The organism is Pseudomonas delhiensis (assembly GCF_900187975.1).
Classification (GTDB): domain Bacteria; phylum Pseudomonadota; class Gammaproteobacteria; order Pseudomonadales; family Pseudomonadaceae; genus Pseudomonas; species Pseudomonas delhiensis.
Genome location: NZ_FZPC01000001.1, coordinates 280,595 through 392,154, shown reverse-complemented (window position 1 = coordinate 392,154; position 111,560 = coordinate 280,595). Strand labels below are relative to the sequence as shown.

The window sequence follows — 111,560 nt, the reverse complement described above, 5'->3', positions numbered from 1 at the left end:
GAGCATCGCCGCGCAGATGTACGAGGGGCTGTCCTACGGCATCGGCGACGCGGTGATCGGCGTCAACCCGGTGACCGACAACGTCGAGAACCTCACCCGCGTGCTGCACACCGTCTACGAGGCCATCGACAAGTTCGCCATCCCCACCCAGGGCTGCGTGCTGGCCCACGTCACCACGCAGATGGAAGCGATCCGCCGCGGCGCGCCGGGCGGGCTGATCTTCCAGAGCATCTGCGGCAGCGAGAAGGGCCTGCGCGAATTCGGCGTGGAACTGGAGATGCTCGAGGAGGCGCGCGCGGTGGGCGCCGAGTACAACCGCATCGCCGGGCCCAACTGCCTGTACTTCGAAACCGGCCAGGGCTCGGCGCTGTCCGCCGGCGCCCACCACGGCGCCGACCAGTTGACCATGGAGGCGCGCAACTACGGCCTGGCCCGGCACTTCGACCCGTTCATGGTCAACACCGTGGTCGGCTTCATCGGCCCGGAGTACCTGTACAACGACCGCCAGATCATCCGCGCCGGCCTGGAAGACCACTTCATGGGCAAGCTCAGCGGCATCTCCATGGGCTGCGACTGCTGCTACACCAACCACGCCGACGCCGACCAGAACTCCAACGAGAACCTGATGATCCTGCTGGCCACCGCCGGCTGCAACTTCATCATCGGCATGCCGATGGGCGACGACATCATGCTCAATTACCAGACCAACGCCTTCCACGACACCGCCACCATCCGCCAGTTGCTGGGCCTGCGCCCGGCGCCGGAGTTCGAGCGCTGGCTCGAGCGCATGGGCCTGATGAGCGAAGGCCGGCTGACCGCCCGCGCCGGCGATCCATCCATTTTCTTCTGAGGGAAGCGACATGCATCAGCAGCAGATCGAGGACATCGTCCGTTCGGTATTGAATGAACTCCAGGCCCGCCCCGCGGCCGCGCCGGCCAGCGCGCCGACGCCCGCCGCGAGCGCCGTGGAAGACGGCCTGTGCGCCTGGGACCTGGGCTCGGAACAGGCCCGGCAGTGGATCGGCGTCGAGGCCCCGCAGCGCCCCGAGGTGCTGGAGGAATTCCGCAAGGCCACCGCCGCGCGGGTGTGCCTGGGCCGCGCCGGCGTGCGCCCGCGCACCCAGGCGTTGCTGCGCTTCCTCGCCGACCACTCGCGCTCCAAGGACACCGTGCTCAAGGAAGTGCCCGCCGAGTGGGTGGCCCAGCAGGGCCTGCTGGAAGTGCAGTCGGAAATCGACACCAAGGACCAGTACCTGACCCGCCCGGACATGGGCCGCCGCCTCGGCGAGAAGGCGGTGGCGACCCTGCTGGCCGAGTGCAGGAAGAACCCGCAGGTGCAGGTGGTGATCTCCGACGGCCTGTCCACCGACGCGGTGACGGTGAACTTCCAGGAAATCCTCCCGCCGCTGCTGGAGGGCCTGAAGAGCGCCGGGCTGGATGTCGGCACGCCGTTCTTCGTGCGCTACGGACGGGTCAAGGTCGAGGACCAGATCGGCGAACTGCTCGGCGCCCAGGTGGTGATCCTGCTGGTGGGCGAGCGCCCCGGCCTGGGCCAGTCCGAGAGCCTGTCCTGCTACGCGGTGTACAAGCCGACCCTGGCCGGCACCGTGGAGGCCGACCGTACCTGCATCTCGAACATCCACCGCGGCGGCACGCCGCCGGTGGAAGCGGCGGCGGTGATCGTCGACCTGGCCAGGCGGATGCTGGACAAGCAAGCCTCCGGCATCGCCCTGAACCGCTGAGCCCCATCCTGAGGAGCAACCCGACATGAGTATTCTCGATCCGATCAAACCGAGCGTCACGGCCATGCGCCTGATCGCCTCGTTGCAGGAAGACTTCCGCCGCGAGCTCAAGGTGGGCGAGCACATCCGCAGCCTCGGGCTGATCAGCGTCGACTCCGACGACGTCGCCTACATCGCCGCCGACGAGGCGACCAAGCAGGCCCAGGTGGAAGTGGTCTACGGCCGCTCGCTGTACGCCGGGGCGGCCAACGGGCCGTCGCCGACCGCCGGCGAGGTGCTGATCATGCTCGGCGGCCCCAACCCCGCCGAGGTGCGCGCCGGGCTCGACGCCATGAACGAGGTGATCGAGGCCGGGCCGAGCTTCCGCTGGGCCGACGACGCCCACAGCGTGGCCTTCCTCGCGCACGTGGTGTCGCGCACCGGCAGCTACCTGTCGGCCGGCGCCGGCATCGCCCTGGGCGACCCCATCGCCTACCTGGTGGCGCCGCCGCTGGAGGCCACCTACGGCATCGACGCCGCGCTCAAGGCCGCCGACGTGCAACTGGTGACCTACGTGCCGCCGCCCTCGGAAACCAACTACTCGGCGGCCTTCCTCGCCGGCAGCCAGGCGGCCTGCCGCGCCGCCTGCAACGCCTTCTCCGAGGCGGTGCTGGAGATCGCGCGCAACCCCATCCAGCGGGCCTGAGGAGGTGAGCGCCATGATCGATGCCCTGGGGTTGCTGGAGGTCAGGGGCCTGGCCTGCGGCATCGAGGCCGCCGACGCCATGCTCAAGGCGGCGTCGGTGCGCCTGCTGCGCCAGGCCGTGACCAACCCGGCGCTGGTCACCCTGGTGGTGGAGGGCGACCTGGCCGCCTGCCGCGCCGCGCTGGACGCCGGCGCGGCGCTGGCCACCCGGCGCGGCTGCCTGGTCGGCCGCAAGGAGATCGGCCGCCCGGAAGACGACACCGCCTACCTGCTGGATACCCTGCTGGACGCCGGGCAGGAGCCGGCGCCGCGCCCTGCGCCGGCGCCGGAGGAGGCGCTGCTCGGCCTGCTCGCCCGGCGCAGGCAGGGCTACAGCGCCAGCGAGGTGGCGGCGGCCTTCGACATCCCGGTGGCGCAGGCCAGGGCCTGGCTGGAGGGCCTCTTCGCCCAGGGCCGGCTGCGCCGCCGCAGTAGCCGCTACCGCCTGCCGGGAGGGGCGCCGCGATGATCACCGTGCAGGCCCTGGCGCCCGACGAGATCCGCCGCCGGGTGTTCGCCGCCGGCGTGGTGGGGGCGGGGGGCGCGGGCTTCCCGACCCACGTCAAGCTGCAGGCCGAGGCGGAGATCTACCTGGTCAACGGCGCCGAGTGCGAGCCCCTGCTCAAGGTCGACCAGCAGCTCGCCGTGACGCAGGCCGAATGGCTGCTCAAGGGCCTGCTCCACGGCATGGCCGCCACCGGCGCGAAGGAGGGGATCATCGCCCTCAAGGCCAAATACCAGGCGGCCATCGACTGCCTGCAACCGCTGCTGCCCGAGCGTGTGCGCCTGCACATCCTGCCGGACGTCTACCCGGCCGGCGACGAAGTCATCACCATCTGGCTGGCCACCGGCCGGCGCGTGCCGCCGGCGGCGCTGCCGCTGGCCATCGGCGTGGTGGTGAGCAACGTGCAGACGCTGATCAACGTCGGCCGCGCGGTGGAACGGCAGCAGCCGGTGACCCACCGCACGCTGACCGTGAACGGCGCGGTGCGCCGGCCGCTGACCCTCAGTCTGCCGCTGGGCACGCCGCTGCGCGAAGCCCTGGCCCTGGCCGGCGGCAGCACCCTGGAACGCCCCGCCTTCATCAACGGCGGGCCGATGATGGGGCGCCTGCTGGACGACCTCGACGAGCCGCTGAGCAAGACCACCGGCGGGCTGCTGGTGCTGCCGGACGACCACCTGCTGGTGCGTCGCCGCCGGCAGGGCATGGACTCGGTGCTGGCCATGGCCCGTTCGGTGTGCGAGCAGTGCACGCTGTGCACCGAACTGTGCCCGCGGCACATGATCGGCCACGAACTGCCGCCGCACCTGATCGTACGCGCCACCAACTACCGGCACGTGGCGCAGCCCAGCGTGCTGCTGTCGGCGCTGACCTGCTCCGAATGCGGCATCTGCGAAGCCTACGCCTGCCCGGTGGACATCTCGCCGATGCGTCTGAACCAGGCGCTCAAGGCCCGCCTGCGCGAAGAGGGCGCCCGCTACCAGGGCGAACTGCGCGCCGCCGACCCCATGGCCGAGTACCGCCTGCTGCCGGTCAGCCGCCTGGTCTCGCGCCTGGAACTGCAGGCCTACAACCACAAGGCGCCACTGCTGGCGCAGGAACACCACCCCGCCGAGGTGCGCCTGGCGCTGCGCCAGCACATCGGCGTGGCCGCCCGGCCCTGCGTCGCCGTGGGCCAGCAGGTGGCATTGGGCGAGTGCATCGCCGAAGTGCCCGAAGGACAACTCGGCGTGCCCCTGCACGCCAGCATCGCCGGCCGCGTGGCGGAGGTCGGCGACGGCCACATCCGCCTCGTCGCCAACCCGCCAGGAGAAGCTTCATGCACCACGCCATAGGTTTGATCGAACTGACCAGCATCGCCCGCGGCGTGCAGCTCGCCGACCTGATGCTGAAGAGCGCCGACGTGCAGCTGCTGGCGGCCAAGACCATCTGCCCCGGCAAGTACATCGCCATGGTCGGCGGCGAGGTCGCCGCGGTGCGCCAGGCGGTGCAGGCCGGCGCGGCCGAGGGCGGGCAGATGCTGGTGGACCAGTTCGTCCTGGCGAACATCCACGAATCGGTGCTGCCGGCCATCAGCGGCGTCAACCCGGTGGACGAGCCGCGCGCGCTGGGGGTGGTGGAGACCTTCAGCGTGGCGGCCTGCATCGAGGCCGCCGATGCCGCGGTGAAGGCGGCCAACGTCACCCTGGTGCGGCTGCACATGGCCTTCGGCATCGGCGGCAAGTGCTACCTGGTGCTGACCGGCGAGATCGCCGACGTGGAGGCGGCGGTGCGGGTGGCCTGCGCCAGCGCAGGGGAAAAGGGCCTGCTGGTGCACGCCATGACGGTGGCCAGGCCGCACCTTGACCTGTGGCAACACCTGCTCTGACGAATTCTTCACAGTGTGAGGCAGCCACAGAGCTACCCACCTGGCCGTGCCTTGCAGAGACAACCCGACCCGCTCGCGCGGGTCCCTGAAGTCATCGGGCAAGGCGTCATGTCGGACAAGAAAAGCGCAATCGATCTGCATCACCTGTGGGCGTGCGAGGGCACGCCGGGCGGGCTGGACGAACCCCTGGGCCACGGCGACGGCGTGCGCCGGCGGCAGACCGGCGACGTCTACGCCCACGCCTGCAACATCACCGCCTGGCAGCAGCTCTACGACCAGCTCGACCCCGGGCCCTTCCGCGGCGAGCTGACCGAGGTCTGGCTCGACGGCCTGCAGTTCTTCCGCGAATACACCAGCCACGCGCTGCACCAGTCCTGCATGGTCTGGCCCGGCGCCTTCTGGTTCGGCATCCCCTACGGCGACAAGGACGTCGGCTACATCGGCCGCGACTGCATCGACGCCCAGGCCATCGCCGTGCGCCCGGGCGGGCGCGAGTTCGAGCTGAGCACCCCGGACGACTACAACATCCTCGGCCTGGTGGTGGAGCGCGAGGCGCTGCTGGAGCACCTGGAGCTGGAGGAGCTGCGCCACCTCGGCCTGCTGCTGGAGGAGTCGCGCCTGCTGCAGGTCGAGCCCGGCGCCCGGCGGCGCCTGTGCGACTTCATGCGCGCCGCGCTGGCGCTGGCCCAGATCGAGCCGCTGAGCCTGCGCGAGCCCGCGGTGGCGCGGCAGCTGAACCACGACCTGCTGCTCTGCCTGCTGGACCTGCTGCAGGGCGCCGAAGCGGCCCGCCACGCCTGTTCCCGCACCCTGCTGCGCAAGCACTGGGTGGTCGCCAGGGCGCGCGAATACGTGCTGGACAACCCCGCGCGGCCGGTGAGCGTGCTGGAGCTGTGCCGGCTCCTGCACGTCAGCCAGCGCACGCTGCGCAACTGCTTCCTGGACGTGCTCGGGCGCAGCCCCATCCACTACCTCAAGGCCGTGCGCCTGAACGCCGTGCACCGCGAGCTGGGCAGCCCCCACTCGCCCTACGCGACCGTGCAGGACGCCGCCATGGCCTGGGGGTTCTGGCACATGGGGCAGTTCGGGCGCGACTACCAGCGGCTCTTCGGCGAGCGCCCCTCGGCCACCCTGGCCAACCGCGAACGCCTGAGCGCGGCCTGGTAGGCCGCACCTCTTCCTCCCGGCGCGCCCGTGCCCGGCCCTTCGCGGTCCGGGGCGGCGCGGCGCGCCGGGCTCTCCCTTGTCCTGCAGGAAACCCTTCCATGCCCGACCGAAGCATCCTCGTCATCAACTGCGGCAGTTCGTCGATCAAGTTCGCCCTGGTCGACGAAAGCGCCCCCGAGTTCCGCGCCAGCGGCATCGTCGAATGCCTGGGCACGCCCCAGGCCAGCCTGCGCATCGTCGACGCCGGCGGCCGCGCCGACCTCGCCCTGCCCAACGCCGACCACCGCCAGGCCCTGGCGCGCCTGCTGCCGCTGGTGCAGGTGGCCGCCGAAGGGCGCCTGCGGGGCATCGGCCACCGCGTGGTGCATGGCGGCGAGCACTTCAGCCAGGCCTGCCGCATCGATCCGCAGGTCATGAGTACCATCCGCGACACCGTCGCCCTGGCGCCGCTGCACAACCCCGGGGCCCTGGCCGGCATCGAGGCCGCCCTGGCGCTGTACCCGCAACTGCCGCAGGTGGCGGTGTTCGACACCGCCTTCCACCAGAGCCTGCCCGAGCACGCCTACCGCTACGCCCTGCCGGAAAGGCTGTACCGCCATTTCGGGGTGCGCCGCTACGGCTTCCACGGCACCAGCCACCGCTACGTCAGCCAGCGCGCCGCCGCCCTGTGCGACCTGCCGGCGGAGGACAGCTGCTGGTTGTCGGCGCACCTGGGCAACGGCTGCTCGACCTGCGCCATCGTCGATGGCCACAGCCGCGACACCAGCATGGGCATGACGCCGCTGGAAGGGCTGGTGATGGGCACGCGCAGCGGCGACGTCGACCCCAACCTGCACGGCCACCTGATCCGCAGCCTGGGCTGGAGCATCGAGGAAGTCGACAGGATGCTCAACGAGGACAGCGGCCTGCTCGGCCTGTCGGGGTTGTCCAACGACATGCGCACCCTGGAGCAGGCGCGTGCCCGGGGCCATGCGGGCGCGGCCCTGGCCATCGAGGTGTTCTGCTACCGCCTGGCCAAGTCCCTGGCGGCGATGGGCTGCGCCATGCCGCGCATCGACGGCCTGGTGTTCACTGGCGGGATCGGCGAGAACTCGCCGCTGGTGCGCGCCAGGACCCTGGCCCACCTGGCGTTTCTCGGTTTCGCCGTCGACGAGGCGGCCAACGACGCGTGCGTGGGCGGCCGCTGCCGGGCCATCCACCGGCCCGGCTCGCCGCGGGTGCTGGTGGTGCCCACCGCCGAGGAGCGCATGATCGCCCTGGACACCCTGGCGCTGCTGGGCTGACGCGGTCCGGCGCCGCGCGCCGGGGCTCAGGCCTCGGGCGCGGGGGTGGCCAGCTGCGCCAGGCGCGCGGCGATGGCGCGCTCGATGCCGGCGGCGTCCAGGCCGCATTCGGCGAGCATCTGCGCCGGCTTGGCGTGTTCCACGTAGTAGTCCGGCAGGCCCAGGTGCAGCAGCGGCAACTGGCGGTTCTCGCGGGCGAGGAACTCGCCGACCGCGGCGCCGGCGCCGCCCATCACGGCGTTCTCTTCCACGGTCACCAGCAGTTCGTGGCTGTCGGCCAGTTCACGCACCAGGGCCTCGTCCAGCGGCTTGACGAAGCGCATGTCGGCCACAGTGGCGTCGAAGCGCTCGGCCACCTGCAGGGCCTCGGCCAACTGCACGCCGAAGGCCAGGATGGCGACCTTGCCGGCCTTGCCCTGGCGGCGCAGCACGCCCTTGCCGATTTCCACCGGCTCCAGCGCCGGGTCGATCGGCGTGTTCGGGCCGCTGCCGCGCGGGTAGCGCACCGCCGCCGGGCCCTGGAACAGGTAGCCGGTGGTCAGCAGCTTGCGCAGCTCGTCCTCGTCGCTGGGGGTCATCACCAGCATGCCGGGGATGCAGCGCAGGTAGGAAAGGTCGAAGCTGCCGGCGTGGGTCGGGCCGTCCTCGCCCACCAGGCCGGCGCGGTCGATGGCGAAGAGCACGTCGAGGTTCTGCACGGCGACGTCGTGGATCAGTTGGTCGTAGCCGCGCTGCAGGAAGGTGGAGTAGATCGCCACCACCGGCTTGATGCCGTCGCAGGCCATGCCGGCGGCCAGGGTGACCGCGTGCTGCTCGGCGATGGCCACGTCGAAGTAGCGCTCCGGGAAGCGCTCGGCGAAGGCCACCAGATCGGAGCCTTCCTTCATCGCCGGGGTGATGCCGACCAGGCGCGGGTCCTGCGACGCCATGTCGCACAGCCACTGGCCGAAGACGTTGGAGTATTTCGGCCCGCCGGCCTTCTTCGGCGCGGCGCCCGCCGGCTCCAGCTTGGTGATGGCGTGGTAGCCGATGGGGTCGGCCTCGGCCGGGGCGAAGCCCTTGCCCTTCTTGGTCACCACGTGGAGGAACTGCGGGCCCTTGAGGTCGCGCATGTTGCGCAGGGTGGCGATCAGCGTGGGCAGGTCGTGGCCGTCGATGGGGCCGATGTAGTTCCAGCCCAGCTCCTCGAACAGGGTGCCGGGGACCAGCATGCCCTTGGCGTATTCCTCGGTGCGGCGGGCGATCTCCCAGGCCCCGGGCAGGCGCGAGAGCACCTTCTTGCTGCCCTCGCGCATGCTGCTGTAGGTGCGGCTGGAGAGGATCTTGGCCAGGTAGTTGGACAGGCCGCCGACGTTGTGCGAGATCGACATGTCGTTGTCGTTGAGGATCACCAGCATGTCGGCCTGCACGTCGGAGGCGTGGTTCAGCGCCTCGAAGGCCATGCCGGCGGTCAGCGCGCCGTCGCCGATCACCGCCACCGACTTGCGCCCCGAGCCCTGCATGCGGGCGGCGATGGCCATGCCCAGGGCGGCGCTGATGGAGGTGCTGGAGTGGCCGACGCCGAAGGTGTCGTACTCGCTCTCGGCGCGGCGCGGGAAGGCGGCCAGGCCGTCCTTCTGGCGCAGCGTGCCCATGCGCTCGCGGCGGCCGGTGAGGATCTTGTGCGGGTAGGCCTGGTGGCCGACGTCCCACACCAGGCGGTCGTCCGGGGTGTCGAAGACGTAGTGCAGGGCGATGGTCAGTTCGATCACCCCCAGGCCCGCGCCGAAGTGGCCGCCGGTCTGGCCGACGCTGTAGAGCAGGTACTGGCGCAGTTCGTCGGCGAGGGTGACGAGCTCCGCCTCGCCCAGCCGGCGCAGTTCGACCGGCGTGCCGGCGCGGTCGAGCAGGGGAGTGGCGGGGCGCTCGCGGGGAATCTCGTGGAACGTCGTGGGCATCAGGCTGATCGTTATGAGAGGCAAAGATGCGGCAGTTTACCTGATGCTTCTGACAGGCCCAAGCAAGGTGGTCGTGCCGTTTGCCCGAGAAAGCGGGTGGTTTGCGTCCGGTTGTTCGTGTGGGGTGGGGCAGGGCTTTGCTTGCGGACCTAGGTCCTTCGCCCTGCCACGCCGGCGAAGACGGCAACCTAGAGCCGTCGAAGCGGGTATGGCGCGCTCCTGCAGCTCCAGGGAAACACGGTCGTAGGAGCGGACTCCGTCCGCGATTGGTCCCCGCCACGCCGGACACCCCGGTGGCACGGCCAGCGGCGGATAACCGCGAACGGTTATGCGCCCTACGTCATGGGTGGGCCTGGCGTTATCCGCCGGATCGCGGACGGAGTCCGCTCCAACGCGGGCCGAGCCATGCCATTCCCCTGTAGGAGCGCGCCCTGCGCGCGAATCGCGGGCAGGGCCCGCTCCTACAGTTCCAGGGGAGTGCGGTTATAGGCGAAACGACCGGTCGGTCAGTTGCGCCGCTCGACGATGTAGCGGGCCAGGTCGCGCAGTGGCTCGGCGCCGTCGCCGAAGCCTTCCAGGGCCGCCAGGGCCTGGTCGCGCAGGGCCAGGGCGTAGGCCTTGGCGGGGTCCAGGCCGAGCAGCGCGGGGTAGGTGGGCTTGTCGTGGGCCTGGTCCTTGCCCTGGGTCTTGCCCAGGGTGGCGGTGTCGCTTTCCACGTCGAGGATGTCGTCCTGCACCTGGAACGCCAGGCCGACGGCACCGGCGTAGCGGGCCAGGGCCTCCAGGCGCGCGGCGTCGGCGTGGCCGCTGGCCAGGGCGCCGAGGCGCACGCTGGCCTCGATCAGCGCGCCGGTCTTGTGCCGGTGCATGGTTTCCAGGGCCGCCTGGTCGATGCGCCGGCCCACCGCCTCGAGGTCGATGGCCTGGCCGCCGACCATGCCGGCGGAGCCGGCGGCGCGGGCCAGGGCGCTGACCATGGCCAGGCGCGTCCCGGCGTCCTGCGGGTTCAGCCGGGCGTCGGCCAGCACCTCGAAGGCCAGCGCCTGCAGGCCGTCGCCGGCGAGGATGGCGCAGGCCTCGTCGAAGGCGATGTGGGTGGTCGGCTGGCCGCGGCGCAGGGCGTCGTCGTCCATCGCCGGCAGGTCGTCGTGGACCAGCGAGTAGGCGTGGATCAGCTCCACCGCGCAGGCCGCGCCGTCGGCCCGGGCGGGGTCGCCGCCGAGGGCCTCGCAGGCGGCGTAGGCCAGCAGCGGGCGCACGCGCTTGCCGCCGTTGACCACGCTGTAGCGCATGGCCTGGTAGAGGCGCTGGAGGTCTTCGCGGGGCGGGGTGAACAGGGTTTCCAGGGCGGCATCGACGCGCGCCTGGCAGCGCGCCTGGTAGGCGGCGATCATGCGTCTTCGCCTTCGCTGTCGAAGGGCGCCTCGCTCAGTTCGCCGTCGCGCTCCAGCAGCACCTGCACCTTCTGCTCGGCTTGGCTCAGCGCCGCCTGGCATTCGCGGGTCAGGCGGATGCCCTGCTCGAAGGCGCCGAGCGAGTCCTCCAGGGACAGCTCGCCGCTCTCCAGGCGTTCCACCAGGGTTTGCAGTTCGGCGAGGGACTGTTCGAAATCGACGGCTTTCTTGCGGGCCATGGGACATCTCGGCGGGGTATTCGGAACCCGGCGACACTAGCAGAGACGGGCCTTGCGGGCAAATCGGCGGGCCCGCCCGCACCCCGCCGCGGCCGCTTTCGCGCTAAGCTTGGACGATGAACTACCTCGCCCATCTCCACCTCGGCGGCTCGCAGCCGGCGCAGCTGCTCGGCAGCCTCTATGGCGACTTCGTCAAGGGGCCGTTGGCCGGGCGCTGGCCGGCGGACGTCGAGGCGGCCATCCGCCTGCACCGGCGCATCGATGCCTTCACCGACAGCCATCCGCTGGTGCACGCGGCGAAGCTGCGCTTCCCCGCCGGGCGGCGGCGCCTGGCCGGGGTGCTGCTGGACGTGTTCTTCGACCATTGCCTGGCCCGCGACTGGGACACATTCAGCAACGAGCCGCTCAGCGAATTCACCCGCCGCGTCTATGGTGTACTGAACCAGACCCCGCAGCTGCCCGAGCGCCTGGCGCGCATCGCCCCGCGCATGGCGGCGCAGGACTGGCTGGGCAGCTACCGCGACTTCGCGGTGCTGCAGGACGTGCTCGCCGGCATGGCCCGGCGGCTGTCGCGCCCGGGCCTGCTGGACGGCGCCTGGGAGGAACTGGCCGAGCGCTACCAGGTGCTGAGCGACGACTTCCGCGCCTTCTACCCGCAACTGCTGGCGCTGGCCGGGCGGTGCGACGATTTGCCGGCGGATCGCCCCCGGCTTGATATGCATCAAACGTAGGAAAGCCTTGAAAGGATGCAATAGAACCCACGACGGAGAGGGAGGTGCTGCATGCTCAAATCATTGATGATCGCCACGGACTTGTCGTCGCGCTCGGAGAAGGCCCTGCAACGCGCCGGGGCCCTGGCCAAGCGCTTCGGCTGCCCGTGGACGGTGCTCTGCGTGGTCGACGAGGACCAGCCGGCGGCGCTGGTCGAGCAGGAGGCGACGCAGGTCCGGCTGCTGCTGGAGGCGCGCCTGGTCGAGCTCACCGCCCTGGGCGGCAGCTGCCCGCGCATCCGCGTCGAGGTGGGCGACCCGAACCAGAAGATCGTCAGCTGCGCGCTGGAGGAGGACGTCGACCTGCTGGTGATGGGCTCGCACCGTAAGAGCGTATTGCGCGACATCTTCGTCGGCACCACCGTGGAACGGGTGGTGCGCGCCGGCAAGCTGCCGGTGCTGATGGTCAACCAGCCGGCCGCCGGCGAATACCGCGACCTGCTGCTGGCGCTGGACACCTCGCCGGCCTCGGCCAACGCGGTGCGCGTCGCCGAGCGCCTGGGCCTGCTGCAGGGCGCGGTGCGCCGCGCCATCTACGCCTTCAGCCCGCTGGCCAAGGGCATGATGCAGTACTCCGGGGTCAGCGAGGAGCGCATCGACGAGTTCGTCGGCACCGAGACGCGGCAGGCGGTGGACGAGTTCAAGGCGTTCCTCAGGGACCAGCAGCTGGAGCCCTGGATCGACGAACAGCTGGTCGCCGTCGGCCTGCCGGGCAATGTGCTGGAGCGCATGTCCGAGAAGCACCGGCCGGACCTGCTGGTGATGGGTACCCGGGGCATGGGAGGGATCAAGCGTGCCCTGATCGGCAGTGTTGCCGACTACGCCCTGCGCGAACTGGATTGCGACATCCTGGTCGTGCCGCCGGAAGCCGGCGCATAGGGCGGCGCCGCGCAGGCCCCGCGCGCCACTGGAACGACGGCGCCCGCCAATGGCGGGCGCCGGTCTTTCCGGGGGCCGCGGCCTGCGCCGCCGTCCGGGGCGGAACCTGCCAGCCGTGGCGCCCGGCAGGTTCGACTTCCTTCCTGTTTCAGGCGGCCTGCGCCTGTTCCCGCGCGATTCCCCCGTAGATCACCGTGCCGATGGCGGCGTGGGCCTGCTGCGCCAGCTGGGCGCGGTCGCGGCCCTGGCTGGGCAGCGGCGCGAGCAGGTGGATCTCCACGCAGCCGCGGTCGTTGCGCAGCAGCCGCAGCAGGTGGCTGAGCAGGTCGTCGTCGCCGATGAAGGGCGCCAGCGGGTCCGGTTCGCCGTTGCGCAGGTAGCGCAGGGCCACCGGCTGCAGCGGCACCCCGGCATGGATGGCGCCGGCCAGCAGGCGCGGGTGGAAATTGCGCAGGCCGCGGCCGTCGGTGGTGGTGCCTTCGGGGAAGATCAGCGTCGAGCGGCCCAGCAGCAGGGCCCCGGCGATCTGCTCGCCGAGGCGGCTGCCGTCGCCCGAGCCGCGGCGGATGAACAGGGTGCCGGCCTTTTCCGCCAGCCAGCCGGCCAGCGGCCACTGGCGCACCTCGGCCTTGGACAGGAAGGTCAGCGGGGCCAGGGCGCCGAGCAGCGGGATGTCGAGCCAGGACACGTGGTTGCTGACCCACAGCGCCGGGCCCCTGGGCAGTTCGCCATGGACCGTCACCCGCAGCGGCAGGGCGCGGCGCAGGTGGGCCAGCCACCAGCGCGTCAGGCCCTGGCGCAGGGCGGTCCAGTCGTAGCCGGGCAGGCGTTCGAGCAGCGCCACCGCGGCGGCCAGCGCCAGGCCCAGGCCGACCACCGCCAGCAGGCGGGCGCTTCGCCAGGCGCCGCGCATCACACGGCCGCCTTGAAGTGGCGGGCGTAGCGCGGGCACAGCTCGTCGCGCTTGAGCAGGATGAACACGTCGGCGACCTGGAAGTCCGGGTCCCAGCAGGGCTCGCCGCAGATCTTCGCGCCCAGGCGCATGTAGGCCTTGAGCAGCGGCGGCAGCTCGGCGGTGAGGTTGTCCGGCAGTTCCCGGGCCGGCAGCGGCGTCTTCGGCTCGGCGCGCAGGTGCTCGCGGCACAGGTAGCGCTCGCGCAGGCGCTGCATCACCGCCAGGGCCTGGACGCCGCCGTCGCGCATGGGGATGCTGGCGCAGCCCATCAGGTAGCCGTAGCCGCCCTCGTTGAGCACCTCGGCCAGTTCGCCCCAGAGCACGGCGATGGTGGCGCCGTTGCGGTAGGCCGGGTCGACGCAGGTGCGGCCGATCTCCAGCACCGGGCCCTGCAGCTCGGCCAGGCCGTCGAGGTGGAACTCCTCCTCGCTGTAGAAGCGCCCCAGGCGCCCGGCGGCGCGGTGGTCGAGCAGGCGGGTGGTGGCCACCAGGGCGCCGCTGGCCAGGTCGCGCACGCCGATGTGCAGGCAGTGGCTGTCGTAGTCGTCCAGGTCCAGGCCGAGTTCGGCCCCCTTCAGGCGTGCCTCGAACTCGGTGCTGAACACGCGGAAGCGCAGGGCCTGGGCTTCGCGCAGGGCGCGGGCGCCGCGCAGGCGCACGGCCTTGAGGCGGCGTTCTTCGCGCGGGGTGTCGCAGGCGTGGGCGGTCTGACTCATGCGGAGGCCTCCATGGGCCGGCCAGGCGGGTTGCGGCCGGTCGCCTTTGTTGTGCAAGCTCAGGCTAGGAAGCGGCGGTGTCACGCTCGTGACCCTGGCGTGATGCTTGTATGACAACCACCCCAACCGGATGAGGATCGCCCCATGCCCTGGAACCGCCTGCTCGGCCCGTTGGAGCCACTGCCCGCCGGCCTGGCCCTGGAGGACTGGTACGCCGAACTGCTGGCCTGCGCCGACGGCGCCGGGCCGCTGGAGCTGGCGGTGCTCGCCGGGCGCCTGGCGGCCACCCCCGGCCTGGCCTTCCTCGGCGGCTACCAGGCGGCCCTGCGCGCCCTGTGGCCGGCGGCCCCGGCCGGCCTCGGCGCGCTCTGCGTCAGCGAGGGCAGGAGCCTGCGCCCGGCGGACCTGGCCACCCGCCTGGACGGCCTGACCCTGCACGGCCGCAAGGACTTCGCTACCGCCGCCGACAGCGCCGCCTGGTACCTGGTGGCGGCGCGCGACGAGCCGGCCGGCGACGCCCCGCACCTGGCGATGACCGTGGTGCTGGCCGGCGCCCCCGGCGCGCGCCTGGAGCCGATGCCGGCCATGCCGCTGATCCCCGACATCCCCCATGCCCGGCTGGTCCTCGACGGCGCCCACTGCGAGCGCCTGCCGGGCGACGGCTGGGACGCCTACAGCAAGCCGTTCCGCGGCCTGGAGGACCTGCACGTGATGGCTGCGCTGCTGGCCTGGCTGTACGGCGTGGGCCTGGCCAGCCGCTGGCCGCGCGAGCTGCCGCTGCGCCTGGCGGGGCTGCTGGCCGGCTGCGCGGAGGTGGCGCGGCACCCGGTCGGCGACCCGGCCACGCACCTGCTGCTGGGCGGCCTGTTCGCCCAGTTCGACGCCCTGACCCCGGCGCTGGACGCCGCCATCGCCCAGGGCCCGGAGCACTGGGCGCAGCTGTGGAAGCGCGACCGCGCGGTGCTCGCCCTGGGCGGCAGCGCCCGCGCCAGGCGTCTGGACAAGGCCTGGGCGGCACTGGGGCTTGACCCAGGTCAGTGAGGCCCGCGCCCGCGCCTGGGTACCCTGCGCGACATTCCGCCGCCCACCGGCATGATCCGCAGGAAGCTCCATGCGTCGCGAACCCATAGTGCTGTTCGACAACGGCACCCACCAGTGCCTGTGCTTCGATGACCTCGTCACCGGCGACGGGGTGCAGTCCAACCAGTTCCTCATCGTCGACCACGGCCAGTACCTGCTGCTGGACCCGGGCGGCGACCTGACCTACACGCCGCTGTCGCTGGAACTGTCGAAGCTGATGCCGCTGCAGGAGCTGGACTACATCTTCGCCTCGCACCAGGACCCGGACATCATCGCCGCGCTGGACAAGTGGCTGCTGCACACCCGCGCCAAGGTCATCTGCTCCAAGCTCTGGGCGCGCTTCCTGCCGCACCTGACGGCCAGCTACCTGGCGGTCAGCCACGGCATCTCCACCTACGACCGCGTCATCGCCGTGCCCGACCGCGGCCAGTCGCTGAACCTCGGCCGCTGCCAGCTGAATATACTGCCGGCGCACTTCCTGCACTCGGTGGGCAACTTCCAGATCTACGACCCGGTCAGCCGCATCCTCTTCTCCGGCGACATGGGCGCCTCCCTGGTGGACGACGCCAACCCGGTGCAGGACTTCGCCGAGCACCTGCCGCACATGCTCGGCTTCCACCGCCGCTACATGGCCAGCAACAAGGTGTGCCGGCTGTGGGCGGACATGGTGCGCGGCCTGGACGTGCAGATGATGGTGCCGCAGCACGGCCGGCCCTTCGCCGGCAGGCCGATGATCGATGCCTTCCTCGACTGGATAAGCGGCCTGGAGTGCGGCATGGACCTGCTCGGCCCGGCCGACTACCAGGTGCCGCGCTGAATCCGTCCGCCATTACGGCGTGATCGGCGCTTATGGCCGTCATGGCAGCGTGCTAGGGTTCCGCCGGAGCTGAAAACAAGAGGCCCGCCGATGCCCATGCCCTGCCTGCGCCCGCTGCTGCGTGGCGCCACCCTGGTCGCCAGCCTGTGCCTGCTGGCGCCGGTCCACGCGCAAACCTGGCCGGAGGCCGACTGGCAGCCCGGCCCCGCGGCCAGCGGCCCGGCGTTGCAGGCCTTCGAGGCCTATGCCTTCCCGGCGCGCGACGACGCCACCCGCCAGGGCGTGCGCAGCGACGCCGTGGTGGTGATCCGCGACGGCCAACTGGTCTACGAGCGCTATGCCGGGCCGACCCGCGCGCAGACCCCGCACCTGGCCTGGTCCATGAGCAAGAGCATCATGGCCTGCGTGCTCGGCGTGGCCTACGGCGAGGGCCGCTTCCAGCTGGACGACGCGGTGGCGCAGCACTTCGCGCCCTTCGCCGCGCACCCGCAGGTGAAGATGCGCCACCTGCTCAACTGGGCCTCGGGCCTGGCCTGGGAAGAGGACTACGAATACGCCCCGCTGAAGTCCTCGGTGGTGGCCATGCTCTACACCCGCGGCCGCGACGACATGGCCGGCTTCGTCGCCGGCTTCCCCGCCGACGCCGAGCCGGGCCAGCGCTTCCGCTACTCCAGCGGCGACAGCAACGTGCTCGCCGCCAGCCTGAAGCAGATGGTCGGCGAGGCCTACGCGGACTACCCCTGGACCGCGCTGTTCGAGCCCCTGGGCATCCGCTCGGCGGTGTGGGAGCGCGACGCCAGCGGCACTTTCGTCGGTTCCTCCTACGCCTACATGACCGCCCGCGACCTGGCGCGCATCGGCCTGCTGATGCAGCGCGGCGGGCGCTGGAAGGAACGCCAGCTGCTGCCCCCGGCCTGGATGCAGTTCGCCCTCACGCCGTTCGCCAACTACCACCCCACCGCGGAGGACGCCGCCGACGGCGTGCCCGGCGGCCAGTGGTGGCTGAACCGCGCCCCCGCCGGCGCCGACCTGCCCTGGCCGAACGCCCCGGAGACCACCTTCGCCGCCCTCGGCCACTGGGGCCAGGCGCTATACGTGCTGCCCGACCAGAAGCTGGTGATAGTGCGCTACGCCGACGACCGCGACGGCAGCTACCGCCACGACGACTTCCTCAAGCGGGCCCTTGCGGCCTTCGTCCAGCCGGAGGCCAAGCCATGATCCGCCGCCACCCGCTGCTCGGCCTGCTGCTCCTGCTGCTGGTCGCCCTGGCCGGCTGGGCCTGGGCCAACCGCGTGCACCTGGAATCCTTCCCGCCGATCATCGGCGCCTACACGGCCAAGGAGTACTGCTCCTGCCGCTACGTCATGGGCAACAGCGCCGAGTACTGCCAGGGCTACACCAGGCAGTACGTGCCCACCAGCGCCTTCCTCGACGACGCCGAGCACAAGCGGGTGACCGCCCGCGGCCTGGGCAGCACCCAGACCGCCGCCTGGCTCGGCCCGCGCGAGGGTTGCCGGCTGCTGCCCCAGGCGGATGCTTTGTAGGGCGAATAACGCCTACGGCGTTATCCGCCGCTTGGCCTCGGTCCCCGGCGGCTCCGGGGTTGATCTGGGCGTTGGCCATGGCCTCGGTGTATCCGGCGGATAACCGCGAACGGTTATGCGCCCTACGTTCTCGCCTGGGATTGCCGCGCTGCTGGCCGACTGAACCATTGGCGCTGCCGCCTGCCCAATGGGCTCGCCGGTCGGCCGGTTTGCAAGGCGGCGGCGGGCCGCTATCGTTGGCTTGATCCAGCCGTTTTCCATGTAAGGGACTCCATGCGCTCGCTGTTCGCTTTCCTCCTCGCGGCCTGCTTCGCCGCTTCCGCCCAGGCGGCCTGGTACCTCGACTACGAATCCTCGCGGTTGAACTTCGTCACCGGCCGCGGCGCCGCCGGCGCCGACAACAACCGCTTCCTGGTCATGCACGGCAGCGTCGACGACCACGGCAAGGCCAGCCTGCGCATCGAGCTGGACTCGGTGCTCAGCGGCGTGCCGCTGCGCGACGAGCGCATCCGCGAGCTGCTGTTCGAGACCGAGCGCTATCCCGAGGCCACGGTGGACGCGCAGCTGGACCTGGGGCCGATCTTCGGCCTGGCCAACGGCGCGCAGCTGGAGATGCCGCTGCCGCTGCGCCTGGACCTGCACGGCGCCAGCCGCGCGTACCGCGCCGAGGTGCTGGTGACGCGCCTGGACGAACGGCGCTTCCAGGTGGTGACGCTGTCGCCGCTGATCCTCGACGCCGCCGACTTCGGCCTGGCGCCGGGGGTTGAGAAGCTGCGCAAGCTCGCCGGCCTGCAGACCATCAACCTGGCGGTGCCGGTGGGCGCCGTGCTGATCTTCGCCCAGCGGTGAGCGGGCCGGTCTTCCCCTGGCGCAGCGGCAACCGCTTCGCCCTGCTGGTGGACGGGGAGAACTTCTTCCCGAGCATGCTCACGGCCATTGCCCGGGCGCAGCGCCAGGTGGACCTGGAGCTGTACCTGGTGGAAGGCGGCACCTGCGCCGAGCTGCTGCTGGAAACCCTGATCGACGCCCTGCGCCGCGGCGTGGCGGTACGCTGCCTGTTCGACGGCTTCGGCGCCCTGCGCCTGGGCAGCGCCTGGGGCCGCCGGCTGCGCGAGGCCGGCGGCGAGCTGCGGCTGTACAACCCGCTGCGCTGGCGCGGCGGCTGGCGCAACCTGTTCCGCGACCACCGCAAGCTGCTGCTGGTGGACCAATACGTCGGCTACGTCGGCGGCGCCGGCGCCACCGACGAGTTCTGGTCGGTGCCGGAGAACGCCAGCGCCTGGCACGAGGTGATGGTGCAGATGCAGGGCCCGGTGCTGGCCGACTGGCTGGTGCTGTTCGAGCGCCAGTGGCACGCCTGCCTGCAGGCCAAGGCCTGGTGCCCGCTGGAAGCGGTGCACCCGGCGCGCCTGCCGCCCACGCCCATCGGCGGCAGCGGCCAGGGCCGGGTGGCCTACGCCGACGCCCGCCAGCACCGCGACATCCTGCAGTCGCTGGTGCGCAGCCTGAACGGCGCGCAGCAGCGCATCTGGCTGGCCACGCCGTATTTCCTGCCCACCTGGAAGGTCCGCCGGGCCCTGCGCAAGGCCGCGCGGCGCGGGGTGGAGGTGCGCCTGCTGCTGACCGGGCGGCTCACCGACCACGCCCCCGTGCGCTATGCTGGGCAGCGTTATTACCCGCGCCTGCTGCGCGCCGGCATCCGCATCTTCGAGTACCAGCCGCGCTTCCTGCACATGAAGGTGGTGCTGGTGGACGATTGGACGAGCGTCGGTTCGTGCAACTTCGATCATTGGAACTTGCGGTTCAATCTGGATGCCAATATCGAGATACTGGACGCCGACTTCACGGCGGCGGTGGCCGATTGCCTGATCGCCGACTTCGCCGCCAGCCGGGAGATCGATTTCACGCTGTGGCACGGCCGCTCCCTGTGGATGCGCCTGCACCAGCGGTTGTGGGGCTGGCTCGACCGGGTGGTGGTGAATTTCCTCGACCGCCGCCGCTGAGCCGCCCGCCGGGGCAGGCACCCGGGGAAACGGGAGAAGGTCGTGAACAAGATCCGCAAGGAAAGGTTCATCGGGCTGGAATGGTTGCGCTTCCTGCTCGGGATGTACGTGGTGGTCTACCACACCCTGCACGTCTACCCGGCGGAGCAGAAGTTCCGCGGGCTGGACGAGCTGACCAGCCTGGGCTTCTTCGCCACCAGCACCTTCTTCGTGCTCTCCGGCTTCCTCCTGGCCCACGTCTACGTCACCGACGGCCAGCTGCGCGAGAGCCCGCGCAGCTTCCTCACCAAGCGCTTCTCCAACCTCTACCCGATCCACATCTTCTCGATCCTGCTGACCATCGGCGTGCTGCTGCTGATCAGCCAGCTGGGCATCGGCCCGGACCTGGACCAGGCCACCCCGCGCTTCGTCGTCTACGACACCCATGACCACCTCGGCCAGACCCACCCGGAACTGTTCCGCCACTGGATGAGCGACCGCGAGCTGCTGTTCAACAGCATCCTCCAGCTGACCATGCTGCAGGCCTGGAACCCGCTGTACCTGACCTTCAACGCGCCGCTCTGGTCGCTGTCGACGCTGTTCTTCTTCTACCTCTGCTTCCCGGCGCTGGCGCCGCGGCTGATGCGCATCGGCAACAAGCGGCGGGCGCTGCTGGCGCTCTGGCTGCTGTACCTGGTGCCGCCGCTGCTGCTGGCGCTGCACCAGCAGTACGGCATGCCCTGGACCGGCCTGCTGCACCGCAACCCCATCCTGCGCCTGCCGGAGTTCCTCGGCGGCATCCTCGCCTACGGCCTGTTCCGCGAGCACAAGGACGGCGGCCGCCTGCCCGGCACCGGCGCGGTGCTGGCGCTGGGCGGCTTCGTGGTGGCCAACTTCCTCGCCGCCGACTACCTCTACACCCAGGGCGCGCGGCACTGGTACTTCCTGCTGCACAACGGCCTGCTGCTGCCGGCGCAACTGGTGCTGGTGTACATCAGCGCCTTGCCGCGCGACCCGCACAGCCCGGCGATCCGCCACTGGTCGCCGCGCCTGGGGGCGGCCTCGCTGTCGCTGTTCGCCCTGCACGTGCCGCTGTTCACCCTGTTCTCGCGCACCGAGAAGCTGATCCGCGCGCCGGGCGACTGCCTGGCCGACTGGGCCTACTGCATCACCGCGGCCACCGAGCAGCAGCTGTCGCTGTGGCTGTACCCGCTGTTCCTGCTGTTCATGGTGGTCAGCTGCGTGCTGTTCCAGGAGCGCTTGGTGGTACCCACGCGCAAGTGGCTGGTGCGCCACCTGTTACCGCAGGCGGCGCAGCGGCGCCCGGCGACCCTGCCCTGAGGCGCCGCCACCCGGACTTTCGGCGGGTGGCTCGGCGGCCAGCGCTGGTTATGCTCGCAGCATGACCACAAGAAGGGACTGACGCATGTTGCGATCGCTGCTGGGCCTGGTTCTCCTGCTGCTGGCCGGCTGCAGTTCCCCCGGCGCCTTCTTCGGCGCCACCGACGGCCAGGCCTTCGCGCCGCTGCAGCCCAGCGATGCGCGCCACGCCCTGGTCTACCTCTACCGCCCGCAGAACCAGTGGGCCGACGAGGAGCTGGAAGCGCCCGGGCTGTTCCTCAACAACGAGCTGATCGGCAGCCTGCCGAGCAACGGCTACCTGGCCCTGGAGTTCGAGCCGGGCAGCTTCAAGCTGGAAATGCGCCGGCCGCTGTTCGGCAGCTTCTGGACCTTCTTCGCCGACGGCCCGCTGGACTTCACCCGCATCGCCAGCTTCATGCTCGAAGCCAGGGCCGGCGGCGTCTACTACCTGCGCTACGACGAGGACCGCGTGCCCGCCAAGCGCAGCCACAGCGAGGGCGACGGCCCGCTGCAGCTGATCGAGGCGCGCCTGGCCGAGCCGGAGATCGCCCGCACCCGGCTGGTCCAGGAACCGGCGCAGATCGCCGCCAGCGGCTACGAGGTGCGCCGCCAGCAACGCTTCTGGCAGGGCGTGGGCAAGGCCCTGGACAAGGTCGGCATCTGATCGCCCCGGTTATGAGTTGAACTCATAGCTCCTTGAGTTTTTATGCTTACCGGCCCGCAACGGGCCGGTGCTAAAAAATTGCGCAACGGCTCCCGACAACAACAACGAGCGATTGCGCCATGCCTTTCTTCCCTCTGCTCCCCCGCTTCCCAGCCCCGTCGCGAACCGATCACTGAACCCGGCTGCCCCGCAGCCCTGCGCACGGACCTTCGCGGCCCGCGCCTCCGCTCGCCCCGACTATCCCACGAGGTACCCATGAAACAGCTCGCTCTCTACATAGGTGAAGGCTTCGAAGGCCCCGGCGTCAACGCCGCGCACATCAACATCCTGCTCGGCCCGCGCAACGGCCCGGCCGGCCAGGCCTTCGCCGGCAGCCTGGCCTCGCCCAGCCAGGGCCATTGTCCGTTCATGGTGATCGCCCAGCCGAACATCCCGGTCAAGCCGATGACCCTCTACGTGAACAAGGCCCCGATCGGCGGCGACCTGCACGCCAACGCCACCTGGGGCGCGTCCCAGGCCGGCATCGCCAAGGCCGTCACCGAGGCGCTGCTGGACGGCACCCTGCCGGCCGAGGCCGAGGACGAGTGGGCCATCGTCACCGCCAACTGGGTCAATCCGGCCTGCGACGACCTGGATGCCGTCTACCTGAACAACTACAACGCCTGCCGCACCGCCATCCGCGCGGCGCTGGCCTGCAAGCCCGAGCGCGCGCAGCTGGCCGACGTGGTGCAGCAGATCGCCAACCCCTTCTACACCCCCAAAGCCTGAGGTCGCCGCCATGCAGTACATCCGTCTCGGCAACTCCGGCCTGCAGGTCTCCAAGCTGTGCCTGGGCACCATGAACATGGGCACCCCGGACTGGAAGCCATGGATCTTCGACGAACAGAAGAGCGGGCCGATCGTGAAGCACGCCCTGGACGCCGGGGTGAACTTCATCGACCTGGCCGACTTCTATTCCGCCGGCGTCGGCGAGGAAGTGGTCGGGCGCATCCTCAAGCGCCTGGTACGCCGCGAGGACATCGTGGTCACCACCAAGGTCGGCTACGGCACCCGCCAGGGCATCAACGCCAGCGGCCATTCGCGCAAGCACATCATGGACAGCATCGACGCTTCCCTGGCCCGCCTGGGCATGGACTACGTCGATATCTACATGCTGCATTTCTATGACCTGAACACCCCGGTGGAAGAGGTGATGGGCGCGCTGAACGACATCGTCCGCGCCGGCAAGGCCCGCTACATCGGCGTGTCCACCATGCTCACCGGGCAACTGGCGAAAATCCTCATGGCCTGCGAGCGCAACGGCTGGGTCAAGCCGATCAACATGCAGTTGCAGCTCAACTGCGCCTACCGCGAGGAAGAGCGCGAGATGATCCCCTTCTGCCGCGACCAGGGCCTCGGCGTCTCGGTATTCAGCCCGCTGGCCCGCGGCCTGCTGACCGGCGATGCGCAATCGACGCGCAACCAGACCGACTTCTTCACCCAGCAGATGTACGCCGACGAGGCCTCCTTCGAGATCGCCCGCTCGGTGCAGCGCGTGGCCCGGCGCCGCGGCCTGAGCAACGCGCAGATCGCCCAGGCCTGGGTGCTCAACCACCCCGGCGTGGACTGCATGCTGGTCGGCGCCGACAGCACCGCGCAGTTTGACAGCGCCCTGGCGGCCCTGGAAACGCGCCTGGACGAAGAGGAGCTTTACGAGCTGGAACGCAACTACACGCCCTGCGACGTCATCAACGACTACACCGCCGGCAAGCGTATCCTCCGCGTGGCCCGGCCGATGCGCGAGACCTTTTCGCTGACGGAGGCCGTGGCATGAGCGAACTGCTGAGAGCCGGCCACTACATCGACGGCCAATGGCGGGCCGGCGGCCCCACCTACGCGGTGCGCAACCCGGCCAACGACGAGGTCATCGCCCAGGTGCCGCGCGGCGGCGCCGAGGAAACCAGCGCCGCCATCGCCGCCGCCGAGCGTGCCCTGCCGGCCTGGCGCGGGCTGCTGGCCAAGGAACGCGCGGCGCTCCTGCGCCGCTGGGCCGAACTGATGCTGGCCAGCCAGGACGAACTGGCGCGCCTGCTCAGCCGCGAGCAGGGCAAGCCGCTGGCCGAGGCGAAGGGCGAGGTGGCCTACGCGGCCAGCTTCCTCGACTGGTTCGCCGAGGAAGCCAAGCGCGTGTACGGCGACGTGATCCCCTCGCACAAGACCGACGCGCGCATCGTCGTCACCAAGCAGCCGGTGGGCGTGGTGGCCGCCATCACGCCCTGGAACTTCCCGCTGGCGATGGTCACCCGCAAGGTCGGCCCGGCGCTGGCGGCCGGCTGCACCCTGGTCCTCAAGCCCTCGGAAGAGACGCCGCTGTCGGCCTTCGCCCTGGCCGTGCTGGCCGAGCGGGCGGGCATCCCTGCCGGGGTGTTCAATATCGTCTCCGGCGATGCCGTGGCCATCGGCGGCGCGCTGCAGGCATCCCCGGTGGTGCGCAAGCTGACCTTCACCGGTTCCACCCGCACCGGCAAGCTGCTGATGCGCCAGGCCGCGGACACCCTGAAGAAGGTCTCCCTGGAACTGGGCGGCAACGCGCCCTTCATCGTCTTCGCCGACGCCGACCTGGACGCCGCGGTGCGCGGCGCCATGGCCTCGAAGTTCCGCAACACCGGGCAGACCTGCGTATGCGTCAACCGCTTCTACGTGCAGGACGAGGTGTACGAGGCCTTCACCGCCAAGCTGGCCGAGGCGGTACGCGCGCTGCGCGTGGGCAGCGCCCTGGAGGGCGAGACCGAGCAGGGCCCGCTGATCAACGCGGCGGCCCTGGCCAAGGTCGAGCAGCACGTCGGCGACGCCCTGGAGAAGGGCGCCCGGCTGCTCTGCGGCGGCCAGCGCCACGCCCTGGGCGGCACCTTCTACGAACCCACGGTACTGGCCGAGGCCAACGCGGACATGCTGATCGCCGGCGAGGAAACCTTCGGCCCGGTGGCCGCCTGCTTCCGCTTCCGCGATGAGGCCGAGGTGCTGCGCCTGGCCAACGACACGCCCTACGGCCTTTCCGCCTACTTCTACAGCCGCGACATCGGCCGCGTCTGGCGCATGGCCGAGGGCCTGGAGGCCGGCATGGTCGGCATCAACGAAGGGATCATCTCCACCGAGGTGGCGCCCTTCGGCGGCATCAAGGAATCCGGCCTGGGCCGCGAGGGCTCGAAGTACGGCCTCGACGACTACCTGGAGATCAAGTACCTGCTGCTCGGCGGCCTGGCCGACTGACGCCGCCGCGCACGCAGCCGCGGCCACGCCGCTAAGGAGTTCCGCCAACCGCCGCCGCCCCGACCGGTGCGGCGGTCACCCTTCCGTTCAGACAACAAGAAAAAGACTCGGAGACGATCATGTCGGGTAACACAGCCAGAATCGACGACCTGCCCATCGGCAGGTTCCACATCAAGATCGCCGGCCTCACCTTCGGCGCCCACTTCACCGACGGCTACATCCTCGGGCTGATCGGCATCGCCTTCACCCTGATCAACCCGCAGCTGAACCTCGACCCCTTCTGGCAGGGCCTGATCGGCAGCTCGGCGCTGCTCGGCCTGTTCTTCGGCAGCCTGTTCTTCGGCTGGATTTCCGACCACCTGGGGCGGCAGAAGATCTTCCTCATCAGCTTCGTGCTGATCACCCTGGCCTCGCTGCTGCAGTTCTTCGCCGAGACCGCGCTGCAACTGTTCCTCTGCCGGGTGCTGATCGGCATCGGCCTGGGCGGCGACTTCAGCGTCGGCCACGCCATGCTCGCGGAGTTCTCGCCGAAGAAGCACCGCGGCGTGCTGCTGGGCTCCTTCAGCGTGATTTGGACCTTCGGCTACGTCGCCGCCACCTTCGTCGGCACCGCCATGCTCGGCCTTGGCGACGACGCCTGGCGCTGGATGCTGGCGTCCTCGGCGATCCCCGCGGCCATGATCCTGATCGCCCGCATCGGCACCCCGGAATCGCCACGCTGGCTGGTGCACAAGGGCCGCATCGAGGAGGCCCGGGCGATAGTGCGCAAGCACCTGGGCGCGCACGTGGTGCTCGACGACGAGATCGCCGAGGAACACAAGGGCGGCTTCCGCCAACTGTTCAGCGCGCAGTACCGCAAGCGCACCGCGTTCAACTGCCTGTTCTTCATCTGCATCGTCATGCCGTACTTCGCCATCTACACCTTCCTGCCGTCGATCCTGCAGAAGATGGACCTGGCCGAGGGCTTCGGCACCGAGATGCTGCTCAACGCGCTGCTGGTGGTGGGCGCCCTGGTGGGCATCTGGTGCACGGTGAAATTCACCCGCCGCGGCTTCCTCATCGGTTCCTTCCTGATCCTCTCCGCCGCGCTCTTCCTGCTGGTGCTGCTGCCCGGCAGCCTGGCCTGGCTGATGGTGGCGACCTTCGGCCTGTTCACCCTGGTGCTCTCGGCGGTGAGCAACCTGGTCGGCGTCTACCCGGCGGAAAGCTTCCCCACCGAAGTGCGCGCCGGCGGCATCGGCCTGGCCACCGCCGCCAGCCGCCTGGGCTCGGCGCTGAGCACCTTCCTGCTGCCGGTCAGCGTGGCCGGCATCGGCCTCAACCCGACCATGGCCATCCTCGCCGGCATCCTCCTGTTCGGCGCGCTGATCTCCATGGCCTGGGCGCCGGAGACCAAGTACCTGACGCTGACGGATGCGGGGAAGGGGGAAGGCGAGGGCGACGCGCAAGGGCCGGTGCGCAAGGCGGCACTGGTCTGATCCGTAGCCGGGGCGGACGCCTTCGTTCCGCCCTGGCTGGTAACTGCAACAAGGAGCAAATAACCCTAATTCGGCTCATTATCCATACCGCTACCAAGTCTGCTCTTTTGAGCTCCGGCAGTTGTCTTGCCCTGGTCGGCATGTTTGGGAGCCTCATCATTCAAGTCCCCAAGCTCTGGATATATTTAATCGGGTGGGCACAGGAAACCGGTGTGGTTGCCTTCTGGAGTGCCTGGGGACGTACGTTCCTGGCGGTGTCGCTGCTGGCCTGGTTGGTTTTGCTGTCCACCAAACTCAAATTGAAGCCCTGCGCTGGAATGGGCCTTGCTCTCGTGCTTAGAGCTTGCGGCCATCGTCCGGGTTGTTGCCTGGGTTGTGGCCGGATATTCGTTTGATTCCTTCCTAGAGCTTTCTTCCTATCAGTTGGTGGCATGGGCACTGCTCCATTTGCCACTCGCTTTGGGCCTGGTCGGTATCCTTATTGGGCCAAGTTCGTGCTCGCCTGTTTCTGTGTCGCTTTCATGGCTTTTGTCATCCAAGCGGGCTGGTTAAAAGCCCTTGGATAGGGGCTGGTTGGCGAAGGGGCGCCTAGGCGAATCGTTTCTGCTCCCAATTATTGACTGCGGCCGAGTTCCACCCGCCGCAGTTCAACATGTAGCCTTGCTAGCTGGTTCACTGAACCGGTTGGCTGCTCGGCTTCTCGATGATCGCCTGCAATTCATTGGACATGGGGAATTCCAGGTTCAGTCCCTTTGGTGGAATGGGCTCTTCGAACCAGCGCCGATAGATGCTGCGGATCTCGCCGGAGGCATAGAGATCAGCCAGTACGTGGTTGACCAGATTGAGGAACTGCGGGTCGTTCCTGCGCACCATGCAGGCGTAAATCTCCCGCGAGTACGGTTCGCCTACTACTACCCAGGCATGCGGGTCGCGCGCCTTGGCGCGCTCGCCATAGAGCAATGCGTCATCCATGAAGAACGCCACAGCCCGACCGGATTGCAGCATGAGGAAGGCCTCGCCGTGGTCCTTGGCGCTGATTACGTTCATGCCCAAGCTGTGGTTGGCATTGTAGACTTTGAGAAAGCGCTCATTGGTAGTTCCGGCGGTGGTCACCACGTTCTTGCCCTTGAGATCGTCGAGGTCGTCGATGCCGCTGTTTTTGGCCGTCAGCAACTGGCCCTTCACGTAGATGAAGCCGTAGGAAAATGCCACCTGCTTCATGCGCTCGCCAGTGACTGCAGTGGAACCGCACTCCAGATCTACCGTCCCGTTCTGGACCAGGGGGATGCGAGTCTGTGAGGTCACCAGGTTGTGCTTCACCTTCAGTTCCGGACGCCCTAGCTTCGTCTTCAAGTGCTCGACCACCTTGTTCGCGAGGTCGACCGAGTAGCCCATTGGTTGAGTGGTGTTATCGCCCAAGTAGGAAAAGGGAACCGAGGCATCGCGATAACCCAGGGTTATTTCCCCGCGATCGGCCACCTTCTTCAGCGTGCCTTGCAGTTCCTCGTTGGCCTGCGCTACGCAGCAAAATAGGCTGGTCGCCGCAAGCACTCCCAGTGCGAGTCGATTCATGGATTCCGTGCCTCTCTTGTGGTTGTTGGATGGAGTTCCGTTCAGGGCCGGGCGGCGATCACCGTGATCTCTACCCGGACCGAAGGCCGCGCCAGTTCGGCTTGCACTGTGGTGCGGGTGGGGGCATGGCCTGCCGGCAGCCAGGCCGACCACACCTCGTTCATAGCTTCGAAGTCGGTGCCTATGTCCTTCAGGTAGATGGTCGCGCTGAGAAGATTCGCCTTGTCCGTGCCTGCCTCGGCCAGCAGAGCGTCTATCTTGCCCAGCACTTCGCGGGTCTGTCCGTGGATGTCGGATGCCACCCCGGGCACCTGACCGGAGAGGAAAACCAGCGAACCGTAGGCAATTGCACTGGAAAGACGTTCGTTGGTGGATATACGCGTCAATTGCATGCTCGTCTCCTGCTGTTCATGGGGATGTCAGCCGGCCAGGCGTGGGGCCTACCCCGCGTCATCGATACTCGGGGTACGCCGGGCAATTCGCTCGGCAATCAGGCGGCCGCTGCCGCAGGCCAGAGTGAACCCCAGGGCGCCGTGACCGAGATTGAACCAGAGGTTGCGCGGCCCCCCGGGTCCCACCAAGGGCATGCCGGTAGGCGTGGCCGGGCGCATGCCGGCCCATTCGCTGGCGGCGGCATAATTCCCGGCTCGTGGCAGGGTGTCCTGGGCCTGTGTCCGCAGCAACGCTAGGCGTCGCGGTTCCAGGCTAGGGTCGAAACCAACGATGTCCACCATGGCTGCTACTCGCAGGCGATCGCCGATGCCGGCAAAAACAACCTTGCGGTCGTAGTCGGTGAGGCTGATGGTGGGGGCCTGATGCTCCGGCCCAATCGGTGCTGTCAGGCTGTATCCTTTCAGCGGGTATAGCGGCAGCCGTGGCCCGTCGGGCAGCAGCGTGGCGCTGCGGTAACCGGCGGCAAGCACTACGTGCTCAGCCTCGATCGTCTCGCCCCCCGCCTCCACGCCCTTCACGGCGTTCCCCTGCATGAGCAGGCGCGACACCGGGCTTGCGTAGCGGATCCGGCAAGACCCGTAAGTCAGCAGGCGCTCGACCAGGCGCAGGCAGAACAGATGGCAGTCGGCAACTTCTTCGTCCGGGGTGAGGATGCCCCCGACGAAGGGAGTTTCCGCCAACGCCGGATCGAGTTCCCGGCACTGTCGCGCGTCGAGCACGAACTGCATCGCTGGGTCGGACAGGTTGCGCTGCGCACCCTGGAAGCTAGACGCTTCGCGGAACGCCACGAGCTTGCCGTTGCGACGCCAGTCGAAGCCCTCCAGGCCATCCTCGCGCCACTGCGTCAGGGTGGCCTGGCTGAACAACGCCAAGCGCAGGAGGCGGGCGGCATTGCGCTGGTTCACCGAGCGCCGGCAGGCGCCGAGGAACGCCAACATCCAGCGCCACTGCTGCGGGTCCAGGCGCGGGCGCAGGCGCAGTGGCGCGTCGTCACGCAGCAGCCAGCCCAGCGCCTGCAATGGCACGCTTCGGTCCGCTAGAGGCGCCACATAGCGATAGGACAATTGACCGCCATTGGCGTAGCTGGTTTCCAAACCGGCCTGGTCGCGCGCCTCGAGCACAGTCACCTCGAACCCTTCGCGAACCAATGCGTAGGCGGTCGCCAGACCAACCACCCCTGCCCCGATGATGCAGACCTTCTGTGCCATTCCATCCCACCATGCTGCGGTTTCTAGGCCACGACCTTAAGCGCGGATGACAGGCGACAGACAATCAATAAAAATGGACAACCTATAAATCAAGGTTATATGTCTCTGCGAAGCCCCCGCCGGAGAGTCCTATGCGGTTGCGTCACATAGAAGTGTTCCAGGCCATTCGCGAGACCGGCTCGGTCAGCGGCGCCGCGCAGTTGCTGCATGTCTCGCAGCCGGCAGTTACCAAGGTGCTGCAGCACGCCGAGCAGCAACTGGGCTTTCCGCTGTTCCTGCGCGTGCGCGGCAAGCTCCAGCCCACGCCTGAGGCCCTGGAACTGGAACGCGAAGTCGCCAAGGTCAGCGAAAGCCTGCAGGGCGTGCGACGGTTGGCGCAGAGCCTGCGCAACTTGCCCGAGCATCGCCTGCGCGTAGGCGCGACACCGGCCATGGCGCTATCGCTGCTGCCCTCGGTGATCCGCGAATGGACCGACCGCTACCCACGCAGTAGCTGCGAATTGGCGACCCTGCATTCACGGGAGCTGGTACAGAGTCTGCTGATGCGCGAACTGGACCTCGCCCTCACACTGCAGCCGAGTGAGCATCCGGGCCTGCGAGCCCTGCCCATAGCCAGTGGGCCACTGATAGCGCTGGCCCCTCGCGGTCACTGGCGTGAGGAGCAACTGGGACGACCCCTGCCGCTTGCGGAACTGGCAGGTGAGCCGATGATCGGTCTGTCAGCCTCCGATCCGCTCCGTGCCCGCCTGGACGGTCACCTCGGCATGCTGGAGCCGCCCCCGAGGATACGCATTGCAGTACAGACCTACGCGCTGGCACGCACGCTGGTGGAGGCCGGCGCGGGGCTGGCCCTGGTCGATCCATTCACCGCACAGGGGGCCGATGACCGCCTCACGGCACAGCGCCCCTTGTCACCGACGGTGAAGGTCACGCTGTATGCCCTCAGCCGTTGCGACGAGACACCACCGCACACCCAGGCGCTATTGCTGGAAATCCTGGTGCGACATGCCGAGCGTCAGTTGGAGTCGTGGAAGCCGGTAATTGGACGGTAACGGCGGAAGCATTTTCATCTTGGACGTGGGGAGCTGTGCGAGCTCTCCTTCAGCCAGGCGCACAGCCACCGAGGTAGCCCGAGGTCAACCGGGTACAGCTGATGGCCTGAAGGTGGTCACCATCGGAATGGCATACCAGTGCCAGGGGGGCCGGAATCAAGCGAGATGAGCTAGGAGTGGTTATCGGATGACTCGGTCTCTGCCGGGTATTCGCGCTTTTGGCTATGGGCATGAGTTTTTTTCAGAGGCCGGCAATGTGACGCGGCTCTTACCATGCGACCGCCCCCCTCGGTTCGCCGCGCTTCTTCGCGGTGCCGGGTGCGCGGGAAGCCCCTGGGCTTCCCCCTTGAAGCAGGTTCCTGGCGGAGAACAGCATGAAAAGAACAAGAACCGACGGTGCGTCCCAGCAGCCGCGGAAACTGGCACTGACAATCGGCATGGCCCTGGGCGGCGTGTTGCCGGCCCATGCGGCAACATTCAACATCGGGGAGATCGAGGGTCGCTTCGATTCCAGCCTGTCCATCGGCGCCAGTTGGGCCATGGACAATCCGGACAGGAAATTCATCGGCAGCCGCAATGGAGGCAGCGCCTCCAGCGCTACCTCCGACGACAACAGGCTGAACTTCAAGAAGGGCGAGGCCTTTTCCACGCTGTTCAAGGGCGTGCACGACCTGGAGCTGAAATACCAGGACACTGGCGTGTTCCTACGCGGCAAGTACTGGTATGACTTCGAGCTGAAGGACGGTCACCAGCACCTCTACGACATCGACGACAGCGGCCGTGACCAGGCCGCGCGCTCCTCCGGCGCGCAGTTGCTCGACGCCTTCATCTATCACAACTACAACCTGCGCGACCTGCCAGGTACCGTGCGCTTGGGCAAACAGGTGGTGAGTTGGGGCGAGAGCACCTTCATCCAGAATGGCATCAATAGCATCAACCCGGTCGACGTCTCGGCCCTGCGCCGCCCTGGCTCCGAGGTCAAGGAGGCGCTGATCCCGGTGAACATGTTCTATTTCAACCAGGGCATCAGCGACTCGCTCTCGGTGGAGGTCTTCTACCAGTTGGAGTGGGAAAAGACCGTGGTGGACAACTGCGGCACTTTCTTCGGCAGCGACATCGTCGCCCAGGGCTGTGACATAGGCATGGCGATCAACGGTAGCGACTTCGACCGCGACATCGACGGCACCGGGATCAAGGGCGGCTATGGCTACGTACCGCGCCTGGGCGACAGGGACGCCCGCGATGGCGGCCAGTTCGGCGTGGCCCTGCACTGGATGGCGGAGTCGCTGAACGATACCGAGTTTGGCCTCTACGCCATGAACTACCATAGCCGCACACCCTACAGCAGCTGGGTTGTCGGCAAGGGCGCGCTGGCCGACCCGGTCGGCGGCCTGTTCGGCCAGGGGGGGCGCAGTACTGCGCGCTACTTCCTGACCTACCCCGAAGACATCCGCCTGTACGGCCTGAGCTTCAACACCACGGTGGGTACCGCGGCGCTCTCCGGCGAAATAAGCTACCGGCCGAATATGCCGCTGGGACTCAATGGCACCGACATTTCCGCTGCAGCCACCCTCGGCTCTGCGTCCACCAACCCGGCGGTCAACGCTGGCCTGCCGATCTTCGCCAGCGGCTGGGCCGACTCGGCCTATGGTTCGCTGATCCAGGGCTACCAGCGCAAGCCGGTGACCCAGGCGCAGGTCACCCTGACCAACACCTTCGACCAGATCAGCCTGATCCGCGCCGACCGCCTGACGCTGATCGGCGAGGTCGGCCTCAGCCACGTCAGCAACCTCGGCCCCACCGACGGTACTGCCCTGCGCTTCGGCCGCAGCAGCGTCTATGGCAATGGCGAGCTGGGCGCGGCCGGCAGCTCGTCGCTGCTCGGCCTGGCGGGTAACGCACTATGCACCGGGGTGGTCAACACCACCAACCCTGACGAGTGCAATAGCCATGGCTTCTACACCGCCAACTCCTGGGGCTACCGTCTGCGTGGCCAGCTTGAATACAACGACATGATCGGTGGCGTCACTCTGAAGCCCAACCTGTCGTTCTCCCACGACGTTCAGGGCTACGGCCCGACCTTCAGCGAGGGCGAGAAAGCCCTGAGCATCGGCCTGGACGGCGAATACCTGAGCAAATACACCGCCAGCATCAGCTACACCGACTACTTCGGCGGCGACTACAACACCAACACCGACCGCGATTTCCTCGCCGTCAGCCTGGGCGTCAGCTTCTGACGCCCTCCGGAGAACTCCTCATGAAGCACAAGCTCCTGATGAAGGCCGGCTGCCTCAGCCTTGGCCTGCTCGCCGGCCAGGTCATGGCCGCCGTATCAGCCGACCAGGCTGCGCGCCTGGGCGCCGACCTGACGCCGCTGGGCGCCGAGAAGGCCGGCAACGCGGATGGCAGCATCCCAGCTTGGACCGGCGGCCTCGCCGCCAGCGCCGGTGCCCTCGACGCCGCCGGCTTCCTCACCGATCCCTACGCCGGCGAGAAGCCGCTGTTTACCATCACCGCGCAGAACGTCGAGCAGTACAAGGCGAAGCTGACGCCCGGACAACTGGCGATGTTCAAGCGCTTCCCGGACAGCTATCGCATCCCGGTCTACCCCAGCCACCGCAGCGCTGCCTACCCGGCCGAGGTACTTGCCGCCGTAAAGGCCAACGCCAGCGCCACCCGCCTCGTCGAGGGCGGCAACGGCCTGGAGAACTTCAAGGTCTCGATTCCCTTCCCGATCCCGCAGAACGGCTTGGAGGCGATCTGGAACCACGTCACCCGCTACCGCGGCAAGACCATGCTGCGCACCACCGCGCAGATGAATCCGCAGACCAACGGCGACAACACCATCAGCTACATGAAGGAGCAGTTCGCCTTCCCCTTCGGACTGAAGGACTACGACCCGGCGAAGATGGGCAACATCCTCTACTACTTCCGCCAGGAGATTCTCTCGCCGCCACGTCGCGCAGGCAGCGTGATGCTGGTGCTGGAGACCATCAACCAAGTCAAGGAGCCGCGTATGGCCTGGATGTACAACGCCGGCCAGCGCCGCGTGCGCCGGGCCCCACAGGTGGGTTACGACAGCCCCGGAGCGGAAGGCATGCGAACCTACGACGACTTCGACATGTTCAACGGCGCGCCCAACCGCTACGACTGGAAGCTGGTGGGAAAGCAGGAGCTATTCATCCCCTACAACAGCTTTGCTCTGGACTCGCCCAAGGCCAAGTATGCCGACATCGTCAAGCCAGGCCACCTGAACCCCGACTACACCCGCTACGAGCTGCACCGCGTGTGGCACCTGGAGGCGACACTGAAGCCGGGCCAGCGTCATGTCTACAGTAAGCGCGACCTGTATATCGACGAAGACAGCTGGCAGATCGCCGAGGCCGACGCCTACGACGGCCGCGGCAACCTCTGGCGCGTTTCCGAGGGCCACTCGCGACCGTTCTACGACCAGCAGTTCACTTGGCTGACCGCCGAAACCCACTATGACGTGGTCTCCGGACGCTACACGGTGTCTGGCCTGCGCAACGAGGAGAAGGGGGCGTACCAGTTCAATATCGAGTCCACCAGCAACGACTTCACTCCCAGCGCCCTGCGCGCGACCGGGATTCGTTGAAACGACAGGGCAACTCCATTTCAGGCGGTCGGATGTCCGCCTTTTTGCTCTGTGTGCAAGGCGGAGGTGCTCTTCGTGTGGGTGAGGGATATCACGTGGTCTCGTGGTCGTTCGCGAGCACGCTCGCTCCAGCAGGCAAGGCGAGCGCCACGCGCGCTGCCAGGCTTCTCACGTCCTTTCCCATGCTTCGACAAGCTCGGCCATGCGCCGCAGATCCAGGGCCCGCAGGCATTACATGCCGCCCCTCTGAAGGGCCTGGTCGAACCTGCGTGGCGGCCACTCAGGCCGTCGCGCGCAGCCCACTCAACGCCTGGTCGACTGCCACTCGGGATTGCTCCAGCACCTGCTGCTTCCAGTCGTCCGCGTCGACGTAGAAGGCGTCGCGCAGTTGCCGCTTGATCCGCGCGGCCTTGTCCGCCGGCACCTGTGCAGTGCACTCCAGCCACTGTTCGGCGCGCAGTGCGTCGAGCACTTGCAACCCGGGCAGTGTGCCGAACTCTAGAGTCATGGGAGTCAGCCGCGCCTGCGGACACTCCTCCAGCGCAGCGTGAGCCATCTTGCCGCTGAGCCGCACCGAAACGCTGTTGCCCTCCTCCGATGAGCGCAACGCCTCGCCCCACCAGGCGCGAGCGCGGTTCAGCGATTCGGCGGTAGGCTCGCCGGAATGGATGTACTCGCCATGTCCGCGTGGTCCCAGGCCCGTGTGCAGGTCGATCCAGGCCAGTTCTCGGCACTGCTGGCCGTGCCGGCGCAGCACCGCGCGCACCGCGCGGTTGCTCCAGGTGGGCTCGGAACCGACGTAGAACAGCCCGCGCGGGTGGCTGGCCTGTCCTGCCGAGATTGCCGCCTGCAGGCTCTGTCGCCCATGGCGCAGGGCATGCAGCAGCAGGCGCGCGTGACTCATCCGGGCCGGCCAGTGAGGTGGGATCAGCAGCGGGTCGAGCGCCTGGTAGCCGGGGTTCTGCGGAGGTGGGGTGGAGAAATCTAGGAAGTTGCGGTTGAGGTCGACGTTCTCGTGGGTCCAGCGCCGCCACCAGGAGAAGCCATAAGGGTTGGCCGCGTGCAGGAACAGTACCGCGCAGTCGCCGGCGAGTGCATCGGCCAGCCATTGCGCGTCGCGTAGCAGGGCTATCTGCACGGCGGAGCCGCAGAAGCCTTCAACGCCGTGGCAGCCGCTGCTGACGATCAGCAGGTGGTGGGAGTGCGCGGGGCCGGCACGGGCCACGTCGAGGGCCAGTAGCTCACCGTCGCGACCGGGCAGCGGGTGGATGTGGGACTCCACGTCCAGGCCAGCGGCGGTGCAGGCCGCGAGGAACTTGCCACGCGCCTCGGCGTAGCTCTGGGAGAAGCAGGCGGACGGGGTCATCGTCTCTCCGGAATGAGCGCAACCGGAACGCGGGCACCGGGCCCGCGCCCGGCATGCGCGAGTGGTATGGGATCAGGGATATTGGCGGTTGGCCCGTGAGCGGTGGCAGTGGCTCATGCCGTGGCGGGAATGTCAGACGGGGCGCTGTTGTGCAGCGCCTGGCGGGTGCGCTCGGGGGAGATCAGGCGCAAGCCGAGTAGCGCGCAGAAGATCACCGCCACGCCGATCAGGCCCAGGCCCAGTTCGAAACCCTGGGCGATGTTGCCGCCCTTGTGTTCCACTAACTGGCCGATGAGCCAGGGTGCGAGCATGCCCGCGCTGGTCAGGCCGCCGATGTGGATGGCCAGCATGGAACCACGCTGAGCCGGTGGCGCGATGTGCGCCACTATGGTGTTGCAGAAGGTCGGCAGCAGGTTGATCAACACGCAGCCGGTCAGGTACAGGCCGATTACCGCCGGCAGGTTGCCGTGGAAACCGCCCAGGCCGACAAAGGCCGCGCCGGCAAGGATGGCGCAGAGCACTGGCAGGCGCACCAACGCTGTTTGTATCGGCACGCCGCGCTTGAGCAGACGTTGCGACCAGGCCGAAACGGCGAGGTTGAAGACGATCACCCCGAGGGTCGCCGCCATCACCGTGTAGCCCGATTGCAGCGGCGTCATGCTCAGGCCCTTCTGCAGGTACACCGGCACCCAACTGTAAACCAGCGCGTTGGGCAGGTAGCCTAGGAAGCCCAGCAGGGTGATCCATAGGAAGGTGCGGTTGAGCAGCAGGCGTCGGTACGACAGGTGCTGACTACCGTCCTCACCGTCCACCTCGGCATGGCTGCCTTCACGGCCGAAGGCCAGCCAGGCGAGCATCCATAGTAGACCTATGAGCGCCATCGCCAGGTAGGCCATGCGCCATCCCAGGTACTGGATGGCCAGTGGGAGGGTCACCGCACCGAGTACCGCACCGAGCATGATCGATACCTGGACCAGCGACGATGGCAGTACCCGCTCGCGTGGGCCGAACCACTTGAATACCGCGTGCTGAGTCACAGCGGTACCCGGCCCGGTGCCAGCCCCCAGCAACAGGCGGCTAGCTACCAGCGCAGCGAAACTGCTGCTGAAGCTGACCAGCAACTGCGCCAGCATCCACACCAGCGACATGCCGAGCAGAATCCAGCGGGTCGGGAAGCGGTTGGCAAGGAAGCCCACCAATACCCCGGAGATCGAGTAGAGGAAGAAGAAGGCGCTGCCGATGAAGCCGAACTCACTCGGCGTCAGCTTCAACTCGTCGATGATCTGCGCTCCGGCGAAGGCGAAAATGGTCTTGTCCATCACGCTGATGACCATCACCAGCATCAGCAGAATCAGCACCAGGGTACGGCGTGGGTTACGCATCGTTGCTCCATCGGCCATCAGGCGCCCAGGTAGGTCTCGACAAGGCGTACCCAGAGACTGGCGCCGAAAGGGATGGCCGCGTCGTTAAAGTCGTAGCCGGGGTTATGCACCATGCAGCCGCTCGGCCCGCTCTGACCGTTGCCCAGGGCGATGTAGCAGCCTGGCCGTCGCTCGAGCATCCAGGCGAAGTCCTCGCTGCCGATGAGTCCCGCCGGCGGCTCGGACAGCAGCCGCTGCGGGCCCACCAGCTCACTCGCCACCTGGCGTAGCAGGCGCGTTTCCTCCGGCGTGTTGATCAGCACCGGGACCAGTTCCTCATAGTCCAGCCGGGCCTCGATGCCATGCACCGCGGCCACGCCCTGGGCCACTTCGCCGATGCGCTGCTTCAGTAGCCGGCGTACCTCGGGGCAAGTCGCGCGAACGCTCAGGCGCAGCTCGGCCTGTTCGGGAATCACGTTGGCTGCCTCGCCGGCGTGGATCGCGCCGACGGTGATCACCCCGACCTCGGTGGATGGCACGTTACGCGAGACAATACTCTGCAATGCCAGCACCAGCTCGGCGGCGGCCACCACCGGGTCCTTCGCCAGGTGCGGCATGGCGCCGTGGCCGCCGATGCCAAGCAGGCGGATGGTCGCCCGGTCGCTGGAGGCTGTGAGCGCCCCCTCGCGGGTTAGGAAGCAGCCCACCGGCAAGCCCGGCGCGTTGTGCAGGGCGTACACGGCATCACAGGGAAAGCGTTCAAAGAGACCGTCGTCCATCATCGCCAAGGCCCCGCCCAGGGATTCCTCGGCGGGCTGGAATATCAGATTCAGGGTGCCGTCGAAGGCACGCGTCTCTGCAAGGTAGCGCGCTGCGCAGAGCAGGATGGCGGTGTGCCCGTCATGCCCGCAGGCGTGCATCTTGCCGTGTTCCTGGCTGCGGTGGGGTACGCCACTGGCTTCCTCGATGGGCAGCGCGTCCATGTCGGCGCGAATGCCGATACTGCGCGAACCCTTGCCCTGGCGCAGCACGCCTACCACGCCGGTGCCGCCGACGCCTTCGTGCACTGCGTAGCCCCATTGGCGCAGATAGCCGGCCACCAGCTCGCTGGTGCGTTTCTCCTCGAAGCCGAGTTCAGGGTGCTGGTGAATGGCCCGGCGGATATCTGTAAACGCCTCCTGCCATTGCTGGATTCGCGCGAAGGCTGTGGCGCTGGCCTGGGTCATGGCCCTAGTCCTTGTTGTGGTGACGACGGCCGGTAGCATGCCTCAGCGGCGTCGGGCTGAATAATGACCTCTGGACATGCTTATCCAGGCTGGTTATGTCAGCCGGCGGGCTTGTGCAGGTGTGGCCCCTTGAAGGCATAGATCAGCTCGTCGACCAGCATCTGCGCTTCGCGGGTCATCAGCTCGGGCGGGCGCGAGACAAGCGAGATGTCGGTGCCTGGTACCCGCTCGGCGATCTGCAGCGGCTCCAGAGTGCTGCTGACCACCGGCAGGTCGAATACGCGCCGTGACCAGAAGCTCACCGCATCGGTATTAGCCGCCAGCTCGGCATAGAGCACCACCGAGGCACACTCGATAATGCTCTGCGGCGGTGCCACCTGGTGCTCGCGGAACATCTCCCCGGCCAGGGAAATCTCCAGGGAGTCGGGCAGCAGCCATTCCTGCTCGAGCAGCTCGTGCAACGACTTCGCCTCACGCAGCGGGTGACCTTTGCGTACCGCCAGGGTGGTGGGCTGGGCGTACAGTTCCTGCCATTGGAAACCGTCGACATTGCGCGATGCTGGCTGCGAGGTCAGCACCAGGTCCAGTTGCCCTTCGCGCAACCCTTCCAGCAGTTTGGCCGGGCGCAGTTCGTTGATCTGCAGTTGCACCTTGGGGAAGCGCTTGCGGTAGCGCAGTAGGCAACTGGCGAACTGCTGGCTGGGCGTGACCGGCGATACACCGATGGCCACGCGCCCATCCATGGCGCCCTTGAGCGTCTCGATTTCATCGCGCGCACGGCGCACTTCTTCCACCACCAGCCGCGCCCGACGCACCAGGCGCTCGCCGTATACGGTGGCGGTGATGCCGCGATTAGAGCGCAGCAGCAAAGGTACGCCCAATTCGGCTTCGAGCTCCTTGATGCTCTTCGATAACGCCGGCTGGGAGATATGCAGTAGTCGCGAGGCTTCCTGGATACTGCCACTCTCGCAGATGGCGACCATGGCGCGCAATTGATGCAACTTCATGGTGGGATGATGACGACTCGATTCGGCAGGGTTCCTGCAGAGTAAAGCAAAAACCGGGTTGAAAGGCAGCTGGAATTGTATAAAGCCAATTCAGACGCTGAGCGGACGATCATCACTAGATTAGCCAGTGTGCCTCGAATCCTAGCGCAATCCATGCATTTACTCCATCTGCAATCCATCAATTTTTCAGCGGGCTATAGCTACTATTTAATTGATATTTGCACTCGAAATATACTCTAAGGCCTTTCCAGGCTAGGATGGTCCCGCATTAACGATTGTGATGCAGCCGTTAGCGGGGGCATGATGGTAGTGACGGTGCCTTCCTTCTCCTCTTGACTACTCATGCGGATGTGTCTGTCCATATGGTCGTTGTCTAGTGCTTGATTCAGATTCTGATTGCAGAAAAGGGCCAGTTATTCAGTATACAGAAACCCAGGCCAGGCCTGGGTTTCTGTATGAATGTGTCGACCGTGATTATGGTTGTATTTGGCTTAATATTCTTCCGCCTGATTGGCTCTTTCTGAAGACTTTTAGTTACTAGCAGAATGCTGTGTTAAGCTTGATAGTGGAGACAGGATTTCTTTCCAAACCTTATCGCGCAGGTGCGGAAGTTGATTTTTTTCAATGTCAGTCAGTCCGTACGCATCTGGGTTATTCAAAACATCATGGAATTTTACAATGCGACAATTAAAATCTCCGCCTCCTAGGTCCTCATTTACTATGTAAATTGGCAGTGCTTTAAGTCCGCGCAGGAGTGAAGTTTCGGTGTTGTATTGGAGGATTTCGAATTTTACTATGTAGGAAAGTTTTGAGTTTCGGCTTTCTGGATGATAGCTAACGAAGTCGCCAAAGCTGTAGATGACTAGTTTGTCATTTATTATTTCAGCAGGCTGGCTGACGTGTGCATGGTTGCCAAGGATAGTATCTACACCGCACCCTAAAATATCATGTGCCGCTTGGCGAATGTTGACATGAGGGTACATCTCAAACTCCCACCCCCAGTGGCAATAAGCAATGATCCAGTTGGCGCCTCTATCTCTTGCCATCTGAACCTGTTTTTTTAGTAGTGAGTAGTTTGGCCCTGGGTTAACGTCGTTAAATCTTATCTCATTAACCAGATATGGTTGATCAGGTGGAGTGGAGTAGCCATTAAGGTCCATGGTGAATGCCAATAGAGCGATACGGACTCCATTCTTCTCAAAGATAACTATTTCATCTTGCTCGGCTTGGCTCGCAGCGGTTCCTGCGTAGAGTGCACCAGAATTCTTAAGTACATTTAATGTGGCGTGGACTCCATCCGGTCCCCAATCCATTGCGTGATTTGTTGCAGTGCTAAAGAAGTTTATTTTCGCTTCAGAGCAAAATTTCTGGAACATTTCCTCGGACGTGTTCATCCGGGCTGGTTGCCCCGGTTCTTGGTAACGCCCAATAGGACTGTTCTTATCTACAGTCGACTCTAGATTGGCGCTAACAATATCTGCATTGCTATAAAAATCAGTGATTCCATCGAATAGGTGAGTTGCGTTTTCCGGTTTCAAAGCATCAACCGCAAGTAGATCTCCTGCACATGTGATGGTAACAAATCTTGTTTCTGGCGGCGACTCTATTGTAAAGCGATCTAGATTCTGGGATGCGAATAAGCTCTCAAGTCCTGACCCTTTTTCAGCAACCTCAAGCTGATTGAGCCAATAACGATAGACCCATTTTAGTTTCTCAAAAGGATCATTTGCTATGTCGTAGGTGCCTGCCCCGGCTTGTGGGTAGTGGAATTCTTCATAAAATATGTAACTCATCAGCATCACTGCTTGTCTAGACATTGCCCTCTGATCAATGTTTTCACTGGAGAGAGGGGTATGTTTTGAAAGCTCAGGATCTTTAAGTAAATTACCCAGCGCGACTCTTTGGCTTTCCGTGGAAGCGCCAATTAATTCTCTCTCAACCTTGATTAGAATTCTCTGCAAGTCTAAGCCTACAACCCACCCGCAAAGCCTTTTAAATATTTCCGCCTCCTCGGGAGTAACCGTCTCAATTATAGGTAGCTCACCGCTCGCGACATCCTTAAGCGTTGCGATTACCTCTTCTAGGTTTTCTTCGAGGTGGGCTTTAAGTCTCTCAACAATCTCTTGAAGATCTTCTATCAGGTATTCTGTCATGATCTTTTCTCTTCTAGTTTCTATATGGAGGGCAAGATATGTCTGTCGAATTTTAGCTATAGGCCGAAAATACCCCTGATACAGCTGAAGCTGGCGAATCAAAGGTTCGGTGCTCCAGTCCTGGTTAATATTGGTTTTTTCAGTATAGATACCGGTCAGGCTCTACCAATTTCCTTTTGGTTATAGATATAACTGTATTTATCTAATATTTCGGACGAGTCCTCTACCAAATCTCAATTTGGTCTCAGGGAGGGGTGCCAGAAGGCAAAGGAGACTTCTATTGAGCCCCGGCGATTTCGACCACGTTCAGGTCGATGGACTGCACCATTCTCTGCACCCTCGGATCTAGGCCGAGCGTTCGTGCGTTGAGATACCTGTAGCAGTTCACATCCACGATCTTGGCGGTGTACTTGCCGGTATCGCTGATCACCAGCACCACGCGCTGGTTGTTCAGCGAAAAGTGGATTTATTTTCCTGCTCTAAAGCTGACTAATTGGAGGGATATAGAATATATGGAATAAATCTGTCCTCATTTCGCACTTGTCCCCATTTCGCACTGGCGGATGCGGGAAAGGGGGACGGCGAGACGGTGCCGGTGCAGCCGTCGGCGAAGGTGGTGACGGTGCTCTAGCCGGCCGTGTCAGGGAGCCTGCGGTGAAGGGGCTCCCTGTTCCGGTTGGGAGGCGAAATGGCTTTTCTCCCATTCGCGATCGGGACGGTTCGGACATGGGGCGGGGATGCATGCGCTGTATGAGTCTGTGCAATAATTGAGCACCGCACGAGGTGCCTCAAGACTGCGAAAGCGAAGATGGAGAGGGAAAAGAAGGGGAACCAGCCCCCAGCTTTGCGGAGTTTCCAACACAGCAGCAGTCGGATTGCTAGCGCCTTGTCCGTGGCGGTGAGGGGCCATGACATGGCGATGCCCCAGGCGGGGGATGCGTCGCGGGCTACAGATCGACTCGCCTCCTGCGGTGAGACGGTTCTGAATGTTCGGCGGGCGCTGGACATGCTGGAGAATCCACCGAAGGCTAACAGGGCCTTGAAGAAGATCCTCTCGCTGCGCTGACTGCTGGCGCTAAAAAAGTCCAGAGATTAAATCCGTCTCCTTTCCTGCCTGCGGAGCGAAGCGTCATCCGGCAACGGCGGATAACGCTTCGCGTTATGCGCCCTACGGTGGGGGCGTTTCTATGCGGTGGCATGCAGCCTCTCGGCATCGGTCGTCAGGTATTCCGGCGCGCTCCGGAAACGCGGGCGCCGATCACCGCTGGCCCTGCCGATCTTCCCGAGCCTGTACCTCATGCCCTGCCGCTACGCCGGAAGCCGGCGCCTGCCGTTCCGCGGTGGCGCTGGCGGCTGGCGGGGGTTGGGCCAGTCGCCTGGCCAGTGGCAGCGCCTGTTCGCCGAGCAGCATGCCCAGCAGGCCGAGCAGCGCTATGGCCGGTGGCGCCGGCGAGCGGACGCCGCTCAGGGAATAGATGACGCCCACCAGCAGGCCGACGCCCAGGGACAGCAGATAGGCTTTCATGGCGTGCTTCCCGATGGGGCGGCGGGTGGCCCGCCGCCGGGTGTGCCGGGCTCAGCCCTGGTGGCCGCCGAGCATGCTTTTGGCGTACTGGATGCCGATGCCGAAGGCGCCGCCGAACTCGATCGAGATGCCGGTGGTGAGGTCGTAGGTCTCCACCCGCGCCCAGTCGCGCTGCAGTTCCAGCAGGTAGGTGAGGGCGGTGATCGGCCGGGCGCCGGCCTGGAGCATGCGCTGCACCGCGCGCTCGTGGGCCTCGGCGGTGCAGTCGCCGCAGGCGTCGGTCACCACGTAGACCTCGAAGCCCTGTTCCAGCGCCGAGAGCACCGGGCCGTTGCAGCACACCGAGGTCCACAGGCCGCACATCACCAGGCGCGCCTTGTCGGTGGCGTTGATGGCGGCGATGAAGGGCTCGTCTTCCCAGGCGTTGGAAGTGCTGCGGTCGATGACCTCGGCGTCGGGGAAGGCTTGGCTGACTTCGGGGAACAGCGGGCCGGCGAAGCTTTCCCGGGAGATGGTCGAGATGACCGTGGGCACGCCGAAGCCCTTGGCGGCGTTGGCGAGGATCGCGGTGTTGGCGCGCAGGCTGGTGATGTCGATGGACTTGGTGTTGAAGGCCATCTGCGACTGGTGGTCGATCAGTACCAGGGCGTGGTCGTGGGGGCTGAGCAGGGAACGGGCGGGCTTGGCGGACGCTTTGACGCTCATGGGGGAGTCCTCCTCTGGTGGGATGCCGGCGGCCGTGGCTGCCGATCTCCGCCGAGTCTATGGACCTGGCACGGCGTGCGGGTGTGCGTTTGCGCGGAGTCGAATCCGCAGGATTGCGGACGGCCTCGGCGCTAGCGGTCGGGCAGGGCGAGGGAGGCGGGGCGCGGTTCGCGGCCTTCGATGAAGTCGCGCTGGCGGACGATGGCCTCGGCGCAGTGGGTGAGGAAGGCGTATACCCGGCCGGACTTGCGGATGTCCGGGTGGGTGAGCACCCAGAGTTCGTCGTGGACCTCCGGCTGCACCGGGCTGATGCGCACCAGGCCGGGCACCAGGTCACCGTGCATGCAGGGCAGGAAGCCGATGCCCATGCCGGCGGCGATGGCCGCGGCGACGCCGGCCACCGAGTCGCTGCGGTAGCCGATCCGCTGCGGCGCGACGCGCTGCTCGACGAAGCCGTAGGCGCGCAGGCCGGCCAGGCCGCGGCCGTAGGACACCCATTGGCGCTGCCAGAGTTCGTCGAGGGCGGGGGAGTGGCCGACGTAGTCGACGCGGCGCCCGTAGATGGCCCAGGCCACGGTGGCCACCTTGCGCCCGAACAGGTTCTCCGGCGGCACCAGGGTGGCGCGGAAGGCGACGTCCGAGTCGCCGCGGGCCAGGTTCAGCGGCTGGTTGCTCACCAGCACCTCGATGTGGATTTCCGGGTTGGCCGCCTGGAAGCCGGCGATGATGGGGGTGAGGAAGTCCAGCAGCAGGGCGTCGCTGGTGGTGACGCGCAGGTCGCCCTTGTAGCCCTGGGCATGGCTCGACACCCGCCGCGCCGCGCTGAGGATGTCCTGCTCCAGGCGCGCGCCCAGCTCGACCAGCTCGGCGCCGGCGGCGGTGGGGGCGTAGCCGCTGCGGCGGCGGTCGAAGAGGGCCACGCCGAGGGTGCCTTCCAGGGCCGCCAGGCGCCGCGAGACGGTCGAGTGGTTCAGCCCCAGCGCGGCGGCTGCGGCGACCAGGCTGCCGCCTTCGCCGATGGCCTTGACGATGCGCAGGTCGTCCCAGGAAAGCTTGTGCAGGGGATCGGTCATGGGGCTCCTCGGCGGGCTCTGTGGGCTACGGACCTGGAAAGGTAGCAGCAAAAAGCCCGGCGATCGCCTGCCGGCCCCGGCGCAAGCCTGGGTTCAGGAGCTCATCAGCCCGCGGATCCGCGTGGTGAGGCTGTCCAGCTGGCGGAGGGTGCCCACGTCGTGGGCGCGTTCGTCCTCGGCCTGCGACAGGCCCAGGGCGACGTTGGCCAGGGCGTGGACCCGCGCCGGCTCCACGCCCAGCATATGGGCGACGCGCTTGGCGGTGGCGGTGTCGTTGAGGGCTTCCTGGGCGGCGTCGAGCAGCTCCTTCAGCAGCCGCTCGTCCAGCAGGTTCAGTGTGTGCTTGATAGACATGGTCTTGTCCTTGCGGTGGAAGTTTCCGGCGTCCGTGAGCGGGGGCGGACTCCAGCGCATGATCTTGGACCTGCGGGCCCTTGGGAGGAGCCCGAAGGCCTGTGCAATTCCTCCGAGTCGGGCGGGGGAGATTTCCCCGCATGGCGCGAAGCTGTCGGCAAATCCTTAAACGGCTAGGGGTTGCTCACCAATTCCAGCCACTCCTGGAAGCGCTGTACCTTGGACAGGCCGCGCTTGTCCGTGGGGATGTCCAGCCAGTAGCCGTAGGGGCCGATCACTTCCACCGGGGTGATCGGCAGCAGGCTGCCGGCGGCCAGTTCGCGCTCGATCATCTGTCGGTCGATCACCGCCAGGCCGCCGCCGCCCAGGGCGGTGTGGATGACCTGGTCGAGGGTGCTGAACTCGATGCCGCTGCCGGCGTCGACGTCGTTGCGGCCCACGGCTTCCAGCCAGTTCTCCCAGACCTTCAGGCGCTTGCCCTCGTGGAGGATGTGCAGCAGCGGGTGGGCGTCCAGCTCCGGCGCGCGCTCGCCGTCGAACAGCTCCGGGCTGGCCACGGCGATGTGCCGTTCCATCACCAGCAGGTGGCTGTGGCAGTGGGGGGCGGCTTGCAGGCCGAAGCGGATGCGGCAGTCCAGTTCGCCGGGGTTGTCCGGGTCCTGGGCGTTGGTCACGCTCAGGCTGATGTCCGGGTAGCGCTGCAGGAAGCTGCGCAGGCGCGGCGACAGCCAGCGCGTGCCCCAGGTGGGCGGGGCGAGGATGCGCAGGCGCTGGCGCAGGTTGGGCACGCGCACCGCCTGCAGGGCGCGCTCGATGCGCTCGAAGGCCTCGCCCAGGTGCGGCGCCAGGGCGCCGCCGGCCTCGGTGAGGCTCAGGCCGCGGGGCGTGCGCACGAACAGGCTGACGCCCAGGTAGTCCTCCAGTTGCTTGATCTGCCGGCTCACCGCGCCCTGGGTGACGTTGAGCGCCTCGGCGGCGCGGTTGAAGCTGCGGTGGTGGGCGACTTCCTCGAAGACCCGGAGCATGTTCAGGGGCGGCAGGCTGCGCATGGGGCGGCTTCCGAAAGGGGGGCGCGGGGTGGCGCGCGCGGGCTGGTCGTGGTGCGTCGATTCTAGCGCCGGGGCAGGTCCCACAAACATGCGTTTTTCTCCGGTTCGCCCGGCGATTTAGTCGTTTGTGCGCGGTTCGCGCCAGCGGCTAGTTTCGGCCGCGCACAAGGTGTGGGGGGAGTGTCCGCGCCGGGTGCGCCGAATAACGACAAGAACTTCGCCGAGGCTTTCCATTGTGGCCATGTTTCCCCTGCCGCGCCGCTGTGCGCACCTGCTGTTTCCCGTCCTGCTGACCTGCAGCGCCGCCGCCCTGGCGGTGCCGGTGACGGACGAACTCGACGTCGGCGGCGCCATCCGCGCGCGCTTCGACCACGACCCGGACCGCGACATCGACAAGGCCGGCTTCGACACCCTGATGCTGCGCGCCACCTATACCTCCGACAGCTGGATAGGCGCGGCGCGCTACCGCTTCTACGGCAAGCAGTACCCCTACCAGTACACCGACCACATCGGCGACGTCGCCTTCGCCGAATATGCCTGGGTCGGCTACCGCTTCGATGCCGATCGCCAGGTGCAGGTCGGCCTCAACCAGGTCCCCTTCGGCCTGCAGCCGTACTTCGGCAGCACTTTCTACGAGACCCTCGGCAACGTGGTGGGCCTGGAGGACGTCTCGGCGGTGGGCGCCAAGTACATCCAGCAGCAGGGCGACTGGAACCTGCAGGCGGGTCTGTACGGCCGCCCGGCCTGGCCGGGGCGCGGCACCAGCAACGGCAGCACCTACTCGACGGTGGTGACCTCCGCCGACGACTACGTGCCCGAGGGTACCCGCAACCAGGAGCGGCAGATCGTGGTGGCCCGCCTGGCGCGCTCGCTGCAGCTGGGCGAGTGGAAATCCGAGGTCGGGGTTTCCGCGCTGACCTCGCGCCTGGAGAACAAGGACACCCACGACGCCGGCCGGCGCAACGCCTACGCCCTGCACTACCTGGGGCAGAACGGCCCCTGGAGCGTGCAGCTGCAGGCCGGGCGCCAGCAGATGTCGCCGCGCAACCCGGGCAGCGACGAGGTGGTCAGCTTCGGCGGCTACGACGGCACCTTCAACGTCGCCAGCCGCGGCAACCTCTACGTCGGCGACCTCAGCTACAGCTTCCCCGGCACCTTCGTCGGCGGCTGGGTGAGCGGCATGAAGGTCTACGGCAACTACAGCCGCTTCGACAAGTCGGCCACTGGCTTCGACGCCTCCGAGCGCTTCATCCTCGGCACCTCCTTCTCGGTGCGCTCCTTCTACATCGCCGTGGAGTGGCTCAACGGCCGCAACGACCCCTACATCGGCGGCAGCAGCTACACCGACAGCCTGGCCCGGGGCGGCACCGACCACTGGGAGAACCAGCTGTACGCCAACGTCGGTTATTACTTCTGAGTGAGCCTCGGCGGCGGTCCCGGTGACTCCGGGGCCGCTGCCATACTCCAATGCGCATGCCGCGTCCAACGGGGGGCGCGAGGGGAGGGCCAGCGATGAAGCGCAAGATCCCGGCGCTCAATGCACTCAAGGCGTTCGAGGTGGCCGGCAGCACCGGCAGCTTCACCCGTGCCGCCGAATTGCTCAACGTCACCCAGAGCGCGGTCAGCCGCCAGGTGCGCCAGCTCGAGGAGCAACTCGGCGAGCCGCTGCTGCAGCGCCGCCACCATCACCTGCAGCTGACCGACGCCGGGCGCATGCTGCTGCGCGCGCTGCAGCAGTCGTTCGACCGCATCGAGCTGACGGTGCGCGGCATCCAGCAGCGCCAGCACCTCAACCGCCTGCGCCTGAACGCCCCGCCGACCTTCGCCAGCCGCTGGCTGCTGCCGCGCCTGGGGCGCCTGCGCGAGGCCCACCCGGGGCTGGAGGTCACCCTCACCACGCACCTGCAGGACAGCCTGGCCGAGACCGGCACCCTGGACTGCGCCATCCGCTTCGGCAACGGCGAGTGGGAGGGCCTGGACAGCTCGCTGCTGATGCACGAGAAGCACATCGCCGTGTGCGCGCCGGGCCTGCTGGCGCAGCGCGAGGAACAGGGCCTGGAGCTGAACGGCATGACCCTGCTGCACGTGCTGGCCCGCGACGACCAGCGCTACCTGACCTGGCGCCACTGGCTGGACGCGGCGAAGATCCAGGGCGTCGACCTGCAGGGCGGCTACGAGTTCGACCTGCTGGACATGGCCATCCGCGCCGCCATCGATGGCCTGGGCGTGACCATGGCCGACCGCCAGATGGTGGCCCGCGAACTGGTGGCCGGGCAGCTGGTGCAACTGCTCGACGTGCAGGTGGATGGCCACCAGTCCTACTGGTGGGTGAGCCGCCCGGGGCAGGAACTGCCGGAGCACGTGGAGCGCTTCCGCGACTGGCTGCTGGAGGAGGTGCGCCTGGCCGAGCGCAGCCTGGACAACGCCGCGCACATCGTCAGCCCGCGCTGAAGCGCCGCCGGGTAACATGCGAAAAATGCAGGTTACCCGGCGTTATTAATCGTTTGTCCGGCCTGCTGCGCCTGTCGAAACTTGGCCCATCCAAGAACGACAAGAGTGTTGCCCCATGCCTGCCCGCACCCGCCTGCCGGCGCGGCTTCGCGCCCGCCCCGCGCTCCGCCTGTCGTTCCTCCGCCACCGCGCTGCTTGAACCACAGGAATGCCCATGCGTACTGACCAGAACTTCATCGACGGCCGTTTCCACGACTGCGGCGTGGCCGCGCGCATCGCCGTGTTCGACCCGGCCACCGGGGCCTGCATCGCCGAAGTGCCGGCGGCCACCGAGGCCGAGGTGCTGAGCGCGGTCGAAGCCGCGCAACGCGCCCAGCGCGACTGGGCCAGGCTGCCGGCCATCGAGCGCGGCGAGCACCTGCGGCGCTTCGCCGAGGCCATCGAGCGCAACGCCGCGGGCATCGGCGCGGCGCTGGCCCGCGAGTCCGGCAAGAGCGTGCAGGACGCCACCAGCGAAGCGTTCTACGCCGCGCAGATCACCCGCTACCACGCCGAGTGGGCGCGGCGCATCGAAGGCGAGGTGATCCCCAGCGACTCGCGCGACGAGACCATCCTGCTGCAGCGCGAGCCGATCGGCGTGGTGGCCTGCCTGATCCCCTTCAACTATCCGGTCTACACCCTGCTGCGCAAGGTCGCCCCGGCGCTGATCGCCGGCAATACCGTGGTGGTGCGGCCGAGCAACAACACCCCGACCTCGGCCTTCGAGATCGCCCGCGCCGCCGCCGAGGCCGAGCTGCCAGCCGGCGTGTTCAACGTGCTGACCATGGTCCACGAGGTGGCTGCCAGCCTCTGCCAGCACCCGGCGGTGGGCATGATCACCCTGACCGGCAGCGTCGGCGCCGGGCGCACCGTGCTCGACTACTGCAAGGCCAACATCGCCAAGCCGTCCCTGGAGCTGGGCGGCAAGACCCCGGCGATCATCGAGGCCGACGCCGACCTGGAGCAGGCCGCCAGCGCCATCGCCGCGTCCAAGACCACCCACTGCGGCCAGCTGTGCACCGCCATCGAGCGCGTGTACGTGCAGGCCGGCGTGCACGACCGCTTCCTCGCCCTGCTGCGCGAGAAGCTCGCCGCCGTGCGCATCGGCGACCGCGCCGAGGACGCTTCGCGCATGGGCCCGCTGGTCAACGCCCGCGCGCGCCAGGACGTCCACGCCAAGGTGCGGCGCGCCCTGGCCGAAGGCGCGCGCCTGGAATGCGGCGGCGTGCTGCCGGAAGGGCCGGGGCACTTCTACCCGGCCACCCTGCTGAGCGAGTGCCGCCAGGACATGGAGATCGTCCAGGAGGAAATCTTCGGCCCGGTGCTGCCGGTGCTGCGCTACGAGACCCTCGACGACGCCCTGGCCATGGCCAACGACCACCAGTTCGGCCTGGCCTCGGTGCTCTACAGCGAGAACTACCGCACGGCGATGAAGGTGGCCAACGCCATCGAGGCCGGCGAGCTGTACGTCAACCGTACCCCCGCCGACCCCTACCAGGGCTATCACGCCGGCTGGAAGCGCTCGGGCCTGGGCGGCGACGACGGCAAGCACGGGATGCTGGAGTTCACCCAGACCCGCCTGGTGGTCCTGAAGTACTGACGAGCCGCGCCGGGCGCCTGCCTGCGCCCGGCGCGCGCCGCGCTTTTCCGACAACCCGCCGGTGCCCGCGCCGGCCACGAGACGCATGATGAAAAAAACAATAAGTGCAGAGGCCATGCCCATGGCCGTTCCGTCCAGCGCCAACCTGTCCCGCTACCTGCAACTGGCCCTGCTGGTGCTCGCCGCCGGCGCCATCTACCCCATGCTCTACCTACGCCAGGTGTACCAGAGCACCATGCTCGAGGCCCTGGCCATCAGCAACAGCGAGCTGGGCTACCTGTATTCCATCCTCGGCACCGCCTTCCTGCTCAGCTACCTGCCCAGCGGCTGGCTGGCCGACCGCATCGCCCCGCGCTTCCTCATCGGCTTCTCGCTGCTGGGCACCGGCGCGCTGGGCCTGTGGTACGCGCAACTGCCCGGCTTCCCGGCGCTGCTGGCGATCTTCTGCGGCTTCGGCATCAGCACCGGGCTGACCTTCTGGGCCTCGCTGATCAAGCGGGTGAAGATGCTCGCCGGCGACGACGAGCAGGGCCGCTTCTTCGGCGTGCTCGACGGCGGCCGCGGGCTGGTGGAAGCGCTGCTGGCCACCGTGGCCATCGCGCTGTTCGCCTACGTCACCGAAACCCGTGGCGAGCGCAACGCCGAGGGCCTGCAACTGGTCATCCACTTCTACGCCGCCTGCTGCATCGCCCTCGGCGCCGCGCTGATGCTGCTGCGCGACCCCCGGGGCGCGCGTGGCGAAGCGGCCATCGAGAAGGGCAACCTGTGGCAGGACCTGCGCACCCTGGCGCGCATCCCCGAGTTGTGGCTGGTGACCGCCATCGTCTTCTGCGGCTACCACTTCTTCTGGGCCACCTACAGCTTCTCGGCCTACCTGCAGGAAGGCGGCTTCGGCCTCAGCGCCACCATGGCCGGGCTGATCACCACCATCAAGCTGTGGATGCGCCCGCTGGGCGGCATCGGCGGCGGCTGGCTGGGCGACCGCTTCTCCCGGACCGGCGTGCTGACCTGGGCCATGCTGCTCTCGGCCCTGGGCATGCTCGGCCTGGTGCTGCTGCCGAGCCTGCACGTGCTGGGCGTGCTGGTGTTCCTGGTGATCTTCATCGGCCTGATGACCTACGCCATCCGCGGGCTGTACTGGGCCATCCTCGACGACTGCCACATCCCCCTGCGGGTCACCGGCCTGGCCATCGGCATCATCTCCCTGGTGGGCTACTCGCCGGACGTCTTCCTGCCGCTGCTCAATGGCTGGATCACCGACCGCTTCCCCGGCTTCGTCGGCTACCAGATCTACTTCTCCTACGTCGTGGCGGTGGGCCTGCTGGGCGTGGTCGCCACCCTGATCCTGAAGAAACGTATCGACAAGAGAGCGCGCCAAGCATGAAAGTCGTCTCCCTGCAGACCCACGTGGTCGCCGTCCCGCCGCCGCATGTCGGCGGCATGTACTGGCTGTTCGTGACCCTCAAGACCGACTGCGGCATCGAGGGCGTCGGCGAGATCTACGCCGCCACCTTCCACCCCAGGGCCATGGTCCCGGTGATCGAGGACGTGTTCCAGCGCTACCTGCTGGACCAGGACCCGCACCACATCGAGCGCTTCTTCCGGCGCGCCTATTCCAGCGGCTTCACCCAGCGCCCGGACCTGACCATGATGGGCGTGGTCAGCGGCCTGGAAATGGCCTGCTGGGACATCATCGGCAAGGCGGCGAACAAGCCGGTGTACGAACTGCTCGGCGGCAAGGTCCACGAACGCCTGCGCTCCTACACCTACCTGTACCCGAAGAACGCCCGGGGCGAGTACGACTACTCCGACCCGGACCTGGCCGCCGAATGCGCGGTGCAGAACATGAACCTGGGCTTCACCGCGCTGAAGTTCGACCCGGCCGGGCCCTACACCGCGTTCTCCGGCCACCAGTTGTCGCTGGAGGTGCTGGAGCGCTGCGAAACTTTCTGCCGCAAGGTCCGCGAAGCGGTGGGCAACCAGTGCGACCTGTTGTTCGGCAGCCACGGACAGATGGTGCCGTCCTCGGCCATCCGCCTCGCCAGGCGCCTGGAGAAGTACGACCCGCTGTGGTTCGAGGAGCCGGTTCCGCCGGGCCAGGAAGAGGCCATGGGCCAGGTCGCGGCCAAGACCAGCATCCCCATCGCCACCGGCGAGCGGCTGACCACCAAGTACGAGTTCTTCCGCCTGTTGCAGGCCGGCGGCGCCTCCATCCTGCAGATGAACCTGGGGCGCTGCGGTGGCCTGCTGGAAGGCAAGAAGATCGCGTCCATGGCCGAGGCCTTCTACGCGCAGATCGCCCCGCACCTGTACAACGGCCCCATCGGCGCCGCGGCCAGCTTCCAACTGGCGGCCTGCACGCCGAACTTCCTGATCCAGGAAAGCATCGGCACCTGGGACGGTTTCCACGCGGAAATCCTCAAGCAGCCGCTGCACTGGGAAGACGGCTACATCATCCCCTCCAGCGAGCCCGGCCTGGGCGTGGAGCTGGACATGGACGTGGTGCGCCGGCATTCCCCCTACACCGGCGAGCGGCTGCACCTGCAGATGGGCCCGGACCCGGTGGACGTCAAGGACACCGCCCCGGCCAAGGGCTGACCCCGCGCCCGCGCCGGCCGGCGCGGGCCCCCTCACTTGCGGTACGAGATTCATGAAATACGACTACATCATCGTCGGCGCCGGCTCGGCCGGCTGCATCCTGGCCAGCCGCCTGAGCGAATCCGGCGAGCACAGCGTCCTGCTGCTTGAAGCCGGCGGCAAGGACGCCTCGCCCTGGTTCAAGGTGCCGGTGGGCTTCGCCAAGCTCTACTACAACCCGGCGTACAACTGGATGTACTACAGCCAGCCGCAGGCGCAACTCGCCGGTCGCCAGCTGTACGCACCGCGCGGGAAAGTGCAGGGCGGCTCCGGCTCGATCAACGCGATGATCTACGTGCGCGGCCAGGCCCACGACTTCGATGACTGGGCGGCGGGCGGCAACGACGGCTGGTCGTTCAAGGAGGTGCTGCCGTACTTCCGCAAGCTGGAGTCCCACCCGCTGGGCGACGGCGAGTACCACGGCGCCAGCGGGCCGATCCGCATCAGCCCGATGAAGGGCCACACCCACCCGATCTGCGACGCCTTCCTCAAGGGCTGCGGGGAACTGGGCTACCCGCGCAGCGAGGACTTCAACGGCGAGCACTTCGAAGGCGCCGGCATCTACGACGTCAACACCCGCGATGGCCAGCGCTGCTCCAGCAGCTTCGCCTACCTGCACCCGGCGCTGGGCCGGCCGAACCTGCACATCGAGCACCACGCCCTGGCCGAGCGCATCCTGTTCGACGAGCACAGGCGCGCCATCGGCGTCAGCATCAGCCAGCACGGCGTGCAGCGCGAATTCCATGCCCGCCGCGAAGTCATCCTGGCGGCCGGCGCGGTGGATTCGCCGAAGCTGCTGCAACTGTCCGGCGTGGCCGACCGCGAACTGCTGCAGGAGCACCGCATCCCCGAGGTGCTGCACCTGCCGGCGGTGGGCAAGAACCTGCAGGACCACCTGTGCGTCAGCTACTACTACAAGGCCGGCATCAAGACCCTCAACGACGAGTTCGGCTCGCTGTTCGGCCAGCTGAAGCTGGGCCTGGAATACCTGCTGACGCGCAAGGGCCCGCTGTCGATGAGCGTCAACCAGAGCGGCGGCTTCTTCCGCGGCGACGACAGCCAGCGGCACCCGAACCTGCAGCTGTACTTCAACCCGCTGTCCTACCAGATCCCCAGGAGCAGCAAGGCCAGCCTCAAGCCGGAGCCTTACTCGGGCTTCCTGCTGTGCTTCAACCCGTGCCGCCCGACCAGCCGCGGCGAAGTGCGCATCGCCTCGAAGAACCCGGCCGACGCGGCGCTGATCGACCCCAACTACCTGAGCACGCAGAAGGACATCGACGAAGCCATCCAGGGTAGCCGGCTGATCCGCAGGATCATGAGCGCGCCGGCGCTCAAGGCGGTGACCGTGGAAGAGGTGCTGCCGGGTGCGGCGGTGCAGTCCGACGAGGCCATGCTGCGCTATTTTCGCGAGAACTGCGGCTCCATCTACCACCTGTGCGGCAGCTGCGCCATGGGCGCCGACCCGCAGACCTCGGTGGTCGACAAGCGCCTGCGGGTGCACGGCATCGAGGGCCTGCGGGTAGTGGATGCGTCGATCTTCCCCAACGTCACCTCCGGCAACACCAACGCGGCGGTGATGATGGTGGCGGAGAAGGGCGCCGAGCTGATCCTGGAGGATGCCCGCCAGGTCCGGGCCGAAGTGGCGCAGCGCCTGGCGGTGTAGTAGCGGCCTATTACCCGCCGCGGCGGGGAGTGGCTAACCTGTCTGGCATGCCCGGCCGCCCATGGCCGGGCCCTGCCCGGAGGAATGCCGCGATGGCCGCGAAGAAGATCCTGATGCTGGTCGGCGACTACGCCGAGGACTACGAAACCATGGTGCCCTTCCAAGCGCTGCAGATGGTCGGCCACGTCGTCCACGCGGTGTGCCCGGACAAGAAGGCGGGGCAGAGCGTGCGCACCGCCATCCACGACTTCGAGGGCGACCAGACCTACAGCGAGAAGCCGGGACACAACTTCGCCCTCAACGCCGACTTCGCCGGCGTGCGCGCCGAGGACTACGACGCCCTGCTGATCCCCGGCGGCCGCGCCCCGGAGTACCTGCGCCTGAACGCGAAGGTGATCGAGCTGGTGCGGGCCTTCGACGCCGCGAAGAAACCCATCGCCGCGGTCTGCCACGGCGCCCAGCTGCTGGCCGCCGCCGGCGTGCTGAAAGGCCGCGCCTGCAGCGCCTACCCGGCCTGCGGCCCGGAGGTGAAGCTGGCCGGCGGCGAGTACGTGGACATCCCGGTGGACGCCGCCCACGTCGACGGCAACCTGGTCAGCGCCCCGGCCTGGCCGGCGCACCCGGCGTGGCTGGCGAAGTTCCTCGAAGTGCTCGGCACGAAGATCAGCCTGTAGACTGGCATTCGCATCGATAAAGGAGGCGGAGCATGTGCGAGCTCTACGTGAAGGCTGACCCCATCCTCTACGAGTCCCGCTCGCGCTCCCTGCGCATTCGCGGCGTGGTCACCACCCTGCGCCTGGAGAACCAGTTCTGGGACATCCTGCGGGAGATCGCCGAGGTCGACGGCATGACCACCAACCAGCTCATCGCCAAGCTCTACGACGAGGTGATGGACTACCGCGGCGAGGTGGTCAACTTCGCCTCCTTCCTGCGCGTGAGCTGCACCCGCTACCTGGCCCAGCGCCGCGACAACATCGTGGAGCTGAGCCGGGTGCCGCGCAGCGCCTGAGCCCCGACCCTGTAGGAGCGGGCCCTGCCCGCGATTTCGCGCGCAGGGCGCGCTCCTACATGGGAATGCCGCAGGTGGGGCCAGCTCACGTATAATGGAATTTCAGCCCCTGAAGCGAGGCATCGACTGGTGAAAACCCCCAGCCTGGAAGCCAAGAAAGCCTACTGCGCCAAGACCCGTCGTTCCAACTACGCGGCCAGCCTGCGTCTGGAAGGCTACGAAGTTACTGAGAGCGACGCCGCCCGCGAATTGCCCAGCCGCGAAGCGGTCCTGCGCGCGTACCGCAAGCAGGCCTGAGCCTGGACAAGTACGGCGCCGGCCAGGACCCGTACTGCTATCCGGGTACGAGCGTCCTGCGCAATCACCTCGATCTTCACAGCGATGACCTGCTGTCCCGCGCCGAGCGCGACCTTTCCGAAATCGCCGCCAGCCATCTCGACTTCGAACCACCGCCTTACGACTTGGCGTACCTGAAACGCATCCACCATGCCCTGTTCCAGGACCTCTACGACTGGGCCGGGCAGATTCGCAGCGTGGATATCTCCAAGCGCGACACCCATTTCTGCAACGTCAATCGCATCGAACCGGAAGCCGACAAGATTTTCCGCACCATGGCGCGAGCCAACTGGTTCGAGGGCTACGAGCGTGAGCGACTGATAGTGGCCGTGGCCGAGCATTACGGCGACCTCAACATGATCCACCCGTTTCGCGAGGGCAATGGCCGGGCCCAGCGCATTCTGTTCGAGCACCTGATCGTCAACGTCGGATTCGAGGTCAACTGGTGGGCGGTGGAAGAGAACGAGTGGATCGGCGGCAACATAGACGCAGTGCTCTGTGATTACAGAGCGCTGGAACGCATCTTCGCGCACTGCATCGGCCAACCCATCGGATCGTAGGGCGGATAACCGTTCGCGGTTATCCGCCGGTGGCGTTGGCGTCGAGGCCTGTAGGAGCGAGGGAGCCGCCTGGTTCTTGTTCGCGAACGAGCTCCGCGGCGGGACATCAGGTTCGCGAGCAAGCTCGCTCCTACGAAGATCTGTCGCGCGGGCATGAAAAAGCCCGGCACATGGCCGGGCTTTTTCCTGGCGCGAAAGCGAAGGCTTACTTCACTTCCACCGCCAGGCTGTGGGCGATCTTGTCTTTCCAGATCGCAGGGCCGGTGATGTGCACCGACTCGCCGTTGGTGTCGACCGCCACGGTCACTGGCATGTCCTTCACCTCGAACTCGTAGATGGCTTCCATCCCCAGTTCGGCGAAGGCCAGGACCCTGGACTTCTTGATCGCCTGGGCCACCAGGTAGGCGGCGCCGCCCACGGCCATCAGGTACACGGCCTTGTTGTCCTTGATCGCCTCGATGGCGATGGGGCCGCGCTCGGACTTGCCGATCATGCCCAGCAGGCCTGTGCTTTCGAGAATCTGGCGGGTGAACTTGTCCATGCGGGTGGCGGTGGTCGGGCCGGCCGGGCCCACCACTTCGTCGCCTACCGGGTCGACCGGGCCGACGTAGTAGATGAAGCGGCCTTTCAGGTCCACCGGCAGTTCTTCGCCCTTGTTCAGCATGTCGACCATGCGCTTGTGCGCGGCGTCGCGGCCGGTGAGCATCTTGCCGTTGAGCAGCAGGGTCTCGCCCGGCTTCCAGCTCTGCACTTCTTCCGGGGTGATCTTGTCCAGGTCGACGCGGCGCGCGGAGGGGCCGGCTTCCCAGACGATTTCCGGATAGGCGTCCAGCGGCGGGGCTTCCAGTTCGGCAGGTCCCGAGCCGTCGAGCACGAAGTGGGCGTGGCGGGTGGCGGCGCAGTTGGGGATCATGCACACCGGCAGCGAGGCGGCGTGGGTCGGGTAGTCCATGATCTTCACGTCGAGCACGGTGGTCAGGCCGCCCAGGCCCTGGGCGCCGATGCCCAGCTGGTTGACCTTGTCGAACAGCTCCAGGCGCAGTTCCTCGATGCGGTTCTGCGGGCCACGGGCCTTCAGCTCGTGGATGTCGATCGGGTCCATCAGGACTTCCTTCGCCATCACCGCGGCCTTCTCGGCGGTACCGCCGATGCCGATGCCGAGCATGCCCGGCGGGCACCAGCCGGCGCCCATGGTCGGGACGGTCTTGAGCACCCAGTCGACGATGGAGTCGGACGGGTTGAGCATGGCCATCTTCGACTTGTTCTCGGAGCCGCCGCCCTTGGCCGCGACGTCGACCTCGACGGTGTTGCCGGGGACGATGGAGTAGTGGATCACCGCCGGGGTGTTGTCCTTGGTGTTCTTGCGGCTGCCTGCCGGGTCGGCCAGGATGGAGGCGCGCAGGACGTTCTCCGGCAGGTTGTAGGCGCGGCGCACGCCTTCGTTGATCATGTCGTCGACGCTCATGGTGGCGCCTTCCCAGCTCACGTCCATGCCGACGCGGACGAACACGGTGACGATGCCGGTGTCCTGGCAGATCGGGCGGTGGCCGGTGGCGCACATGCGCGAGTTGATGAGGATCTGCGCCATGGAATCGCGGGCGGCCGGCGATTCTTCGCGCAGGTATGCCTCATGCATGGCCTGGATGAAATCGACCGGGTGGTAGTAGGAGATGAACTGCAGGGCATCGGCGACGCTCTGGATGAGGTCGTCTTGCTTGATCACGGCCATGGAGCACGGTCCTCTTCAGGCGGGTATGTCAGGCGGGAATCTCAGGCGGCTAAGCCACGTACACCGAACGCGTCCGGTCAGGCACCGGCGCAAAAAGGGCGCCGTAGTATAGCGCCGTGCCAGGGCCGGGCGCACGCGCCGGCGATCCGACCTTGGTCGGCAGGGGTGGCAAGCGCCCACTTTCCGGTCGGCTAGGCATGCTGTGGCTTTGATAGTAGAGTGAGGGCCAAGTGCCATTACGGGATGGAGCCCCCATGAGCACACCGAGTTCCCCGCTGAAGCAGCGCGCCCTCCAAAAGCTCTTGATCAGGCGGTTCGGCATGGCCCTCGGCACCTACGCGATGGCCCTGCTGCTGCTCTGGCTGACCGTGATCGGCGACTTCTACCATGGTTCCCTGGCGTTGGCGGTTTCCGCCAGCCTGTGCGCCGTGGCCAGCCAGGCGGTGTTCCTCTGGCTGTTCGTCAGCGGCCGCAACCAGCGCTTCGCCGACGCCAGCCTGACCGAGCCGCAGGTGCTGGTGGCGCTGGTCTGGACCACCTTCTTCCTGGCCCACGTCGACAGCGTGCGCGGCACCCTGATGGTGCTCTACGTGCTGATCCTGCTGTTCGGCGTGTTCCAGCTGCAGCCGCGGGTGTTCGCCCGCTGCGCGGGGCTGGCCTTCATCGCCTTCGCCGGCCTCAACCTCTGGGAAGCCTTCCGCCAGCGCCTGGAGCTGCCCGGGCAGGCCGTGCTGCAGTTGCTGGTGCTGTTCAGCGTGCTGGTCTGGCTGACGCTGTTCGCCGGCTATGTGCAGGCCCTGCGCCAGCGCATGCGCCAGCGCCGCTACGCGCTGCAGGCGCACCAGGACACCCTGCGCGGGATGATGCGCCAGCTGGAAGACCTGGTGGCCACCGACGAACTCACCGGGCTGTTCAACCGCCGCCACTTCCTGCGCCTGGCCGGGCGCGCCCTGGACGACATGCAGGCGGACCAGCGCCACGGCCTGGCGCTGATCGACCTCGACCACTTCAAGCGCATCAACGACATCCACGGCCACTCCGCCGGCGACCGCGTGCTGCAGACCTTCGCCGCGGTGGCGCGGGCCTGCCTGCGCCAGGGCGACGTGCTGGCGCGCTACGGCGGCGAGGAGTTCGTGCTGCTGCTGCCCGACGCCGACAGCGACCGCCTCGCCGCCTGCTGCGAACGCCTGCGCCTGGCCTATGCGGCGGCCGAACCGATGGGCGTGGAAGTGCCGGTGCTGAGCCTTTCCGCCGGCATGACCCTGCTGCAATGCGGCGACGACCTCGACGAGGCCTTGCAGCGGGCCGACCAGGCGCTCTACCGTGCCAAACGCAGCGGACGCAATCGCTGCGAGGCGGCATGGGAGGAGAGCGATGCCTGAACTGCGTGCCGGCGGCCGGCACTGGGAAGTGGCCGCCGGGAGCAACCTGCTGGACGCCCTGCGCGCCGAGGGGATCGCCATTCCCTACAGTTGCCGCGCGGGCAGTTGCCATGCCTGCCTGGTGCGCTGCAGCGGCGGCGAGCTGCTCGACGAGCGCCCCGAGGCGCTGGACGCCGCGCGCCGCGCCGAGGGCTGGCGCCTGGCCTGCCAGTGCCGGGTGGTAGAGGACTGCGCCGTGGAGGTCTTCGACCCCCTGCGCGACGGCCTGCCAGCGACGGTCGCCGAGCTGCACTGGCCGGCGGCGGACGTCCTGCGCCTGCGCCTGCAACCCCGGCGGCCCCTGCGCTACCGCGCCGGCCAGCACCTGGTGCTGTGGCTGGGCGAGGTGGCGCGGCCCTATTCCGTGGCCAGCCTGCCGGACGAGCCCTGGCTGGAATTCCACATCGCCTGCCAGGCCCCCGGCGCCTTCTGCGACGCGGCGCGCAACCTGCGGGTGGGCGACGAACTGCACCTGGGCGAGCTGCGCGGCGGCACGCTGCACTACGACCCCGAATGGCAGGAGCGCCCCCTGCTGCTGCTGGCCAGCGGCACCGGCCTGGCGCCGCTGTGGGGCATCCTGCGCCAGGCCCTGGCCGAAGGGCACGAAGGGCCGATCCGCCTGCTGCACCTGGCGCGCACGCCGGCCGAGCACTACCTGGCGGCGGAGCTGGCAGCCCTGGCCGCGGCCCATCCCGACCTGCAGGCGAGCCTGGCGCTGCCGGCCGATCTGGACGCGCATCTGGCGCAATTCCGCCTTGTCTCGCGGCGAAGCATCGCCTTACTCTGCGGCCAGCCCGCCAGCGTCGAGCGCTTCGCCCGCCACCTGTACCTGGCCGGGGTGCCGCGCGGCCAGACCCTGGCCGACCTGTTCCTCTCCCACGCCTGAGCCGGGCCCGCGAACCCGGCCGCCACAGCCTGCTGCCAAGGAGTTGCCATGAGCCAACAGATTCTCGTCGAGCGCGAACAGGGCCTGCTGACCCTGCGCCTGAACCGCGCGGACAAGATGAACGCGCTGACCCGGGAGATGTACGCCGCCCTGGCCGACGCCCTGGAGGCCGCCGAGCACGACCGCGGCGTGCGCGTGGTGCTGATCGCCGGCAACGCCGAGTGCTTCACCGCCGGCAACGACATCCACGATTTCCTCCAGTACCCGCCCTGCGGCCAGGACAGCCCGGTGTTCCGCTTCATGCGCGCGCTGATGGAGTTCAGCAAGCCGGTGCTGGCGGCGGTGGCCGGCCCGGCGGTGGGCATCGGCACCACCCTGCTGCTGCACTGCGACCAGGTCTTCGTGGCCCGCGGCGCCAAGCTGAAGATGCCCTTCGTCAACCTCGGCCTGTGCCCTGAATTCGGCTCCAGCTTCCTGGTGCCGCGCCTGCTCGGCCACGTCCGCGCCGCCAGCCTGCTGATGCGCGGCGACGGCTTCAGCGGCGAGCAGGCGGTGGCCTACGGCATCGCCAACGAGGCCCTGGCCGACGGCGCCGCCGCCCTCGAACGCGCCCGCGAGGCGGCCCGGGCCCTGCAGGCCCTGCCGCCGGCGGCCCTGGCGCTGAGCAAGCGCCTGCTCAAGGCGCCGTACATCGAGGAGCTGCGCAAGGTGGTGGCCCAGGAGGGCGAGCTGTTCGTCCAGCGCCTGAGCTCGCCGGAAGCCCTCGAGGCCCTGGGCGCCTTCACCCAGCGCCGCCAGCCGGACTTCTCGCGCTTCGCCTGAGCTGGCCAGCTGCCCACAGAAACTGTGGGCAGAGCTGTGCATAACCTTGGGGCCAACTGCCCGGGCGCCCGTCGGGCCTGGGTTGCGCGGCGTTGTGCGGTATTTGATCCATCGCCCGTTGCGCCGTCCTCCCGGTTCGTCGCAAGTGCATGATTTCGTGGGATTGTCCGACAGCCGGGCAGCAGGCCGGGCTGTGCGATCAGCGCACGGCGCTTGCCCACAGTAACTGTGGGAAGGGCTGTGGATAAGCTTGGGGCGGAAGCGTTGGAGGCGCGTGGTTGCTGGGTTGCGCGGAGCTGTCCGGGTTTTGACCAGCGTGTCCTGGATGGGGCGGGTTTGCGAAGCCCGTGGGCCGTGGCGATGGGTATCGCTTCGCTCCCTCTATGGCTCTGGCGCGGGGGCGGCGGCGGATAACGCCTGGGGCGTTATGCGCCCTACGGTTCCAGCTTGCGCGCTGCTCTGCCGTAGGGCGCATAACCGTTCGCGGTTATCCGCCGATGGTTCTGGCACCGTTTTCCGCACAATGAAAAAGGCCGCCCGAAGGCGGCCCCTGTATTGCACTGCGCCGATCAGACCAACAGGTCCCCCACGTGCAGCACCTTCATGGTGTTGGTGCCGCCCTGGGTGGTGTAGCTATCGCCCTTGGTCAGGATCACCCAGTCGCCCTTGGTTACCACGCCGCGCTGCAGCAGCGCGTCCACGGCTTCCTGGCTGACGCGCTCCGGCGGCAGCGCGGCGGGGTCGAAGGGGATGGTCTCGACGCCGCGGAACAGCGCCACGCGGGCCTGGGTCTCGCGGTGCGGGGAGTAGGCGAAGATCGGCACCGAGGAGCGGATGCGCGACATGATCAGCGGGGTGTAGCCGCTTTCGGTGAGGCAGATGATCGCCTTGATGCCCGGGAAGTGGTTGGCGGTGTACATGGCCGCCAGGGCGATGCTCTCGTCGCAGCGCTCGAAGGTCTGGCCCAGGCGGTGGCTGGATTTCTGGGTGGTCGGGTGCTTTTCCGCGCCCTGGCAGATGCGCGCCATGGCCTTGACCGCTTCCACCGGGTATTCGCCGGCGGCGCTCTCGGCCGAGAGCATCACGGCGTCGGTGTAGTCGAGCACGGCGTTGGCCACGTCCGAGACTTCCGCGCGGGTCGGCATGGGGTTGTGGATCATCGACTCCATCATCTGCGTCGCGGTGATCACCGCCTTGTTGTAGCGGCGGGCGTGCAGGATGATCTTCTTCTGGATGCCCACCAGCTCGGCGTCGCCGATTTCCACGCCGAGGTCGCCGCGGGCCACCATGACCGCGTCGCTGGCGCGGATCAGGCCGTCCAGCGCCTCGTCGTCGGCCACCGCCTCGGCGCGTTCGATCTTGGCCACCAGCCAGGCCTTGCCGCCGGCCTCGAGGAGCAGGCTGCGGGCGTATTCCATGTCCTTGGCGTCACGCGGGAAGGACACGGCGACGTAGTCCAGGTCCATGCTCGCGGCCAGCTTGATGTCGGCCTTGTCCTTCTCGGTCAGGGCCGGCGCGGTCAGGCCGCCGCCGCGGCGGTTGATGCCCTTGTGGTCGGACAGCGGGCCGCCGATCAGCACTTCGCAGACCAGCTCGTCGGCCTTCACCTGCTTCACCACCATGACCACGCGGCCGTCGTCCAGCAGCAGCTCGTCGCCCACGCCGCAGTCCTTGACCAGGTCCGGGTAGTCGATGCCCACGACTTCCTGGGTGCCGGCGTCGCGCGGGTGGCTGGTGGAGAAGCGGAAGCTGTCGCCCACGGCCAGTTCGATACGCTTGTTGGCGAACTTGGCGATGCGGATCTTCGGCCCCTGCAGGTCGCCGAGCAGGGCGACGAAGCGGCCATGCCTGGCGGCCAGGTCGCGCACCAGCTGGGCGCGGGCACGGTGCTCGTCGGGGGTGCCGTGGGAGAAGTTCAGGCGGGCGACGTCGATCCCGGCGAGGATCAGCTGCTCGAGGACTTCGGGGGACTGGCTGGCTGGGCCGAGGGTGGCGACTATCTTGGTGCGGCGGACGGACATGCGGGACTCCTTGGAAGACGAGCGTGCGGGCCGGCGGCGGGAGCCGGGCCGGCCCGGCGGCCATCTTACCCCTTTTCCGATGACGGTTCGCGTGCCGGCTTGAGCACCAGCAGGTCGCACTCGATTTCTTCCAGCACGCGCTCGGCGGTGTGGCCGATCAATGCGCTTTCCAGCTGGCCACGGGCCACTGCGCCCATCAGCAGCAGGTCGATGCCCTGGTTGCGGACGAACTCGGGGATCACCTCCTCGGGGAAGCCCTGCAGCAGGTGGGTGTCGCCGGCGGCCATGGCCGGGTGGGCGGCCATCAGCAGGTGCAGGGCCTGGCGGTGGTGCGCCTCGGTGGCCTTCAGGTGCTCGTCGTAGCTGCCCAGTAGCTGGGCGTCGAAGGCCAGGGTCTGCGGCAGCGCCACGTAGGCGTGCAGGTAGCTGGCGTGCAGGCCCAGGCGGCGGTTCAGCTCCAGCGCCGTGGCGATCAGCCGGCGGTCCAGCGCCGCCGGCTTGTCGCCCTCGTGCAGCGGGTCGAGGGCGGCGCACAGCTTGCTGCCTTCCCAGGCGCCGTGGTGGACCAGCCACAGCGGCGTCTCGCAGTGGCGGATCAACTGCCAGTCGGTGTTGGTCAGGAACAGCCGCTTGAGCAGGCCGTGGCGGCTGCTGGACTTGAGCACCAGGTCGGGTTGGTGCTCGGCCACGGCGGCGAGTATCTCGCGGTACAACGGCTTGCCCCAGCGGGTGTGGCAGCGCGCGTCGATGCCGGCCTGGCGCAGCGGCGCGGCCAGCTTGTCGAGCCAGTCCAGGCGCTCGGTCTGCTGCAGGATGCGCACCCGCTCCAGCTCGTGCTGCGGGATCAGCAGGCCGTTGTCCAGCGCCGGGTTGTAGTCGCACACCAGCAGGGCCACGCTGGCGCCGCTGCGCTCGGCGATCCACTGGGCGCGGGTGAGGGCGGGCTGGTCGTCGCGGGTGGGGTCGATGACCACCAGCAGGTGCTGCAGTTTCATGGTCGGCTCCTCGCTTGGCTGCTGCCATTGCAGTGCAAGCGTAGCCGGCCCGGCTTGACCTGCGTCAGTCGCCGCCCTGGTTCAGCGCCTGGTCCAGGTGGCGTGCGGCCTTGTTCGCCAGCTCGCCGTCGGGGTAGTCCACCAGCAGGTGGCGCAGGTAGCCGATGGCCTTGCTGCGGCTGGGGTGCGGGTTGTCGGGGGCCATGTGCATCAGGCCCAGCTGGTACAGCGCCTTCTGCTTGATGTCGGCGGGGATGGCCGGGTCGTTGACCGCCAGCAGGTACAACTGCTCGGCCTCGGCGACGCGGTCCTTGAGCACGGCGCGGCGCGACAGCAGGGTCATGTCCGGGTCCAGGCTGGTCTTGTTCAGGTCCAGGTTCTGCTGCGGCTTCCAGGTGGCCAGCAGCTCGCGGGCGTTCTTCTGCACCGGTTCCCTGGCGCGCTGGCGGATCATCAGGATGCGCGCGTCGGCATGGCTGGCCGCGGCGGTGCCGGGGAACTCGCGGTCGATGCGCTGGAAGTAGTCCAGGGCCTTGGCGTCGTCGCGCTGGTCGTTGTAGCGGCTCATGTAGATCAGGCCGATCTGGTACAGGGCGATGGCGCGCACGTCGGGGCTGTAGCGGGTATTGTCGTAGCCGGTGAGGTAGAGCTTCTCGGCCTCGGCGCTCTTGCCGTCGCGGATGGCCTGGGCGCTGTAGGTGAGCAGGTCGCCTTCCTCTTCCACCGCGGCGGTCATGCGGTCGCTCTTGAGCTTCTTGTACTCGGCGACTTCGCCGGTGGTGACCTGGGCGACGAACAGCGGCGTGGTCGGCGAGCAGGCCGCCAGCAGGCCCAGCAGGGCGACCAGGGGCAGGGCGGGGTGCGAGCGCATGGCATCTCCTTGGCGCCGGGGCGTATTCCCTGCGCAGTCTAGTGATGCCCTTCAGCGCGGCCAAGGCGCGCCGATACAGTTCCCAACGGAGGATATGCCCCATGCGAATACTGTGTGTCCTGGCCCTGGCGGCGAGTGTTACCGGCTGCAACAGCTGGTCGACCAACAAGAACCTGGACAGCGCCTACCGCGCCTACGAGCGTGGCGACTGCGAGCAGGTGATGCTCGACCTGTCGCGCGCCGAGCGCAAGAGCCGCGCGCGGCCCTGGCTGCAGCCGGAAATCTCGATGCTCCGCGGCCTGTGCCTGGAACGCCAGAAGTACTACGTCGACGCCGCGCAGACCTACGACTTCATCATCGCCCGCTACCCGGCCAGCGAGTACGCCTACCGCGCCAAGGCGCGCCTGGAGACCCTGCGCCTCAACGGGCGGCTTGGCAGCGGGGCGGCACAACCGTTGCCGGCGCGTCCGTGACCGTCGGTCGTTGCCGGCTTGAGCGGGGTGGGCCGCTCGCTAAGCTCAGGTAGCTGGCTTCAAGGAGGAGGTTGCGATGCGTTCGTTGCTGTGCCTGTGTATGGCCCTGGCCCCCTTGCTGGCAGCGGCCGACATCTATCGCTGGACCGATGCCCAGGGCAAGGTGCATTTCAGCGAAACCCCGCCGCCGGGGGCGCAGCGCGTCGAGGTCAGGCCGCAGGTGGTCGAGCGCGATGCCGCCACGCGCGAGCGCGAGGAGCGTACCCGCCAGTTCTACCAGGCGCGCAGCGAGGAACAGGCCGCCGCGCGCAGCCGCGCCGCCGAGCAGCAGGCCAAGGCGGGCGCCGAGTGCGAGCGCCTGCGCGACCAGTTGGCGACATTGCAGCGCGGAGGTCGCTACTACTCCACAGATACCCGGGGCGAACGCCTCTACTATAGCGACGAGCAGATCGATGCCGCTCGTCGCTCGCTGGCCGCGCGGGTGGCCGAAGGGTGCCGTTAGTGCTGGCCGTGGCGGGGTTGCATCGTCATACTGGGTAAAAATCATAGCGAATAGCCATTATGCGTCATCAACGACACATAGAGCGCCATCAGCTGCCGTACTACCTGAAGGTGTTCAATAGCATCACCGACAAGCCCATGGGCTACCTGGGCAACGTATCGCTGGACGGCATGCTGCTGATCAGCCAGCTGCCGATGCTGGTGGGCGGGCGGTTCGACATGCGCCTGAAGATCCCCGGGCAGGACGGCAAGGTCCAGCACATCGACTTCAGCGGCACCTGCCAGTGGTGCCACGAAGACGTCACCCCGGGCAGCTTCGATTCCGGCTTCAGCCTGGTGGCGCCGCCGCCGGAGTATGTCGAGCTGGTCGAAGCGCTGCGCCGTTATTTCAGTTTTCGCCGCCAGGTGGAGTCGGTCTGAGCCGCGGGATGCGCTGAACCGACCTGGGCGGTAGTTGAAGGAAAGGGAAACATCGGCGGTACGCGAATGATACGTGTAGGAGCGGGCCCTGCCCGCGATTCGCGCGCAGGGCGCGCTCCTACGACGGCCGTGCCACCGGGGCGTCCGGCGGGGCCGGTGAATCCAATCGCGGACTCTGTCCGCGATCATCCGTCGTTGAAAACGGCGGATAACGCCGTAGGCGTTATGCGCCCTACGGGTTTCCAGAGAAACCTCCGAGCGCACCGGAACGCCCCTTCAGAAGGCCGAGCGAAACCGGCGCTCAGGAGGTCATGCGACATGGATGTCGCGAGAGCCCCGATGGGCTACAGGGACGTACCCTCGGGGCGGGCCTCCGTGGCGGGGGAATTCGCGAGGGTAGCCCGGCTCCATCGGGCCCGTATGGCGGGGCAAGCCTTTTTGGTTCCTTTTGTGGCGTTTGACAAAAGGGACTCGCCCGAGGGGGCGAAACAAAAAATCTCCGCAGACTCGGAGCGGCGCGCTACACCAAGCCCCCATGTTTTGTGAGGTTCCCGCGAACGCGGGAACCCAATAGACAGTTGTTCCTACGTTACCGGTTAGCAGCGATTTTCGTAGGACGAGGGGGACGCCTAGTTCTTGCTCGCGAACAAATATGGTGCCATGCGGTTCGCGAGCAAGCTCGCTCCTACGAAGAGCACCTCGGCGCGGCCTGCAAGACAGTTGCTCCTACATCCGTGTTTCCCTGGAACCTACGCGCAATGCAAGGCGCCCGTCACAGCGCTCCGGCGCGTTTCCAGCCCAGGTAGCGGCTGACCAGTTCCGGGCCCAGCTGGCTGGGGCGGGCGTCCAGCACCGGCACGCCGTTGGCCAGCAGCTTTTCGTGCAGGCCGGCGCGGGCGTTCAGGTAGTCCAGGGCGCCGCAATAGGTCAGGGCCTCGTCGTAGCCTTGCACCGGCGCCTGCCGCAACTGGTCGAGCACTTCCTCGCGCAGGCTGGCGACCAGCACGCGGTGCTGGCGGCCGAGGCGGCGCACCGCGCCCAGCAGTTCCTCGTCGTCCTCGTCGCGCAGGTTGGTCACCAGCACCACCAGGGCGCGGCGGCGCTGGCGCGTGAGCAGGGCCTGCACGGCTGCCGCGTAGTCCGCCGGGCGCTGGCTGCTGTCCAGGTCGTACACGGCGTTGAGCAGCGCGCCCAGCTGGGCGTTGCCCTTGGCCGGCGGCAGGTGCCGCGGGCGTTCGCCGGCGAAGGTCTGCAGGCCGACCGCGTCGCCCTGGCGCAGGGCCACGTAGGCCAGCAGCAGGCTGGCGTTGAGGGCGTGGTCGAAGTGCGAGAGGTCGCCGTCCTTGCTGCGCATGTGGCGGCCGCAGTCGAGCAGGAAGAGGATCTGCTGGTCGCGTTCGTCCTGGTATTCGCGGGCGATGGGCGTGCGCTTGCGGGCGGTGGCCTTCCAGTCGATCTGGCGCAGGGTGTCGCCGTCGCGGAACTCGCGCAGCTGGTGGAATTCCAGGCCCAGGCCGCGGCGCTGCCCGGGGCGCACGCCGATGCGGCTGAGCCAGTGGTCCACGGCCATCAGCTCGGCGCCGTAGATGCGCGCGAAGTCGGGGTAGACGCGGGTTTCGTCGCGCACCTCGAGGAAGCGCCGGCCGCGCCACAGGTGCAGCGGGCTGGGCAGTTCCAGCTCGCAGCGGGGGAAGACGAAGTGGCCGCGCTGCAGCGGCCGCACGCGGTAGCCGACCTGGGTGGTCTCGCCCGGGTGCAGTTCCACGGCCAGGGGCAGGTGCTCGAAGTCCATGCCCGCGGGCAGGTGGTCGAACAGCGTGACCCGCAGGCGCTGGCGGAAGCCGTGCTGCAGTTGCAGGCGCACCTCGCTCCAGCGCCCCAGCGGCAGGTTGCCGGCCAACTGGCGTTGCAGGCGCGGGCTGGGCAGGCGGCGCAGCCACAGGGCATCGCCCAGGGCCAGGCCGAGCAGGGCCAGCAGCAGGCCCCACCACAGCTCGTGCAGCCAGGCCGGCGCCGGGCTGCCCAGGGCCGTGGCGCTGCCCAGGCCGATGGCGGCCAGGGCCAGCGCGGCGAGCAGCGCGAGCAGGACGCGCGAGGGCTTCATAGGCGCGGCGCCGGTACCTGGTCGAGCAGCTGTTGCAGCACCTGGTCCACCGACAGGCCCTCGATGTCCAGCTCCGGCGACAGCCGCACGCGGTGGCGCAGCACCGCCAGGGCGCAGGCCTTGACGTCGTCGGGGAGGACGAAGTCGCCGCCGCGCAGCAGCGCGCGGGCGCGGGCGCAGCGCACCAGGGCGATGGAGGCGCGGGGGCCCGCGCCCAGGGCCAGGCCCGGCCAGCTGCGGGTGGTGCGGGCGATGCGCACGGCGTAGTCGAGCACCTGGTCGTCGATGGCCAGGTCGGCGGCGATCTTCTGCAGCGCCAGCACGTCCTTGTCCTTGAGCAGCGGGCGCAGCGGCGCCACCTCGAGCATGTCGCTGCGCGCCGAGCGCGTCACCTGGCTCACCAGGGTCTGTTCCTCGGCCTCCTGCGGGTAGTCCATGCGCAGCTTGAGCATGAAGCGGTCCAGCTCGGCCTCGGGCAGCGGGTAGGTGCCTTCCTGCTCGATGGGGTTCTGCGTGGCCAGCACCATGAACGGCTGCGGCACCGGCAGGGCGCGGCCCTCCAGGGTGACCTGGCGTTCCTGCATGACTTCCAGCAGCGCCGCCTGGGTCTTGGCCGGGGCGCGGTTGATCTCGTCGGCCAGCAGCAGGTTGGTGAAGGCCGGGCCCTTGCGCAGCTTGAACTGCTCGCTGGCCAGGTCGTACACGGCGTGGCCGGTGACGTCGCTGGGCATCAGGTCGGGGGTGAACTGGATGCGCGCGAAGGCGCCGTCGAAGCAACGGGCCAGGGCGCGCACCAGGAGGGTCTTGCCCAGCCCCGGCACGCCCTCGACCAGGATGTGGCCGCCGGCGAGCAGGGCGGTGAGCACGTCGTCGATTACCCCGGCCTGGCCGATCAGGGCCTTCTGCAGTTCGTGGCGCAGGGCCTGGGCCAACTGGCTGGCGCGCTGGCGCTGGGCCGCCGGGTTGGCGGGCGGGGTGGCGCTGGGTTCGGGCGTCTGTTCGCTCATAGGGCATTCCTGAGGCTTTGCAGGTGGGCGACCTGGCGGGTGAATTCGGCGGCGCTCATGCGGGGCGCCGGGTAGGGCCGCATGGCCTGGCTGATGGCGCTGACCGGCAGGCGCGTCATGCGCCCGAGCAGTTGCCACTGTTCGGCGATCGGCAGGCGTTCGAAGCCCGGCTGGCGTTGCCGGGCGCGGCGCAGCACGTCGCGCTGCAGGCCTTGCACCAGGGCCACGTGGCCGCGCTGGCGGAGCAGGAAGTCGGCGCCGGCGCGCAGGTGCTCCACCAGTTGCCGGCGGGCGCGGCTGGGCACCGGTTGCAGCGGGCCCTGGCGCAGGCCGGCGCGCCACAGCGCCAGCGCCAGCAGCAGGGCGAGGGCCAGCAGCGCCTGGGGGTAGTTGCGCAGCAGCAGGTTCAGCAGGCTGTCGCCGTCGGCGCGGTAGACCAGGGTGACGGCGCTGTCCTGGGTCAGGTACCAGAGCAGCCAGGCGTTGTCGTAGGCGTCGAGGTTGGCGGTCTGCCAGATCCAGTTGTCGGTCAGCACCGTGACCAGGCCGTCGCCCAGCTGCAGTTGCAGCAGGTGGGTGGCGTCGTGGCTGTTGGCCCAGGCGTAGGCCAGGTTCTTCGAGTCGTAGAGGTGGTACTCGGTGTCGAAGCCGATGTAGGCCGGGGCCTGCTCGTTCTCCAGGTAGAGCTTGGTCAGGTCCGGGTAGCTGTCCTCGTCCTCTTCTTCCTCGGCCTTGGCCGGGTCCGCCGCGGGGGACGCTGGCTGCTCGACGCCCTTGGGCGGCGGCACCTTGCCCGGCGGCGCGGCCTCGCCGTCGGCTTCGGGCTTGTCGGCGCTGGCGCCCTTGTCCAGGTCCTCGGTGAGGTACTGCTGGATGCCCAGCGGGTCGAGCAGCAGGTCGCCGCTCTTGCCGTCCTTCTCGTCCCACAGACGCTCGGCGGTGACGATCAGGTGGCCGCCGCGGCGCGTCCAGTCGAGCAGGGCGCGGTTCTGCGCGGGGGTGACGTTCTCGCGGCTGCCCAGCAGGACCAGGGTGTGGCCCTGGCTGGGCAGGCCGTCGAGCACTTCCAGGCCCTTGGCGCTGTCGACCTGCAGGCCGCGGCCGCGGAGGAAGCGTTCGGCGGCCAGGTAGGGGTTGGCGCGGGCCTCGGGGGAGGCGCCGTGCTCGATCTTCTCCGGGTAGGGCCGCAGGTTCTGGTACAGGTACCAGGCCACGGCGGCGCCGACCAGCAGCGCCAGCGCGCCGAGCAGCCAGCGGGTGGAGCGGCTCATGCCGGCGCTCCCGGGCCGAACAGCCGGCGCCAGCCGTCGCACAGCGCCTGGCGCAGCTCGCCGGGCGGCGGGCGGTGGCCGTAGGCGAGGGCCTGCCAGTGCAGGGTCAGTTCCCGCGCGTAGCGGTCCAGTTCGGGCTGCTGCAGACCTTCCACCTGGCCCAGCACCTCGCCTTCGGTGCTGGAGTCGCGCAGCGGCACCCGGTAGTCGTGCAGCAGGCGGCTGAGCAGGGCGCGGTAGAGCAGGCCCAGGGCCAGGCGGGGCTGTTCGTCCCAGAGCCGCTCGGCGGCGCCGGCGACGTCCTCGGGCAGGCTTTCGGGGGCCAGTTCCAGGCCGAACAGCACCGCCGGCGTCTCGCGCCGGGTCTTCTGCGGCAGGCCCAGGCGGGTGGCGAACAGGCGCAGCCATTCGCGGTAGCGCCACAGCAGCAGGACCACGGCGGCGATCAGCGCGGCCCACAACAGCGTCTGCAGCGACTGCAGGACCAGGCCCAGCGGCCGCCAGTGGGCCAGGGCGTCGAAGAAGGCCTTGAGGTCGTCCTCGTTGCCCTTGCCGGCCTTCTCCTTGGGCGGCTCGCCCAGGCGCCAGCGGGTGACCGTCTCGCTGTTGCGGAAGGGCGGGGCGTCGAGCAGGGCGTCGACGGCCTGGCGCGACTGCTCGCTGGTCAGCTTCTGGTGCAGCAGGCGCGCGGCCTCGGGGCCGTTCGGGTCCTGGTTGGGGAGGGGGCAGCTGGTGGCGCTTTCCGCGGCCCAGGGCGCGCTGTCGGGCAGCAGGGCCAGGGCGCCGGCGCACACCAGCAGCAGGGCGTAGGCGCTGCCGACCAGGCGCTGGCGCAGGCGGCGGAACACCAGTTCGATGTCCCAGGCCTCCAGCTCGGTGCGGCGGTTGAGGTAGAGGGTGAAGCCGCAGGCCACGTAGACCGGTTCCCAGACCACCAGGACCAGGGCGTAGAGCAGGTTGGACAGGTGCTCCAGCCATTGCCAGTCGCCCTGCAGGGCGTCCAGCAGGGCCTGCCATTTCCAGTCCGACAGCCACTGCTGCGGCAGCATCAGGTAGAGCAGCGCCATCAGCCCCAGGTACAGGGCCAGCTCGAAGTGCATGCCGACCACCGTCAGCCAGGTGGCGCCGCCGGCGTTGCGCTGGCCCAGCACCACCAGGCGCTGGCTGCGCGCCTGGCCGGCGAGGCCTTCGAGCTGCAGCACCGGCAGGTCGAAGCTGCGCGTCGGGCTGAAGCGCCGCCACAGCAGGCTGGGCAGCAGCTGGCGCCGGAGCAGGCCGGGGAAGGCGCGCAGGGCCTGGCGCAGCGTCGGGGTATCGGCGAACAGGGCGCGGGAGAGGATGTACAGCGGCAGGCGCTCGAAGGCCGGCTTCAGCCACCAGAAGACCAGGATGGCCAGGCTGGAGTAGTCCCACAGCAGCAGGCTGAGCAGGGCGAACACCGGCAGCGTCACCAATGCCCAGCTGGCCATCAGCAGCCCGGCGTGGCGCCGCGCCAGGAGCACGCCGAGGTCCAGCGCTTCCCAGGCGCTGCGCGGGCGGATCGCCACGCTGGCGTCAGTCAGGCGCATGGCGCTGGCGTCCGGCGAACAGGAAGTAGCTGCCCACCAGCAGCCAGAGCGCGGCGCCGACGCCGTACTTGACCGTGGCCGGGAAGCGCGTGAGCGAGGACCAGTAGCCCTCGACGAAGGCGGCGGCGAGCAGCAGCAGTATCACCCCGGCGACCAACTGGATGGCCTTGGCCGCCGCCTGCCGCAGCGCCTCGCCGCGGCCCAGGCGCCCGGGGGCGAGCAGCGCCCAGCCGAGCTTGAGCCCGGCGGCGCCGGCGAAGGTGATGGCGGTCAGCTCGAAGGCGCCGTGGCCGATGACGAAGGACCAGAAGGTCTGCACGTAGCCGATCTGCGTCAGGTGGCCGGCCACCGCGCCTATCATCAGGCCGTTGAAGAACAGGAAGAACAGGCTGCCCAGGCCGAACAGCAGGCCGCTGGCGAAGGTCTGGAAGGCGATGCCGATGTTGTTCATCACGTAGAAGGCGAACATCTGCCAGTTGTCCCCGGCGCCGCGCTCGCCGAGCGGGCCCAGGCGCGCGGCGTCGGGGGCGTACATGCTTTCCATCTCCGCCACCCGCTCGGCGCTGAGCACGCTGTAGACCAGGTCGGGGAAACAGTACACCAGCAGGCCCATGACCAGCAGGCTGCCGTAGAACAGCAGGCTGGCGACGGCGATGGCGCGCCACTCTTCGCGCACCAGGCGCGGGAAGCCGGCCAGCAGGAAGCCGATCAGCCGCGCGCCCAGGTGGCTGCGGTGGCGGTAGAACTGCTGGTGGCCGCGCATGGCCAGTTGCTGCAGGTGGTCGATCAGGTGGCTGCTGTAGCCGCGGTCCTGGGCCAGGGCCAGTTGCTGGCAGAGGCTGCGGTAGTCGCTGGCGAAGTCGCCGTCGCGGGTGGATTCCTCGCGCTTGCCGCCCTCCAGCTGTTCCAGGCGCTTGGCGAAGCGCTTCCAGTCGTTGCGGTGGCGTTGCTCGAACAGGCTCTGCTTCATGGCGCCAGGCCTCCGCCGAGCAGGCCGCTGGCGATGCCGGCCAGGCGCGCCTCGGCCTGTTCCGCGGGCACGCCCAGGGGCTCGGCGAGAATCCCCGCCAGTTCCTCGCGGCGTGCCGCCGACAGGCCCGCGGCGCGCTCGCTGAAGCCGGTGACGGCGCGCTGCTCGGCCAGGCTCAGCGGGCACGGCGGCAGCAGCGGCGGCACCTGCGGGACCTGCGGCCGGCTCGGCGGCGGGTCGCGGTAGATCACCAGGGTGCCGGCGGCCAGGTCGCCCAGGCGCTTGAACGCCGGGTTGGACAGGCAGGCCAGCAGGCCCAGGGTGTAGCCGAAGGGCAGGATGTCGGCGAAGCGCAGCAGGTTGCGCAGCAGCGAGGCGGACCAGCCGACCGGCGTGCCGTCGTCGTGGACCACGCGCAGGCCCATGACCTGCTTGCCGGGCGAACGCCCCTGGTTGAGCACTTCGAACAGGACCATGTACCACCAGGTGACGAGGAAGGTGAGCAGCAGGCCGAGGCCGGTGCCGAGCTGGCCGAGGAAGGCCAGCAGGATGTACATCACCAGCATCAGCAGCACGCGGATGCCCAGGTCGATCAGGTAGGCCAGGGCGCGGGCCACCGGCCCGGCCGGGCGCAGCAAAAGGTCGATGCCTTCCGGGGTTTCCACCTGGTAGCGGGTGTCCAGCGGCGGGCTGGCGGGGCGTGGTGGCGCGGCGGCGATCAAGGGCGTTGGCAGTCGCTGAAGGGAAATCCAGATGCTAGGGGCTGTTGGCGTTCCTGCGCAACCCGCTGCGTGTCGAAACGCCAAGCGCTCCGAAAAGCGCCGCCCCGGCGAGGTCGCCGGGGCGGCGCGGGGCTCAGTTGGCCGGCGGCAGCACGCCGAAGATGGTGCGGTAGAGCACGCCGATGGCGATGAAGGCCAGCGGCAGCGTCCACACCAGGCCGACCAGCAGCGGGATGGCGCTGAGCATCATGATCAGGCCGAGCGCCAGGAACAGGCCGAAGACCTTGAACCAGTGCTGGCCGATGGCCTTGCGCGAGGCCTCCATGGCTTGCCAGGGCGTCAGCCCGCGCTCCACCACCAGCGGGATGGCCAGGGCATAGGAGACGCCCAGGTAGATGCCCGGCAGCACCAGCAGGATCAGGCCCAGGTAGGTCAGCACGGTGATCGCAAGGCCGGTGACGAGCAGCGGGACGAACAGGCCGAAGTAGGCGAACAGCTCGTTGATGGTCGCCGGCTGGTCGGCGGCGCGGCGGATGCCGATCATGTTCAGCCCGGCCAGCAGCGGGTAGCAGAGCGCGCCGGCGAGGACGCTGACGAGTATCTGCAGCACGCTGGCTTCGGCGCCGTCGATCAGGCCCAGCAGGCCGAGGACGAAGCCGAGGACGAAGCTCAGCAGGTTGACCGCCACGGCGTAGATGATGGCCGCGACCACCAGCGTGCCCTTCATGCCCTTGACCTTGCGCCAGGCTTCGCCCAGCACGTCGCCGATGCGGAAGTCATAGCCGCGGGCGAGGGCTTCCTCGATGCCGGGCGCGCCCGCGCCCGTGGGGTTCTGTTGCAGCTGGCTGGCCGGTGTCGCGTAGGGGTTCTGTTCGAGTTCCTGGTTCATATGAGCCAATCCTTGGTGATGGTGAAAGAAACCGCGCCTACACCATAACCGATAGCGAGCTTCCGGGCAGCCCATGGCGGGGTGATAGACTGCCCGGCCAGGCCAAGGGAGAGCGCCATGACCGCCAGCATCTTCTGGTACGACTACGAGACCACCGGCATCGATCCACGCCGCGACCGCCCGTTGCAGGTCGCCGGCATCCGCACCGACGAGGCGCTCAACGAGATCGAGGCGCCGCTGAACTTCTACTGCCGCCCCAGCGACGACATTCTGCCGCACCCGGCGGCCTGCCTGATCACCGGCATCACCCCGCAGCGCCTGGAAGAGCAGGGCCTGGGCGAGGCCGAGTTCATGACCCGCCTGCACGCCGAGCTGTCGCGCCCGGGCACCTGCGTGGCCGGCTACAACACCCTGCGCTTCGACGACGAGGTCACCCGCTACAGCCTCTACCGCAACTTCTTCGACCCCTACGCCCGCGAATGGCAGGGCGGCAACAGCCGCTGGGACCTGATCGACCTGGTGCGCACCGCCTACGCGCTGCGCCCGGAAGGCATCCAGTGGCCGCTGAACGAGGAAGGGATGGTCACCCTCAAGCTGGAGCGCCTCACCGAGGCCAACGGCCTGGAGCACGGCCAGGCCCACGACGCCCTGTCCGACGTGCGCGCGACCATCGCCATGGCCCGGCTGGTCCGCCAGCGCCAGCCCAAGCTCTACGACTTCCTCTACCGCCTGCGCGGCAAGCACGCGGTGCTCGACCAGGTGCAGCTGCTCAAGCCGCTGGTGCATGTGTCCGGGCGTTTCTCGGCGGCGCGCAGCTTCCTGTCGCTGGTGCTGCCCCTGGCCTGGCACCCGCGCAACCGCAATGCCCTGATCGTCTGCGACCTGGGGCTGGACCCGGCGCCGTTGCTGGAGCTGGATGCGGAGGCCCTGCGCCAGCGCCTGTACACCCGCCGCGAGGAACTGGGCGAGGGCGAGCTGCCGGTGCCGCTGAAGCTGGTGCACGTCAACCGCTGCCCGGTGCTGGCGCCGCTGTCGGTGCTGCGCGAGCAGGACCAGGCGCGCCTGGGCATCGACCTGGCGGCCTGGCGCGAACGCGAACGGCTGCTGGTCGAAGGTAAACCGCTGTGGCAGGACAAGCTGGCCGCGATATATGCGCAGGAGAACTTCGCCGGCAGCGAGGATCCGGAACAGCAGCTATATGACGGTTTTATCGGCGACCGTGACCGTCGGCTCTGCGAACAGGTGCGCCAGGCGGACCCGGTGCGCCTCGGGCGAGAACAATGGCCGTTCGACGATCCGCGCCTCGTGGAACTTCTGTTCCGTTATCGCGCGCGGAATTTTCCGGAAACTTTGTCTGCCGCGGAGCAGGAACAATGGCGAGAGTTCTGCCGTTGCCGTCTGATGCTCGACGAGTACGGCGCGCCCAATACCCTCGCGAACTTCGAAGTGGCTTTGGCTGAACAGCTCGAAAATACTGGGCTGCAGGGCAGGGCATTGCTGCAGGAGTGGCAGGCATATGCCGCTGTCTTGCGTCAGCGTTATTGCCTTTAGTGTTCCGCGAGTTGTTCGCGGGCAATAAAAAACGCCAGCCGAAGCTGGCGTTTTCGCCTGGCGCGGGGTTCAGCCCAGCAGGGTGGCCCAGCTCTCGACGGTGTCGGCGCCCCACTTGGCCTTCCATTCCTTGAGCGTCTTGTGGTTGCCGCCCTTGGTTTCGATGACTTCGCCGTTGTGCGGGTTCTTGTATTGCTTGACCTTGCGCGCGCGCTTGCTGCCGGTGGCCTTGGCGGCACGCGGGGCCTTGCTCAGTTTGGCGTCCGGATCGAGCAGCGCGAGGATGTCACGCAGGGACTTGCCATAGCCACCCATGAGCGTGCGGAGTTTCTCTTCGAACTCCAGTTCCTTCTTCAGCTTGTCGTCCTTCTCCAGGGACTTGAGGCGCTCTTGAAGTTCCTTGATGGCTTCTTCGGTGGCGCGGTACTCATTGATCAGTGACATGTCGGCGTACCTTGTCTTGAGGTCAAGCGTGGCTGGAATATTAGTATTCCCAATAATAGTCAGGCGATTTGTTTGAGTAAACCATCAAGTAAAGTTTTCTCACTACTTAACGTAATATTTAAGTTGCCCGGATAGACGCATTGTCCCCGCAGTTAAATCCGGACGCGTCCGAATGTCCCTCGCCGGCGGTCGCGGTTTTCCCGGGCAGCCGCTAGAATGGCGGCCTTCGCGAAGTATCTGGAGCTACACCCATGCGCACTTTCCGACTGGTGATCGCCTGCCCCGACGGGGTCGGCATCGTCGCCAAGGTGAGTAATTTCCTGGCCACTTACAACGGCTGGATCACCGAGGCCAGTCATCACTCCGACAACGACAACGGCTGGTTCTTCATGCGGCACGAGATTCGCGCCGACTCCCTGCCGTTCGACCTCGACGGGTTCCGCCAGGCCTTCGCCCCCATCGCCCGCGAGTTCAACATGGTCTGGCGCATCACCGACTCGGCGGTGAAGAAGCGCGTGGTGCTGATGGCCAGCCGCGAGTCGCACTGCCTGGCCGACCTGCTGCACCGCTGGCACAGCGGCGAGCTGGACTGCGAGATCCCCTGCGTGATCGCCAACCACGACGACCTGCGCAGCATGGTCGAGTGGCACGGCATCCCGTACTTCCACGTGCCGGTGGACCCGAAGAACAAGCAGCCGGCCTTCGACGAGGTGTCGCGGCTGATCGACGAGCACCAGGCCGACAACGTGGTGCTGGCGCGCTACATGCAGATCCTGCCGCCGGACCTGTGCCAGAAGTACCGCCACCAGGTGATCAATATCCACCACAGCTTCCTGCCCTCTTTCATCGGCGCCAAGCCCTACCACCAGGCCTCGCTGCGCGGCGTGAAGCTGATCGGCGCGACCTGCCACTACGTCACCGAGGAACTGGACGCCGGCCCGATCATCGAGCAGGACGTGGTGCGCGTCAGCCACCGCGACAACGTCGAGGAGATGGTGCGCCTGGGCAAGGACGTGGAAAAGATGGTGCTGGCGCGCGGTTTGCGCTATCACCTGGAAGACCGCGTGCTGGTGCATGACAACAAGACCGTGGTGTTCGACTGAGAACCTGTCTACGATCTGCTGCGCGTCGGCATAACTGCGTTAAAAACAGGCGAGCGATGCTCATTTAGCGGACTAAACTGCGCTCTCTCGCCTGTTTTTGTCTTGTTCTGCTCTAGCTCGCGAGATCGTAAACAGGCCCTGAGCCACGCCGGCCGGGCGAACCCGCGATGCAGGAGAGCCCGGCCATGGCCGACGAAAAAGCCCCCGGTACCGCCACCCCGCCGCCCACCCTGGGCGAGGGCTGTACCAGCCGTTACGACCTCGATGCCCTGAGCGAGGAGGACGGCACCGAGTTCCCCGGTGCCGCCGAGCTCTGGCGCGAGCTGCAGGACGCCGATGCGCCCGCCGGGGCGCCGCCGAAGAAACCCTGATCGACCAGCCCTGTGCGGAGGTGAGCCATGCGCGCCATGGTGCTCGAACAGGTGGGCCAGCCGCTGCGACTGCGCGAGCTGCCCGTGCCGCAACCCGGCCCCGGTGAGCTGCGTGTGCGCGTGGCGGCCTGCGGGGTCTGCCGCACCGACCTGCACGTGGTCGACGGCGAGCTGCCGGCGGTGCCCCTGCCGGTGATCCCCGGGCACGAGATCGTCGGCTACGTCGACGCCCTGGGCGAAGGCGTCGAGGGTTTCGCCCTGGGCCAGCGGGTCGGCGTGCCCTGGCTGGGGCATACCTGCGGCCACTGCCCGCCCTGCACCCATGACAGGGAAAACCTCTGCGACGCGCCGCAATTCACCGGCTACACCCGGCCGGGCGGCTATGCCGAATACGTGGTGGCCGACGCGCGCTTCACCTTCGCCCTGGGCGAGGCGGGCGACGACGCCGGGCTGGCGCCGCTGCTGTGCGCCGGGCTGATCGGCTGGCGCTCGCTGGTCAAGGCCGGCGACGGTCGGCGCCTGGGCCTCTACGGCTTCGGCGCGGCGGCGCACATCGTGCTGCAGGTGGCGCGCTGGCAGGGGCGCGAGGTCTACGCCTTCAGCCGGCCCGGCGACCACGCCGCCGAGGCCTTCGCCCGCTCCCTGGGCGCCGCCTGGGCCGGCCCGTCCGACCAGGCGCCGCCGCAGCCGCTGGACGCGGCGATCATCTACGCCCCGGCCGGCGAACTGGTGCCCGCCGCGCTGCGCGCCGTGCGCAAGGGCGGCCGGGTGGTCTGCGCCGGCATCCACATGAGCGACATCCCCAGCTTCCCCTATTCCATCCTGTGGGGCGAGCGCGAACTGGTCTCGGTGGCCAACCTGACCCGCCGCGACGGCCTGGAGTTCTTCCCCGTGGCCGGCCGCGCCGGGGTGCGCACCGAAGTGCAGCGCTACCCGCTGGAACAGGCCAACCAGGCCCTGGACGACCTGCGCCACGGGCGCTTCCAGGGCGCGGCGGTGCTGGTGCCGTAAGAGTAGCGGCATGGTGTGGATGCCTGGCCATCGCGGACGGCACCACCGCTGCCCCACCTGTAGGAGCGCGCCCTGCGCGCGAAATCGCGGGCAGGGCCCTACGACCATGCTCGACCGTAGGGCGAATAACCGTTCGCGGTTATCCGCCGCCGGCCGGAACGCCGGTGCCCGACGGCGGCGGCGGATAACGCCGTAGGCGTTATGCGCCCTACGAGTTGCAAGGGGGCGGCATAGGAGGGGTTGGGCTTGCAATACCAACTGCCCCACCCGCGCCATTCCCCTGTAGGAGCGCGCCCTGCGCGCGATTCGCGGGCAGGGCCCTACGACCATGCTCGACCGTAGGGCGAATAACTGTTCGCGGCTATCCGCCGCCGGCCGGAACGCCGGTGCCCGACGGCGGCGGATAACGCCGTAGGCGTTATGCGCCCTACGGGTTGCAAGGGGCGGCATAGGAGGGGTTGGGCTTGCGATACCCGGCTGCCCCACCCGCGCCATTCCCCTGTAGGAGCGCGCGCGAATCGCGGGCAGGGCCCTACGACCATGCTCGACCGTAGGGCGAATAACCGTTCGCGGTTATCCGCCGCCGGCCGGAACGCCGGTGCCCGACGGCGGCGGCGGATAACGCCGTAGGCGTTATGCGCCCTACGGGTTGCAAGGGGGCGGTATAGGAGGGGTTGAGCTTGCGATACCAGTTGCCCCACCCGCGCCATTCCCCTGTAGGAGCGCGCCCTGCGCGCGAAATCGCGGGCAGGGCCCGCTCCTACGGTTGTCGTGAGGCATTGAGTTTCCTCGCAGGAGGACTCCGTCCGCGATACCGCCGGCAGGGCCGGCGCCTAGGCGTCGCGGTTGCGCAGGCCGACCAGGCGGCGCAGCAGCGGGCGGCCGGCCATGATGGCGAACACCGGCGCGCCCGCCACCAGGTAGAAGTAGTAGGTCACCACCCGCCAGACCAGGATGGCCGCGGCCGCGGTCGGCTTGCCCACCAGCGGGCTGAGCAGCGCCAGCGAGGTCAGCTCGGTGCCGCCGGCGCCGCCCGGCAGCAGGGTGGCCAGGCCGGCGGCCAGGGACAGCAGCTGGATCAGGAAGGTCCAGGCCCAGTGCAGTTCCACGCCCATGGCCTGGAGGATCAGGTAGAGCACCGAGAAGCGCAGCAGCCAGTGGCAGCTGGTGAGCAGGAACACCAGGGCCAGGCGCCGGCGCGGCTGCTTGAGGCTGGTGACGATGCTGTCGCGGAAGTGCAGCAGCTTGCGCGCCAGGTGCAGGCGCCGTCGCGGCCCGACGTGCAGGCGCGCCAGCAGGCGGCCGTTGGCGCGGATCACCCGGCGCTGGAAGCGCGCCAGCAGCACCACGCCGGCGAGGATGCCGCCCAGCAGCACGGCGCTGACCAGCAGCGAGGATTCCAGGTTCGGGCTCAGGCTGTGGGACAGCGTGTAGCACAGCACCACCAGCAGGGCGCCGAGGAAGAACAGCAGGTCGCTGAGCTGGTCGACGGCGAAGATCGCGCTGCTCTGTGCCGGACGCAGGCCGCGGCGGGCCAGCAGGGCCATCAGCGTCAGCGGCGCGCCGCTGCCGCCGGGGGTGGCGTAGAAGGCGAACTCCGAGGCCATGATGATGCCGATCGACTGCCGCTGGCTCAGCGGCCCGGCGCGGCCGGCCAGCAGCACGCGCAGCTTCTGGGCATTGATCAGCCAGCACAGCAGGATCATGCCGAGCAACAGCAGCAGGCTGTCCAGCGGGAAGCGCGCCAGTTGCTCGAGCATCGGCCGGCCGCCCAGCACCAGCGGCACCAGCGAGGCGCCGAGCAGGGCGATCAGCAGCCACCAGGCACGGCTCACGGCCGGGCCTGCGGGCGGTTGGGGCGCGTTCCGTTCAGGGCGGGGCGCAGGGCGTTACGGCAGACGGAAATGACATTTACCTCCGGGACTGTGCGCTTCCCTCTTCTGTGGACTACCAGCTCTGGCAGGCGTTCGCAGTCGCTGAGGGGAGTCTACGGCAGCCTCGGCAGTGGCGCCCCGGTCCTTTCGTCGGTCCGGGGCGCCCGGGGCTCACGGGTGTTCGCTCTCTTTGGCGCCTTCCTCCAGCGCCTTGTTCTGCCAGCCTTCCTCGCCGGGCAGGATCAGGTTCAGGAGGATGGCGACGATGGCGCACAGGGCGATGCCCTTCAGGCCGAAGTCGTCCGGGCCCGTGCCCGAGCCGATCAGCACGCCGCCGATGCCGAACACCAAGGTCACCGAGACGATGCACAGGTTGCGCGCCTGGGACAGGTCAACCTTGTGGCGGATCAGGGTGTTCATGCCCACCGAGGCGATGGTGCCGAACAGCAGGCAGAGGATGCCGCCCATCACCGGCACCGGGATGCTCTGCAGGATGGCGCCGAACTTGCCGACGAAGGCCAGGCCGATGGCGAACGCCGCCGCCCAGGTCATGATCTTCGGGTTGTAGTTCTTGGTCAGCATCACCGCGCCGGTGACCTCGGCGTAGGTGGTGTTCGGCGGGCCGCCGAACAGGCCGGCGGCGGAGGTGGCGATGCCGTCGCCCAGCAGGGTGCGGTGCAGGCCCGGGGTCTTCAGGTAGTTCTTGCCAGTCACCCCGCCCACGGCGATCACTCCGCCGATGTGCTCGATGGCCGGGGCCAGGGCCACCGGGACGATGAACAGGATGGCCTGCCAGTTGAATTCCGGCGCGGTGAACTTCGGCAGTTCCAGCCAGGGCGCGGCAACGATCTTGGCCACGTCGACCACGCCGAACACGAAGGACAGCGCGTAGCCCACCAGCACGCCGCTGATGATCGGCACCAGGCGCAGCATGCCCTTGCCGAACACGGCGACGATCAGGGTGGTGATCAGCGCTGGCATGGAAATCAGCATGGCGGTGCGGTAGGGGATCAGCTCGGTGCCGTCGCCGGCCTTGCCCATGGCCATGTTGGCGGCGATCGGCGCCATGGCCAGGCCGATGGAGATGATCACCGGGCCGATCACCACCGGCGGCAGCAGGCGGTCGATGAAGCCGGTGCCCTTGATCTTCACCGCCAGGCCCAGGAAGGTGTAGACGAAACCGGCGGCGACCACCCCGCCCATGGTCGCGGCCAGGCCGAACTGGCCCTTGGCGAGGATGATCGGGGTGATGAAGGCGAAGCTGGAGGCCAGGAACACCGGCACCTGGCGCCCGGTCACCAGCTGGAACATGAGGGTGCCGAAGCCAGCGGTGAACAGCGCCACGTTCGGGTCCAGGCCGGTGATCAACGGCATCAGCACCAGGGCGCCGAAGGCCACGAAGAGCATCTGCGCGCCGGAAATGACCTGGCGCCACAGCGGGTCATTGAATTCGTCGGCCATGGATCAGGTGTCCTTCTGCTTGGTGCCGAAGATCTTGTCGCCGGCATCGCCCAGGCCGGGGATGATGTAGCCGTTCTCGTTCAGCCCCTGGTCGATCGAGGCGGTATAGATGATGACGTCCGGGTGCGCGTCGGCCACCGCCTTGATGCCCTCGGGCGCGGCCACCAGCACCATGGCGCGGATTTCCTTGCAGCCGGCCTTCTTCAGCAGGTCGATGGTGGCGACCATGGAGCCGCCGGTGGCCAGCATCGGGTCGATGATCAGCGCGCGGCGCTCGGCGATGTCCGGCGCCAGCTTCTCCAGGTAGGTGTGCGCCTGCAGGGTCTGTTCGTTGCGCGCCACGCCCACGGCGCTGACCTTGGCCCCGGGGATCAGGCTGAGCACGCCGTCGAGCATGCCGATGCCGGCGCGCAGGATGGGCACCACGGTGATCTTCTTGCCGGCGATCTTCTCCACCTGCACCGAGCCGGCCCAGCCGGGGATCTCGTAGTTCTCCAGCGGCAGGTCGGCGGTCGCTTCGTAGGTCAGCAGGGCGCCCACTTCCTGGGCCAGCTCGCGGAAATTCTTGGTGCTGATATCGTGGCGGCGCATCAGTCCGATCTTGTGGCGGATCAGGGGATGGCGAATCTCGTGCACGGGCATGGACGGGTCTCCGGGAGGGGGCTGGCAAAAAATTGCGGTAGCGTAAAGCATCTTAGGGGCAGTTGGCAGTCGGTGCGCGACAAATAGCCGCCGGCTACCGGCTGCGGGAACCCGCCTGGCCTGGCGCGGGATTGTCGGCGACTTTCGTCCGCCGGTACTTGCTCCAGGGCAGAGGGATGGGTACCTTTGCGCACTTTTTCCGGGAGAGCCCGCCAATGTCCGTCGATCTCGCGCACATCCGCCAAGTCATGGCCGAAGCCGATTGCCTGTACAACGACGCCGAAGTGGACGCCGCCATCGGCCGCGTCGCCCAGGCGATCAACGCGGACCTGGCCGAGCGCAACCCGGTGGTGTTCTGCGTGATGAACGGCGGGCTGATCTTCTCCGGCAAGCTGCTGCCGAAGCTGGACTTCCCCCTGGAGCTGTCCTACCTGCACGCCACCCGCTACCGCAACGAGACCACCGGCGGCGAGCTGTTCTGGAAGGCCAAGCCGGAAATCTCCTTCATCGACCGCGACGTGCTGATCGTCGACGACATCCTCGACGAAGGGCACACCCTCTCGGCGATCATCGACTTCTGCCGCCACGCCGGCGCCCGCGAAGTGCACACCGCGGTGCTGATCGACAAGGACCACGACCGCAAGGCGCGCCCGGACCTGAAGGCCAACTACGTCGGCCTGTCCTGCGTGGACCGCTACATCTTCGGCTACGGCATGGACTACAAGGGCTACTGGCGCAACGCCCCGGGCATCTTCGCCGTCAAGGGCCTCTGAGCCGTGGCCGGGCCGCGTTTCCTCGACCAGGCCCTGTTCGCCGAATTGGCCGGGCAGGCGGCCGCCAACCCGCGCCGCCGCCAGCATCACAACCTGCACGCGATGGACGAGCCCTGCCACCGGCTGCTCAATGCGCTGCAGCCGGACACCTACGTGCAGCCGCACTGCCACCGCAGCCCCGACAAGGCCGAGAGCATCATCGTGCTCAGGGGGCGCCTGGGCCTGCTGGTCTTCTCCGAGGCCGGCGAGCTGCTCGCCACCCGCGAGCTGTCGCCCGAGGGCGACTGCCCCGGCGTGGACCTGCCGCCGGGCACCTTCCATGCCCTGGTGGCGCTGGCGCCGGACAGCCTGATCTTCGAATGCAAGGCCGGCCCCTACCAGGCCCTGGCCGACGACGAGCGCGGCGCCTGGGCCCCGCGCGAGGGCGAGCCCGGCGCGGCCGGGTACCTGGCCTGGATGCGGGCGCAGTTTTCGGCCTGACACCCGCGTCATGCGGGGGCTTTTCGTAGGAGCGAGCTTGCTCGCGAACGAACCCCCGCTGCGGAATCCGTTCGCGAGCAAGCTCGCTCCTACACATCGACAAACCTCGATGCATGCATGCGTCGATATGCATTTTTGCCGATCCATTCCCCGCCTATCCTGCCGGCCTCGCTGAAACCACCCCGAGGTCACCATGCGCACCCAGCTCTACATCGACGGCCAGTGGCGCGACGCCGCCAGCGGCGCCACCCTGCAGCCGATCAACCCCGCCACCCGCGAGCCGCTGCCAGCCGTGGCCGCCGCCGGCGCCGCCGAGGTCGACCTGGCCGTGGCCGCCGCCCGTCGCGCCTTCGCCAGCTGGCGCGAGACCCGCGGCGCCGAGCGCGCGCGTTACCTGCGCGGTTTCGCCGAGCAGCTGGAAGCCCGCCGCGAGGCGCTGGTCGAGTTGCAGATGCGCGCCAGCGGCAAGCCGCGCCTGGAGGCGGAGAACGACGTCGGCGACGCCATCGCCACCTTCGCCTATTACGCCGAGTTGGCCGATGGCCTGGACGCCCGGCAGAACGCCGAGGTGGCGCTGCCCGACGCTGGTTTCCGCTCGCAGACGCGCTTCGAGCCGGTGGGCGTGGCCGGGCTAATCGTGCCTTGGAACTTCCCCCTGGTGACCAGCGCCTGGAAGGTCGCCCCGGCCCTGGCCGCCGGCTGCACGGTGGTGCTCAAGCCGTCGGAGATCACCCCGCTGATCGAGCTGGTGCTGGGCGAGGTCGCCGACGCCATCGGCCTGCCCGCCGGCGTGCTGAACCTGGTGCCGGGCCTGGCCGATGCTGGCGCCGCCATCTCCGGCCATGGCGGCATCGACAAGCTGTCCTTCACCGGCAGCAACGCCGTCGGCCGCAAGGTCATGCAGGCCGCCGCCGCGCGCACCCTGCCGGTGGGCCTGGAGCTGGGCGGCAAGTCGCCGATCCTGGTGTTCGCCGACAGCGACCTGGACGACGCCGTGCAGTGGATCATCGCCGGCGTGTACTGGAACGCCGGGCAGATGTGCTCGGCCACCTCGCGCCTGCTGGTGGCGGAGGGCATCGCCGACGAACTGCTGGCGCGCCTGAAGGTGGCGGTGGAGGCGCTGCGCGTCGGCGACCCGCTGGCCGGCGAGACCGACATGGGGCCCATGACCAGTGAGGCGCAGTTCCGCAAGGTGCGGGACTACTTCGCCATCGCCCGCGACGAAGGCCTGGCCTGCCTGACTGGTGGCGAGGTGGGCGAGGGCTGGTGCATCCGCCCGACCGTCTACGTCGACGTGCCGGAAGACAGCCGCCTGTGGCGCGAGGAAATCTTCGGCCCGGTGCTCTGCGTGCGCCGCTTCCGCGACGAGGCCGAGGCCCTGCGCCAGGCCAACGACTGCGACTTCGCCCTGGCCGCCACCGTGGTCAGTGCCGACCTGGCGCGCGCCCAGCGCGTCGCCGAGCGCCTGGAGGCCGGCCACGTCTGGCTGAACTCGCCGCAGGTGGTGTTCCCGCAGACCTCCTGGGGCGGCGGCAAGGCCAGCGGCATCGGCCGCGAACTGGGGCCCTGGGGCCTGTCGGCGTTCCTCGGCGTCAAGCACATCACCGCGCTGCGCTGACGATCGAGGCATTCGGTCCCGGGGCCAACGGCGGATAACCGCGAACGGTCATGCGCCCTACCTGCCCCGCCCACATCGTTCCCCTGTAGGAGCACGCCCTGCGCGCGAATCGCGGGCAGGGCCCGCTCCTATTGCGCCGAGGTGCTCTTCGTAGGAGCGAGCTTGCTCGCGAACAAACGCGGTGCCATGCGGTTCGCGAGCAAGCTCGCTCCTACGGGAAGCTGGGATGCCCCGGCGCGATTCGCGGATGAGATCCCTAGGGCAGGGACACGCCATGCACTGCGCAAAGGTCCTCCACCAGCGCCTGCAGGGCCTGGTTGTGCCCCGTGTCGTCGCGCAGCAGCAGGCTGTGCTCGATGCCGTAGCCGAGCCGCCCGGCGAGCAGCGGGCGCATCTCGCCCAGGTCCACCCAGCGCTGCGCATAGTGCGTCGGCAGGTAGCCCAGGTGGGTGCCGGCGCGCACGGCGTGCACCACCGCTTCCATGTTGCCGGCCAGCGCCGTGCTGCGCCGCGGGTCGGCCGGCAGCTGGACGTCGGCCTGGGCGTGGCCGTACTGCACCCAGGCGCAGGCCTCCAGGTCGGCCTGGCTGGGCGCCTGGTGGTCGAAGAGCGGGTGCCCGCGGCCGCAGAACACCGCCACCCGTTCGCTGTACAGCGGGCGGTAGCGCAGGTTCGGCAGATGCCGGCTGGAGCAGGCGATGGCCAGGTGCAGCTCGCCGCCCAGCACCTGGCGTTCCAGCTCGGTGGACGAGCCGATGGACAGCTGCAGGCGTACCTCCTGGTCGCGCCGGCCGAAGCGTGCCAGGGCCTCGTGGATGCGCGCATCGGGCAGGGTGGCGATGTTGTCCGCCAGGCCGATGCGCAGCTCGCCCACCAGGCGCCCGGCCAGGGATTGCACCTGGTCGCGGAAGTCGCCCAGGGCGGCGAACAGCGCCTGGCCGTGCTGCAGCACCAGGGCGCCCTTGTCGGTCAGGCGGAAGCCGCTCTTGCCGCGTTCGCACAGGCGGTAGCCCAGGCGCGTCTCCAGGCTGGCGATGTGCGTGCTGATGGTCGACTGGCCCATGCCCAGTTCGCCCTGGGCGGCGGAAAAGCCGCCGCAGCGCACCACGGTGGCGAAGATGCGCAGCAGGCGCAGGTCGAGGTCGGAGACGTTGTGCAGCATGGGGCTCCTGCATCCACTTCGTGGCATGTGAATGGGCGAATGCATCGAATTTTATCAATGCATCGAAACCCTCACCAAGTGCCTGTACGAGTGCCGGCGGCCCCGTGCTAGAGTGCCGGACGAGTTTTCCCGCGGGGTTCACGATGACGTTGCGCCACCTGTTCTGCCTGGCCGTCCTGGCCTTCTCCGGGCCGCTGTTCGCCGCCGATGCGCCGGTGGCCCATGCCCAGTTCCTGCCGCCGGACGACAACAACCTGCGCGGCGAGGCGCCGGAGCAGCAGCAACTGCTGCAGGTCACCGAATACAGCGTGGTGCTGGGCAACCAGCGCCAGTCCAACCAGCAGCCGATCCCGATCACCACCCCGGCGCTGCTGCGCCTGAAGGGCAAGCCGCTGAACAAGGGCGGCGCCGTGACCCAGGTGCTGATCAGCTTCGACAGCGAAGGCAAGAGCCTGAAGAAGCCCACCTACGACGCCGCCAGCCGTACCCTGAGCCTGTCGTACCCGGCCGCGTCCTACACCCAGTTGCTCGACCTGCTGCGTCACGGCCCGGTGTACTGCCAGTTCCTCAGCTACCCCAACGGCCACGTCTGGGCCGACCTGCACAGCGGCGCCGTGCGCCTGCGTTGAGCCGGCGCCCGCAGCGGGGTTACACTGCCCGCCTTTGGTGACGGCCGGGCCGTCGACTGGTGCCGTAGAGAGAAGCGAGCGATGCGTAAAGACAAGAAGCAGGTGATTGGCGAAGAGATCGGCGACGAGTCGATCAAGCTGTTCCTCGAGGTCGAGCCGGCCGACGATACCCCGCCGTCGCTGCACAAGCTGATCAAGGCCTACCGCGGCCTGCGCATCGACGATTTCGAGCGCTTCGTGAAGTTCTTCGTCGAGGCCGGCTACGACCTCGGCGCCAGGGATGCCAAGGGTCAGGACTTCGTCGCGCTGATCCGCGACCAGCGCCAGGCCGAGCCCTACATCGAGGTGATCGAAGCCGCCCGCGGCTGATCGGCCTCGCTGTGAAGAAGCCCGCCGCGTGCGGGCTTTTTCGTGCCTGATGCCTGGCCCCGCAGGATGGGGGGAGCGAAGCGATACCCATCGCCATGGCCACATGGGTTTCGCAAGCTCAGCCCATCCTACGAAGAGCGCATCGGCGCAGACCCTCCGCCCCCCGCCTAGACTTGCAGGTAGAACAACGACAAGGTGAGGACGCCGACATGCATGTACAGCCCTATCTGTTCTTCCACGGCCAGTGCGACGAGGCCATCGCCTTCTACCAGCAGGCGCTGGGCGCGCAGCTCAACGCGCTGATGCGCTACGAGGAGGCGCCGGGGCCGCTGCAGGTGCCCGACGGCTGGTGCGAGAAGGTCATGCATGCCAGCCTGCAGGTCGGCCAGAGCGAGGTGCTGATGTCCGACGGCCGCGGCGAGCACGAGGCACCACCCGGCGGCTTCAGCCTGCACCTGGCGCTGCACAGCGTGGTGGCGGCGGAGAAGGCCTTCGCCGCGCTGGCCGAGGAGGGGCGGGTGGACATGCCGCTGGAGAAGACCTTCTGGGCGCAGCGCTTCGGCATGCTCCACGACCGCTTCGGCGTCGGCTGGATGATCAGTTGCCGCTGACGCCGCGCCCCGGAAACGAAAAGGCCCGCCGAATGGCGGGCCTTCTGCGTCAGGGCCGGATCACTGATCCAGCTGCAGCTTCTGCCAGGTGTAGGCGTTGATCTCGCGGTAGGCCGAGGCGTCGCTCTCCAGCTGCTTCTCGCGGGCCGGGAAGATCTCCCGGAGCTTGGCGCCCCAGGCTTCGGACTTGTACTGAGCGGGGAAGCAGCGCTCGAGCAGGCCGAGCATGATCGACACGGTCACCGAGGCGCCCGGGGAGGCGCCCAGCAGGGCGGCGATGGTGCCGTCCTCGGAAGCCACCAGCTCGGTGCCGAACTGCAGGATGCCGCCTTTCTTGGTGTCCTTCTTGATGATCTGCACGCGCTGGCCGGCGGTTTCCAGGCGCCAGTCCGCCGGGTTGGCCAGCGGGTAGAACTTGCGCAGGCTTTCCAGGCGCTGGTCCATGGACTGCATGACTTCGCGCACCAGGTAGCGGGTCAGGTCCATGTTGTCGCGGGCGACCGCCAGCATCGGCATCAGGTTGCTGCCGCGGACCGACAGCGGCAGGTCGAGGAAGGAGCCGTGGCGCAGGAACTTGGTGGAGAAGCCGGCGTAGGGTCCGAACAGCAGGGACTTCTTGCCGTCGACCACGCGGGTGTCCAGGTGCGGCACGGACATCGGCGGGGCGCCGACCTCGGCCTGGCTGTAGACCTTGGCCTGGTGCTGCCTGACCACTTCGGGGTTGTCGCAGCGCAGCCACTGGCCGCTCACCGGGAAGCCGCCGAAGCCCTTGCTTTCCGGGATGCCGGACATCTGCAGCAGCGGCAGCGCGCCGCCGCCGGCGCCGAGGAAGACGAACTTCGTGCGGATCTTGCGCGACTGGCCGTTCTGGGTGTTCTTGATGTCGACGATCCAGTCCTGGCCGTCGCGCTCCAGGCCCACGACCCTCTGGAAGTAGCTGATCTTCGCGCCTTCCTGCTTGCCCAGGCGGGCCAGCAGCTGGTTGGTCAGGGCGCCGAAGTTGACGTCGGTGCCATGCTCCACGCGGGTGGCGGCGACCTGCTCGTCGGCCGGGCGGCCGGGCATGGTCAGCGGCGCCCACTGGGCCAGCTGCTCGCGGTCCTCGGTGTAGACCATGGACTCGAAGGCATGGTGCTGGCTGAGGGTTTCGAAGCGCTTCTTCAGGAAGGACACGTCCTTGCCACGGACGAAGCTCAGGTGCGGCACCGGGTTGATGAAGTTGCGCGGATTGCCGAAGCCTTCCTTGTCCACCAGGTGCGCCCAGAACTGCTTGGACACCTCGAACTGGGCGTTGATCTGCACCGCTTTCTTGATGTCGATGGAGCCGTCGGCGGCCTGCGGCGTGTAGTTCAGCTCGCAGAGGCCGGCGTGGCCGGTACCGGCGTTGTTCCAGGGGTTGGAGCTCTCGATGGCTCCGGACTCCTGCAGTTCGACGATCTCCAGTCGGGTGTCGGGTTCGACTTCCTTCAACAGGGTCGCCAGGGTTGCGCTCATGATGCCGGCGCCAACCAGCAGCACATCCAAAGCTTCGTGTTCGTTCGCCATTCTCGCTCGCCACACTCTCGTGAAGTAGTGAAAAACCTTCAAATCACGCTCTTATGGAGACGTGAAGCTCAAAGGGGGTCGTCGCTGCGGGCGGGTCCGGACTCGGTTCGGAGGGGACTCGCGGCAATCCTTGCCTGAAAGTGTCGTCGCAACGATCGGTACAAAGCGCGAGGCCGGTGGCCACGGCGCAATTGGCGACTCTCTAGGAGGGTGTGACAGGCCGGCAGGCGCGAGGCTGCCGGGCTGTGGGACCCGATCAGGAGGCGTCCTTATAATCGGGGCGCGATTATAACGACGAAATGCAAAAAAAGCCCTCGGGCTTAGACTTTTTTCCGAGTTCCGGTCACTGGATTTCCTGTTTTTGCACCAGATTGGTGCGTCTTGCCCTCGCGCGCGTCGCCGCCAAGGAACCTGTAACAAAGTGCCAGCGTCCAACTTGCAGAGCGCTATCAGGGCGCTCCGACGGCCGGTATACTGCCCGCCGTTCCGAGCCCAACCCATGGAGACACGAACATGTTGCAGCGTCTGTTGCTCAGTCTGATCGCCGCCGGCACCCTGGCCTTGTCCGGCTGTGCCCTCAGCCCGCAACAACTGAACCCGGACCCGGTGTTCAAGGGCCAGCCGGTCGCCGTCGGCCAGGGCCAGCCAGTGGTGGTGAAGGTGGTCGACGGCCGCCAGAGCACCGAGCTGGGCACCCGTGGCGGCCTCTACTCGGAGACCAGCGCGGTCACCGTGCGCAGCCAGGACGTGATTCCCAAGCTGCAGGCCCAGACCGAGGCGGCGGTGCGCCTGCTCGGCTTCACTCCCTCGCCGAACGCCTACAACGCCCCGACCCTGACCCTCACCCTGGCCGAGCTGAAGTACCAGTCGCCCAAGGACGGCGTCTACGTCACCGAGGCCACCATAGGCGCGACCTTCCGCGTCGACGTGCAGGCCGGCGGGCGCCGCTACAGCGGCCGCTACGGTTCCTCGCTGAACCAGCGCTTCGGCATGGCGCCGAACCAGCAGACCAACACCAAGCTGGTCAGCGACGTGCTCAGCGACACCCTGGACCGCGTGTTCAAGGACCCGACCATCGGGCAGACGCTGAACCAGCGCTGATCGCTTCGGCGTGAACGAAAAAGCCCGGCACTGGCCGGGCTTTTTCGTGGGTGCGGGAATTCAGGCGGCGGCCTGGCGGAACGGGTCGGTCTCGTAGGCCGGCTGGCGCTCGTCGGCTTCCGGCAGGTCCAGGTGTTCGTGGCCGCAGGCCTGGCAGTACACCAGCCAGTGGTCGTCCTGGACGTTGAAGGAGAGGTCGGTGACCACGGCTTCGATCTCATCCAGGTGTTCGATCAGGTAGGCGCTTTCGTGGGGTACGATTTCGAGCATGGCGAATCTCCTAGGCGGGATACCGGATGGCGAAAGGTGACTAGCCAGTCATGTGCCAGGTGGTGGAAAAGGCTTAGAACCCTTCTCGATAAGGCTGACGTTCGTCGTGAATAAGACGACCGAACTGGCTGTGCCGTCCTCCTGACGGATACAATCGGCCGTCTTTCTTTCAGTTGCGTGACGTACCCGCCGCGGTTCGTCGCTTCGTACAGAACTCGGCCTTGGCGCTTTCTTGCTTCCTGGCGTGCAGTCCTGAAGTGTGGAGGTCGTGATGTCGCTGCAGGCGCTCTGGAATCTGTTCCAGGCCCATCCCGCCCGGGTCCTCAACGACCTGGCGCTGTTCTTCGCCCTGGCCGGCGCCTGGCTGCTGCTGGCCACCCGCCGGCGCGAGCGCCAGGCCCTGCAACGCCTGGTCGCCGGTGGCGATGGCGCGTCCGCGCCGCTGGCCGAGGCCGAGGCCGAGCCCTCGACGGCGAAGATCAACCGCTTCTTCTACCTCTTCGGCTTCGCCTGCCTGGCCCTGGCCGTCGCGCTGAGCCAGTACAGCACCCAGCTGCCGGGCTGAAAACGCACCGTCACGATGCAAAAGGGCGCCCTCGGGCGCCCTTTTCGTTCATGCGGTGGCTCAGGCCTGCTTGAGCCGGTACTGGTTCAGCACCGGGTTGGCGTACTGCAGGACCAGGTAGGGGCGGTGCTCCGGCGGGCAGCCCTGCAGGCGCTGCTGCCACTGCTCGCGGGCCCGGCGCAGCTCCTCGGCGCCGAACAGGCTCCCGGCAGCGGGCACGGCCAGGGCCGGGTCGCGCAGCTCGGACATCTCGTACGCCAGGTAGTGCACCGGGAACAGCCGGTAGTTGCCGAGTATCTGCCGGTCCAGGGCGGCGGCCAGTTGCTTGGCGTCGGCGTACTCGCCGTCCATCTCGGTGCCGAAGTTGATGTGCACGCGGCCTTTGTAGCCGGTGATGCCCTGGGCGATGCTGGCATCGTCCTCGCCCGGCGCCTTGCGGTATTCGCCGGTGCTGGCGCGGGTGTACAGCTCGCGGGCCTTGGCGGCGTCGCAGGGGTCGTACTCGTAGCTGATCGACACCGGGATCAGGTGCAGCTCGCGGGCCACCTGGGCGAAGGGCTCGTCCTTGCGGCTCATGTGGAACATCTTGAGGATCGCCGAGTCGGTGCGGTCGTCACCGTCCTTGGCGCGGCCCTCGGCCTGGGCGATCCACACCGACTCGCCGTCGTGGCGGATCGAGTGGTTGATGTAGGCCGAGAGGGTGTTGTAGGCCGCCAGCTTCTCGCGCCGGCCGCTGATCGAGCGGTGCACGATGAAGCTCTTGTTCAGGCGCATCAGGTCGCTGACGAAGGGCCGCTGCAGCAGGTTGTCGCCGATGGCGATGCGCGGCGTCGGCAGCTTGGCGTGGTAGATGGCGTAGTTGCAGAACGCCGGGTCCATCACGATGTCGCGGTGGTTGGCGATGAACAGGTAGGCGCGGCCGGGCTTGAGGCTCTCCACCCCCGAGTAGGTCACGCCGTCGGTGGCGTGCTCGATGGTGCGGTCGACGTAGGGCTCGAACTTGTCCTGCAGGGCCACCACGCTGCGGATGCCGGTGACCTCGCGGGCCAGGCGGTGGGCGATCAGCGGGCGCAGCAGCCAGCCGAAGGGGCGCGACAGGCGCGGATAACGATAACGCGCCAGAATACCCAGGAAGGCGTCGTCGCTCAGCAGGCGCTGGAGAACGGCCGGGACTTCGGCGTCGTTGTACGGTCGGATGGCTTCGAACTCGCCCATCATGCTCTCTTGTTCATGGGTGTAACTGGCACGGCACGCGTCTGGCGCGGGCCTCTCCCCCGGAAAACCGGCCATGCCCGCGGGCCTGGCCGGATAAAAAGACCGCGGGAGTATAACGGAAGTCACAGGGGACCTTCAGATGCTCGAGACCCAGGCTTACCGCTGCCCCTACTGCGGGGAACCGGCCGAGGCCGTGCTAGACCTCTCCGGCGGCGACCAGAGCTACTATGAAGATTGTCCGGTGTGTTGCCGGCCCATCCTGTTCCAGCTGTACACCGACGGCGCCCAGTGGTCGCTGGAGGTTCACCGGGAGGACGACTGATGCAGCGAGTCTACGAACCGGCCGACCTGGCCGAGGCCGAGTTGCTGGCCGGCATGCTGGCCAGCGAGGGCATCGCCTGCCACCTCGGCGGCCGCCACCTGCTCGGCGGCATCGGCGAGTTGCCGCTGCACGGCCTGCTGCACCTGTGGGTCGACGACGAGGCCGCGCAACAGGCGCGGGAGCTGATCCAGGCGTACAATGCCGCGCAGCCGTTGCCCGGCCCCGCCGACGAGTTCGGCCCGGCCAGCGGCGTCCTGCTCTGTTGAGGCCGCCCTGGAGCGCCGATGACCGCCCGCTTTGCCCTGTTCCGCTGGACCCGCGAGCTCGCCGAGCTGCCGGGCTTTCCCAAGGACCACCCGCCGCACTGGAACCTCGCCCCCGGCGCGCAGCTGCTGATGCTGCGCGAGGAGGCCGGCGCGCGCCGCGCCGACCTGGCCCGCTGGGGCCTGACCCCGGCCTGGCTCACCGACCTGTCGCGCACCCCCGCCCACGCCCGCGCCGAAACCCTGGCCGAACAGCCGATGTTCCGCGAGGCCTTCGCCCGCCGTCGCTGCCTGGTGCCGGCCAACGGCTTCTACGAATGGCGCGGCGTGCGCAAGCGCCCCTACTGGGTGGCCGGCGCCAGCGGCCTGAGCTACTTCGCGGCGGTCTGGGAGGCCTACCCGGTGGATGGCCACACCTGGCTGAGCCTGGCCCTGGTGACCCAGGCGGCCGGCCCGATGCGCCGCCCGCTGCTGCTGGAAAGCGAGGAGGAGAGGGCGCTCTGGCTGGGGGACGAGACGCCGCTGCCCAAGCTGCTGAGCCTGCTGGCGCGGCCACAGGTGCGGCTGCGGGAGCAGGCGCTGGCGAGCATAGTCAACGATCCGGCTTGCGATGGACCGGAGTGTTTGACGCCGGCTTAGTACGGGGGCGTTGAGGGGGCTTTCGTAGGAGCGAGCAAGCTCGCTCCTACGAAAAGCCTTCCCACCATCCGCCTTATCATCCAGAGGCCGCCACTCGCATTCAGCTGCCTGATAGTGCGCGCCAGTTTCCCCCGCACTTGCCTAAGCTGCAGGCCACCCCTTCGCTCTGGCCGCGTTGGCGGCGAACAGGAGTTCGGCATGCACAATAACAACAACGGCTACCCCTCCAGTGCCGTGGCCTGGTCCACGGTGGCGATCCTCATGGTCGCCTATGTCCTGTCGTTCATCGACCGGCAGATCCTCAACCTGCTGGTCGGGCCGATCCGTCGCGACCTGGTCATCAGCGACACCCAGATGAGCCTGCTCATGGGCCTGTCCTTCGCGCTCTTCTACACCCTCTGCGGCATCCCGCTGGGGCGCATGGCCGACAGCCGCAGCCGCCGCGGGCTGATCACCGTCGGCGTGCTGATCTGGAGCGCCATGACCGCGGCCTGCGGCCTGGCCCGGCAGTACTGGCAGTTCCTGCTGTTCCGCGTCGGTGTGGGCGTGGGCGAGGCGGCGCTGTCGCCGGCGGCCTATTCGCTGATCGCCGACAGCTTCCCGGCGCAGCGCCGGGCCACCGCCATCAGCGTGTATTCCATGGGCATCTACCTGGGCTCCGGGCTGGCCTTCCTGCTCGGCGGGCTGGTGATCAAGTTCGCCTCGGCCCAGGGCGACGTGCACTTGCCGCTGCTGGGCGAAGTGCGGCCCTGGCAGCTGATCTTCCTGATCCTCGGCGCCGCCGGGGTGCTCTTCACCCTGCTGATGCTGGCGGTGAAGGAGCCGCAGCGCCACGGCGTGGGCGCCGGCGTCGAGGTGCCGATGCGCGAGGTCGGCGCCTACCTGCGGGCCAACCGCAAGACGGTGATCTGCCACAACTTCGGCTTCGCCTGCATCTCCTTCGCCAGCTACGGCAGCGGCGCCTGGGTGCCGACCTTCTTCGTCCGCACCTACGGCTGGGACGCCGGCCACGTCGGCGTGGTGTACGGCAGCATAGTGGCGGTGTTCGGCTGCCTGGGCATCGTCTTCGGCGGGCGCCTGGCCGACCGCTGGGCCAAGCGCGGCAGGACCGACGCCAACATGCGCGTGGGCCTGCTGGCGGCCTGCCTGGCGCTGCCGCTGTCGGTGATCTTCCCGCTGCTGGACGACGCCAACCTGGTGGCCATGCTGATGGCGCCCACGGTGTTCTGCCTGAGCATGCCCTTCGGCGTGGCGCCGGCGGCGATCCAGGAGATCATGCCCAACTCCATGCGCGGCCAGGCCTCGGCCATCTACCTGTTCGTGGTCACCCTGTTCGGCCTGGGCGTCGGCCCCACGGCGGTGGCGCTGGTCACCGACTTCGTGTTCCACGACGACATGGCCCTGCGCTACTCGCTGCTGATCGTCACCAGCCTGGCGCTGCTGGGCGGCGTGCTGCTGCTCGGCCTGGGCCTGAAGCCCTACCGCCAGAGCCGCGAGCACCTGCAGAACTGGAGCCTGCAGCGCGAGGCCGGGCAGGACAAGGGCGGGATGCAGCGGCAGCCGGCGTAGGGCGCCATTTCCCGGTCAGCGCCTTGGCCGGGGTCGGGCCATCGCGGACGGAGTCCTACGTCCGTGCTCGACCGTAGGGCGAATAACCGTTCGCGGTTATCCGCCGTTGGCCGGAACGCCGGTGCCCGACGGCGGCGGCGGATAACGCCGTAGGCGTTATGCGCCCTACGGGTTGGAAAGAGGCGGCGCAGCCTGCAAGACAGTTGCTCCTACGCCCCCACCTGCACCGCCCCCATGTAGGAGCGCGCCTTGCGCGCGAATCGCGGGCAGGGTCCGCTCCTACAGTCTTTGGCGAGACACGGTATCGTCCGTTCAGTGCGCCGGCGTCGGTTCGGCCGCGGGCGCCAGGTCCTTCTTCGCCAGCAGCGTGTACACGCAGGGCAGCACGAACAGGGTGAAGAGGGTGCCCACGCTCATGCCGGTGGCGATCACCACGCCGATGTCGAAGCGGCTCACCGCGCCGGCGCCGGTGGCCAGCAGCAGCGGGATCACCCCCAGGACCATGGCCGCGGTGGTCATCAGCACCGGCCGCAGGCGGATGGCCGCGGCTTCCTCGATGGCCTCGCGCACGCCCAGGCCGCGCTCGTGGCGCAGCTGGTTGGCGAACTCGACGATGAGGATGCCGTGCTTGCTGATCAGCCCGATCAGCGTCACCAGGCCCACCTGGGTGTAGATGTTCAGGCTCGACAGGCCGAGGAACAGCGGCACCAGCGCGCCGCAGATCGACAGCGGCACCGTGACCATGATCACCAGCGGGTCGCGGAAGCTCTCGAACTGCGCCGCCAGTACCAGGAAGATCACCGCCAGGGCCAGGGCGAAGGTCAGCATCAGCGCGTTGCCTTCCTGGACGAACTGCCGCGAGGCGCCGGCATAGTCGAAGGCGAAGCCGCGCGGCGACTCTTGCTCGGCTATCTGCTTCACGCTGTCGATGGCGTCGCCCATGCTCACCAGCGGCACGCCGGAGATGATCGCCGAGTTCAGCTGCTGGAACTGGTTGAGCTGGCGCGGCCGCGCGCGCTCGTGCAGGGTCACCACGGTGGACAGCGGCAGCAGCTCGCCGCGGCCGTTCTTCACGTAGTAGCTGCCCAGCCAGCCGGGGTTCTCGCGGAAGTGCCGCTCGACCTGGGCGATCACCTTGTAGCTGCGCCCGTCGATGGTGAAGCGGTTGATCTCGCCCTCGCCCAGCAGGCTGGCCAGGGTGACGCCCAGGTCCTGCATGGACACGCCCATCTGCGCGGCCTTGGCGCGGTCGATGTCGACCACCAGCTCCGGCTTGTCGAAGGCCAGGTCGAGGTCGAGGAAGGCGAACTTGCCGGATGCCTCGGCGCGCTTCTTCACCCGCTCGGCCACCTGCAGCAGCGACTCGTAGTCGCTTGCGGTGTTGATCACGAACTGGAACGGCAGGCCTTCGCCGGTGCCCGGCAGCGACGGCAGGTTGAAGCCGAAGATCTGCAGGCCGGGGATCTTGTCCAGTTCCGCCTGCACCGCGTGGAGCAGTTCCATCTGGCTGCGCTGGCGCTCGTCCCAGGGCTTGAGCAGCATGCCGCCGATGCCGGTCTGCACGCCGTTGTAGCCGTTGATCTGGAACGCCGAGTAGTACTCGGGGAAGGTGCGGAAGATGCCCTCGAACTGGCTGGTGTACTTGTTCAGGTAGTCCAGGTTGGCGGTCTGCGGCGCGTTGGCCATGAGGAAGACGATGCCCTGGTCTTCCTCCGGCGCCAGTTCCTTGTGGGTGAACACCAGCAGCAGCGGGATGATCGCCAGCACCAGCACGCCGAAGGTCAGCACCACCGGGCGGTTGTCCAGGGTGGCGTGGAGGCTGCGCTGGTAGCGCCGCTTCAGGGCCTCGAACATCAGGTCCAGGCGGTGCGCCAGGCCGCTGGGGTTCTCCTCGTGGCGCAGCAGGCGCGAGCACATCATCGGCGACAGCGTCAGCGCCACTATGCCGGAGATGATCACCGCGCCGGCCAGGGTGAAGGCGAACTCCTTGAACAGCGCGCCGGTCAGGCCGCTGAGGAAGCCGATGGGGGCGTACACCGCGGCCAGGGTGATGGTCATGGTGACCACCGGCACGGCGATTTCCCGCGCCCCTTCGATGGCGCCCTGGAAGGGCGACTTGCCGTCCTCGATGTGGCGGTGGATGTTCTCCACCACCACGATGGCGTCGTCCACCACCAGGCCGATGGCGAGCACCATGGCCAGCAGCGTCAGCAGGTTGATGGAGTAGCCCATCAGCTGCATGAAGAACAGCACGCCGATCATCGACAGCGGGATGGTCACCACCGGGATCAGCACCGAGCGGAAGGCGCCGAGGAACAGGAAGACCACCACTATGACGATGAGGATGGCCTCGCCGAGGGTCTTCACCACCTCGTCGATGGAAGCCTGGATGAAGCGCGTGGCGTCGTAGGCGATGGACACCTTCAGGTCCGGCGGCAGCTGTTCCTCCAGCTCGGGCATCTTGGCGCGGACTTCCTTGATCACGTCCAGCGGGTTGGAGCTGGGCGTGCCCTTGATGCCGATGTACACCGAGGGAATGCCGTTGAACGAGCTGACCGAGTCGTAGCTGGCCGCGCCCAGTTCGACCCGCGCCACGTCGCTCATCAGCACGCGGCGATCGCCGAGGGTCTTCAGCGGGATGGCGGCGAAGGCCTCCGGCGACTTCAGGTCGGTGGCGGCGTTGACGCTGGTGACCACCAGCTCGCCCTTCACCTCGCCGGCGGCGGAGAGGAAGTTGTACTTGCGCACGGCGTCGTCGATGTCGCTGGCGGTGATGCCGTAGGCGGCCATCTTCACCGGGTCCAGCCACAGGCGCATGGCGAACACCTGGTTGCCGAGGATCTCCGCCTCGGCGATGCCCGGCAGGGTGGCGAGCTTGGGCTGGATCACCCGCGACAGGTAGTCGGTGATCTGCGGGTTGTCCATGTGCTCGCTGTAGAAGCTGATGTACATCAGCGCCGAGGCGTCGGCGGCTTCCTTGTCCAGCACCGGGTCCTCGGCGTCGGGTGGCAGCTGCGTCTTCACCTCGCCGATCTTCGACAGCAGCTCGGTCACCAGGCGGTCGGTGTTGGCGCCGATGTGCGCGTAGATGGAGATCACCGAGTAGTTCTGCCGGCTCACCGAGGTCATGTAGTCGATGCCCTCGGCGCTGGCCAGGCTCTGCTGCAGCGGCTGGGTGATGTAGCCCTGGATGGTCTCGGCGTTGGCCCCGGCGTAGAAGGTGGTGACGGTGATGAGCGCGTTCTCCATCTGCGGGTATTCGCGGATCACCAGGCGGCTGAAGGCCTGCATGCCGAGCAGGACGATCAGCAGGCTGACCACCGTCGCCAGCACCGGGCGGCGGATGAAGGGATCGGTAAAGGCCATGGTTCCAGTCCTTTGTCGTTGCGCCCGCGCGGCCGTGGCCGGGCGGGGTTCGGCGGCCGCGGGGGCCGCCCTGTGCATCGGTTGCGGTCAGCGCACGTCGTCGACGATGGCCACCGGCGTGCCGCTGTCCAGCTTGAGCTGGCCGCTGGTCACCACCGGCTCGCCGGCCTTCAGGCCGTCGAGGATCACCGCCTTGCCTTCGCGGCGCTCGCCGACCTTGACGAAGCGGCGCTCCACGGCCAGCAGCGGCTGGCCCTTGGCGTCGTTCTGCGGCTTGCCGTCCTGGTCCTGTTTGGGCACCACCACGTACACCGAGTTGCCGTACAGGGTGAAGGCGATGGCGGTTTCCGGCACCACCACGCGCTGCGCGGTTTCCGGCAGCTGCACCTCGAGGCTGGCGAACATGCCTGGCAGCAGCTTGCCGTCGGGGTTGGCCATGGCCGCGCGCACCTGCAGGTTGCGCGTCTCGTTGTCCACCCGCGGGTTCAGCGCCTGGATGCGCGCCTCGAACACCTGGCCTGGGTAGGCCGCGACCGTGACCAGCACGCGCTGCCCGACCTGCAGGCGGGGGAAGTCCTGTTCCGGCAGGAAGAAGTCCACCAGCAGGGTGGAAAGGTCCTGCAGGGTGGCGATGGGCGTGCCCGGCGAGACGTAGTCGCCGACGTCCACCTGGCGGATGCCGATGGTGCCGTCGAAGGGGGCGAGCACGCGCTTCTTCGCCAGCGCCGCCTTGAGCTGCGCGACCGTGGCGCTGGAGCGCTGCAGCTGCGCGGCCAGGCGGTCGAACTCGCTCTTGGAGATGGCCTGGCGGCCGACCAGGCTGCGGCCGCGCTCGAATTCCACCTGGGCCAGGTTGAGGTCGGCCTCGGCGGTGCGCAGGGTGGCGGCCTCGACGTCGTTCTCCAGCTGCACGATGGGCTGGTCGACGCGGACCTTCTCGCCGGAGGCGAACAGCACCTGGCGCACGGTGCCGGAGGCTTCGGCGGTGAGCACCACGCCCTGGTTGGCGCGCAGGGTGCCGATGGCCGGCAGGCGGCTCTGCCAGGTGAGCGCCTCGGCCTTCACCGCGGTGACGCTGACCGGCGGGCGCGGCGCGGTGAACTGGGCGATCTGCTTCTGGATGGAGAGATACTTGGAGCCGGCGAGCACCGCGACTATGACGGCGACCGCGCCGAGCATGATCAGCATGCGGCGCAACATGTTCCTGTTCCTTGGTGAGTGCCTGGCGGCTCTGCGCCGCGAGAGGCCCGCTCCTGCATGGCCGGCCCTGCGTTCGCGGGACTGCATCGCTTCCCGGAGCCTGTCGGGAATGCCCCGTTGCGGGGCAGAAGTGCGCACATTAGATGGAGTTCGCTTCCGCGTCAAAGTACCTTGATTGCAGGACGTTTCCCCCGCCGGGGGATTTAGCGCGCCCCCGCAAGGCGAGCGCGCCCTCTGCGCCGAGGGCCCGCCGGGCGCGGCTCAGGAGGCCAGGTGCAGGTGGTTGTCCCAGAACGCCGGGGGCAGTTGCAGCGGCTGGGCGGCGATCTTCTCGCCACGGCAGTCGTAGAGGCGGCAGCGGCCCTGGCCGGAGGTGACCACGAAGCCGTCCTTCACCGCGCCGACGCCGGCGCAGTCGGGCAGCGGCGCGTCCAGGCGCAGGGCGCCGCTGTCCAGGTCCCAGATGAAGAAGCGGTTGCCGCGCGGCGCGGTCAGGGCCACCAGGCGCAGTTCGTCGTGCACCGCCACGCTGGCGGTGTACTGGACCATGGCCTGGCGTTGCTCCTCGCCCAGCGGGAAGCCCTGGAAGGCCTGCCCCGGGCGCTTGATGGCGAGCAGCTCGGCGGCCTCGTGGGCGTCGCCCATGAACTGCTGGCAGGCGACGATGGTGCCGTCGGCGGCGATGGCCAGGTGGCGCACGCTGTTCATCTGCTGGGCCAGGGTTTCCTTGGAGATCAGCGCGCCGTCGCGGCGCATCAGCACCAGGCTCGGCTCCATGGCGTCGAGGTTCATCTCGACCCGGCTCTCGGCCTCGGTGCGGATGCCGCCGTTGGCCACCACCAGGGTCTCGCCGTCGGGCAGCCAGGCCACTTCGTGGGGCCCCAGGCCGTGGGTCGGCACTTCGCCGGCGTGCGCCAGGCGCTCGCCGTCGAAGCGGTAGATGCCGAGCAGGCCGCGGCCCGGGTCGGTGGTGTCGTTCTCGGTGGCGTAGAGCCACTCGCCGTCCCCGTGCCACACGCCGTGGCCGTAGAAGTGGCGGTCCGGCTGCGAATCGAGGGTCTGCAGCAGGCGGCCGTCCTCCAGGCTCACCAGGTAGCTCTGGCGCCCCGGGCGGCGGGCCACGAACAGCGCCAGCGGCAGGCTCGGGTGCTGGACGATGGCGTGGCAGCGCAGGCCCACCTCGGTGGCGAACGCGCACTTGCCGTCCAGGCGGTAGCCCACCGCGTAGTGCTTGCCGTCCGCGTCGTCGCGGGCGGACAGCAGCAGGGGCTCCCGGCCCTTGCGCGACAGCGTCCAGCCGCCGAAGGAGAGGGCGCCGAGCAGCAGGCTGCCCAGGCCGATCACGTGACGTCGCAGCATGGCGTTCACCTCTTTCACATCGTTGCCTTGACCTGGCGAGCTGGCGCCAGGCGTCTCTCCAACGACGCCTGGCCGACGCCCGGCCGGTCAGTCGCCGTCGTTGGCGTTGAAGCCCAGCTGCACGCCCAATGCCTTGGCCAGCTCGCCCTCGTGCAGGCGGTGGACCACGTTCAGGCTGTCGTACAGCTCGTTGAGCTGCTTGATGCCGGCGTCGTCCTTGAGCAGTTCGCCCAGGGGCTGCCTGAGCGCGGCGAACTTGCCGTGGACGTCGGCGTAGGCGGCGTCGATCTTGCCGGCCAGGTCCTTCTGCTCGCCCGGCAGCAGGGCGCGCAGGCCCTTGCCGTCGGAGCCCTTCCACAGCGCCTCGGCGCCGTTCAGGCTGGATTCCAGGCTGGCCAGGGAGGCGTCGCTGCGCCAGTTCTCGGCCTGGAACGGCTGCGGGATGCCCTTGCTCTGGCGGCCCAGCGGGGTGCCGAGCTTCTTCTTCAGCATGTCCAGGGCGGTGACCTGCACACGGAGCATCTCGGCGATGGCCTCGTGGGCGTCGGCGTAGCGCTCGTTGGGGAACTTGCTCATCTGCGCGAGCATGCCGTTGTCGGCCTTCCAGCGCGCCAGGATGTCCTGGGCCAGGGCCTGCTGGTGTTCGCCGATGGCTTCCAGCAGCGGGCAGTAGCGCGCGCGGGTAGCGGCGTCTGCCAGGTCGATCCTGGCGTCGAAGAGGATGTACTCGTAGGCGGTCAGGCCCTGCACCACCACGCTGGACTTGGCCAGGGTGGCGGGGGTGATCTGCGCGCCGCCGCTGAGCAACTGCTCGACCTGGCGCGCCACCAGGTTCTTCTTGTCCGGGTAGAACTGCACCTGCCAGGCGCGGTTGCCCTCGGCCAGCGGGCCGATCAGCAGCGGCTGCAGCTCGGCCCAGGCCTTCTGCGCGGCGACGAAGTCGGCGCGAGCCTTGGCCAGTTCTTCCTTGCCCTGGCAGAAGGCCAGGGAACTGGCGGCCAGCGCGCGGTCGGCGTCGACCCAGCGGCCGTAGGCCGGCAGGATCACCTGCTGGGCCAGCGCGGCGCTGGTGGTCGCCTGCGGGTCCTGCGGCGAGCAGGCGCCCAGGGCGATGGCGAGGCTGGTGAGCAGTAGTCGGGGGCGGAACATGTTCGGCTCCTTAGAGTGAATTCAGGAAGTCCAGCAGGGCGCTGCGCTGCGCGGCGTCGAAGGCCAGTACCCGCTGCCTGGCCGCCTCGGCCTCGCCGCCGTGCCAGAGCACGGCTTCCAGCAGGTTGCGCGCGCGCCCGTCGTGGAGGAACTGGGTATGGCCGTTGACCACCTCGGTCAGGCCGATGCCCCACAGCGGCGGGGTGCGCCAGTCGCGTCCGCTGGCGAGAAATTCCGGGCGATTGTCCGCGAGTCCCTCACCCATGTCATGTAGTAGAAGGTCGCTGTAGGGGCGGATCACCTGGTTGGCCAGTTCCGGCTCGGCGGCGTCGGCCCCGGTGGTGAACTTCGGGGTGTGGCAGCCGGCGCAGCCGGCCTGGTGGAACAGCGCCTTGCCGGCCAGCACCTGCGGGTCGTCGACCTTGCGCCGCGCCGGCACCGCCAGGTTGCGCGCGTAGAAGGCGACCTGGTCGAAGATGCGCTGGCTGACCTCGGGCTTGCCGCCGTCGACGGCCTGGCGGCAGGCGACCTGGGCTTCGGTGCAGTCGTCGGCGGCCAGCAGGGGGCTGGTCAGGCCCATGTCGCCGGAGAAGGCGTGGGCGTTCTGCTGCGCCACGTCGGGCTGCCCGGCCTTCCAGCCGAAGCGGCCGAGCACGGTCTGCTGGCGGGCGTCGTCCCAGACGCGGTTGGCGCGGCCGCGGATGCCGTCGCCGTTGCGGTCCCCGGGGTCGGCGTTGGCCAGGATGGCGGCCTCGGGGATGGCCTCCAGCAGGCCCAGGCCGATCATCGGCGGGGCGACGCGGGCGGAGAACTGCGTGTCCGGGTGCATGGGGCCGTAGCCCAGCTCGGTCAGGCGCAGGATCGGCTTGCGCAGCTCGACCTCGGTGCCGTCCCTGAAGCTCACCTTCACCGGCTCGTAGTCCACGCGCACCCGCGCCTCGGGCGCCACGCCGGGGATCGCCGAGTCCTGCAGCTGGCCGCCGTAGACCGGCTCGGGCACCACGCCCAGGCGCTTGAGGGTGCGGGCGTCGCCGGGCCCGGCGGGGATCGACAGGCGCACCAGCATGGACACCGCGTTGATGTCCTTGGGCCCCGGCGGATGGCCGCGGCCATCCTTGATGTGGCAGTTCTGGCAGGCGTTGGTGTTGTACAGCGGCCCCAGGCCGTCGCGCGCGGTGGTGGTGGTGGGCGCGATCACCCAGGGGTTGCGGAAGAAGCTGTTGCCCACGCTGAAGTCCAGGCGGCGGCTGGGCGTGAGGTTGCCCGAGGGCATGGAGTAGGCGTTGCGGTCGGCCTGGTAGACGGTGGCGCCGCCGCCGGACAGCGCCTCGCCCGGTTCGGCCACCGCCCTGGGCTCTTCGCGACCGCAACCGGCGAGGGCGAGGGTGGCGAGCAGGGCGGCGAGGGTGGCGGTTGGACGGCGGTACATCGAGGCGATCCAGGCTGAAAAACGGGCGGGCCATCTTAGCAGTTGGGCAAATGCAAATATTAAAAATTTGTATTCGCTATTGCCGCGTCGGCCCGGATGAAATGCCAAGGCCCCGGCTAGCGGGGCCTTGGCTCAACCGGCATGCGCCGCGGCGGGTTGCCGCAGCGCGGGCGTCGATCAGAACTGGTGATCGGCGTTGTCCGGCTTCAGGTCCTGGATGCCCAGGGCGGCGGCGGCCTTCTCGATGGCGCCGGTCTGCTTGACCAGGGAGGCGATGGTGTCGCTGATGATCTTGTGGTCGGCCTCGTCGGCCGGGGCGATCATCTGGTCGAAGTGCACGCCATCCTTTTCGGCGCGGTCGACGATGGCCTGCATCCTGGCCTGGGTGGCGTCGAGGTCGGCCTTCAGGTCGGTGTTGGCCTGGGCATCGGCCTTGGCCACCAGGTCGGCCACGCTCGGGCCCTTGACCACGCTGCCGTCCACGCGCTTGTACTCGCCCAGGTAGATGTTGCGGATGCCTTCGGCGTTGAAGTACAGGGTGTGGTGGGTGTTGTCGCTGAAGCAGTCGTGCTCGTCTTCGGTGGAGTTGGCTTCCAGGGCCACCTTCATGCGCTCGCCGGCCAGCTCGCCCAGGGACAGGCTGCCCATGCCGAAGAAGATCTTGCGCAGGTTGGCGTCGGCGCCGTCGGCTTCCAGCTTGGCGCGGTAGTTGTCGGCGACGCCGGCCTTCCAGTTGCCGACCATTTCCTCCAGCTGGGTGACCAGCAGGTCGGTGACCGCCTTCAGGTAGGCCGCGCGGCGGTCGCAATGGCCGTTGGTGCAGTCCTTGCCCTGGACGTAGTCGGTGTAGGGGCGGTTGCCGGCGCCGGGCTTGGTGCCGTTGAGGTCCTGGCCCCAGAGGAGGAACTCGATGGCGTGGTAGCCGGTGGCGACGTTGGCCTCGGAGCCGGCCACTTCGTTCAGGCTGGCCAGCTTCTCGCCGGTGATTTCCTTGACGTCGATCTTGTCTTCGCCGACCTGGATCTCGGTGTTGGCGACGATGTTGGCGCTGGCGGCCGGGTTGCCCTCGGCGTGCTGGTAGTCCTTGGCGACGTAGTCGATCAGGCCTTCGTCCAGCGGCCAGGCGTTGACCGCGCCTTCCCAGTCGTCGACCACCTTGTTGCCGAAGCGGAAGGCTTCGCTCTGCGAGTAGGGCACGCGGGCGGCCAGCCAGGCCTGGCGGGCGGCCTTGAGGGTTTCTTCGCTGGGCTTGGCGAGGAAGGCGTCGACGGCTTTCTGCAGGTCCTTGGCGGTGCTCAGGGAGTCGCTGAAGACGGCCTCAGCCATGTCCGCGTAGTTCTTCACCACGGCCTTGACCGCGGCCTCGTCGACCTTGGCGGCCGCCGGGGCGGCGCCCTGGGTGCTGGCGGCCGGCGCGGCTGCCTGGCTGGCCGGGGCGGAAGCTTCTTTCTTGTCGTCGCCGCAGCCGGCGAGGGAGATGGCGATGGCCAGCAGGCTGGCGGTGGCCCAGGGCATACGAGTCATGACGGGTTCCTTAGCATGGGGTGGCGCGAAAGTGTATGCGCAGAGAAAGCGGCAACATAATGCGAAAGATTTGCATTTTTGAAAAGGCCGTGCGAGCAATTCGCCAGCCATTGGCCAGCGCGGCTTCTTTTTCAGGGGTTGGCCGGGGCCTCAGCGCCGCTCGATGCTGGAGCTGCCGGCGGCCTCGGCCAGGCGCCGCGCCTGCTTCAGGTAGAGGGTCAGCTCGCGCGCCGGCAGCGGCTTGCTGTACAGGTAGCCCTGCCCCTCGTGGCAGCCCTGGGCGATGATGTACGCCTCCTGCTCGAGGGTCTCCACGCCCTCGGCGATGACCTGCATGCCCAGGCTCTTGCCCAGCTGGATGATGGCCCGGACGATGGTGGCGTCGTCGTCGTCCTGCAGCAGGTCCTGGACGAAGCTCTTGTCGATCTTGATCTTGTCCAGCGGCAGGCTCTTCAGGTAGCTGAGCGAGGAGTAGCCGGTGCCGAAATCGTCGATGGCGATCAGCGCGCCGGCGCGGCGCAGGCTGAGCAGGTGCTGGGCGGCGGTGGAGATGTCTTCCATCAGGCCGGTCTCGGTGACCTCCAGCTCCAGCGAGCGCGGCGGCAGGCGGTGGATCTGCAGCAGGTTGCTGACCACCCGCGGCAGGGCGTTGTGGCGCAGCTGCACGGTGGACAGGTTGACCGCCAGGCGCAGGTCGTCGAAGCCCTGGTCGTGCCATTCGCGCAATTGCTTGCAGGACTGGTCGAGCACCCATTCGCCGATGGCGAAGATGCTGCCGTTCTGCTCGGCCAGAGGGATGAACAGGTCCGGCGCGACCCAGCCCTGGGTCGGGTGCTGCCAGCGCAGCAGGGCCTCGACGCCGACCACGCGGTGGTCGCGGTAGTCCACCTGCGGCTGGTAGACGATGTGCAGTTCGTTGCGCGACAGCGCCTCGCGCAGGTCCTTCTCCAGCTCGCGGCGGCGGCGCATCTCGCTGTCGACGCTGGCGATGTAGAACTGGTAGCGGTTGCGCGAGCGGGTCTTGGCCAGGGTCATGGTCTGCTCGGCCTTCTGCAGCAGCTTCTCGGTGCTCTCGCCATCCTCGGGGTAGAGGGTGATGCCGATGGTGGCGCGCAGCTGCACCGGCTGCTCGTCGAGCTGGAAGGGCAGCTCGAGGTCGTCGAGGATCTGCTGGGCCAGCTCCGCCGCCTCGTAGGGCTGCTCGACGTCGGCCTGGACCAGGGCGAACTGGTCGCCGCCCAGGCGCGCCAGGGCGCCGAGCTGGGCGCTGTGGCCGCGCAGGCGGTCGGCCAGGGCGATCAGCAACTGGTCGCCGAACTGGTAGCCGTGCTGCTCGTTGATGCCCTTGAAGTCGTCCAGGCCCAGGCACAGCACCGCCACGCGGCGCTGCTCGCGGCCGGCGTCGGAGAGGATCTGGTCCAGGCGCTGCTGCAGCAGCTTGCGGTTGGGCAGGCCGGTGAGGAAGTCGTACTGGGAGATGCGCAGCAGGCTGTTCTCCGCCTCGCGGCGCAGGTGGCCGTTGCGCTCGATGGATTCGAGCAACTGGTTGGCGGTGTTGATCCACAGCCCCAGTTCGTTGTGCTCGTGGCCGGCCAGCATCGGCAGCTTGTGCTCGCCGGGGCGGTCGGGGTTGATGCTGGTGAGGTGGTCGATGATACGCCACAGCGGCTTGGTCAGCAGCCAGTGGTAGACCAGGAACAGCACCAGGCCCATGGCCAGGGCGCGGAGGATGCCGGAGAGGAAGATGATCACCGAGGTGACCACGAAGTCCTGGCCGTAGGGCGCGGTGTCCAGGGTGATCTTCAGGTCGCCGTAGTATTCGCCGGGCTCGCCGCGGCCGACCAGGCGGATGGAATAGTGCTGCTCGGGGCCGAGGATGGGGTCGGTGAGCCAGCGGGTGGGCGAGTCCAGCAGCGGGCGGGATTTTTCCGCCAGCATGGGCTCGTCGGGGTGGCCGATGGCTGCGTAGCGCACCGCTTCATGCTGGAACAGGCCTTCGAGCACCTGCATGGCCATGTCGCGGTCCAGGCTGTAGACCGCCTGGGTCGACGGGTCGCGGACCATGGCGAGGATCCGCTGGGCGTCGTTGTGCACCGCCTGCCGCGCCTTGTGGGCGTCGAAGACGATCTGCGCGCAACTCAGGACGACCCCCACCACCAGCGCCGCGAGCAGTACGACGCGCAGCAGCTTGAGGGAGAGCCTGTGCCGGGGGTCCAGTTTCAAGGGTGCTTTCCTTGTTCATCGCCATCCGGCGAAAGACTGGTCTGAGTATTGGCAAACGGAGCTTTGACGTCAAAGGGCCATCACCCTTTTTCCGACCAAATCCGCACCTCAGGTTAGCCGAGCCTTGCCCTTCTGGCGCGCAGAAAGCAGAAACCCGGCTCCAGGCCGGGTTTCCGCGGGTGAGCCGAGGGTATCAGGCAGCGAAGTTCTTCGCCACGTAGTCCCAGTTCACCAGGTTCCAGAACGCCTCGACGTACTTCGGACGCAGGTTGCGGTAGTCGATGTAGTAGGCGTGTTCCCACACATCGCAGGTCAGCAGCGGGGTGTCGCCGCTGGTCAGCGGGTTGCCGGCGCCGATGGTGCTGGCCAGGGCCAGGGAGCCGTCGGCCTTCTTCACCAGCCAGGCCCAGCCGGAGCCGAAGGTGCCGATGGCGGTCTTGGTGAACTCTTCCTTGAACTTGTCGAAGGAACCGAAGGCGGCGTTGATGGCGTCGGCCAGGGCGCCGGTGGGCTGGCCACCGCCGTTGGGAGCCAGGCATTCCCAGTAGAAGGTGTGGTTCCACACCTGGGCCGCGTTGTTGAAGATGCCGCCCGAAGAGGTCTTGACGATGTCTTCCAGGCTCTTGCCTTCGAACTCGGTGCCGGGGATCAGGTTGTTCAGGTTGACGACGTAGGTGTTGTGGTGCTTGTCGTGGTGGTATTCCAGGGTTTCCGCGGAAATGTGCGGCTCGAGGGCGTTCTTGGCGTAAGGCAGCGGCGGCAATTCGAAAGCCATGGTGTCTCTCCTATCTTCCTCAGGTCAGGGCTAGCGCGGCGAACGCGCGACCGGTACACGGGGCCGGTTCGGTGATTGTCGCGGCATCGTACGTAGCGCCCCTGTTCCGCAGAACGGGGCGCGCGTCGGGTGCGTCCAGCAGGCCTGGCAGGCTGGCGCCGCGAAGGTCGGATCATAGCACCCGCCCCCCGGCATATCCACGCAGCAACTGTAGGGGCAAAGCCGCGCGCCAGCGCCGGTGCGCGGCGTTCCCGTGCACTGGGGTGGACTGCCGTGGGGCCCGGGGGTTCGATCCGTTTCGCCGCCGGGGCTCAGGCGGCGAACACCAACTGGCTGGCCATGCCCAGCATCATCACCGCCACCATCAGGTCGACCAGGCGCCAGGTGGCCGGGCGCGCCAGCCAGGGCGCGAGCCAGGCGGCGCCCAGGGCCAGGGTGAAGAACCACAGCAGCGAGGCGCTGGCCGCGCCCATGGCGTAGGCGCCGGGGGCGGCCTGCTGGGCGCCGAGGGAGCCGATCAGCAGGACGGTGTCGAGGTACACGTGGGGGTTGAGCAGGGTCACCGCCAGCGCCGCCAGCAGCACCGCGCGGCGCGAGCGCGGGCCGGTCTGCCCGGCGTCGGCCATGGCCTGGGGGGCGATGGCGCGGCGCAGGGCCTTGGCGCCGTACCAGACCAGGAAGATCACCCCGCCCCAGCGGGCCACGGCCAGCAGGGTGGGGTTCTCCGCCAGCACCTTGGCCAGGCCGAACACCCCGGCGCTGACCAGCACGGCGTCGCACAGCACGCAGAGCGCGGCCACCGACAGGTGATGCTCGCGGCGCAGGCTCTGGGCCAGGACGAAGGCGTTCTGCGCGCCGATGGCGATGATCAGGCCGGCGGCCACCAGCAGGCCGTTGAGGTAGCTCTGCCACATGTTCAGGCCCTCCCCTGGCGGCGCTGCAGCGAGGGAACGGGGATGGTCACGCCAGGCATGGTCGGGCTCCGGTGGGTGGGTTCGGGGGGAATGCCTGGCGAGTCTGGGGCCTGTGCCTGTATAAGGAAAACGAATCCTGTTGATGGCTCATTAGGAAAACTGATGTTCGACTACAAATTGCTCGCGGCCCTGGCCGCCGTGGTGGAGCAGGGCGGCTTCGAGCGCGGCGCCCAGGCCCTGGGCCTGTCGCAGTCGGCGATCTCGCAGCGCATCAAGCTGCTCGAGGCGCGCGTCGGCCAGCCGGTGCTGGTGCGCGCGGCGCGGCCGCAGCCCACCGAGCTGGGCCGCCGCCTGCTCAACCACGTGCAGCAGGTGCGCCTGCTGGAGGGCGACCTGCAGCAGTGGGTGCCGGCGCTGGACGAGGGCGGCTCGCCCGAGCGCCTGCGCCTGGCGCTCAACGCCGACAGCCTGGCGACCTGGTGGGCCGATGCCGTCGGCGACTTCTGCGCCGAGCGCAAGGTGCTGCTGGACCTGGTGGTGGAAGACCAGGAGGTGGGCCTCAAGCGCATGCGCGCCGGCGAGGTGGCCGGTTGCCTGTGCGCCAGCCCGCGGCCGGTGGCGGGCGCCCGCAGCGAGCCGCTGGGGGCGATGCGCTACCGCGGCCTGGCCAGCCCGGCCTTCATCGCCCGGCACTTCCCCGGGGGCGTGCGGGCCGAGGCGCTGGCGCGGGCGCCGGCCATCGTCTACGGCCCCGACGACCAGTTGCAGCACCGCTACCTCGCCGACCTGGGCGTGGACGGCACCTTCATCTACCACCTGTGCCCCTCGTCCGAGGGCTTCGTGCGCATGACCTGCGGCGGCCTGGGCTGGGGCCTGGTGCCGGAACAGCAGGTGCGCGGCGAGCTGGCCCGCGGCGAGCTGGTGGAGCTGCTGCCGGGCCAGGTGATCGACGTGCCGCTGTACTGGCACCACTGGCGCAACGGCGGCGAGCTGCTCG

Annotated in this window: 105 protein-coding genes (2 of these 105 running past the window's edge); 58 read left to right on the top strand and 47 right to left on the bottom strand. The window is 68.2% G+C overall.

Going from position 1 to position 111,560, the window contains the following annotated elements; translation table 11 throughout:
- From CHC02_RS01800 to CHC02_RS01765, 8 genes are all read left to right on the top strand, one after another.
- Positions 1-850, top strand: partial view of an ethanolamine ammonia-lyase subunit EutB gene (locus tag CHC02_RS01800; protein WP_089389798.1) — the 3' portion only. 512 nt of this gene lie to the left of the window's left edge; only the last 850 of its 1,362 coding nucleotides appear in the window; its start codon lies beyond the left edge, outside the window; it ends in the stop codon at positions 848-850.
- Positions 851-860: 10 nt separating this feature from the next.
- Positions 861-1,742 (top strand): ethanolamine ammonia-lyase subunit EutC, encoded by an 882-nt coding sequence (gene eutC / locus CHC02_RS01795; RefSeq protein WP_089389797.1) that lies wholly within the window; start codon positions 861-863, stop codon positions 1,740-1,742.
- Between the two features lie 25 nt (positions 1,743-1,767).
- Positions 1,768-2,427: an ethanolamine utilization microcompartment protein EutL gene (eutL, locus tag CHC02_RS01790; RefSeq protein WP_089389796.1), complete on the top strand. Its 660-nt coding sequence runs from the start codon at positions 1,768-1,770 to the stop codon at positions 2,425-2,427.
- Between the two features lie 13 nt (positions 2,428-2,440).
- Entirely contained in the window at positions 2,441-2,935 is a 495-nt protein-coding gene (locus CHC02_RS01785; RefSeq protein WP_089389795.1) for a BMC domain-containing protein, read from the top strand.
- The gene (locus CHC02_RS01780; protein ID WP_089389794.1) at positions 2,932-4,302 is read left to right on the top strand and encodes a 4Fe-4S dicluster domain-containing protein; all 1,371 of its coding nucleotides are present in this window, start codon (positions 2,932-2,934) and stop codon (positions 4,300-4,302) included. Before CHC02_RS01785 ends, CHC02_RS01780 begins: the two co-directional genes overlap by 4 nt.
- A complete protein-coding gene (locus CHC02_RS30705) occupies positions 4,287-4,835 on the top strand; it encodes a BMC domain-containing protein (RefSeq protein WP_089389793.1) in 549 nt (182 codons plus the stop codon). The genes CHC02_RS01780 and CHC02_RS30705 overlap by 16 nt, the downstream gene beginning before the upstream one ends.
- Before the next feature lie 108 nt (positions 4,836-4,943).
- A complete protein-coding gene (eutR, locus tag CHC02_RS01770) occupies positions 4,944-6,002 on the top strand; it encodes an HTH-type transcriptional regulator EutR (protein WP_089389792.1) in 1,059 nt (352 codons plus the stop codon).
- Positions 6,003-6,100: 98 nt separating this feature from the next.
- On the top strand, positions 6,101-7,285 hold the full coding sequence (locus tag CHC02_RS01765) for an acetate/propionate family kinase (protein ID WP_089389791.1): 1,185 nt from the start codon (positions 6,101-6,103) through the stop codon (positions 7,283-7,285).
- Between the two features lie 26 nt (positions 7,286-7,311).
- Here the strand turns inward: CHC02_RS01765 and dxs are convergent, their stop codons facing one another.
- The 3 genes from dxs to CHC02_RS01750 form a co-directional block, all read right to left on the bottom strand.
- Positions 7,312-9,222 (bottom strand): 1-deoxy-D-xylulose-5-phosphate synthase, encoded by a 1,911-nt coding sequence (gene dxs / locus CHC02_RS01760; protein ID WP_089389790.1) that lies wholly within the window; start codon positions 9,220-9,222, stop codon positions 7,312-7,314.
- A 506-nt stretch (positions 9,223-9,728) separates the two neighbouring features.
- Positions 9,729-10,616 carry a (2E,6E)-farnesyl diphosphate synthase gene (gene ispA / locus CHC02_RS01755; protein ID WP_089389789.1) on the bottom strand — a complete coding sequence of 296 codons (888 nt, stop codon included), beginning with the start codon at positions 10,614-10,616 and terminating at the stop codon, positions 9,729-9,731.
- Positions 10,613-10,855, bottom strand: a complete 243-nt coding sequence (locus CHC02_RS01750) for an exodeoxyribonuclease VII small subunit (protein WP_009615726.1) — start codon at positions 10,853-10,855, stop codon at positions 10,613-10,615. Before CHC02_RS01750 ends, ispA begins: the two co-directional genes overlap by 4 nt.
- A gap of 116 nt (positions 10,856-10,971) precedes the next feature.
- Between CHC02_RS01750 and CHC02_RS01745 the strand changes: the two genes are divergently transcribed.
- Complete coding sequence (locus CHC02_RS01745; RefSeq protein WP_089389788.1) at positions 10,972-11,586, top strand: acyl carrier protein phosphodiesterase; 615 nt, start codon at positions 10,972-10,974, stop codon at positions 11,584-11,586.
- Between the two features lie 51 nt (positions 11,587-11,637).
- On the top strand, positions 11,638-12,504 hold the full coding sequence (locus tag CHC02_RS01740) for a universal stress protein (protein WP_089389787.1): 867 nt from the start codon (positions 11,638-11,640) through the stop codon (positions 12,502-12,504).
- Between the two features lie 148 nt (positions 12,505-12,652).
- On the opposite strand, the gene CHC02_RS01735 is transcribed toward CHC02_RS01740, so the two are convergent.
- Complete coding sequence (locus tag CHC02_RS01735; RefSeq protein WP_089389786.1) at positions 12,653-13,417, bottom strand: lysophospholipid acyltransferase family protein; 765 nt, start codon at positions 13,415-13,417, stop codon at positions 12,653-12,655.
- The gene (olsB, locus tag CHC02_RS01730; protein WP_089389785.1) at positions 13,417-14,175 is read right to left on the bottom strand and encodes an L-ornithine N(alpha)-acyltransferase; all 759 of its coding nucleotides are present in this window, start codon (positions 14,173-14,175) and stop codon (positions 13,417-13,419) included. Before olsB ends, CHC02_RS01735 begins: the two co-directional genes overlap by 1 nt.
- A 144-nt stretch (positions 14,176-14,319) precedes the next feature.
- Here olsB and CHC02_RS01725 point away from each other — a divergent pair, with 144 nt between their 5' ends.
- The 12 genes from CHC02_RS01725 to CHC02_RS01670 all read left to right on the top strand — a co-directional run bounded on the left by CHC02_RS01725 (position 14,320) and on the right by CHC02_RS01670 (position 26,351).
- Positions 14,320-15,216, top strand: a complete 897-nt coding sequence (locus CHC02_RS01725) for an acyl-CoA dehydrogenase middle domain-containing protein (protein WP_089389784.1) — start codon at positions 14,320-14,322, stop codon at positions 15,214-15,216.
- A gap of 70 nt (positions 15,217-15,286) precedes the next feature.
- Complete coding sequence (locus CHC02_RS01720) at positions 15,287-16,072, top strand: oxygen-binding di-iron domain-containing protein (protein WP_089389783.1); 786 nt, start codon at positions 15,287-15,289, stop codon at positions 16,070-16,072.
- A 96-nt stretch (positions 16,073-16,168) separates the two neighbouring features.
- Positions 16,169-17,290, top strand: a complete 1,122-nt coding sequence (locus CHC02_RS01715; protein ID WP_244160883.1) for a serine hydrolase domain-containing protein — start codon at positions 16,169-16,171, stop codon at positions 17,288-17,290.
- Entirely contained in the window at positions 17,287-17,616 is a 330-nt protein-coding gene (locus CHC02_RS01710; RefSeq protein ID WP_089389781.1) for an amidase, read from the top strand. Before CHC02_RS01715 ends, CHC02_RS01710 begins: the two co-directional genes overlap by 4 nt.
- A 273-nt stretch (positions 17,617-17,889) precedes the next feature.
- Positions 17,890-18,465 (top strand): YceI family protein, encoded by a 576-nt coding sequence (locus tag CHC02_RS01705; protein ID WP_089389780.1) that lies wholly within the window; start codon positions 17,890-17,892, stop codon positions 18,463-18,465.
- A gap of 74 nt (positions 18,466-18,539) precedes the next feature.
- Complete coding sequence (locus CHC02_RS01700) at positions 18,540-19,619, top strand: phospholipase D-like domain-containing protein (protein WP_089389844.1); 1,080 nt, start codon at positions 18,540-18,542, stop codon at positions 19,617-19,619.
- Between the two features lie 42 nt (positions 19,620-19,661).
- A complete protein-coding gene (locus CHC02_RS01695; RefSeq protein ID WP_089389779.1) occupies positions 19,662-20,939 on the top strand; it encodes an acyltransferase family protein in 1,278 nt (425 codons plus the stop codon).
- Positions 20,940-21,024: 85 nt separating this feature from the next.
- The gene (locus CHC02_RS01690) at positions 21,025-21,624 is read left to right on the top strand and encodes a DUF2846 domain-containing protein (RefSeq protein ID WP_089389778.1); all 600 of its coding nucleotides are present in this window, start codon (positions 21,025-21,027) and stop codon (positions 21,622-21,624) included.
- A gap of 255 nt (positions 21,625-21,879) precedes the next feature.
- Positions 21,880-22,392: a formaldehyde-activating enzyme gene (gene fae, locus CHC02_RS01685; RefSeq protein WP_089389777.1), complete on the top strand. Its 513-nt coding sequence runs from the start codon at positions 21,880-21,882 to the stop codon at positions 22,390-22,392.
- A 10-nt stretch (positions 22,393-22,402) separates the two neighbouring features.
- A complete protein-coding gene (locus tag CHC02_RS01680; RefSeq protein WP_089389776.1) occupies positions 22,403-23,437 on the top strand; it encodes an aldo/keto reductase in 1,035 nt (344 codons plus the stop codon).
- Complete coding sequence (locus CHC02_RS01675; protein ID WP_089389775.1) at positions 23,434-24,873, top strand: NAD-dependent succinate-semialdehyde dehydrogenase; 1,440 nt, start codon at positions 23,434-23,436, stop codon at positions 24,871-24,873. Before CHC02_RS01680 ends, CHC02_RS01675 begins: the two co-directional genes overlap by 4 nt.
- A gap of 119 nt (positions 24,874-24,992) precedes the next feature.
- Positions 24,993-26,351: an MFS transporter gene (locus CHC02_RS01670; protein ID WP_089389774.1), complete on the top strand. Its 1,359-nt coding sequence runs from the start codon at positions 24,993-24,995 to the stop codon at positions 26,349-26,351.
- 672 nt (positions 26,352-27,023) lie between these two features.
- Here CHC02_RS01670 and CHC02_RS01665 read toward each other — a convergent pair.
- From CHC02_RS01665 to CHC02_RS01655, 3 genes are read right to left on the bottom strand one after another with little or no spacing between them, the layout of a single operon-like run.
- Positions 27,024-27,923: a transporter substrate-binding domain-containing protein gene (locus CHC02_RS01665; RefSeq protein ID WP_089389773.1), complete on the bottom strand. Its 900-nt coding sequence runs from the start codon at positions 27,921-27,923 to the stop codon at positions 27,024-27,026.
- A gap of 41 nt (positions 27,924-27,964) precedes the next feature.
- Positions 27,965-28,315, bottom strand: a complete 351-nt coding sequence (locus CHC02_RS01660; protein ID WP_089389772.1) for a RidA family protein — start codon at positions 28,313-28,315, stop codon at positions 27,965-27,967.
- 48 nt (positions 28,316-28,363) lie between these two features.
- Positions 28,364-29,584: a D-amino acid dehydrogenase gene (locus CHC02_RS01655; RefSeq protein ID WP_089389771.1), complete on the bottom strand. Its 1,221-nt coding sequence runs from the start codon at positions 29,582-29,584 to the stop codon at positions 28,364-28,366.
- Between the two features lie 131 nt (positions 29,585-29,715).
- Between CHC02_RS01655 and CHC02_RS01650 the strand changes: the two genes are divergently transcribed.
- From CHC02_RS01650 to CHC02_RS01640, 3 genes are all read left to right on the top strand, one after another.
- Positions 29,716-30,636, top strand: coding sequence for a LysR family transcriptional regulator (locus CHC02_RS01650; protein WP_089389770.1), 921 nt, complete (start codon positions 29,716-29,718; stop codon positions 30,634-30,636).
- A gap of 374 nt (positions 30,637-31,010) precedes the next feature.
- On the top strand, positions 31,011-32,873 hold the full coding sequence (locus CHC02_RS01645) for a DUF1302 domain-containing protein (protein ID WP_089389769.1): 1,863 nt from the start codon (positions 31,011-31,013) through the stop codon (positions 32,871-32,873).
- Between the two features lie 20 nt (positions 32,874-32,893).
- On the top strand, positions 32,894-34,252 hold the full coding sequence (locus CHC02_RS01640) for a DUF1329 domain-containing protein (RefSeq protein ID WP_089389768.1): 1,359 nt from the start codon (positions 32,894-32,896) through the stop codon (positions 34,250-34,252).
- A gap of 280 nt (positions 34,253-34,532) precedes the next feature.
- Here the strand turns inward: CHC02_RS01640 and CHC02_RS01635 are convergent, their stop codons facing one another.
- The 11 genes from CHC02_RS01635 to CHC02_RS01585 all read right to left on the bottom strand — a co-directional run bounded on the left by CHC02_RS01635 (position 34,533) and on the right by CHC02_RS01585 (position 46,071).
- On the bottom strand, positions 34,533-35,618 hold the full coding sequence (locus tag CHC02_RS01635) for a M14 family metallopeptidase (protein ID WP_089389767.1): 1,086 nt from the start codon (positions 35,616-35,618) through the stop codon (positions 34,533-34,535).
- 113 nt (positions 35,619-35,731) lie between these two features.
- Positions 35,732-37,000 (bottom strand): MFS transporter, encoded by a 1,269-nt coding sequence (locus CHC02_RS01630; protein ID WP_089389766.1) that lies wholly within the window; start codon positions 36,998-37,000, stop codon positions 35,732-35,734.
- Between the two features lie 17 nt (positions 37,001-37,017).
- A complete protein-coding gene (locus CHC02_RS01625) occupies positions 37,018-38,205 on the bottom strand; it encodes a M20 aminoacylase family protein (RefSeq protein WP_089389765.1) in 1,188 nt (395 codons plus the stop codon).
- 98 nt (positions 38,206-38,303) lie between these two features.
- On the bottom strand, positions 38,304-39,212 hold the full coding sequence (locus CHC02_RS01620; protein WP_089389764.1) for a LysR substrate-binding domain-containing protein: 909 nt from the start codon (positions 39,210-39,212) through the stop codon (positions 38,304-38,306).
- 530 nt (positions 39,213-39,742) lie between these two features.
- Positions 39,743-41,365: a CapA family protein gene (locus tag CHC02_RS01615; RefSeq protein ID WP_089389763.1), complete on the bottom strand. Its 1,623-nt coding sequence runs from the start codon at positions 41,363-41,365 to the stop codon at positions 39,743-39,745.
- Positions 41,366-41,642: 277 nt separating this feature from the next.
- Positions 41,643-41,804 carry a hypothetical protein gene (locus CHC02_RS30135; protein WP_167364775.1) on the bottom strand — a complete coding sequence of 54 codons (162 nt, stop codon included), beginning with the start codon at positions 41,802-41,804 and terminating at the stop codon, positions 41,643-41,645.
- Between the two features lie 819 nt (positions 41,805-42,623).
- Complete coding sequence (locus CHC02_RS01605) at positions 42,624-42,890, bottom strand: DUF1427 family protein (protein WP_089389761.1); 267 nt, start codon at positions 42,888-42,890, stop codon at positions 42,624-42,626.
- 51 nt (positions 42,891-42,941) lie between these two features.
- Positions 42,942-43,595: a hydrolase gene (locus CHC02_RS01600; protein ID WP_089389760.1), complete on the bottom strand. Its 654-nt coding sequence runs from the start codon at positions 43,593-43,595 to the stop codon at positions 42,942-42,944.
- A gap of 131 nt (positions 43,596-43,726) precedes the next feature.
- Positions 43,727-44,668, bottom strand: a complete 942-nt coding sequence (locus CHC02_RS01595; RefSeq protein WP_089389759.1) for a LysR family transcriptional regulator — start codon at positions 44,666-44,668, stop codon at positions 43,727-43,729.
- Positions 44,669-44,761: 93 nt separating this feature from the next.
- The gene (locus CHC02_RS01590; protein WP_089389758.1) at positions 44,762-45,022 is read right to left on the bottom strand and encodes a hypothetical protein; all 261 of its coding nucleotides are present in this window, start codon (positions 45,020-45,022) and stop codon (positions 44,762-44,764) included.
- A 173-nt stretch (positions 45,023-45,195) separates the two neighbouring features.
- Positions 45,196-46,071: a LysR substrate-binding domain-containing protein gene (locus tag CHC02_RS01585; protein WP_089389757.1), complete on the bottom strand. Its 876-nt coding sequence runs from the start codon at positions 46,069-46,071 to the stop codon at positions 45,196-45,198.
- A gap of 241 nt (positions 46,072-46,312) precedes the next feature.
- On the opposite strand from CHC02_RS01585, the gene CHC02_RS01580 reads away from it, so the two are divergent.
- The 10 genes from CHC02_RS01580 to CHC02_RS01535 all read left to right on the top strand — a co-directional run bounded on the left by CHC02_RS01580 (position 46,313) and on the right by CHC02_RS01535 (position 56,366).
- Positions 46,313-47,488 (top strand): porin, encoded by a 1,176-nt coding sequence (locus tag CHC02_RS01580; protein WP_089389756.1) that lies wholly within the window; start codon positions 46,313-46,315, stop codon positions 47,486-47,488.
- A gap of 95 nt (positions 47,489-47,583) precedes the next feature.
- Positions 47,584-48,522: a LysR substrate-binding domain-containing protein gene (locus CHC02_RS01575; protein WP_089389755.1), complete on the top strand. Its 939-nt coding sequence runs from the start codon at positions 47,584-47,586 to the stop codon at positions 48,520-48,522.
- A gap of 214 nt (positions 48,523-48,736) precedes the next feature.
- Positions 48,737-50,161: an aldehyde dehydrogenase gene (gene aldA / locus CHC02_RS01570; protein ID WP_089389754.1), complete on the top strand. Its 1,425-nt coding sequence runs from the start codon at positions 48,737-48,739 to the stop codon at positions 50,159-50,161.
- Positions 50,162-50,249: 88 nt separating this feature from the next.
- Positions 50,250-51,545: an MFS transporter gene (locus CHC02_RS01565; RefSeq protein ID WP_425262377.1), complete on the top strand. Its 1,296-nt coding sequence runs from the start codon at positions 50,250-50,252 to the stop codon at positions 51,543-51,545.
- Positions 51,542-52,759 (top strand): mandelate racemase/muconate lactonizing enzyme family protein, encoded by a 1,218-nt coding sequence (locus CHC02_RS01560; protein ID WP_089389752.1) that lies wholly within the window; start codon positions 51,542-51,544, stop codon positions 52,757-52,759. The genes CHC02_RS01565 and CHC02_RS01560 overlap by 4 nt, the downstream gene beginning before the upstream one ends.
- Before the next feature lie 52 nt (positions 52,760-52,811).
- A complete protein-coding gene (locus tag CHC02_RS01555) occupies positions 52,812-54,461 on the top strand; it encodes a GMC family oxidoreductase (protein WP_089389751.1) in 1,650 nt (549 codons plus the stop codon).
- Between the two features lie 92 nt (positions 54,462-54,553).
- Complete coding sequence (locus CHC02_RS01550; protein ID WP_089389750.1) at positions 54,554-55,135, top strand: DJ-1/PfpI family protein; 582 nt, start codon at positions 54,554-54,556, stop codon at positions 55,133-55,135.
- Between the two features lie 32 nt (positions 55,136-55,167).
- Positions 55,168-55,470 (top strand): ribbon-helix-helix domain-containing protein, encoded by a 303-nt coding sequence (locus CHC02_RS01545; protein ID WP_009615780.1) that lies wholly within the window; start codon positions 55,168-55,170, stop codon positions 55,468-55,470.
- 129 nt (positions 55,471-55,599) lie between these two features.
- Positions 55,600-55,767, top strand: a complete 168-nt coding sequence (locus CHC02_RS01540; RefSeq protein ID WP_009615782.1) for a YhfG family protein — start codon at positions 55,600-55,602, stop codon at positions 55,765-55,767.
- A gap of 2 nt (positions 55,768-55,769) precedes the next feature.
- Complete coding sequence (locus CHC02_RS01535) at positions 55,770-56,366, top strand: putative adenosine monophosphate-protein transferase Fic (protein WP_089389749.1); 597 nt, start codon at positions 55,770-55,772, stop codon at positions 56,364-56,366.
- A 205-nt stretch (positions 56,367-56,571) separates the two neighbouring features.
- On the opposite strand, the gene CHC02_RS01530 is transcribed toward CHC02_RS01535, so the two are convergent.
- Entirely contained in the window at positions 56,572-58,095 is a 1,524-nt protein-coding gene (locus CHC02_RS01530) for a fumarate hydratase (protein WP_089389748.1), read from the bottom strand.
- 254 nt (positions 58,096-58,349) lie between these two features.
- On the opposite strand from CHC02_RS01530, the gene CHC02_RS01525 reads away from it, so the two are divergent.
- The 3 genes from CHC02_RS01525 to CHC02_RS01515 are packed head-to-tail and all read left to right on the top strand — an operon-like array spanning position 58,350 to position 61,224.
- Positions 58,350-59,477, top strand: coding sequence for a GGDEF domain-containing protein (locus CHC02_RS01525; protein ID WP_089389747.1), 1,128 nt, complete (start codon positions 58,350-58,352; stop codon positions 59,475-59,477).
- Positions 59,470-60,402 carry an iron-sulfur-binding ferredoxin reductase gene (locus CHC02_RS01520; RefSeq protein WP_089389746.1) on the top strand — a complete coding sequence of 311 codons (933 nt, stop codon included), beginning with the start codon at positions 59,470-59,472 and terminating at the stop codon, positions 60,400-60,402. The genes CHC02_RS01525 and CHC02_RS01520 overlap by 8 nt, the downstream gene beginning before the upstream one ends.
- A gap of 48 nt (positions 60,403-60,450) precedes the next feature.
- A complete protein-coding gene (locus CHC02_RS01515; RefSeq protein WP_089389745.1) occupies positions 60,451-61,224 on the top strand; it encodes an enoyl-CoA hydratase-related protein in 774 nt (257 codons plus the stop codon).
- A 569-nt stretch (positions 61,225-61,793) separates the two neighbouring features.
- Here the strand turns inward: CHC02_RS01515 and pyk are convergent.
- The 3 genes from pyk to CHC02_RS01500 all read right to left on the bottom strand — a co-directional run bounded on the left by pyk (position 61,794) and on the right by CHC02_RS01500 (position 65,111).
- On the bottom strand, positions 61,794-63,245 hold the full coding sequence (gene pyk / locus CHC02_RS01510) for a pyruvate kinase (protein ID WP_089389744.1): 1,452 nt from the start codon (positions 63,243-63,245) through the stop codon (positions 61,794-61,796).
- A gap of 65 nt (positions 63,246-63,310) precedes the next feature.
- Positions 63,311-64,240: a universal stress protein gene (locus CHC02_RS01505; RefSeq protein WP_089389743.1), complete on the bottom strand. Its 930-nt coding sequence runs from the start codon at positions 64,238-64,240 to the stop codon at positions 63,311-63,313.
- Between the two features lie 64 nt (positions 64,241-64,304).
- Entirely contained in the window at positions 64,305-65,111 is an 807-nt protein-coding gene (locus CHC02_RS01500) for a tetratricopeptide repeat protein (protein ID WP_089389742.1), read from the bottom strand.
- A 101-nt stretch (positions 65,112-65,212) separates the two neighbouring features.
- Here CHC02_RS01500 and CHC02_RS01495 point away from each other — a divergent pair, with 101 nt between their 5' ends.
- The 3 genes from CHC02_RS01495 to CHC02_RS01485 all read left to right on the top strand — a co-directional run bounded on the left by CHC02_RS01495 (position 65,213) and on the right by CHC02_RS01485 (position 66,505).
- On the top strand, positions 65,213-65,584 hold the full coding sequence (locus tag CHC02_RS01495) for a tetratricopeptide repeat protein (RefSeq protein ID WP_089389741.1): 372 nt from the start codon (positions 65,213-65,215) through the stop codon (positions 65,582-65,584).
- 76 nt (positions 65,585-65,660) lie between these two features.
- On the top strand, positions 65,661-66,086 hold the full coding sequence (locus CHC02_RS01490) for a DUF4124 domain-containing protein (RefSeq protein WP_089389740.1): 426 nt from the start codon (positions 65,661-65,663) through the stop codon (positions 66,084-66,086).
- A 59-nt stretch (positions 66,087-66,145) separates the two neighbouring features.
- Positions 66,146-66,505, top strand: a complete 360-nt coding sequence (locus CHC02_RS01485) for a PilZ domain-containing protein (protein ID WP_089389739.1) — start codon at positions 66,146-66,148, stop codon at positions 66,503-66,505.
- 772 nt (positions 66,506-67,277) lie between these two features.
- On the opposite strand, the gene CHC02_RS01480 is transcribed toward CHC02_RS01485, so the two are convergent.
- The 7 genes from CHC02_RS01480 to CHC02_RS01450 all read right to left on the bottom strand — a co-directional run bounded on the left by CHC02_RS01480 (position 67,278) and on the right by CHC02_RS01450 (position 75,036).
- Positions 67,278-68,609 (bottom strand): DUF58 domain-containing protein, encoded by a 1,332-nt coding sequence (locus CHC02_RS01480; protein ID WP_089389738.1) that lies wholly within the window; start codon positions 68,607-68,609, stop codon positions 67,278-67,280.
- A complete protein-coding gene (locus CHC02_RS01475; protein WP_089389737.1) occupies positions 68,606-69,616 on the bottom strand; it encodes an AAA family ATPase in 1,011 nt (336 codons plus the stop codon). Before CHC02_RS01475 ends, CHC02_RS01480 begins: the two co-directional genes overlap by 4 nt.
- A complete protein-coding gene (locus tag CHC02_RS01470) occupies positions 69,613-70,887 on the bottom strand; it encodes a DUF4350 domain-containing protein (RefSeq protein ID WP_089389736.1) in 1,275 nt (424 codons plus the stop codon). Before CHC02_RS01470 ends, CHC02_RS01475 begins: the two co-directional genes overlap by 4 nt.
- Positions 70,884-72,455 (bottom strand): DUF4129 domain-containing protein, encoded by a 1,572-nt coding sequence (locus CHC02_RS01465; RefSeq protein ID WP_089389735.1) that lies wholly within the window; start codon positions 72,453-72,455, stop codon positions 70,884-70,886. Before CHC02_RS01465 ends, CHC02_RS01470 begins: the two co-directional genes overlap by 4 nt.
- A complete protein-coding gene (locus tag CHC02_RS01460; protein ID WP_089389843.1) occupies positions 72,442-73,425 on the bottom strand; it encodes a stage II sporulation protein M in 984 nt (327 codons plus the stop codon). Before CHC02_RS01460 ends, CHC02_RS01465 begins: the two co-directional genes overlap by 14 nt.
- Positions 73,422-74,174 (bottom strand): RDD family protein, encoded by a 753-nt coding sequence (locus CHC02_RS01455; RefSeq protein WP_371921124.1) that lies wholly within the window; start codon positions 74,172-74,174, stop codon positions 73,422-73,424. The genes CHC02_RS01460 and CHC02_RS01455 overlap by 4 nt, the downstream gene beginning before the upstream one ends.
- 106 nt (positions 74,175-74,280) lie before the next feature.
- A complete protein-coding gene (locus tag CHC02_RS01450; protein ID WP_089389733.1) occupies positions 74,281-75,036 on the bottom strand; it encodes a hypothetical protein in 756 nt (251 codons plus the stop codon).
- A gap of 117 nt (positions 75,037-75,153) precedes the next feature.
- Between CHC02_RS01450 and sbcB the strand changes: the two genes are divergently transcribed.
- Positions 75,154-76,587, top strand: a complete 1,434-nt coding sequence (gene sbcB, locus CHC02_RS01445) for an exodeoxyribonuclease I (protein WP_089389732.1) — start codon at positions 75,154-75,156, stop codon at positions 76,585-76,587.
- Between the two features lie 69 nt (positions 76,588-76,656).
- On the opposite strand, the gene mvaT is transcribed toward sbcB, so the two are convergent.
- Positions 76,657-77,031 carry a histone-like nucleoid-structuring protein MvaT gene (mvaT, locus tag CHC02_RS01440; RefSeq protein WP_074982273.1) on the bottom strand — a complete coding sequence of 125 codons (375 nt, stop codon included), beginning with the start codon at positions 77,029-77,031 and terminating at the stop codon, positions 76,657-76,659.
- 251 nt (positions 77,032-77,282) lie between these two features.
- Here mvaT and purU point away from each other — a divergent pair, with 251 nt between their 5' ends.
- The 3 genes from purU (at position 77,283) to CHC02_RS01425 (ending at position 79,516) form a co-directional block, all read left to right on the top strand.
- Positions 77,283-78,134 carry a formyltetrahydrofolate deformylase gene (gene purU, locus CHC02_RS01435; RefSeq protein ID WP_089389731.1) on the top strand — a complete coding sequence of 284 codons (852 nt, stop codon included), beginning with the start codon at positions 77,283-77,285 and terminating at the stop codon, positions 78,132-78,134.
- A gap of 185 nt (positions 78,135-78,319) precedes the next feature.
- The gene (locus tag CHC02_RS01430) at positions 78,320-78,505 is read left to right on the top strand and encodes a hypothetical protein (RefSeq protein ID WP_089389730.1); all 186 of its coding nucleotides are present in this window, start codon (positions 78,320-78,322) and stop codon (positions 78,503-78,505) included.
- A gap of 27 nt (positions 78,506-78,532) precedes the next feature.
- Positions 78,533-79,516 (top strand): zinc-dependent alcohol dehydrogenase family protein, encoded by a 984-nt coding sequence (locus CHC02_RS01425; protein ID WP_089389729.1) that lies wholly within the window; start codon positions 78,533-78,535, stop codon positions 79,514-79,516.
- An 833-nt stretch (positions 79,517-80,349) separates the two neighbouring features.
- Here the strand turns inward: CHC02_RS01425 and gpgF are convergent.
- The 3 genes from gpgF to upp all read right to left on the bottom strand — a co-directional run bounded on the left by gpgF (position 80,350) and on the right by upp (position 83,493).
- Positions 80,350-81,351 carry a glucosaminyl phosphatidylglycerol flippase gene (gene gpgF, locus CHC02_RS01420; protein WP_089389728.1) on the bottom strand — a complete coding sequence of 334 codons (1,002 nt, stop codon included), beginning with the start codon at positions 81,349-81,351 and terminating at the stop codon, positions 80,350-80,352.
- A 210-nt stretch (positions 81,352-81,561) separates the two neighbouring features.
- A complete protein-coding gene (locus tag CHC02_RS01415; protein ID WP_089389727.1) occupies positions 81,562-82,851 on the bottom strand; it encodes a uracil-xanthine permease family protein in 1,290 nt (429 codons plus the stop codon).
- A 3-nt stretch (positions 82,852-82,854) separates the two neighbouring features.
- Positions 82,855-83,493 (bottom strand): uracil phosphoribosyltransferase, encoded by a 639-nt coding sequence (upp, locus tag CHC02_RS01410; RefSeq protein ID WP_089389726.1) that lies wholly within the window; start codon positions 83,491-83,493, stop codon positions 82,855-82,857.
- A 215-nt stretch (positions 83,494-83,708) separates the two neighbouring features.
- On the opposite strand from upp, the gene CHC02_RS01405 reads away from it, so the two are divergent.
- From CHC02_RS01405 to CHC02_RS01395, 3 genes are all read left to right on the top strand, one after another.
- On the top strand, positions 83,709-84,266 hold the full coding sequence (locus CHC02_RS01405) for a hypoxanthine-guanine phosphoribosyltransferase (protein WP_009615834.1): 558 nt from the start codon (positions 83,709-83,711) through the stop codon (positions 84,264-84,266).
- A gap of 3 nt (positions 84,267-84,269) precedes the next feature.
- Positions 84,270-84,746 carry a WbuC family cupin fold metalloprotein gene (locus CHC02_RS01400; protein WP_089389725.1) on the top strand — a complete coding sequence of 159 codons (477 nt, stop codon included), beginning with the start codon at positions 84,270-84,272 and terminating at the stop codon, positions 84,744-84,746.
- Positions 84,747-84,939: 193 nt separating this feature from the next.
- Complete coding sequence (locus CHC02_RS01395) at positions 84,940-86,364, top strand: aldehyde dehydrogenase family protein (RefSeq protein WP_089389724.1); 1,425 nt, start codon at positions 84,940-84,942, stop codon at positions 86,362-86,364.
- A 256-nt stretch (positions 86,365-86,620) separates the two neighbouring features.
- Here CHC02_RS01395 and CHC02_RS01390 read toward each other — a convergent pair whose 3' ends face one another.
- Positions 86,621-87,526, bottom strand: a complete 906-nt coding sequence (locus CHC02_RS01390) for a LysR family transcriptional regulator (RefSeq protein WP_089389723.1) — start codon at positions 87,524-87,526, stop codon at positions 86,621-86,623.
- 143 nt (positions 87,527-87,669) lie between these two features.
- Here CHC02_RS01390 and CHC02_RS01385 point away from each other — a divergent pair, with 143 nt between their 5' ends.
- The 3 genes from CHC02_RS01385 (at position 87,670) to CHC02_RS01375 (ending at position 89,135) form a co-directional block, all read left to right on the top strand.
- Complete coding sequence (locus CHC02_RS01385) at positions 87,670-88,155, top strand: hypothetical protein (protein WP_089389722.1); 486 nt, start codon at positions 87,670-87,672, stop codon at positions 88,153-88,155.
- Positions 88,156-88,236: 81 nt separating this feature from the next.
- Positions 88,237-88,524 carry a PA4642 family protein gene (locus tag CHC02_RS01380; RefSeq protein ID WP_089389721.1) on the top strand — a complete coding sequence of 96 codons (288 nt, stop codon included), beginning with the start codon at positions 88,237-88,239 and terminating at the stop codon, positions 88,522-88,524.
- A 209-nt stretch (positions 88,525-88,733) separates the two neighbouring features.
- Positions 88,734-89,135, top strand: a complete 402-nt coding sequence (locus tag CHC02_RS01375) for a VOC family protein (protein ID WP_089389720.1) — start codon at positions 88,734-88,736, stop codon at positions 89,133-89,135.
- Positions 89,136-89,195: 60 nt separating this feature from the next.
- Here the strand turns inward: CHC02_RS01375 and mqo are convergent, their stop codons facing one another.
- Positions 89,196-90,680, bottom strand: a complete 1,485-nt coding sequence (gene mqo, locus CHC02_RS01370; protein ID WP_089389719.1) for a malate dehydrogenase (quinone) — start codon at positions 90,678-90,680, stop codon at positions 89,196-89,198.
- 513 nt (positions 90,681-91,193) lie between these two features.
- On the opposite strand from mqo, the gene CHC02_RS01365 reads away from it, so the two are divergent.
- Positions 91,194-91,781, top strand: a complete 588-nt coding sequence (locus tag CHC02_RS01365; protein ID WP_089389718.1) for a YajG family lipoprotein — start codon at positions 91,194-91,196, stop codon at positions 91,779-91,781.
- Positions 91,782-91,841: 60 nt separating this feature from the next.
- Here CHC02_RS01365 and CHC02_RS01360 read toward each other — a convergent pair whose 3' ends face one another.
- On the bottom strand, positions 91,842-92,051 hold the full coding sequence (locus CHC02_RS01360; RefSeq protein ID WP_009615850.1) for a hypothetical protein: 210 nt from the start codon (positions 92,049-92,051) through the stop codon (positions 91,842-91,844).
- Between the two features lie 271 nt (positions 92,052-92,322).
- Between CHC02_RS01360 and CHC02_RS01355 the strand changes: the two genes are divergently transcribed.
- Entirely contained in the window at positions 92,323-92,616 is a 294-nt protein-coding gene (locus tag CHC02_RS01355) for a hypothetical protein (RefSeq protein WP_089389717.1), read from the top strand.
- A gap of 60 nt (positions 92,617-92,676) precedes the next feature.
- Here CHC02_RS01355 and CHC02_RS01350 read toward each other — a convergent pair whose 3' ends face one another.
- Positions 92,677-93,834, bottom strand: coding sequence for a 1-acyl-sn-glycerol-3-phosphate acyltransferase (locus CHC02_RS01350; RefSeq protein ID WP_089389716.1), 1,158 nt, complete (start codon positions 93,832-93,834; stop codon positions 92,677-92,679).
- A 136-nt stretch (positions 93,835-93,970) separates the two neighbouring features.
- On the opposite strand from CHC02_RS01350, the gene CHC02_RS01345 reads away from it, so the two are divergent.
- From CHC02_RS01345 to CHC02_RS01330, 4 genes are all read left to right on the top strand, one after another.
- On the top strand, positions 93,971-94,153 hold the full coding sequence (locus CHC02_RS01345; RefSeq protein ID WP_089389715.1) for a CPXCG motif-containing cysteine-rich protein: 183 nt from the start codon (positions 93,971-93,973) through the stop codon (positions 94,151-94,153).
- Complete coding sequence (locus tag CHC02_RS01340) at positions 94,153-94,419, top strand: putative signal transducing protein (protein ID WP_089389714.1); 267 nt, start codon at positions 94,153-94,155, stop codon at positions 94,417-94,419. The genes CHC02_RS01345 and CHC02_RS01340 overlap by 1 nt, the downstream gene beginning before the upstream one ends.
- Before the next feature lie 18 nt (positions 94,420-94,437).
- A complete protein-coding gene (locus tag CHC02_RS01335; RefSeq protein WP_089389713.1) occupies positions 94,438-95,055 on the top strand; it encodes an SOS response-associated peptidase in 618 nt (205 codons plus the stop codon).
- Positions 95,056-95,253: 198 nt separating this feature from the next.
- Positions 95,254-96,624 (top strand): spinster family MFS transporter, encoded by a 1,371-nt coding sequence (locus tag CHC02_RS01330; protein ID WP_089389712.1) that lies wholly within the window; start codon positions 95,254-95,256, stop codon positions 96,622-96,624.
- A 312-nt stretch (positions 96,625-96,936) separates the two neighbouring features.
- Here the strand turns inward: CHC02_RS01330 and CHC02_RS01325 are convergent, their stop codons facing one another.
- The 9 genes from CHC02_RS01325 to CHC02_RS01285 all read right to left on the bottom strand — a co-directional run bounded on the left by CHC02_RS01325 (position 96,937) and on the right by CHC02_RS01285 (position 110,563).
- Positions 96,937-99,990 carry a multidrug efflux RND transporter permease subunit gene (locus CHC02_RS01325; RefSeq protein ID WP_089389711.1) on the bottom strand — a complete coding sequence of 1,018 codons (3,054 nt, stop codon included), beginning with the start codon at positions 99,988-99,990 and terminating at the stop codon, positions 96,937-96,939.
- A gap of 87 nt (positions 99,991-100,077) precedes the next feature.
- Entirely contained in the window at positions 100,078-101,190 is a 1,113-nt protein-coding gene (locus CHC02_RS01320) for an efflux RND transporter periplasmic adaptor subunit (RefSeq protein WP_089389710.1), read from the bottom strand.
- Positions 101,191-101,451: 261 nt separating this feature from the next.
- Entirely contained in the window at positions 101,452-102,549 is a 1,098-nt protein-coding gene (locus CHC02_RS01315) for a DUF1513 domain-containing protein (RefSeq protein ID WP_089389709.1), read from the bottom strand.
- Between the two features lie 87 nt (positions 102,550-102,636).
- Positions 102,637-103,698 carry an imelysin family protein gene (locus CHC02_RS01310; RefSeq protein WP_089389708.1) on the bottom strand — a complete coding sequence of 354 codons (1,062 nt, stop codon included), beginning with the start codon at positions 103,696-103,698 and terminating at the stop codon, positions 102,637-102,639.
- Positions 103,699-103,708: 10 nt separating this feature from the next.
- A complete protein-coding gene (locus CHC02_RS01305) occupies positions 103,709-105,127 on the bottom strand; it encodes a di-heme oxidoreductase family protein (protein ID WP_089389707.1) in 1,419 nt (472 codons plus the stop codon).
- A gap of 177 nt (positions 105,128-105,304) precedes the next feature.
- Positions 105,305-106,651, bottom strand: coding sequence for an imelysin family protein (locus CHC02_RS01300; protein WP_089389706.1), 1,347 nt, complete (start codon positions 106,649-106,651; stop codon positions 105,305-105,307).
- Positions 106,652-106,801: 150 nt separating this feature from the next.
- On the bottom strand, positions 106,802-108,874 hold the full coding sequence (locus tag CHC02_RS01295) for a putative bifunctional diguanylate cyclase/phosphodiesterase (protein WP_089389705.1): 2,073 nt from the start codon (positions 108,872-108,874) through the stop codon (positions 106,802-106,804).
- A gap of 193 nt (positions 108,875-109,067) precedes the next feature.
- The gene (gene sodB, locus CHC02_RS01290; protein WP_043314054.1) at positions 109,068-109,649 is read right to left on the bottom strand and encodes a superoxide dismutase [Fe]; all 582 of its coding nucleotides are present in this window, start codon (positions 109,647-109,649) and stop codon (positions 109,068-109,070) included.
- Between the two features lie 311 nt (positions 109,650-109,960).
- Positions 109,961-110,563, bottom strand: coding sequence for a LysE/ArgO family amino acid transporter (locus tag CHC02_RS01285; RefSeq protein WP_089389704.1), 603 nt, complete (start codon positions 110,561-110,563; stop codon positions 109,961-109,963).
- 162 nt (positions 110,564-110,725) lie between these two features.
- Here CHC02_RS01285 and CHC02_RS01280 point away from each other — a divergent pair, with 162 nt between their 5' ends.
- A protein-coding gene (locus CHC02_RS01280) for a LysR family transcriptional regulator ArgP (protein ID WP_089389703.1) crosses the window boundary here: on the top strand, positions 110,726-111,560 show its 5' portion. 65 nt of this gene lie beyond the right edge of the window; 835 of the gene's 900 nt are visible here — the first part of the coding sequence; its start codon is at positions 110,726-110,728; its stop codon lies off the right edge, out of view.

Bases quoted from the DNA above. Each gene is read 5' to 3' on its own strand.
- eutC (WP_089389797.1), top strand. From the start codon at position 861: ATGCATCAGCAGCAGATCGAGGACATCGTCCGTTCGGTATTGAATGAA.
- eutL (WP_089389796.1), top strand. From the start codon at position 1,768: ATGAGTATTCTCGATCCGATCAAACCGAGCGTCACGGCCATGCGCCTG.
- CHC02_RS01785 (WP_089389795.1), top strand. From the start codon at position 2,441: ATGATCGATGCCCTGGGGTTGCTGGAGGTCAGGGGCCTGGCCTGCGGC.
- CHC02_RS01780 (WP_089389794.1), top strand. From the start codon at position 2,932: ATGATCACCGTGCAGGCCCTGGCGCCCGACGAGATCCGCCGCCGGGTG.
- CHC02_RS30705 (WP_089389793.1), top strand. From the start codon at position 4,287: ATGCACCACGCCATAGGTTTGATCGAACTGACCAGCATCGCCCGCGGC.
- eutR (WP_089389792.1), top strand. From the start codon at position 4,944: ATGTCGGACAAGAAAAGCGCAATCGATCTGCATCACCTGTGGGCGTGC.
- CHC02_RS01765 (WP_089389791.1), top strand. From the start codon at position 6,101: ATGCCCGACCGAAGCATCCTCGTCATCAACTGCGGCAGTTCGTCGATC.
- dxs (WP_089389790.1), bottom strand. From the start codon at position 9,222: ATGCCCACGACGTTCCACGAGATTCCCCGCGAGCGCCCCGCCACTCCC.
- ispA (WP_089389789.1), bottom strand. From the start codon at position 10,616: ATGATCGCCGCCTACCAGGCGCGCTGCCAGGCGCGCGTCGATGCCGCC.
- CHC02_RS01750 (WP_009615726.1), bottom strand. From the start codon at position 10,855: ATGGCCCGCAAGAAAGCCGTCGATTTCGAACAGTCCCTCGCCGAACTG.
- CHC02_RS01745 (WP_089389788.1), top strand. From the start codon at position 10,972: ATGAACTACCTCGCCCATCTCCACCTCGGCGGCTCGCAGCCGGCGCAG.
- CHC02_RS01740 (WP_089389787.1), top strand. From the start codon at position 11,638: ATGCTCAAATCATTGATGATCGCCACGGACTTGTCGTCGCGCTCGGAG.
- CHC02_RS01735 (WP_089389786.1), bottom strand. From the start codon at position 13,417: ATGCGCGGCGCCTGGCGAAGCGCCCGCCTGCTGGCGGTGGTCGGCCTG.
- olsB (WP_089389785.1), bottom strand. From the start codon at position 14,175: ATGAGTCAGACCGCCCACGCCTGCGACACCCCGCGCGAAGAACGCCGC.
- CHC02_RS01725 (WP_089389784.1), top strand. From the start codon at position 14,320: ATGCCCTGGAACCGCCTGCTCGGCCCGTTGGAGCCACTGCCCGCCGGC.
- CHC02_RS01720 (WP_089389783.1), top strand. From the start codon at position 15,287: ATGCGTCGCGAACCCATAGTGCTGTTCGACAACGGCACCCACCAGTGC.
- CHC02_RS01715 (WP_244160883.1), top strand. From the start codon at position 16,169: ATGCCCTGCCTGCGCCCGCTGCTGCGTGGCGCCACCCTGGTCGCCAGC.
- CHC02_RS01710 (WP_089389781.1), top strand. From the start codon at position 17,287: ATGATCCGCCGCCACCCGCTGCTCGGCCTGCTGCTCCTGCTGCTGGTC.
- CHC02_RS01705 (WP_089389780.1), top strand. From the start codon at position 17,890: ATGCGCTCGCTGTTCGCTTTCCTCCTCGCGGCCTGCTTCGCCGCTTCC.
- CHC02_RS01700 (WP_089389844.1), top strand. From the start codon at position 18,540: ATGCTCACGGCCATTGCCCGGGCGCAGCGCCAGGTGGACCTGGAGCTG.
- CHC02_RS01690 (WP_089389778.1), top strand. From the start codon at position 21,025: ATGTTGCGATCGCTGCTGGGCCTGGTTCTCCTGCTGCTGGCCGGCTGC.
- fae (WP_089389777.1), top strand. From the start codon at position 21,880: ATGAAACAGCTCGCTCTCTACATAGGTGAAGGCTTCGAAGGCCCCGGC.
- CHC02_RS01680 (WP_089389776.1), top strand. From the start codon at position 22,403: ATGCAGTACATCCGTCTCGGCAACTCCGGCCTGCAGGTCTCCAAGCTG.
- CHC02_RS01675 (WP_089389775.1), top strand. From the start codon at position 23,434: ATGAGCGAACTGCTGAGAGCCGGCCACTACATCGACGGCCAATGGCGG.
- CHC02_RS01670 (WP_089389774.1), top strand. From the start codon at position 24,993: ATGTCGGGTAACACAGCCAGAATCGACGACCTGCCCATCGGCAGGTTC.
- CHC02_RS01665 (WP_089389773.1), bottom strand. From the start codon at position 27,923: ATGAATCGACTCGCACTGGGAGTGCTTGCGGCGACCAGCCTATTTTGC.
- CHC02_RS01660 (WP_089389772.1), bottom strand. From the start codon at position 28,315: ATGCAATTGACGCGTATATCCACCAACGAACGTCTTTCCAGTGCAATT.
- CHC02_RS01655 (WP_089389771.1), bottom strand. From the start codon at position 29,584: ATGGCACAGAAGGTCTGCATCATCGGGGCAGGGGTGGTTGGTCTGGCG.
- CHC02_RS01650 (WP_089389770.1), top strand. From the start codon at position 29,716: ATGCGGTTGCGTCACATAGAAGTGTTCCAGGCCATTCGCGAGACCGGC.
- CHC02_RS01645 (WP_089389769.1), top strand. From the start codon at position 31,011: ATGAAAAGAACAAGAACCGACGGTGCGTCCCAGCAGCCGCGGAAACTG.
- CHC02_RS01640 (WP_089389768.1), top strand. From the start codon at position 32,894: ATGAAGCACAAGCTCCTGATGAAGGCCGGCTGCCTCAGCCTTGGCCTG.
- CHC02_RS01635 (WP_089389767.1), bottom strand. From the start codon at position 35,618: ATGACCCCGTCCGCCTGCTTCTCCCAGAGCTACGCCGAGGCGCGTGGC.
- CHC02_RS01630 (WP_089389766.1), bottom strand. From the start codon at position 37,000: ATGCGTAACCCACGCCGTACCCTGGTGCTGATTCTGCTGATGCTGGTG.
- CHC02_RS01625 (WP_089389765.1), bottom strand. From the start codon at position 38,205: ATGACCCAGGCCAGCGCCACAGCCTTCGCGCGAATCCAGCAATGGCAG.
- CHC02_RS01620 (WP_089389764.1), bottom strand. From the start codon at position 39,212: ATGAAGTTGCATCAATTGCGCGCCATGGTCGCCATCTGCGAGAGTGGC.
- CHC02_RS01615 (WP_089389763.1), bottom strand. From the start codon at position 41,365: ATGACAGAATACCTGATAGAAGATCTTCAAGAGATTGTTGAGAGACTT.
- CHC02_RS01605 (WP_089389761.1), bottom strand. From the start codon at position 42,890: ATGAAAGCCTATCTGCTGTCCCTGGGCGTCGGCCTGCTGGTGGGCGTC.
- CHC02_RS01600 (WP_089389760.1), bottom strand. From the start codon at position 43,595: ATGAGCGTCAAAGCGTCCGCCAAGCCCGCCCGTTCCCTGCTCAGCCCC.
- CHC02_RS01595 (WP_089389759.1), bottom strand. From the start codon at position 44,668: ATGACCGATCCCCTGCACAAGCTTTCCTGGGACGACCTGCGCATCGTC.
- CHC02_RS01590 (WP_089389758.1), bottom strand. From the start codon at position 45,022: ATGTCTATCAAGCACACACTGAACCTGCTGGACGAGCGGCTGCTGAAG.
- CHC02_RS01585 (WP_089389757.1), bottom strand. From the start codon at position 46,071: ATGCGCAGCCTGCCGCCCCTGAACATGCTCCGGGTCTTCGAGGAAGTC.
- CHC02_RS01580 (WP_089389756.1), top strand. From the start codon at position 46,313: ATGTTTCCCCTGCCGCGCCGCTGTGCGCACCTGCTGTTTCCCGTCCTG.
- CHC02_RS01575 (WP_089389755.1), top strand. From the start codon at position 47,584: ATGAAGCGCAAGATCCCGGCGCTCAATGCACTCAAGGCGTTCGAGGTG.
- aldA (WP_089389754.1), top strand. From the start codon at position 48,737: ATGCGTACTGACCAGAACTTCATCGACGGCCGTTTCCACGACTGCGGC.
- CHC02_RS01565 (WP_425262377.1), top strand. From the start codon at position 50,250: ATGAAAAAAACAATAAGTGCAGAGGCCATGCCCATGGCCGTTCCGTCC.
- CHC02_RS01560 (WP_089389752.1), top strand. From the start codon at position 51,542: ATGAAAGTCGTCTCCCTGCAGACCCACGTGGTCGCCGTCCCGCCGCCG.
- CHC02_RS01555 (WP_089389751.1), top strand. From the start codon at position 52,812: ATGAAATACGACTACATCATCGTCGGCGCCGGCTCGGCCGGCTGCATC.
- CHC02_RS01550 (WP_089389750.1), top strand. From the start codon at position 54,554: ATGGCCGCGAAGAAGATCCTGATGCTGGTCGGCGACTACGCCGAGGAC.
- CHC02_RS01545 (WP_009615780.1), top strand. From the start codon at position 55,168: ATGTGCGAGCTCTACGTGAAGGCTGACCCCATCCTCTACGAGTCCCGC.
- CHC02_RS01530 (WP_089389748.1), bottom strand. From the start codon at position 58,095: ATGGCCGTGATCAAGCAAGACGACCTCATCCAGAGCGTCGCCGATGCC.
- CHC02_RS01525 (WP_089389747.1), top strand. From the start codon at position 58,350: ATGAGCACACCGAGTTCCCCGCTGAAGCAGCGCGCCCTCCAAAAGCTC.
- CHC02_RS01520 (WP_089389746.1), top strand. From the start codon at position 59,470: ATGCCTGAACTGCGTGCCGGCGGCCGGCACTGGGAAGTGGCCGCCGGG.
- CHC02_RS01515 (WP_089389745.1), top strand. From the start codon at position 60,451: ATGAGCCAACAGATTCTCGTCGAGCGCGAACAGGGCCTGCTGACCCTG.
- pyk (WP_089389744.1), bottom strand. From the start codon at position 63,245: ATGTCCGTCCGCCGCACCAAGATAGTCGCCACCCTCGGCCCAGCCAGC.
- CHC02_RS01505 (WP_089389743.1), bottom strand. From the start codon at position 64,240: ATGAAACTGCAGCACCTGCTGGTGGTCATCGACCCCACCCGCGACGAC.
- CHC02_RS01500 (WP_089389742.1), bottom strand. From the start codon at position 65,111: ATGCGCTCGCACCCCGCCCTGCCCCTGGTCGCCCTGCTGGGCCTGCTG.
- CHC02_RS01495 (WP_089389741.1), top strand. From the start codon at position 65,213: ATGCGAATACTGTGTGTCCTGGCCCTGGCGGCGAGTGTTACCGGCTGC.
- CHC02_RS01490 (WP_089389740.1), top strand. From the start codon at position 65,661: ATGCGTTCGTTGCTGTGCCTGTGTATGGCCCTGGCCCCCTTGCTGGCA.
- CHC02_RS01485 (WP_089389739.1), top strand. From the start codon at position 66,146: ATGCGTCATCAACGACACATAGAGCGCCATCAGCTGCCGTACTACCTG.
- CHC02_RS01480 (WP_089389738.1), bottom strand. From the start codon at position 68,609: ATGAAGCCCTCGCGCGTCCTGCTCGCGCTGCTCGCCGCGCTGGCCCTG.
- CHC02_RS01475 (WP_089389737.1), bottom strand. From the start codon at position 69,616: ATGAGCGAACAGACGCCCGAACCCAGCGCCACCCCGCCCGCCAACCCG.
- CHC02_RS01470 (WP_089389736.1), bottom strand. From the start codon at position 70,887: ATGAGCCGCTCCACCCGCTGGCTGCTCGGCGCGCTGGCGCTGCTGGTC.
- CHC02_RS01465 (WP_089389735.1), bottom strand. From the start codon at position 72,455: ATGCGCCTGACTGACGCCAGCGTGGCGATCCGCCCGCGCAGCGCCTGG.
- CHC02_RS01460 (WP_089389843.1), bottom strand. From the start codon at position 73,425: ATGAAGCAGAGCCTGTTCGAGCAACGCCACCGCAACGACTGGAAGCGC.
- CHC02_RS01450 (WP_089389733.1), bottom strand. From the start codon at position 75,036: ATGAACCAGGAACTCGAACAGAACCCCTACGCGACACCGGCCAGCCAG.
- sbcB (WP_089389732.1), top strand. From the start codon at position 75,154: ATGACCGCCAGCATCTTCTGGTACGACTACGAGACCACCGGCATCGAT.
- mvaT (WP_074982273.1), bottom strand. From the start codon at position 77,031: ATGTCACTGATCAATGAGTACCGCGCCACCGAAGAAGCCATCAAGGAA.
- purU (WP_089389731.1), top strand. From the start codon at position 77,283: ATGCGCACTTTCCGACTGGTGATCGCCTGCCCCGACGGGGTCGGCATC.
- CHC02_RS01430 (WP_089389730.1), top strand. From the start codon at position 78,320: ATGGCCGACGAAAAAGCCCCCGGTACCGCCACCCCGCCGCCCACCCTG.
- CHC02_RS01425 (WP_089389729.1), top strand. From the start codon at position 78,533: ATGCGCGCCATGGTGCTCGAACAGGTGGGCCAGCCGCTGCGACTGCGC.
- CHC02_RS01415 (WP_089389727.1), bottom strand. From the start codon at position 82,851: ATGGCCGACGAATTCAATGACCCGCTGTGGCGCCAGGTCATTTCCGGC.
- upp (WP_089389726.1), bottom strand. From the start codon at position 83,493: ATGCCCGTGCACGAGATTCGCCATCCCCTGATCCGCCACAAGATCGGA.
- CHC02_RS01405 (WP_009615834.1), top strand. From the start codon at position 83,709: ATGTCCGTCGATCTCGCGCACATCCGCCAAGTCATGGCCGAAGCCGAT.
- CHC02_RS01395 (WP_089389724.1), top strand. From the start codon at position 84,940: ATGCGCACCCAGCTCTACATCGACGGCCAGTGGCGCGACGCCGCCAGC.
- CHC02_RS01390 (WP_089389723.1), bottom strand. From the start codon at position 87,526: ATGCTGCACAACGTCTCCGACCTCGACCTGCGCCTGCTGCGCATCTTC.
- CHC02_RS01385 (WP_089389722.1), top strand. From the start codon at position 87,670: ATGACGTTGCGCCACCTGTTCTGCCTGGCCGTCCTGGCCTTCTCCGGG.
- CHC02_RS01380 (WP_089389721.1), top strand. From the start codon at position 88,237: ATGCGTAAAGACAAGAAGCAGGTGATTGGCGAAGAGATCGGCGACGAG.
- CHC02_RS01375 (WP_089389720.1), top strand. From the start codon at position 88,734: ATGCATGTACAGCCCTATCTGTTCTTCCACGGCCAGTGCGACGAGGCC.
- mqo (WP_089389719.1), bottom strand. From the start codon at position 90,680: ATGGCGAACGAACACGAAGCTTTGGATGTGCTGCTGGTTGGCGCCGGC.
- CHC02_RS01365 (WP_089389718.1), top strand. From the start codon at position 91,194: ATGTTGCAGCGTCTGTTGCTCAGTCTGATCGCCGCCGGCACCCTGGCC.
- CHC02_RS01360 (WP_009615850.1), bottom strand. From the start codon at position 92,051: ATGCTCGAAATCGTACCCCACGAAAGCGCCTACCTGATCGAACACCTG.
- CHC02_RS01355 (WP_089389717.1), top strand. From the start codon at position 92,323: ATGTCGCTGCAGGCGCTCTGGAATCTGTTCCAGGCCCATCCCGCCCGG.
- CHC02_RS01350 (WP_089389716.1), bottom strand. From the start codon at position 93,834: ATGATGGGCGAGTTCGAAGCCATCCGACCGTACAACGACGCCGAAGTC.
- CHC02_RS01345 (WP_089389715.1), top strand. From the start codon at position 93,971: ATGCTCGAGACCCAGGCTTACCGCTGCCCCTACTGCGGGGAACCGGCC.
- CHC02_RS01340 (WP_089389714.1), top strand. From the start codon at position 94,153: ATGCAGCGAGTCTACGAACCGGCCGACCTGGCCGAGGCCGAGTTGCTG.
- CHC02_RS01335 (WP_089389713.1), top strand. From the start codon at position 94,438: ATGACCGCCCGCTTTGCCCTGTTCCGCTGGACCCGCGAGCTCGCCGAG.
- CHC02_RS01330 (WP_089389712.1), top strand. From the start codon at position 95,254: ATGCACAATAACAACAACGGCTACCCCTCCAGTGCCGTGGCCTGGTCC.
- CHC02_RS01325 (WP_089389711.1), bottom strand. From the start codon at position 99,990: ATGGCCTTTACCGATCCCTTCATCCGCCGCCCGGTGCTGGCGACGGTG.
- CHC02_RS01320 (WP_089389710.1), bottom strand. From the start codon at position 101,190: ATGTTGCGCCGCATGCTGATCATGCTCGGCGCGGTCGCCGTCATAGTC.
- CHC02_RS01315 (WP_089389709.1), bottom strand. From the start codon at position 102,549: ATGCTGCGACGTCACGTGATCGGCCTGGGCAGCCTGCTGCTCGGCGCC.
- CHC02_RS01310 (WP_089389708.1), bottom strand. From the start codon at position 103,698: ATGTTCCGCCCCCGACTACTGCTCACCAGCCTCGCCATCGCCCTGGGC.
- CHC02_RS01305 (WP_089389707.1), bottom strand. From the start codon at position 105,127: ATGTACCGCCGTCCAACCGCCACCCTCGCCGCCCTGCTCGCCACCCTC.
- CHC02_RS01300 (WP_089389706.1), bottom strand. From the start codon at position 106,651: ATGACTCGTATGCCCTGGGCCACCGCCAGCCTGCTGGCCATCGCCATC.
- sodB (WP_043314054.1), bottom strand. From the start codon at position 109,649: ATGGCTTTCGAATTGCCGCCGCTGCCTTACGCCAAGAACGCCCTCGAG.
- CHC02_RS01285 (WP_089389704.1), bottom strand. From the start codon at position 110,563: ATGTGGCAGAGCTACCTCAACGGCCTGCTGGTGGCCGCCGGCCTGATC.